Below are 82,517 nucleotides of genomic sequence, written 5' to 3'. Positions count from 1 at the left end.
CAATGGGATATAGTAATTCAAAGGCTTTTACACCAATCTTTCAATAAAATGTTGTCCAAGCGGGGGGAGAAGCGCAACTTGTCATGTATTTTCGGATCATTACTGCTCGCTCCCGACAGGAAAAAAGTAGAAATTCACAGGGGAGATGAAATCGGTTTGGGCAGCAACGATGCAAAAGGGAGAAGCTATGCACCGAAAGAAAAAACTCCGGTGCAATATGTGAAAGCTGCTCCCGAAAAATTGAATATGATCAGTACCGTCACGAATCGTGGATTGATGCGTTTTATGTTTTACCGTGAGACTATGACCGCACAGTTATCGATTCGATTCTTGAAACGGCTGATTCGCTCTTCTCCAGAGAAGATCTTTCTGATTCTGGATAACTTTACGTGTTCATTACATCAAACTTCTGCGGAGTGGTTGACGGAAAACAAGGCTTTTATTGAAATCTTTTATTTGCCAAGTTACAGTCCAGACCTGAATCCTGACGAATTACTGAACCGGGATTTGAAAGCGGCCCTTTCCAAAACTCCGGCGGAAAAACGGAATGGAGAGCTTGAAGAACATGCAAAATCCTATATGCGAAGCATTCAAAAACAACCAGAGAAGATCAAAGCTCTTTTTCACAAGGAGTCTGTCAAATACGCCGGATGAACTACAAGTATTAAACTGTGGGAGCAATAAAATAATGCGATAAAGTTTTATGACAATTAAATACAAGGAGGGATCATGAATCAGCCATTTATTGAGGCTATGACGGCTGTTGACAAGGGAGCCTGGAAAAAGGCCAGAAACATCATAAGCAAATATCCTTATGTCTTGAATCTTGCAAATGAGAACGGGAAAACGGTTTTATGGAAGGCGCTTTCCGACTGCGACATTGATTTTATCGATTTCCTGCATTCAAAGCATTGTAATTTTAATTTTGGAGATCCAACGTCCTCTCCTTTGTTTTTTTGTTTGTTTCTTAACCAACTTGAAAAAGCGGAACGACTACAAAAATATGGCGCTAAAATGTCAGCGTATGAGGAAGCCGCGGACGCCATGCATCGAATTCATGACCTGGATCGGCTGGAATGGCTGCTGAAACATCAGCCAAGTCTCCCTTATGACAAGAATCATGAAGGCAAGAATCTGCTGCATTATGCGGTCAGCTATGTGAAAGATATCAGATTTACCGAATTACTCTGCCGCTATATTGACATAAAGACTCCCTGGCTGCCCCCAAATTTGAGTGTGCTCGGCTGTTTAGGAGCGATAAGGTATCCGGGTGGTCCGGCAGCTTCTCCAAGTTCTCCCGACGAATTGCAGAAATTTGATTTTCTCCTGCAACAGGGAGCAGAAATGTTTCCCGAAGAGCAATTAAGCCTGCATATCTATAATGCCGAGCTTGATAAGATTGACAAGATGATTCGTCAATCTCCCGAACTGCTTTTTTCTTACTGTGGATCGTCCGCCCCATTGCACTGCGTCGTTGGGGCAGGCAGATCATTTTCGGATTGTTCATTGATAAAGCTTATGCTGGAAAAATTATTATCCTACGGTGCAGACATAAACATTCTCTCTGACTACTCTTTTCAAACCCCCTTGTTTAAAGCGAGTTATTCGAATGAAATTGCTGAATTTCTTATCGCCAGGGGAGCACGGGTAAATGTTCGGGATAAAGATAACAATACTCCCCTTCACCTTGCGATGACAAGTGTCTGGGACTGGCCTCAGGCATTGCTGGATGCCGGTGCTGACCTTAATGCCATTAATAATCAGGGAGAAACTCCGTATGATTGCGCCGCAAAGTACAACTTGTGGGGAGCCCCCGCCTGGAGGCGCAAAATTAAACAGCTCGGAGGCAAGTCAGGGAAAGACATACGGAGGGAGTAAAAAAACAGGATGTGTCATTAAGCCCTCTGAGGCTACTGTTGGAGCTCCGCGTAAATAAAATACTGTTCCGTATTTCAGTAGACCGATTTGGATAGAATTTCGTAAGTATATCCTGATACAACATGCTTGAAACAATATTCTGACAGGTTTAAGGAGATGATTCATTATGGTTCCACCGTTTTCTGATGTTATGGATGCGATTGATAAGAGGAAATGGGCTAAAGTACAAAAACTTATCGATCAATTTCCATATCTTTTGAATCTTTTTGATGATAAAGGAAATAATGTTTTATCCTTCTCTATAAGAAATGAGTGTGACGTTACTTTTATTGATTTTCTACACTCGAAACATTGCAATTTTAATCGTGGAAATTCTTTATTGCAAGAGAGTCCTCTATACCTTTGCCTTTCTTTTCACGCTATTGATAAGGCTGAACGCCTGCAAAAATATGGAGCTCAGATGTCTTCATTTGAAGAAGCTTTGGATACCATTTTCCGCACTCATGACTTCGAACATTTGGAGTGGTTATTGAAGCATCGTCCTTCTCTTGCGTATGACAGAAATTATCAAGGTATGAACTTACTCCATGAGGTACTTGAGGTTAATATTGATCTTAAGTATATAGAACTTTTATGCCAGTATATTGATCCCAGGGCTCTGACTCTGTCTCGGCGCCGAAGCGCCATTGGGTGCATGAGAGTAATTGTATATTCTGATACTCCAGCTAAAATAAAAAGTTCCCCTGAAGAATTACAAAGATTCTATTTTCTATTGCAGCATGGCGCAGAAATGTTGCCCGAAGAACAATTGGAGCATTATATTTGGAATTATGATCAGGAAAACATCAATAAAATGGTTTCTCGGTCTCCTGAATTACTTTATTCTTTCAGCCGTGGTGAAGTTTCACCATTGCATTCTGTTATTGCAGCGGGAAAATGGGCTGAAGATATTTCATTGCCAATAAGTATATTGAAAGAATTATTACGATCCGGGGCGGATGTAAATATTCCTGGATGTTTGCGCTTTCAAACTCCTCTGTTTGGGGCATATTACTCAAATGAACTATCTGAATTACTCCTCGCAAATGGAGCACAGGTCAATGCCCGTGATAAAAACGGAGATACCCCCTTGCATATAGCCATGTTGGAGGTCAAAACTTGGCCGCAGGCGCTGCTGGATGCTGGCGCGGATATCAATGCGGTCAATAATCAGGGGGAAACTCCATATGACAGCGCAGGTAAATACCGTCTACCAGGTTATGGTGCCTGGAGAAGTAAATTAAGACAACTTGGAGGAAAGTCCGGTACTGAGCTATAATTTAAAAAGAAGTAAAAACGGACTCTTTATTGAGTGCTGATTGAACGGAGTTTTGGATATCGAGCGCTTTATATTGTCCCCCCATTGAAAGAGTACTAAATTGAGAGAGTCATCGGAAATGGATACCCAAAACCGGAAAAGATGGTAAAAATATCGAGATCCGTGTTCGCAGTCCGCAGATCCCTCTTGCCCCGGAAAATATTGAGAAATGGCAGGCTTTCGTTCGCCGGGTAGTCTCCGATTTACGGAAAAAACCGTATAATCTCGAATACTTTCAGATCTGGAATGAAGCCCATCCGGCAAGCGGCTTCTACAATGGAGAGTTGCAGGAATACCTGACTAATGTTCACCTTCCGGCAGCGCGTGTGATTCGGGAACTGGGAGGGAAAGTCGTATATGGCGGTTTTCCCTGTTGCGGCACGGTGGATCATCTGGCGCGGGAGCTTACCGAAACCGATGCCTGGAAGTCTCTCGATGTGATCGACATCCACTATTTCCCCGAGTGGTGCATGGAATATCTGCGCGACCAGGCCGCGAAAAACGGCAGACCAGACATCGGCGTGTGGCAGACTGAAATCATCTTTCATAACAATTATTATGCTGTCGCCCAGATTTATCCGAATGTGTTGTATTGGGGATTGACCCATGACTGGAGGTATGCGGATCGCTACAAACTCTTCTTCTTCGCTTATGGTTCTCCGGACGATCCGAAAGCCTACGGATACGGCAAATGTCTCGTCTCCGGGAAAGAGCTTTCTCCTCATGGTCGTGCATTCAAAACGCTGGTCGATCTATTCGGCGACGATCAACTGACCGCCTATGACCGGATTGTCAGCCGGCCAAAACTTGAATTTGCGAATCGGGGGGATCGGATCGCCGGTTTCCGGTTCGGCAACAAAATCCTTGTCGCCGTCAATCTGGATTCCGGTACGCGCGAACAGCAGGAGAACGAAAAGATCGAAACCATGCGGTTGGCTTTTCCCGGGATCAAACGCGACAGTGTGATTCGTGCGACCCGGATCGGTATTTTCGGGGAGTGCCGTCCACTTGTCTTGCGGAACGCTTCCACCGGGGTCACCGTGGAAGTTCCACTCTTGGAGGAGGCGGACAACCGTTATGCCGATAAATTGCTGAAAGAAAAGAGTTTGCGCATACCTGTGTTTTATACTCTTCTGGAGCTGAAATAATTTTCCTTTCTAACGGCGGTCCGGAAAAAACTGGCGCATTCCCGACCGCCTGAACAAGGCGGGAAAGTAGAAGAAACGAGATTTCCCGCCTTGTAATCCGTTCAGTTGACGGAGAGCTTGTAGATGCCGTTTTTGAATTCAAAGCAGAGGGCGTCGGCCAGTTCGTCCGCGATCCGGCGGGATTTTTCCTGTTCCACACCGAAATATTCGATGATGAACTGTGACATGTCCGGAATCGATAAATGCACAGGCAGCGGATCCGGAAGTTCAAGCGCGTTTTCGATCGCGGCCCGGGCCTGTTCGAGCGTCCGGCTCATCTGGAACAGCAGCGGTTCGATCTCCATTTCCGTCACCGGTGCCGCCAGCTGTGACTGCTTCGCGAACGGCCTCATCATAAAGAAGAAACGGATGCGGGAAAAAATCTCGTTGATCTCGTTGATCCGCAGAATTCCCGCTTTCGTCAACGCCAGCGCCTCCGGAGGCAGGACGGCCGTGAGCTCCTCTTTCGTCGCGGAAGTCCGCCCCCTGAGCCGTGCGACCGGATCGCCCGCGACCCCCTCAATCGCAAATTTACGCTCATAATGGCGCGCAAGTTCGAGATAGAGATGCGGATCGGCTTCCGTGATCCCGAGAATCTTCGCCGCATGCGACACTTCACTGGAAATCCGGTCGAAAAACGCCTCGTCGGAACATGCCAGAAATTTCCGCAGCAGCCCCGATACCGAAACCGGATCCGAGTCGATCGCGACATGACGCTCCCCGCTCGTGCGGCGGTAGAGCGCGGCGACTTCAGGAAATCCCGTTTCCTCGAGCATGCGGATGACCGCCGCGGCCAGCTCCCCCTGACCGAAAACAAGCTCAGGCCGATTGCTGTTCAGCAGTGTGTACTCGACCGCAAGCGCAATATCCTCGGCCATGTAGCTGTTTTCCCGCAGCCCCGCGGTCAGGAAGCAGTTGATGAGCCTTGTCTGCAACGTAAGAGGATCGAAAGGGACACGCCCCCCCTCGTGATCCTGAATGTATATGATTTTTTCCGCCATTTTCACCATGATGCCGTATAGTATACCATTCCTTGCGGGTTACGGCAAGCGGGAGAAGCGCGTTTTTTTTTAAAAAAAGCTGCTCCGGTGGGGTTGCTATTTGAATGTGCAGCGGTATATTACTACGATTTGCTGTATTTGCACACGAACCATAAACATCAACAATATGGGAGTCGAAACTGTGAGTTATACCGTACTCGTGTTCGTCAAACAGGTTCCGGATACCCAGAACATCTCCGGCGATGCAATGACGCCGGAGGGGACCGTGAACCGGGCCGCGCTCCCGGCGATTTTCAATCCGGAGGATTTGAATGCGCTGGAACTGGCTTTGCAGCTCAAGGATCGCTATGGCGCGCGCGTCGTGGTCGCAACGATGGGTATGCCCGCTGCGGCTGAAGTGCTGCGGCAGTCACTCTATCGCGGAGCCGATGAAGCGGTGCTCGTCACCGACCGGGCGCTGGCCGGAGCCGATACGCTTGCGACGAGCTACACGCTCTCCTGCTGCGCGAAAAAACTCGGGAAGTTCGATCTGATCCTCTGCGGTCGTCAGGCCATCGACGGGGATACGGCTCAGGTCGGTCCGCAGATTGCGGAGAAGCTGAAGATTCCGCAGCTCTGCTATGTGGAAGAGGTTCGCAGCCTCGAGCCGGGCAAAGTCGTCGTCCGCCGTGCGATCGAGGGCGGCTATGAAGTGCTTGAGAGCCCGACTCCGGCGCTGCTGACCGTGATCGACGCGAACGATCCACGCCCGATGAACGCGAAGAGACTCATGAAGTTCAAGCGCGCGAAAACCGTTTCCGAAGTCGCGAAGCTGCATGCAAACGCGAACTACACCGACGGCGCTGAACAGGATGAGGAACTTAAGAAACTCGAGAAGAACGGACTGCTCATCCGGGAATTTTCCGCGAAGGATATCGACGCGGATCCGGGGCGGATCGGTTTCCCCGGTTCTCCGACCAAGGTGAAGAACGTCATGAGCGTTGTGCTCACTGCGAGCGAAGCCAAGAGCGTTCCCGCGACCGACGAGGGCATCAGCCTTCTGATTCACGAACTCATCAGCGATCACACTCTGGGGTAAGCGCATCATGTCTGAAAAAATTGGAAATGTCTGGATTTTCATCGAGCAGGAAGCCGGGAAAATCGCCGATGTGAGTCTTGAGCTTGTCTGCAAGGGCCGCGAACTCGCCGCCAAACTCGGCGTCAAAACCGAGGCGCTGCTGCTCGGCGACAAAGTGGGGCACTGTGTCGAAACGTTGTACAGCTACGGGTGCGACACGGTCTATCTCGTTGAGGATGAGCGGCTTGAGCCGTTCACTGTTCTGCCGTATGCACGGGCAATCGTCGATCTGGTGAAAGAGCACAAACCGAACATTCTGCTCTTCGGCGCGACGCTGAAAGGGCGCGAACTTGCGCCGCGCGTCGCCTCCGAGAAGCTCGGCGGCCTGACTGCCGACTGCACGGACCTCAAGATCGATGACTTTGAGGACAAGAAGAACAACAAGAGCTACAAGAACAAGCTCATGCAGATTCGTCCCGCATTCGGCGGCAACATCATCGCGACGATCGTGAACACCTGGGACGATCCGCAGATGGTCACCGTGCGCGAGGGCGTCATGAAGATGGACGCACCCGACCCGACCCGCAAAGGCAAACTCGTGAAAGTCAAGCCCGCGCTCTCCGATGTCGAGACCGTCGTGAAAGTCCTCGAGCGCGTCCGCGCTGACAAGGAGGTCGATCTCAAGGGGGCGCAGATCATCGTCGCCGGCGGCTACGGCGTCGGCAGCAAGGAGAATTTCTCGCTGATTTACAAGCTCGCGGAGGCGCTCGGCGCCGAAGTCGGCGCTTCGCGCGCGGCGGTTGACGCAGGGTGGATCGATCACGATCACCAGGTCGGTCAGACCGGCGTGACCGTGCGTCCGCGTCTGTACATCGCCTGCGGCATCTCCGGATCGATTCAGCACGTTGCGGGTATGAAAGAGTCGAAGAAGATCATCGCGATCAACACCGATCCGGGCGCGCCGATCTTCAGCACCGCCCACTATGCGATCGTGGGCGACCTGAATACCGTGATTCCGCAAATGATCAAAGCCTTCAAGGCCAAAGCGTAAGAGGGGTGGATTCCAATCATGGCTAACTTTTACAAAGACAACAGCGATCTGGTCTTCACGCTGAAAAATCTCGACCTGACCGAAGTCGCAGCTCTGCGCGAGCAGAACTACAAATATGCGCAGGAGTTCGACAACGCGCCGACCTCGTTCGAGGATGCGCTCGACAACTACAACCGCGTGCTTGAAATCGTCGGCGAAATCTGCGGCGACCGGATCGAGCCGCGCAGCCGCACGGTCGATGAAGAGGGCCCGCACTTCGAGAACGGCAAAGTCACCTATCATCCGCTGACGGTCCAGAACCTGAAAGATCTGGAACAGGCGGGCGTGATGGGCGTGATGCTCGAACATCGCTTCGGCGGTCTGAACTTCCCGGTTTCGGTCTATACGATGATGACCGAGATGGTCTCCCGCGCCGACGGTTCGCTGCAGAACATCTTCGGTCTGCAGGACATTGCCGAGACGATCAGCTTCTTCGGCTCGGAAGAGCAGAAGCAGAAATATCTGCCGGGCTTCGCCTCGGGCGAGTTCGACGGTTCGATGGACCTGACCGAGCCGGATTTCGGCTCCGATTTGCAGTCGGTCCGGCTGCGCGCCTGGCAGGATGAGAAGACCGGGCAGTGGTATCTGAACGGCATGAAGCGGTTCATCACGAACGGCTGCGCGCAGGTGCACCTGGTTCTGGCCCGTTCGGAGGAGGGAACGACCGACGGCCGCGGGTTGTCGATGTTCATCGCCGAGAAGTGCCCGCAGCTCGTCGTCCGCCGCATCGAGCACAAGCTCGGCATCCACGGCGTCGCGACCTGCGAACTGCAGTACAACGATGTTCCGGCGCAGCTCTGCGGCAAGCGCCGTTTCGGACTCATCAAATACGTGATGAGTCTGATGAACGGCGCGCGCGTCGCGATCAGCGGCCAGGCGGTCGGCATCGCGGAAGCGGCCTACCGCGAGGCGCGGAAGTACGCCTCGGAGCGTATGCAGTTCAAGAAGTCGATCGACCAGTTCCCGGCGATTTACGACATGCTTTCGAGCATGAAGGTCAAGCTCACGGCGGCGCGTGCGCTGCTGTATGAGACGACCCGTTCGGTCGACCTGCGCAACGGATACAACGATCTGGTCGAACGCGGCGAAGCCACGGCCGAGGATCGCGCGAAGCAGAAGTATTACAACAAGGTTGCCGCCGTTCTGACGCCGATGTGCAAGGCGCTCGCGACCGAAATGGCGAACCAGGTGACCTACGATGCGATTCAGATCCACGGCGGCACCGGTTACATGAAAGACTTCAACGTCGAGCGTTTCTACCGTGATGCGCGTATCACGAATATCTACGAGGGTACGACGCAGCTTCAGGTCGTCGCCGCGATCGGCGGCGTGATCCAGCGCGACAATGACGTGCGGATCAAGGAGCTCGCTTCGCTGGATTTCCAGGGCAAGCTCGCCCGTCTGCGCGACAAGGTCATGGAGTTGTACGAGCGGCAGCTTCAGGCTGTGGCGTTCGTCTCCGGGAAAAAGGATCAGGCATATCACGATCTCATGGCGCGCAGCCTCGTGGAGATGGAGACCTACATCTTTGTCGGGCTGCTGCTGCTGCGTGATGCGATGAAGTGCGAAGAGCGCGCCGCAATCGCGGAACGCTGGGTGCTTGACGCGATTCCGGAGTTCGAGAAGCGCTTTATGCGTGTCATGTCCGGCGACGTGACGCTGATCGACAACAACCGCGATATCATCGATTACTGATATTCGCGAAAAAAGTGGAACCCATCGCGGCGGAACGCCCCGGAAAACGGGCGTTTCGCTTGCGATATTTAAAGAGGATGCACAAATTATGAGTATGAACAATGCCTATCTGGCGCGTGCGAAGAAGATGATTCCGGATCCGCAGATTCTTTCGGTCGTCGCTGCGAAGCGCGCCAAGCAGCTGGCTCTCGGCGCCCGTCCGATGATCAAATGCGACTCTGAGAATTACCTCGACTGGGCGCTGCTCGAGATTGCCGAGGGATTGCTGAGTTATGAGTTCGGCACACCGGGAGAGAACACTTCCCCGCTGCCGACTCTCGGCGCCGAGAATGACAAAACCGCGGACGAGAAACCCGCGGACGAGAAACCCGCGGACGAGAAAACCGAAAGCGAAGCGTAAGGGGACGGCAGCATGGGCAAGCCGGTTGTTGCTGTTCTGATGGGCAGCAGGAGCGACCTCCCTGTCGTGGAGGGCGCGTTCAAGATTTTCGAGGAGTTCGGGATCGGGTACGAGGCGCACGCTCTGTCGGCGCATCGGACGCCGACGGAAGCGGCCGAATTTGCGGCGAATGCGGAGGCGAACGGATTCAAGGTCGTGATCTGTGCGGCCGGGATGGCCGCGCATCTCGGCGGAGTGGTCGCCGCGCATACGACTTTGCCGGTGATCGGCATCCCGATTGCGTCGGAGCCGTTCAACGGGCTGGATGCGCTCTTTTCGATCGTCCAGATGCCGCCGGGGATTCCGGTGGCGGCGGTGACGGTCGGCAAAGCCGGCGGGAAAAATGCGGCTCTTTACGCGGTATCGATTCTGGCGCTTTCGGATGCGGATTTGGCTGAAAAGCTCAAAGCGTTCCGCCGGAAGCAGACGGAGCAGGTCCTGAAGACGGACCGGGAACTTCAGGAAGAACTGAAGAACCGCTAGACGGAGGCAGAGGCCGGGGCGATGACTGTCAGTGCGATCATCGGGGTGTTTGTCAAGATCTTTTTTCTTCTGACGCCGTTTTTCGTGTTGTCGGTGTACGTGACGCTGACGCGCGGGGAGGAGGAGATCTCCCGTCGCAAACTGGCGGCCCGGACGACGATTGCGGTCCTTGTCATTGCGATGGTGCTCTATCTTTTCGGCGAGCAGATTTTCCGTTATCTGGGAATTACGCTCGATGCGTTCCGGATCGGGTCCGGTATCGTGCTTCTGCTCAGCGGCATCGAGGTTGTCAGGGGCAGTGGAATCCCGACCGGGGTGCGGCAGTCGAATGACGATGGCGACATATCGGTCGTTCCGCTGGCAATCCCTTACACGGTCGGTCCAGGAACGGTCGGAACTCTGCTGGTGATGGGGGCCGGTGCGCCGTCGACGGAGGTGCGCATCGCCGAGATTCTCGGAATCATTTTCGCGGTGTTTGCGCTGGGAGCACTGCTCTTTTTTTCAAATAAACTGGAAAAGTTGCTCAAGCGCAAAGGGTTGAATATTCTGAGCAAGCTGACCGGTTTGTTTCTGGCCGCGCTGGCGTCCCAGATTATTTTCGAGGGGATCAAGAACATTCTGCGCAGTTGATGCGGCGGGATGGATGATTCGGATACCGGCCGGAATCCGGCTCAAATGTGTGACAAGTTCGGAGGGGAGAAACGATATGGGTCGGAATTTTCTGTTCAAACTGCCGAATGAAATCGATAAGCTCATGCTGCTCGCAGCGGAGATCCGTCAGCTGCCTGAATATCTTCAGCTCGACGGGAAATCGCGGTATACGCTCGACCTTGCGCTGGAAGAGATGGCGGGCAACATCATCCGTTACGGATACGATGTTCCCGGGGAGCGGATCATTGAGATCGGAATCGGATTTGACGCTTCCGAGGTGACGCTGACGCTGCGGGATGACGGAAAGCCGTTCAACCCGATGACGGCAGACCCGCCTCCGACCGGGGACGTCGAAGAGCGTGATATCGGCGGAGTGGGGGTTTACCTCGTCCGGAGCATGGTGCGTTCCATGGAGTATCGCCGGGAGGAGGGGCGGAATGTCTTGACGCTCCGGATCGGCAGAGGGGAGTGACCGGAAATGAAAATCGAATTTCAGCATGAAAACGGTGTGACGATTGCCGTGCTGTCCGGGAGACTTGATTCGGCGACTTCGCCGGCAGCCGAGCAGGAATTGACCGCGGAACTTGAACACAGCATCGGATTCCTGATCGATCTCGCGGAGGTTGAGTATGTGAGCAGTGCTGGACTGCGGGTGTTTCTGATGCTGGCAAAACGGGCGCGGACTCAGGCTGTTGCACTGGGTCTGTGTTCTCTTCGCGAGGAGGTTGAGGAGATTTTCGACATCAGCGGTTTTTTGACTTTGTTCGCGCTGTTTCCCGGACGCGAAGCCGGAGTCAGGGCGCTCGCCTCCGGAGAGCGGTAGTCCGGAGCCGACTGAGGTGTGGTCAGTCGTTTGTTTTTCGGTGGAGAGAGATTCGGTTTTGAATGAATAACAACCTTGTCAGGAAAGGGGATATTTCGTGGATGTATCTGTCACCAGCGGGATTGCGTGTCTGCGCAATCTGGCTGCAAACCTGAAGCGCGACATCAATTTCGATGCGCTGCTCTCTCCGGAATTGAAAGCTCAGTTTGAAGAGAGTCCGGCCCGGGGGCTTCAGGCGCTTGCGGCCGGACTTCAGCTCGAGCCGGAGATTCACAAGGACGTCGCGGAACTGGTGGATACCTATCAGGGACCGGCGCTCCTTGAGCTTGAGAATGGGAACTGGGTCTGCGCGGTGAATCTGAAGCAGATCAAGGGGGAAGCGATCACTCTTTACGATCCGCTGGTCAAGGGGAAGAGTCCGCTGATCAGCGTCCCGGTCTCTCAGCTGAAAGAGAAGCTCAAGGGGCCGGTGTTGATTTTCCGGCAGCTTCAGGCGGTGGACAACCGCAAGCACAGTTCGCTTTTCGGACTGACCGCGATCGGGCGGCACCACAATATCCCGCTGGATATCCGGAGGCTGCTGCATGATTACGCCGTGGGCGAGGGGGAGGTTTCTGTTCGGCAACTGGTTGAAATCGCTTCCGAAAACAATCTCAAAACCAGGCGGATCAAGCTGAAATGGAAAGATCTCGCCCGCATGGGGAAGGCGTTTCCGTTTCTCGGCATGAAGAAAGACGGCTCCTATCACGTGATCTGCGGAATCCGCCACGTTGAGGAGGAGGGGAACGAATACGATCAGGTGGTGCTGGTCGATCCGGCGTTTCAGGCCGATCATCCGGGTCAGCAGTTCCAGTTCCTGAAGCGGGAGGAGTTTGAGGAGATCTCCGCCGGGAAAGCGCTGCTCATCAAGCGGGTTTACAAGCTCGCGGACGAGGAGCAGCCGTTCGGGCTGCGCTGGTTCATCCCGGAATTTCTGAAGCTCAAGGGGCTCTTCGGGCAGATTGCGATGGCCGTGCTGATGATCAATGCGATCGCGCTCATCACGCCGTTGTTCTTCCAGATCGTCGTCGACAAGGTGCTGGTCAACAATACGTATCAGACGTTGAACGTGCTCGGCGTCGGCATCGTCGCGGCGATTCTCTTCAATGCGTGCCTCGAGTATCTGCGCAACTATCTGCTCTTGTTTGCGACGAACAAGATCGACATCTCGACCGCGACCAAAACATTCAAACACCTCATGCGGCTGCCGATCGAATTTTTCGAGCGGGTGCCCTCCGGTGTCCTGCTCAAGCATATGCAGCAGACCGAGAAGATCCGCGGGTTTCTCTCGGGGAACCTCTTCTTCACGGTGCTGGAGCTTTTCAGCCTGGTGGTGTTCATTCCGTTTCTGCTGCTTTACAGTGTGGAACTTACGCTGGTGGTGCTCGGTTACTCGGTGTTGATGGCGCTGGTCATTGCGCTTCTCATCAAGCCGTTCCAGAGCCGGTTGAACGAGCTTTATCAGGCGGAGGGGAAACGCCAGAGCATGCTGGTCGAATCGATCCACGGCATCCGGACGGTGAAGTCGCTGGCGATCGAACCGGTCGAAGAGAAAGCATGGAACGACTCGACGGCGTATGCGATCAAATCCTATTTCCGGGTCGGAAAAATTTCGATGACGGCGCGGACGATCAGCCAGGCGCTGGAGATGCTTATGACGGTCTCGGTGATCTGGCTCGGCGCGCTGCTGGTTTTCAAGCATGAGATGAGCATCGGCGCACTCATCGCGTTTCAGATGCTTGCCGGCCGGGTCACCGGGCCGCTCGTCCGGCTCGTGGGGTTGATTCACGAATATCAGCAGGTGGCTCTGTCGGTGCGGATGCTCGGCGTGGTCATGAATACGCCGGTCGAACCGGCGGGGGGCGGCGTACGCAATCCGCTGCGGGGAAATATCTCGTTTGAGAACGTGACGTTCCAATACCGTCCGGACACTCCGCAGGTCATCAAGAACTTCAATCTCGACGTGCCGAGCGGTTCGACGATCGGCATCGTCGGGCGTTCCGGATCCGGCAAGACGACGCTGACGAAACTGCTGCAGGGGCTGTATCCGGTTCAGTCGGGATTGATTAAAATCGACGGCATCGATCTGCGCGAGATCGACAAGGCGCATCTGCGTTCGAGCATCGGCGTGGTGCTGCAGGAGAATTATTTCTTCAACGGGACCGTGCGGGACAACATCTGCCTGACCAAGCGCAATGCGACGCTTGAGGAGATCATCTTCGCCGCGCGTCTCGCGGGAGCGCATGAATTTGTCTCGAATCTGCCCAAGGGGTATGACACGATGCTGGAAGAGAATGCCTCGAACCTCTCCGGCGGACAGAAGCAGCGCCTGGCGATCGCGCGGGCACTGCTGACGAATCCGTCGATTCTGATTTTCGACGAGGCGACCAGCGCACTCGACCCGGAGAGCGAGAACGTGATTCAGGAGAATCTCTCCGCGATTGCGAAAGGGAGGACGGTTCTGATCATCTCGCACCGGCTCAGCATCGTGAGCGGGGCGGACCGGATTCTGGTGATGGACAAGGGAGTCAAGACCGACTTTGCGCCGCACCGCGAACTTCTCACGCATGACGGCATCTACCGCGACTTCTGGCATCAGCAGATGGAAAGGAATCTGAGCAAATGAGTGAAAATGAAAAACTCTGCCGCAAGGCGATCGAATTTCAGCCTGATGCTCTGGAGATCAAGCATGAGCGACTTCCGTGGTGGGCACGCTACGGAATCTGGAGTGCCGCTCTCTTCATGATCGGGGCGGTCATCTGGGCGACGTTCGGAAAGGTCGACATGGTCGTCACCGCCGAGGGCAAACTCGTGACGGACAGTCCGAACATTGTGATGAAGCCGCTGGAGCGGACCGTCATTAAAAGCATCGATGTGAAAGTGGGCGAAGTGGTCAAGAAAGACCAGATTCTGTTCACGTTCGACCCGGTCATGAACGTCGCGGAAGCCGAGCGCCTCGCCTCGGAACTCTCCACGCTCGGGGCGCAGGTCGACCGGCTGCTGGCGGAGTTCAAGCATCTGAAGTACGAGGTCTCCGATCCGCAGAATGAGGATCAGGTCTGGCAGAAAGCGATCTACGATCAGCGCCAGAAGTTCTACGAAGAGAAGATCCGTTATTACGATCAGAGCATCAAGCAGATTCAGGCGTCGCAGCACACGACCAGCGAGAGTCTGGCCAAGCAGGAGGAGCAGCTCGAGGCGATCAAGCGGATCGAACTCATGTTCACGGAGCTGCAGGAGAAAAACACCGTTTCGCTGAAAGAGACGCTCGAAATTCAGATTCAGCGCATGGAGCTGGAGGCGTCGGTCATCAATCTGCGGAATTCGCTCGTGGAGCAGCAGCATCAGGAACAGACCGCGATTGCGAGCAAAAACTCCTACATCGAGGAGTGGCGCAACAGCATTTCGACGGAGCTGGTCAGTGTGCAGCGTGAACTGACCAGCACACAGAAGCAGTACGACAAGAGTCAGGCGCAGCTGACCTACGACGTTCTGCGGGCGCCGTGCAATGCGATGGTGCATGAGATCGCGAGTTTTCCGGTCGGTTCGGCGGTGCGGGAGGCGGAGGCGCTCATCACGCTCGTGCCGCTCGACAGCGAGATCGAGCTTGAGGCGGAAATCCGGCCGCAGGATATCGGCAAGGTTCATATCGGTTCGGAGGTCCGGGTGAAGCTCAATTCATTTCCGTTCCAGAAACATGGAACGCTCGACGGCGTGGTCCGGACGATCTCCGAGGACTCGTTTGAAAAACAGCAGGGGGAACCGGGATCGGCCAGAACCTACTATCGTGCACGCATTACGCTTTCCGGGCATCTGCGCAATGTGAGGGAAGATTTCCGGCTGATTCCCGGTATGGAGTGTCAGGCTGAGATCAAAGTCGGCGAACGGCGGATCATCGAATATTTGATTCATCCGCTCATCAAATCGCTCGACGAATCGATGCGCGAACCGTGACGGGATGCGCCGCGGATGAAAATGATGAGAGGATGGATGCTATGAAAAACCGGGTGCGCAGGCTGTTTCATGTCGATTACCTGATTACTCCGGAGCGTCGCATTGAAAACGGGGCGGTTCTGTGCGAAAACGACCGGATTCTGGCGGTCGGCGGAATTTCCGCGTTTTCGATGGAGTCGGAATTGGAAGTGTATGAATTCATGGATGCCTATTTGACACCGGGATTCATCGATACGCACATTCACGGGGCGGGGGGATTCGATGCCTCTTCGGTGGATCTTTCGCCGCAGCCGATCGAATCGATGAGCCGGCTGCTGGCGGAACGGGGGGTCACTTCGTTTTTTCCGACGGTGGTTGCGGCACCGCGCGAGGTTATGCTGACGAATCTGCGCCGACTGGCCGCGGTGATGGAGCGGGAGCTCCCCGGAGCGGATGCGGCCGGGATCAATCTGGAGGGGCCGTTCATCAACCCGGCCAAACGCGGAGCGCAGGAAGAGGAGTCGATCGTGCCGGTCGATCTCGGGTTTGCCCGCGAACTCATCGAAGCGGGGAACGGGCTCGTGAAAGTCATGACATTCGCGCCGGAGCTCGAACATGCGACTGAACTTGTGGAGCTGCTGCTGGAATACGGCGTGAAGCCGTCGATGGGTCACAGCATCGCGAACGAGGAACAGACTCTGCGGGCGATCGATGCGGGAGCATCGCACTGCACCCATTTGTTCAACGGAATGCCGCCGCTGCATCAGCGGGCGATGGGGTTGCCGGGAATCGCGTTGACGGATGACCGGGTCACGGTTGAACTCATCATCGACGGGCGTCACATCAACCCGCGGATGGTGGATCTGGCGCGCCGGTGCAAAACCTCGTCGAAACTCGTCGGCATCAGCGACTGCACGATGGCGGCCGGGATGCCGAACGGCGAATATCGGATCGGTCCGTCGATGATCCGCGTCCGGGACGGCTACTCGCAGACGGAGCAGGGAATTCTGGCCGGGACCACCACGATGCTCGATACCGGCTGGCACAGCTTGATGAACGGCGGCCACCTGACGGAACTTCAGGCGGCATCCGCGGTGACCTGCAATCCGGCGAATGCGTTCCACCTGGATGATCGCGGGACTCTCATGCCGACTCACCGTGCTGATCTGGCGATTTACGAGCGCCGCACCAACCGGCCTCTGCTGACCGTCTGCAACGGACAGATCGTTTACCGCGCGGAGGAAAAATGAAGTACGAATTGCTCGACAGCGGGAATTTGCAGAAACTCGAACAGGTCGGCGAGTTCCGGCTTGTGCGGCCGGCTCTGAATGCGTTCTGGCGGCCCGGCCTGCCTCACCGCGAATGGGAAGCCGGCGATGCGGTGTTCACCCGGGACAGTTCCGGCGGCGGCCACTGGAGTTTCCGGCGGAAACTGCCGGAATCGTGGGTTGCGGAATGGGGCGGCTTTGCGCTGAAGATCAAACCGACCGGGTTCGGGCACCTCGGTTTTTTTGCGGAGCAGTTCCGCAACTGGGATTTTTTCCGCTCTCCGGCTTCCGGACTGAGGGAGGGGGCAAAGGCGTTGAATCTTTTCGGTTACTCCGGGGTCGGTTCGATGGCGATGGCTTCGACCGGGGCGTCGGTCTGCCATCTCGACGCTTCCCGCGGCATGATCGAGTGGGGGAAGGAGAATCTGACGCTCAATCCGCAAATTCCCCCTGCGATCCGCTGGATTGCGGATGACGTGAATAAATTCACGCAGCGCGAGTTGCGGCGCGGCAGCCGTTATAACCTGATTGCACTTGATCCGCCGACATTCGGGCGCGGTTCGAGCGGTCAGGTCTGGAAGATCGAGGAGGATCTGCCGAAACTGCTGAACGTCTGCAATCAGCTGCGCGAACCGGGGCGTCCGTTCACGGTGATTCTTTCGTGCCACTCGCCGGGATTCTCCTGTCTCGTGCTCGAGCGGCTGCTCGTGGAGGCGTGCGGCCGGGGAGGGGAGTTCGACTCGTTTGAGATGACGATTCCGGAATCGACCGGCCGCGAACTGCCTGCCGGAATCTCGGTCCGCTATACGGTCTCCACCAGTCGCGGGTGACGTCGGTCGGCATCCGCGACCGTTGCGCCGGGACTTCCGCCGAAGTCGAGAGCCGGGGAGGAGCGTTCGGAATGGAAGTGCCTCCCCGGTGTTTTCAGGCGGCGGCCTGTTCCGCGGCGTCTTCGACACGCTCTTGTTTTTTGAGTTTCACAATTTCCCGCCTCATGATGAAGAACGCGAGGATGAAAGCGATCGCGTCCCCGAGCGGCCCCGAGAAAAGCACTCCGTCATATCCCCAGATGAGAGGCAGCAGCAGAATCAGCGGAATCTGGAAGACCAGCTGCCGGGTCATCGCGATGAAAAGCGCGACCGGCGCTTTGCCGATGCTCTGGAAATATTGCGAAATGAGAATGCTGCCGCATCCGATCGGCAGCAGCAGCAGGAACCGGCGCATCGAGTAGACGCCGATGTTGAGCAGTTCGGTTTCATCCGCCCCGACGAAGAGCGCGAAGATCGGGTGTGCGAAGATCTGGACGCAGAAGTACGGAATCAGGGCAAAGAGTGCCGCCAGCAGGATCGAGCAGTAGAAACTTTTGAGCACGCGATGAAATTTCCTTGCGCCGGTGTTGTATCCGACCAGCGGCTGCATGCCCATGCAGACTCCGAACACAAGACCCATGAGCAACTGGTTCACGGTCAGAATCACCCCGAAAGCGGACATCGCCAGCAGACTGCCGTGTTTGAGCAGCATGTGGTTCTGAACGGTCCAGATGACGCTGCCCGCGACGTTGATCGCGAACGGCGAACAGCCGTTGTAGAGGATTCTCCAGAGATACTCTTTCCCGTAGAAACGGAACGTCCGGAAGTCGAGTTTCGAGATGCTCCGGTGCGATCGGAAGAAGCACATGACCCAGAGCGCCGAGGCTCCCTGCGCGATGACGGTCGCCCAGGCCGCGCCGGCCATGCCCCATGAGAATACCGCCACGAAGAGCCAGTCGAGCCCGACGTTCATCACCGCGCCGATCACCTGCGTCCACATCGCGAGCCCCGAGTAGCCTTCGCCGCGGATCAGGTTGTTCTGGAATCCGAGCATCACGAAGATCGTGCCGTAGAGCGAGACGGAGAGATAGCTGCGTCCGTAAGGCAGCGCTTCAGGCGGAATCCCGAACAGATGCAGCAGCGGGTCGAGAAAGAGCAGTCCCGCCGTGGTGATGACAGCGGATGCAACGAGATAGATCAGCATCGACATGCCGAAGAACTTCTGAGCTTCCTCGTAATTTTTCTTGCCGAGTTCGATCGAGTAGAGCACGGCTGTCCCGCGGCCGATCAGGATCGAAATCGCGAAGATGATCATCGAGATCGGCATGGCCGCATTCATCGCCGCCAGACCGGTTGCCCCGACATAGTTGCCGACGAACATGCGGTCGACGATGACGTACAAGTTTCCGATGATGAGTCCGGCCATCGAGGGCAGGGCGAGGCGAAGCAGCAGCGGCATGACCGGATCCGTGCCGAGTTTTTCGGTTTGTGATCGCATGGAAATCTCCTGAAAAAAATACAATCACGCAGGAGACCGTTCCCGGGTGATTGTATACAATATAACCCCGAATTGTTCGGATTTCCTGCCCGAGACCGTTTTTTCTTCTACTTTTTCACGGGGAAAGCGCTGACGATGCTGCGCAGGAAGCTGCCGGGCGTGATGAATTCTCCCGCTTCGACATCCTGTTCGGAGAACCTTGCGAGCAGGATTTCGCCGCGTCCGCAGCGGTCGCGCTGCATTGCGGGTTTTCGAGTGAGGTCTATTTCATCCGCCGGTTTCGCGAGCTTTACGGCCGTTCTCCGGGTCGTTACCGGTTGGAACGAAAAAATTGAAAAAAAAGTTTGATTTCGATTTGCATTTTGGTTTTTTTATGCCATATTTAAACGTTGAAATCAAAAACAGAGGTTTTATCTTGAATCATCCGGCATACAAGCTTGTCAAAGGTTGGCGATGGCAGTGGCGTGAGCCCGCCATGGCTGTTCTTTGCGTGCGTTGAAGCCGGAGTGTCAGGATGAAGCAGATTTTGAAATAGCATATCTTCCGGCGTTTTGACGAACTGTTCCGGTGATGGCGGGTCCGATCGATTAGGATTACGGGCCCGCTTTTTTTGTGTCGAAATTTCAGAAATTCAGAGATAAAAAGAGGAATCCGAAATGTTGAAATTTGAGGAATTCAAGGAGTTGGCGAAAGGTGCGAACCTCATTCCGGTGGTGGAGACGCTCATTGCGGATCTGGAGACGCCGGTGTCGGTGCTCGCCCGCCTTGCGGATGATGAAAACGTCTTTCTGCTCGAGAGTGTCGAGGCGGGGGAACGGTTCGGCCGTTACTCGTTTCTCGGATTGAATCCGCGCGGCGTTTTTACCGTGGAGAACGGACAGGCGTACCTGGAGGACGCATCGGGACGCCGGAAACTGGAGATGCCGGACGGTCCGTTTATGGCGTTGCGCGGCGTGCTGCGGGGAATTCGCCCCGCGACGGTGCCGGGACTTCCGCCGCTGTTCGGCGGCGCGGTCGGATATCTCGGCTACGAGACGGTGCGGGAGTTCGAGACCCTGCCTGAACCGAAGCCGGGGCTTACCGGTCCGACCAGTGCGATGCTCATCACGGATGAAACGATCCTTTTCGACAACGTGAAGCATACGATGATGCTCTGCGTCTGTGTACGCCCGGATGAGTTCAAAACGCTCCGGGACGCCTACGATCACGCGGCGGCCCGGATCTCCGCATTGGCGGAACGGTTGCGTCAGCCGCCGGTCATCCGCCGTTCGACCTGCGCGGAGGCGCCGGAGCTCGTCTCGAACTGCGGGCGCGAGGCGTATATGGAGATGGTGAGGAAAGCGCGCAAACACATTTACGATGGCGACATCATCCAGGTTGTTCTTTCACAGAAATTTACGGCGGAGAATACCATCCCGCCGCTCCAGCTCTACCGGGCGCTGCGGATGGTGAATCCCTCGCCGTACACATTTTATTTGAAGATCGGGGGGAGAATTCTGATCGGCTCCTCGCCGGAGACGCTCTGCAAACTCGACAACGGCAATGCGATTCTGCGTCCGATCGCCGGAACCCGGCCGCGCGGTCGGAACCGGGAGGAGGATATGGCGCTCTCGGACGAGCTGTTGCGTGACGAAAAAGAGCGTGCCGAACATCTGATGCTGGTCGATCTCGCCCGCAACGATCTCGGCCGGGTCGCGCTCCCGGGCAGCGTTCAGGTCAAGGACTTCATGACGGTCGAGCGCTATTCGCACGTGATGCACCTGGTGACGACGGTCGAGGCGCTGCTGCAGGACGGCTGCGACGCATTTGATCTCGTACGCTCGGCATTCCCGGCCGGGACGCTCTCCGGTGCGCCGAAGATCCGGGCGATGGAGATCATCCGCGACCTCGAACCGGCTCCCCGCGGGCTCTATGGCGGGGCGGTCGGTTACTTCAGTTATACCGGGAACATGGATCTGGCGATTACGATCCGCACGATCATCCTGGACGGCGGCAGGATGGAGATTCAGGCCGGAGCGGGAATCGTCTTCGACTCCGATCCCGCCACGGAATATCAGGAGACCTGCAACAAGGCTGCCGCCATGCTGAAATCGATCCGGCTCGCAGCCGCGAACCTCGAACTTTGACAGGAAGGAAAGGTGACATCATGATTCTGATGATTGATAATTTCGATTCGTTCACGTACAATCTCGTGCAGTATTTCCAGCAGCTCGGCGCGGAGGTCGAGGTGCGCCGCAACAATGCGCTCACTCCGGCCGAGGCGCTTGCGATGCGCCCGGAAGCGATCGTTCTCTCGCCCGGCCCGGGCAGACCTGAGGCGGCCGGGATCATGCCGGAGTTGATTCCGCAGGCGGTCGAGGCGGGAATCCCGCTGCTCGGCGTCTGCCTCGGACATCAGGCGATCGGCGAGGCGTTCGGCATGAAACTCGGGAATGCCAAAAGCATCATGCACGGAAAAATCTCCGAGATCACGCATGACGGGAAGGGGTTGTTCAAGAATCTTCCGGCGGTGGTGAAAGTGGTTCGATACCACTCTCTCGCACTGGACGCGGATACGCTCCCGCCGGAACTCGAGATCACGGCGCGCAGCGAGGATGGCGAGGTCATGGGTATTCGCCATCGGACGTTGCCGGTGGAGGGAATTCAATACCATCCCGAGTCGATTTTGACGACGACCGGCAAACGGCAGCTCGCGAATTTTCTTGAACTTGCGGCCGGATACCGGCGCGGCAGGAGGTGAGAAATGTTATCTCGATATCTTGATAAACTCTTTCAGCGAAAAGATTTAACTCCATCTGAAATGGAGGCGGCGCTGCGGATCGTCACGGGCGGTGAGGTATCGCATTCGCAGATCGGCGCGTTTCTCGCGGCATTGCGCATGAAAGGGGTCTCCTGCTCCGAACTGGTCGGGGCGGCCCGCATGCTGCGGCGCTCGGCGGCGTTCATCGATTGCGGGCAGCGGGAGGTCGTCGACGTAGTTGGCACGGGCGGTGACGGCTCGAACAGTTTCAACATTTCAACCACGAGCGCGTTCGTCGCTGCCGGAGCGGGAGTGACGGTCGCCAAACACGGCAATCGCGCCGCTTCGAGCCGCTGCGGTTCGGCCGATGTGCTTGCGGCGCTCGGCTACAACCTCGACGCGCCGATTCCGGTCATCGAACAGGCGATCGTCGAAAACGGAATCGGATTTCTCTACGCGGCAAAGCTTCATCCGGTTCTCGCGAATGTGGCGGTGATCCGGCGTGAATTGCGGATTCGCACGGTGTTCAACATGCTTGGCCCCCTGTGCAATCCGGCCGGGGCGAAAGCGATTGTGCTCGGAGTCTATGCTCCGGAATTGACGGAACTCTTCGCCTCGGCGCTGCTGGAACTCGGTGTCCGTCACGCGCTGGTCGTGCACGGCATGGAGGGAATCGACGAAATCAGCTGCTGCGGGCCGACCCGCGTTTCTGAACTGCGTGACGGCGAGATCCGCACGAGCGAACTTCTGCCGGAACTGCTGATCGGAGAGAGTTACGACCCGGCGGAAATTGTCGGCGGCACGCCGGAGGAAAACGCCCTGACCCTCCGCTCGGTGCTGGACGGCACGAACCAGGGGGGAGCGCGCGCCTCCGTGCTGCTGAATGCGGGGGCGACCATTTACGTCGCCGGCGCGGCTCCGACTCTGAAAGATGGCATTGCTCTGGCTGGACGCTCGATCGACTCCGGTGCGGCATTGCGGAAACTCGAACAACTCATTGAGGCGAGCCATGGAGCGGGTGCTTGAAACCATTGTTGCGAAGAGCCGCATTGATCTGGCGGATAAGAAGAAACGCATTCCTGCCTCCCGGCTCGAAATGCGGATCGAAACGCTCCCGGCGACGCTCGGATTTGAGGCGGCATTGCGGCAGCCCGGCGCGCGGGTGATTGCGGAACTCAAAAGCGCCTCTCCCTCGAAAGGGGTGATCCGCCCCCATCTCGACATTGAGACGCTCGCGCCGGAACTGGAAGCTGCCGGAGCGGCGGCGCTCTCCGTGCTGACCGAGCGCAACTTTTTCTCCGGATCGCTCGAAAATCTGGAACGGGCGCGTGCGTGCGTTCGCATTCCATTGCTGCGCAAGGAGTTCATCTATGACGAGTATCAGATTCTCGAGGCGCGGGCCTCTGGTGCTGACGCTGTTTTGCTGATCGCGGCGATGCTCTCCGCCCCGGAATTCCGGCGGCTGCACGCATTTGCGCATTCGCTCGGACTCGATGTCCTCTGCGAGGCCCATACGGAAGAGGAACTTGCGATGCTGCTTGAAAATGGGGCGACGATCGTCGGAGTGAATGCCCGCAACCTCTCGACGTTCGAGACGAGTCTCGATCTTGCGGGTGCGCTGATCGGACGGATTCCGGCGGGGAAAATTGCCGTCGCCGAGAGCGCGATCCGTTGCGCGGCGGATTTACAGAAATTGCAACAACTTGGTGCAAAGGCGTTTCTGATTGGTGAAACTCTGATGCGCGCCGAACATCCGGGGGAGAAACTGTGCGAACTCCTGTCAAAGTGAAGATTTGCGGGCTGACCCGCCGCGAAGATGTCGAATCCGCCGTCGCCGCCGGAGCGGACTACCTCGGGTTCGTGCTCGTTCCGGAATCGAAGCGGTTTGTGCCGCCGGAACGGCGTCGCGCACTCGTTGCGGATCTGCCTGCGGAAGTCAAAAGCGTTGCCGTGGTCGCCGACCCGACGGAAGATGAGCTCTCAGAAATTCGGAAGTTGTTCGATATCATTCAGTTTCATGGTCATGAACCGCCGGATCTCGCAGATGGCGAACGGAGCTGGAAAGCGCTTCCGGCTTCGGCGGCGCCCGCGGAGTTCGCCCGATACCGGGTCGGACATTTTGTCGTCGACTCCGAGCGCGGCGGCTCGGGGCAATGCTGCGACTGGCGTCTCGCGGCGCGCGCGGCGGAACGGTACGAGATCCTGCTTGCCGGGGGACTTTCTCCCGGGAATGTCGCCGAAGCGGTCCGGCAGGTCAATCCGTGGGGCGTCGATGTCGCCGGCGGTGTCGAGCTCTCCCCCGGAATCAAATCAGCAGAAAAAATTCAACTTTTTATCAAGGAAGCGAAATCATGAACTCTCATTATGGAATTTATGGCGGTCAGTACATCGCCGAAACCCTCATGCCGACCCTGATCGAACTCGAACGGGAGTTCCTGAAAGCGCAGGATGATCCCGCGTTTCAGGAGGAATACCGGTATCTTCTCACCGATTACGTCGGGCGGGAGTCGCCGCTCTACTATGCAAAACGGCTCTCCGAATCGATCGGCGGAGCACGTATCTATCTGAAACGCGAGGATTTGAACCACACCGGTGCCCATAAGGTCAACAACACCATCGGCCAGGCGCTGCTCGCGCGCCGCATGGGAAAAACCCGGCTCATCGCCGAGACCGGCGCCGGAATGCACGGAGTCGGAACCGCCACCGTGGCGGCACTCTTCGGCATGGAGTGCGACGTCTACATGGGTGCCGTCGACATCGCCCGGCAGGCTCCGAACGTCGAGCGTATGAAAACACTCGGGGCGAGGGTCATCTCCGTCGATTCCGGGTCCGCCACGCTGAAAGACGCGATGAACGAGGCGATCCGCAACTGGGTCGCCACCGCCGAAAACACGTTTTATGTGATCGGCACCGTGGCCGGGCCGCACCCGTATCCGGCGATGGTCCGCTATTTCCAATCGGTTATCGGGACGGAGAGCCGCCGCCAGATTCTCGAAAAGCGCGGCCGACTTCCGGCGGAGGTTCTCGCCTGTGTCGGCGGCGGCAGCAACGCGATCGGGATGTTCTCCGCTTTCCTCGACGATCCCGAGGTGAAGCTCACCGGCGTCGAGGCCGGTGGAATGGGAATCGAAACCGGAAAACATGCCGCCAGCATCGGCGGCGGCAGTGTCGGGGTGCTCCACGGATGCAAAACCTATCTGCTCCAGACCCCGGACGGGCAGATCGTCGAAGCGTATTCCGTTTCCGCGGGGCTCGATTACCCCGGCGTCGGGCCGGAACACAGTTTCCTCGCGGATTCGGGGAGAGTGAAGTATGTCGCGATCAACGACGATGAGGCGGTTGCCGCCTTCGATACGCTCTCGCGTCTCGAGGGGATCATCCCCGCTCTCGAGTCGAGCCATGCGCTCGCTCAGGCGTTCAAAGCCGCGAAGAATTATTCCCCGGAAGAGTCGATCATCGTCTGCCTCTCCGGACGCGGCGACAAAGACATGGACAACATTGCAAAATACAAGAAAAGCCGGGAGAACTGAATCATGGAATCGCGTATCAACCTTTGCCTGAACCGTTGCCGCGCGGAAAAGCGCAGCGCGCTCGTCGTTTACGCCACCGTCGGCTGTCCCACTCCGGAGGAGAGTGAAGTTCTCATCGATCGTCTGATCGATGCCGGTGCGGACATGATCGAACTCGGTGTTCCCTTTTCCGACCCGATGGCCGACGGGCCGGTCATCCAGCGGGCCGGTCAGGTCGCATTGAAAGCCGGCACCACGCTGCCGAAAATTCTGGAGATCGCAACCCGGATCCGGGCTGCTCATCCGGAGACGCCGCTCGTGCTTTTTTCCTACTACAATGTGCTGTTCCATTACGGGCTCGACCGGCTCGGCGGAGCGCTTAAAAAAGCCGGCATCGACGGCGTGCTTGTCGTAGATCTGCCGATGGAGGAGCGAGGCGAATTCATGCCCGTCTGTGAAACGTACGGACTCGACTTCATTCCGCTCGTTTCTCCGGCGACATCGCCGGAACGCGCCGCGCGGATTGCCGAGGGGTGCGGTGGTTTCGTCTACTGCATCACGGTCCGCGGCGTCACCGGAGTACGCAGCTCGCTTCCTCCCGAACTCGCCGCGGAACTCGAAGCAGCCCGGCGGGCGTGTCGTCTCCCCGTGGCTGCCGGATTCGGCATCTCCACGCCCGAGATGGCGAAAGAGGTCTCCGCGCACGCCGATGCCGTTGTCGTCGGCAGCGCCATGGTCGGGACTCTGCTCGACCGTGGCGCGGATGAGGCCGTCGCACTGATCTCCGCCATCGCTGTCGGGCTGCGTTAGAAAGGCAGCTCCTCTGCCGCCGGCGGTTCGGCGGCGGCAGGAGGAGGCTCCGGCGCGTTCCGGACGGGGGAGGGAACATCCGACTCGAAGTCGGTCCATACGCCATCGCCGCCGTCGTCGCGGGTCAGAAGTTCGATTTTCCGCTCGAGTTTGTCGAGTTTTGCGCGGCAGGCCCGGGCGAGTTCGCTTCCGGCCTCGAAGTTCTGCATGAGTTCTTCGAGCGGAAGCCGTCCTGTCTCCATTTTGGCGACGAGGGCTTCGAGTTTTTCCAATGCCTGTTCAAACGGCATCGACTCGAGTTCCTCTTTCGAGAGCTTTTTCGTGCAATCTGATTCCGCCATTTTACTGCAGCATCTCCATCATGTATTGGAATATGAGGTCGCTGCTGCCGGGCAGCCACTCGTGGCCGAAGTCCGGGTAGAACACCTGTTCTTTCGACGAAGTGATCTTGTTGTACGCCGCAAACTGGGTCGACGGCGGGCAGACCGTATCCATGAGTCCCGTGACCATCAGAATCCGGCAGCGGATGCGCGGCGCAAGATTCTGCACATCGATGTAGCCGAGCCGCTGGAAAAACTCCTCTTCATGTGCGTGCGTCGGGTCGAACTGACGGAAATAATACTGCAGTTCTTCGTATGCCGCCTTGGCCAGATCCATGTTCCAGACCCGCCGGTAGTCCGACAGAAACGGATACACGGCACAAGCCCGGTTCAGTTCCGGAACGAGTCCGGCACAGGCGAGCGTGAGGCCGCCTCCCTGCGATCCGCCCATCGCGCCGACCCGCGTTTCGTCAACATCGTCCATCGCCATGACCAGGCGGGTCAGCCGCACCGTATCGAGATAGATATTGCGGAACAGCAGTTTCTTCGGATCGGGATCATCCACGCCGCGGATGATGTGTCCGCGCAGCGTTGTCCCGGTAACCGGCGTCACATCCTGCGAAAGTCCGCCCTGGCCGCGCACATCGAGAGACGCCACTGTGAAGCCGGCGTTGACGTAACTGAGCTTGTCGCTCCAGTCCCCGGAATTGCCGGAGTATCCGTGAAACTGCACAACCGCCGGATGTTTCCCCGCCGTTTTCACCGGACGCAGCAATTTGGCGTAAACCCGCGCTCCGCCCGTTCCTGTGAACCGCAGATCGAAGCATTCGGCGTTCGGAGCCTGGAACTTCGCCGGCGTCAGTTCCAGTTCCGGTGGCGTCGCCTCAAGTTCGGCGAGAGAGTCCGCCCAGTAACGGTCAAAATCCTCCGGGCGCGGAGAGCTGCCGAGATAGCTCTTCATTTCAGCCAATGGCATATCGATCAACATGGTGTGTCCTTTCTGATTGATTGAAAAAGAGGGGACGACTCGCCGCCGTCCCCCCGATTGATTTTTTTGTTTACTTTGTGATGTAGTCCGGTTTGTCGGTCCGGAACGGGCAGGCCGGGAAACCGTCCTTGTTGTAGAAATTCAGATTGCCCGCGTAGCTGACCCAGCCGTAGCGGACGGCCGCGGGCTCTTTGACCGACGGAGAGCTCACCACGACCTTGTCGCCGTCGATGACGGCATCGGCCCAGACGAATTTCCCGTCTTTTCCGGCAATGGCAAAGCAGTTCAGTTTCCCCTCCCTGTTGCCGGAGGCGACGAGGCCGCCGCCGACGTTGTCGAACGAGAGGATCGCTTTGTTGCCCTCGATTTTCATCGAACGGAACCAGGGGCCGGCCGAGATGATGTTCTTTCCATAGTGAATCCGCTCGGCCTCTTTGGCGAGCCGATAGCCGACCACCTGTTTGTTGGCCGGGTGGATATCGGAGTGGTCGCCCGCGTCGATGCAGACGGCCATGCCGGTGTACGGCACGCTGAGCGTGGCGGCCTGTGCCTCGCGGAAAGCTGCCCAGGTGGGATCTCCCGGCGCCCGTCCGACCCAGAAGTCATCCGGCAGCCGTTTGTCGGGCGAATGCTTCTCAAAGCCGGAGAGCTGGACGAAGAGGAACGGCAGCTTCGGGTTGTTCCAGCGGGTTCTCATATCCGAGATCAGAAGTTTCTGCAGCTCGATATAATCTTTCGGGTCGCCGGCGTTGCTCTCGCCCTGATACCAGAGTACCCCGCAGATCGGATAGACCGTCCACGGCGCAAGCATGGAGTTGTAAAGTGTCGCGGGAAAACTCGGATGGCGTTCATCGGTGGTCATGTGCGCCAGCGGATCCGGGCGGACGCCGAGGCGTTTCAGGTCGGCCGCGAACTCGAGCCGGAACCGCCATTCTCCGCCGAGGCCGATCTTCTGATCCCCGGATTGCAGGAAACGGGCCGACGGCTCGTCCTGAAGTCCGCCCGCGGAGAACATGTCGCTGACCCGGACGGCAATGACATTGCGTCCGGCCTTGACGAGATTGCCGGGAACCGTGTAGTTCCGGTCGACCGACCAGTAGTTGTCGACGTCCGTCCCGGTCGCTCCGACCTTGACGCCGTTGAAATAGGTTTCGTCGCAGTCATCGATGCCGCCGAGGGAGAGTTTGAGGGTTTTGCCTGCCCAGTTTGCGGGGAGATCAACACTCTTGCGATACCAGCCGACGCCGTCGACACCGTCCGGAAACGAGTTTTGAAGATCGGTGAGTCGCTGCCAGGAGGAGTCGTCATAATCGGGATTCTTCCAGTCGGCCGCGGCCGCCGTCTCTTTCTGATAGGTGCTGTAGAACCGTTTTTCCCAGTCGGTGAACGCCTTTTTCGCTTTGGCTGCAGCGGCTTCATATTTCGCCTGGTGTTCCGCCGAGTTCTTGAGGATGCGGTCGATTGTGAGCTGTTCGCGGGTTCTGCCGGCGCGCGCGTAAGCGTCGTAACTGATCCACGGCTGGATCGCCGTGCCGCCCCAGCTTGCGCTGATGAGGCCGATCGGCACATCGATGTCTTTCTGAAGCTGGCGGCCGAAGTAGAAAGCCACCGCGCTGAACGGTGCGGCTGTTTCCGGGGTACAGCGTTTCCAGCCCGGACCGACGACTTCGCTCTGGACGACCCCCGGAGAGACATATTTTTTCGACGTCGCGTTGTAGAGGCGGATCTCCGGATAATTCGCCTGAGCGGCTTCTTCTTTTCCGTTCTTGGTGGACCAGAAACGTCCTTTGCTGTAAACGGGCATTTCCATGTTGGACTGGCCGGTTGCAAGCCAGACGTCTCCGATCAGAACGTCTTTGAACACGACCGGTTCGCTGCCCGGTGCTCCTGTGACGCTGACCATATAGGGGCCGCCCGCCTCCATCGCCGGAAGTACCGCTTCCCAGACGCCGTTTTCACCGGCTGTCGCGAGCACGCTGTTCGGGCCGACTCCGACGAGGACCATTTTGCCGGCCGGGGCCGTTCCGCAGATCCGGATCGGGCAGCGGCGCTGCAGCACCATGTGATCGCCGTACACCTTGCGGACCGAGAATTTTTCCGCCATCGACAGAGCACGGATGGAGTCCGGTGTTCCGGGTTTTTCCTGCTCCGTGGCGGCAGCCTCGGGAGCGGTCTGCGCAGGAATCGTCACCTGAGGTTCTTCGGGAATCGGCTTCTGACACTCCTGCTTTTCCGCCACACAGCCGGAGAGCAGGAACGCCGCTGCGAATGCCGCGGACAGCGGAATCCTTTTTTCCATTCTTCAACTCCTTGATTTGTTGATTTCCGGATTGGACAAATTTCCCATATTATAATACCCGATTGGTTTTTTTTCAATCGTTCGCGAAAAAAATCGGGCGGGATTTTGATTTTACCCTGATTTTTCGAGTTCCGCGGCTTGCATTTTTCCGCAAACAAGTTAAGTTATATCCTATTGAATACCGAAATTGTTCGGTGAAATTCACAACCAGTTAAGGAGTCTTTTTATGGCGGTCAGCTACAAAGATCTCGGCCTGGTGAACACGAAGGAAATGTTCGCCAAGGCGATGAAGGGCCACTACGCGATTCCGGCGTACAACTTCAACAACATGGAACAGCTCCAGGCGATCATCCAGGCCTGCGTCGAAACCGAATCCCCGGTGATTCTGCAGGTTTCCAAGGGCGCCCGCGAGTACGCGAACCAGACCCTGCTGCGTTACCTCGCTCAGGGCGCGGTCGAATATGCCAAGGAGATTTCCGGCGGCAAGGGCATTCCGATCTGCCTGCACCTCGACCACGGTCCGGATTTCGAGACCTGCAAGAGCTGCATCGACATGGGCTTCTCCTCGGTCATGATCGACGGATCCCATCTGCCGTATGAACAGAACATCATCGAGACCCGCAAGGTCGTCGAATACGCTCACAAGTTCGACGTCACCGTCGAGGGCGAGCTCGGCGTTCTGGCCGGCATCGAGGATGATGTCAAGGCGGAAAAGCACACCTACACCCGTCCGGAAGAGGTCGAGGACTTCGTCAAACGCACCGGCGTCGACTCCCTCGCGATTGCGATCGGCACCAGCCACGGCGCCTACAAATTCAAGCCGGGCGACGATCCGAAGATCCGTCTCGACATCCTCGCCGAGATCGAAAAGCGCATCCCGGGATTCCCGATCGTGCTGCACGGCTCCTCGAGCGTTCCGCAGGATCTGGTCAAGATCATCAACGAGAACGGCGGCAAACTCAAGGACGCGATCGGCATCGGCGAAGATCAGCTCCGCGCCGCTGCGAAATCCGCGGTCTGCAAGATCAACATCGACTCCGACGGCCGTCTCGCGATGACCGCCGCGATCCGCAAGGTCTTCAACGAGAAGCCGGAGGAATTCGATCCGCGCAAGTATCTCGGCCCGGCCCGTACCGCTCTGAAAGAGCTCTACAAGCGCAAGAACATCGAAGTGCTCGGCTCTGCCGGCCATGCTTACGACAAATAAGCGATCGATCTTCAGCGATCAGAAAATCGGCTCTCTCCGGATGGAGAGGGCCGTTTTTTCTTCTGCGTTTCAGAAGGGTTCGATGAAGAGACGCGAAGCGATTGCATCGCGTGTTTCCGGATCGAACGTTCCCGCTCGCGGAATCAGACAGTTGGCATTGGCCGCCGCGAGCGCGATTCGGAACGCCTCTTTCAATGGGGTTCCGCAGAGCAGTTCCGAGAACAGTACTGCCGAACAGGTGTCGCCCGCTCCGAGCGGAGAGAGAATCGAAAGCTGCGGCTGTTTGCAGCAATATGTTTCATCCCCGACGGCGAGCCATGCGGCTTCCGGCCCCCCCGTTATGACGAAAATCGCTCCGGGCCAGCGATCCCGTGCGGCGGACAGCGCTGCGGCCGGACTCGTTCCCCCGGTCAGATTCTGAAGTTCCCGGCGGTTGATCTTCAGAATAAACTGTTCCGCAAGATCGAGAGCCGGAACTATATTGGCAGCGGCGTCTATAAGGACCGGAACTCCTTTCTCCCTGATAAGTCGGATGATGTCGCAATAGAGGTTCGGATCCGTCCCGTCCGGCAGGCTTCCGACGATGGCTGCGCCGGTCGCGTCGGCAAGACTCCGGGAAAAGGCGGCGGTCATAGCCGTTGCTTCCTCCGGCGTTACCGGGGAAGAGGGTTCGATGAGTTCCGTCATTTCTCCGGTTGTCCGGTCCAGACAGGTCAGACAGCAGCGGGTTTCGGCCGCGGTGCGGATTCGGTGAAAGCAGATCCCCTCGTCCCGTAACGCCGCTTCGTGTCGCGCGCCGTTTTCTCCGCCGCTGAATTGGAACAGCAGGGTTCGACAGCGCCCGTGACCGGCTGCGGCCCGACAGAAGTTGACGCCTTTTCCCGCGGCATAGGCGTCCAGAGATATGGCTCGATTGACCGCTCCGGGTGTCAGCCGGGGGAATGTGAGGGTTTTCTGCCAGGCCGGATTGGCGCCGAATACGAGGATTTCCGGGGAGGTCGGCATCATGCTTTCCCCCATTTCCGGATCAGCGCCGCTTCGGTCGCGATCGTGTAGCAGCCGCTCTCATCGAGGGTGGCGGCGAGTTCGGGATCGAGTTTCCCGAGGTCGGCAATCGAGGTCAAAGGCAGATCCGGGCAGTTCGGGAGAATGGCGGTTTTGCCGGGAAAACGCCCCGCCGCAACCGCTTCCAATCCCTTTTTCAGTGCATTCATCCCGCCGATCGCCGCGAGAGCGCGTTCCGGGTGAAACTCCCCGGCTGCGGCGAGACGCAAAGTTTCGGCCATATCGTCGAAACTGCTGCCGCTCGATCCGGTGTAGCGGATTCCCCGTTCGGTGATCGCGGCGAGATCGAGCAAGGCGCTCTCGCCGGTCGGAATTCCCGCGAACACATTGACCAGTGCGCCATCGCGCAGGAATCCGGCCGCTTCCTCGACCAGTGCCGCACTCGGAACAAGAATGACCGCGTCGTCGAATCCCTCCGGCGCAAAAGAGTGGAGCTCCGTTGTAAAGCGTTCCGGTTCGATGGCAGCGGGATTCAGAAATTTCAGGTCGATCCCTTTCGCCGCAGCCTGCGGGGAAAGTTGCCGCTTCAGGTGTTCGAGCCGCTCCGCATCGAGATCCGTGACGAGAATACGGGAGGGGCTCTCCGGACCGGAAATTGCCAGTTCAACGTGCATCTGCCCCATCGCTCCGGCTCCTCCGATGAACCAGGCGTTGCCGCCGGCGAGGAGGCCGGTTCGCCGCTTCCGGCGGTAAAGCGCGGAGATTTCTCCATCGGGCGCACCCTGATAGTACCGATTCCGGTAGTGAAGAGCGCCCACATCGATCCGACAGGGAAGGGACGGCGTTTTTCCGAGAAAATTGACGATGCCGTGTGCGCCCGCGAGCCCGGCCAGCGCCTCGGCCAAACCCGGATCCGTCACATTCCAGCAGACGACGTCATCGAACTCTTCTCCCGCAGGAATCGCGGTCAGCCGCGCAACCTCACGGCCGAGCTCCTTTTCCAGACTCCGGACGGTCGCTTCGGAAAGCCCGAATGCGGCGATTTCGCCGGGAGCCGAAGTGCGGAAAAGCTCCCCCGCCCGGAGTACATTGTCCGCTCCGGTGATGGTGCCGATCAATGTGCGGCCTCCCGGCCGGGGAGCGTTTCGATGCTCGATCCCGTACGACCCGCGCACACAGCTCCACGGTTCGATCAGAGCGGTGGCGACGCAGGAAAGCGTCTCCGGAAAATCGAGCAGATAACTGCGTCCTTCCCCGCGCCAGACCCGTTCGTCGATCACACCGTACTGGGCATAGGCGCCGTTCATTGCATAACCGTAGGCGCAGCTGCGGGAGTTGACGTAGATGTCGCACTGAATCAGAAATCGTTGGCCGGGAGCATAACGCAGCGGAACGGCGCTGCCGGTTTTGACGATGGTCATCACCGCCTCATGGCCCGGCGTAAGCGGATTGGCATGGAGGTCCCGGCCGTTGAGTTTCGGGTGATTTGCGCCCGCGCGAATGATTTTGATGTCGGAAAAACAGAGCCCGACCGCATCGATGCGCACCAGGATCTCCCCGGGGGCCGGCTCCGGCAGCGGCAGTCGTTCCGGCAGCAGCTGGTCGAGTCCGCTTCCATGCAGTCGCCATGCCGTGTATTCGCGCGGCAGCGGAGCGGGGCGCAATCCCGATTCCCGCAGAAGCGGCATCAAGACGTCCGCGGCGTTGGTGGTCACGGTATCGACTTCGAGATTCCGGATCGCTTCGAGATCTTCCCCGCTGTCCACCGGACAGACATCGACTTCGATTCCGCGCGCATGAAACGCATCGACCTCTTCCCGGGTGATCTCCTGCCGCCAGAGGCAGAGCCGGAAAAGCCACTCGTACGCATCCTGTTCCGGCCGCGCAAACACTTTGAGCGGGAATCCCTGCAGACGCAGTCGCGGTTCCCGTTCATGCAGTTGTTTCAGCAGATTTGCATAGAATGAGAGGATGACGACTCGATCAAGAATCCCCCTGCGCGTGATCTCCTCAAGCACGGCCAGCGCGCACCGTTCATCGTCTTCCTTGAGTTCGATCAACAGTTCAAGCGTATCGCTCATGGCGCATGCGAGATCGAGAACTTCCTCCAATACCGGTATTTGCGTTCCGACGAACGCAGCTCCTTTCCACGAGCCGAAATCGAGTTTGCGCAGTTCCGCCAGAGTCCGGTCATGAACCGGACCGCTGCCGTTGCTGCATCGTTCGAGCGTATCGTCGTGCGTCACCACCAACCGTCCGTCGCAGGTCGGATGCACGTCGAATTCAATGGCATCGACTCCGGCTTCGATGGCGGCTTTGAACGAGGGCAGGGTGTTTTCCGGGTAGCGTGACGGCATTCCCCGGTGGCCTACAACTTTGAAAAATCTCGGCATCCTTTCTCCTTTCGATTTACTGATGGATGGATTCTGCTGCGTCTTTAGTGTAGCTGTATCTGAATGGAAAACAATCGAAACCGGTCAAAATCAGAAAAAAATCTTGTAAACAATCAAAAAAAGTGATTGTTCGATCATTTTACCGCTTGCAAAATGTCGCTTTCCCGCTACAGTATCAATATGAAACGAGATCGAATCCAACGAATGATCCGGCTGTTGCGTCGGGGAGAGATTCTGAACAGTGTCGAAACCGCCCGCTGTTTCGGAGTCAGTGAAGCGACCATTCGCCGTGATTTCGAGCTCCTGGCGACGAGTGGGGAAGCGTGCCGATTTCACGGCGGGATCCGGGCCGCGGATTTCCGTGGAGATCCGGCACTTCCGATCGGTCTCCGGCAGGGGTGGCGGCGCGAAGTGAAATGCAAACTCGCCGAGGCGGTCGCGGCGGAATTGCCGCAGCGCGGATGTGTATTTATCGACGGGGGAACCACGACCGCGCAACTCGGTCATTTTCTGGCCCGCCCGGAATTGCGGATCATCACGAACTCTCTGGCTCTGTTATGGAGCTGCACCGGTTCGGGGGAACCGATGCCGTTGTTGCAGCTGACCGGCGGAGTTTACAACCGGAAGTCGGAGATTCTGACCGGGGCGGAGGCTGTTCGCACGATAGAACATTTCCATGCCGATGCGGCAGTCATTTCCGGAACTGCGCTCGACGCGGATTTCCTTTACGACAACCGGGAGGACGCGGCGGAACTTCAGCGGAAGATGGTGGAGAATTCTGATCGGCTGATTGTCGTCGCCGACTCGGCGAAACTTGGCGGAAAAGCTCTGTGCCGCAGCGTTGACGCCGGTAGAATCTCGCTTCTCATCACCGATTTTGAACCGCGGAAACATCCCGTCGTCGCCGCGTTGCGAAAACGTGGCGTGCGAGTGCTTGTACTCTCCATCCCGGAGTGAGCGCCTCCGGAGCTCCCGCTCCCAGTCAAATTTATGTTACTTTTTTTCAAAGTCAACTTGAATTATATCACTCGTGATAATATTGTAAATCATCGCGTGAAAGAGTGCAATGAAAATTGATTGTGCCGACGAATTGGCAACAGGAGCAGGAGGTTTGAATGAAGTTTTGGACGGGGATTGTTTTTTGTATCCTGATGTTCTCCCGTGTCTCGGCGGGCGCAAATGAGGGACGAGTCCTTCTGAAAGAGAGTTTCCAGTCTCCGGAAATTGCGAAACGCTGGACGTTCAGCGGACATCGCAACGGGGAGCGCTATACTTCTGCGGGGATTTCGCGGGATGGCAAACGGGCGGTTTTGATGTTGCAGGATTACGATTGGGCAGGGGATCCCGCCATTGCGTGTTCTCCGCGGTTTGAGCCGAGCGAGGCTTGGGAGCTCTCTTATGATTTCAAATTTTCCCCGCCGGGATGGGGAAAGGAAAAGAACCCGTATTCATTCCGGATTACGCTGCTTGATTCGAGCGGGGAAACCGTCGCCGAACTCGGTGGACGTTATTTGCGGACGGTTCCCGGCGGATTTCTTCCGGGAGATCTCCCCGTCCGGGATGAGACATGGTATCGTGTGAAAGCCGAGTTGATTCATACGGATCGACTGCTCGACTTGAGCGTGACCGACCTGGAATCCGGCAGAACGAGGAAAGTCGGGAACATCAGACTGCAGTCCGATCGGCCTCCCGTTCAGATCCGCTTTGAAGTAATTCCGGGGCACGATACGCACGGCGTGCTCAAGATTGCCGACCTCGCATTCGTCGATCGCGGTGCGTTGCGGACGCGGGAACGCGGACAGATCGAGATCCTGGAAAATGAGCGCATGAAATTGACGTTCCATGCCGACGGATTCACCAGTGTGGAGTTCCGGAATGACGACGGGGCGTGGCATCCGCTCGGAATGATCGGCGTTCCGGAGTTGCCCGGCCGGGCGGAACTTCCGGCGGAATTTCGCGGCGTTGCGCTCGAAGATGACAATCCTGAACTGCCGCGGATCGATTACCGTATGATCCCCACCGCAACGGACGTGAAAGGGGCGAGCAGCAAGGTGTTCGGCGTCGAGGCGCTGAATGAGAAGGGCGGGAGACTCTACCTGCTGCAGTGGACGCTTTTTCCGGAGGGAGCGCGACTGCGGATTTATCCGTCCGGAAAGGTTCCGCAGGAGTGGGGGAAAAATCTCTGCGCGGTTCCTTTCATCCCCGCTGCCGGAATCCGGGAGACGGCGCGGTTCTCACCGGAACGGTTCTATCTGCATCGAACCGGCGGCGAGCCAGAGGAAAAAATCCGCGGACAGGTCATTGAATTCGGGGGAGAGCGGGGGCACGCCGCTATCGCGGTCAGCGGGGAGAGCCCGACCTGGCCGGAATTCTGGCAGGACGGCAAACTCCGGGTGGCGGTCAATCTGGCGCGATTGCCCTGGGCTCCGGATTTTTATTCCGGGACGATTGCGTTTTCCGTCCGCCCCGATCAGGGGGCGCGCCGCCGCGAGGCCCTGGCGCGGGCAGGAGATGAACGGCTGCTCATGGAGGTCGAATCCCCGGACCCGTTCTGGTTGCTGAAAGAGCCCGGTACCTACCGCCTGCAGGCTCACGTCGGGAATTATTTCCGGAAACGGCAGCGGATCGACCTGCATTATGTGGTGCATGACTTTCACGGAAATATTCTGCGCGAGGACACCGTGTCCAACATCGTCGAAGCTGAGGCGGAGTGTTCCATCCCGATTTCCGTCGAGATCACGCGGCCGGGGCCGGTATTCTTTGATATTTTCGCTTCGCACGAATATGCCGGTGATTATCGGCGGGTCTGCGGGGGGTATCTGCCGGAATACCGTTTCCGGGCGGGAAAGATGTCGCGCATCGGGATGACCGGCTGGCGCAACAACCCGGGGCAGGTCACAGAGTCGCGGACGCCGGAGCAGGTTTTGTCGATGATGCGCAGAATCGGCGTTTCTCTGGTCCGTCAATGCTATGGATACGAGGAGCTTGCGCATTCTCTCGGCATCAGGACCTGGTATCACAACAACATCGGAGACTGGGACAATGTCCTGCGCCATGCCCGTGGAGAAAACAGCTGGCTTGCGAACCGGGAAAGCGTGAAGAAGTTTATGGCGGGCAACCTGAAGAATACCCGTGCATCCGGGTCGGAAGTGTTTGAATTCAGCAACGAATGGAATCTCTCCGGCGGAGAGAGAAAGGCGAAACTTGCGGAGGTGTACGCATTCTACGCTTCGGCGCTGCGCGAAGTCCGGGACCGGGATTTCCCGGAGATCAAGTTGACCGGGCTCTCCATCGCCAACGGCGACATGCCTTATATGCGGACTGTTTACGAAAAAGGGGCCTGGGATGATTTCGACTACCTCGCGTTCCACGCTGCCGGGATCACCCGTTCTCCGGAGAACGACGACTCCTACTGGAGTTACCTCGGGACGTTGAAAACCATTCGGGAAGCAACCCGTGAATTCGGAGACAAGCCGCTGTACATCAGTGAATTGTACAGCGCAAGCGGTCCGAATTTCGGTGTGACGAACAATCAGCGTACCACCGCCGACGACCTCTGTATCCAGATGGCTCTCGCAGTCGCCGCCGACGTGAAGAACGTCATGCTCTACATGTTCAACGACTTTGAACCGCCGCATCTGATCGGCACTCATGTGAAACAGGATCGGAAACGGGAGTGTCATTTCGGGTTGTTCCATCGCGACTGGATGCCGAAAGTTCCGCTCTGGGCTTATCAGACGGCGGCGAAATTTTTCGATCCCGGTGAATTCCTCGGCGATCTGCAATTCGAGGACCCCGATGCGCGCGGTTTGCTGTTCGACAAGGGACCCAACGGCAAATTCGCGGTACTCTGGAGTCGGAAAGACGGCCTGCGTGAACAGGAGGCCATCATCCCGCAGGGATTTCACCGCGCTCCGTGGGTCGCAACGGATGTGACGCCTCCGCGACCGCTGGCCCTGACTGCGGAAAACGGGAAATCCATTCGGGTGACCGACGTCGTGGGTGAAACGAAACTTCTGACTGCCGATCGGAACGGTATCGTCATTCTCCCGCTGACCGAATCTCCGGTCTATGTCGAAGGTGCCCGGCTGGTCCCGGTCGCAGGCGAGATTTTCCGGCTTCTCTCTCCCCGCGCGGCGGATGAGCGGGAAACTCGGAAAAAATCAGGAGAATCGAGTAGCAAGTGAAAAACTGCGCTTGACTCTTTTCCCCCTGCATGATACATTGATCCGAGGCCTGTCGCGTCAGCTGTCATGCAGATATTTTTTTGTTGCACATCGAAAGTTTTGACTGTTGGAAAGAATTGGAGACGAAGATGGAAGAAGTCCTTTTTCCGCGACTTCCTGACTTTGCCGAAGTGATCTGCGGAGATGGTTCCGAGGTGTTTGCCGCACCGAAAAACGAACAGGCGGCCGGAGGAGTGGAACTTTCATTCCGCGCGGCCGACGGCTGGCTGCAGGTGGTCGTCGCCGGCGGCCGGGCGGGTGTCCGCTTCATTCGCCTGCGCTGGAACATCGAACTGCCGGCGGAATGTCTGGTCTGCGGCGATGCCTGGGAACGGACTTATGGAGATGTGAGCTGGCGTCATCCCGATCCCGGGACGCTGATGCCGTGGTACTTTGTGGCGTTTCACGAGGGGCTTTTTCTCGGGTTCGGCGTCCGGGTGCGTCCGGCTGCATTCGCCGCCTGGCAGTGCGACCCGCGGGGGATCACCCTCTGGCTCGATCTGCGCTGCGGGACCGAGCCGCTCATGCTCGGCAGGAGAGAACTCGCCGCTGCGACGCTGACCGGAATCGCGATTCGCACGGACAAGCCCGCCACCCGGCATGTTCAGGAGTTCTGCCGGACCATGTGCGGCGACCCTCTGCTGCCGGAGTTTCCGGTCTACGGTTTCAACAACTGGTACTACGCCTACGGGAAATCCTCCTCCGCCCAGCTGAAGAAAGACGCCGACCTTCTGTCCTCGCTGACCCGGGGATTGCTGAACCGGCCGTTTCTGGTCATCGACGACGGCTGGGAACGCAATCGCGGAATGGGGCCGTGGGAACAGACGGCGGATGGTTATGCCGATCTCGGGGAGCTCGCCGCTGCGATCCGGGCCGACGGCCTGCGGCCCGGAATCTGGTTCCGGCCGCTGAAAACGGCGAACCCGCCGGAAAAGTACCGCAGTCTGCGGGATCCCATGTATCTGGATCCTTCTCTGCCGGAAGTGCTGGAATGGGTCCGGAACGATATGGCCCGTCTGGCCGGAGCCGGATATGAATTGATCAAGCATGATTTTTCGACGTTCGATATTTTCGGGCAATGGGGATTCGAGATGCGGGGATTCCCCGCTTCCGGAAACTGGACGTTCCGGAAAAATGACCGCAGTTCCGCCGAGATCGTCTTGGACTTCTACCGGGCGCTCCTCGAGGGCGCCGGAACGGCGATGATCCTCGGCTGCAACATCATAGGACATCTCGGAGCCGGGTTGGTGCATGTCGTGAGGAGCGGGGACGACACCAGCGGCCGCGTCTGGGAACGAACCCGGAAAATGGGAGTCAACACCCTCGCGTTCCGGCTCGCGCAGCATCGCACCTTTTTCGACGTCGATCCGGATTGCGTGGGCGTTACCGAATGTGTTCCGTGGCAGTTCAACCGCCAGTGGGCGCGCCTGGTCGCGGAAAGCGGCACGACGCTCTTCGCCTCGGTCCTGCCGGGAATATCGTCGGCACAGGAGCTTGAGGAGATGAGAGCTCTTTTCCGCACGGCCGCTTCCGGCGGCAGCCGGGTCGAACCGCTCGACTGGATGGAGAGTCCCGCGCCCGCCCGGTGGCTCATCGCCGACCGCGAAGAACGTTTCGACTGGTACGGCGCACAGGGGACTGAGCCGGAATGGCTCCTCCCCAGTCAGTGATCGGAGTGGTCCGGAAAAGCGGGGGAGGGGAGGACGATCCGCCGCGCCGGAAAAATCCGGCGCGGACGGAGGCAGGCTTATGCCGGATAACGCTCCCAGAGTTCCGGCGTATGGGCGGTCTCCGGAAAAACCGCACCTGCCGTGATTTCCGTCTCTCGGCCGTGGGTGTGGTTCTGCCGGATGGCGACGTAGCGCAGTCGATCTTCGCTGATTCCGACGGATCGGAGCGGAATTCTGAGTTCTGCAAGCCACAGATTCTGTTCCGACAGGATCACGGTCCGACTTTGCAGGCCGATATCGCAGATCTTCTTCGCATGGGGAATGGCGCGAAACGTGCGACAATCCGGGATGTGGAGTTCCAGCTGCGGGCCGTTCGGTGCGACTTGAACCTCGAAATAGTCCTGACGGCCTTCTTCGCCGAAGATCAGTTCAAAAGTGTCTCCGAGCTTCCACAGTTCCTGATTGTTCGCCGTGGCATCGCTGTAGATGTCGAAATCACGGAACGCACCACGTGCGACGAGGATTCCCGCCTCGACCGTGACCCGGGCGCAACCGATCTCCGGAAAGAGCGTTCCGGTCCGGAATTCCCGGAGGATCTTAATTCCCGGTTCGCAGGGAATTCCGTCCAATGCAGCGATCAGCGCCCGAAACATGAGAGTGCCTTTCCGAAACAGTCCAGCGGAGTGCGCGCGTAGCCGATGCCGATTTGTCCGCCTGTCGTGCGGGAGAGGATTCCTCCGTGCATTTTCGGGGTGATCCCGGTCTCCACGACCCGCTCCGGCAGAATCCCCGCCGGAGCGCACTCTCCGAGAGTCGGAATTGCGAAATGCGGATTCACGCCGCAGGTGACGCGGGCCATTTCCCGACACTGGGCGATGCCCTGTTCGAGGGTTTCGCCACGCATGGCGAGCAGTGCCGGTGCCGCGGCCGCAGCCATGCCGCCGACTCCCCACGCCTCGACGTTGCTCGAGTCGCCGAGCCACGGAGAGGATTCCGCCGGACCGTTTTCCGGCGAAAAGTAGTGGCCGTTGAACACCGGAGCCGGGGCGGTGAACCACTGTTCACCGGTTCCGCTTGTTTTGATTCCGAATTCGACGCCGTTGCCGCACATCGCAGTCACGAGCGTCGCGCCCGCTACACCGGAGGCGGACTTCAAAGAGGCGACTGCGGAGGCGCAGCCGACGTGGTGAACGAACCGGCGGCACGACTGCAGAAAACGCAGCAGGCGGAATTTCTCCTCCGATGCGGCGTCGATCTGGTCGACACCATTGAAGATTTTGGAAAAGAACAGGTTGTCAGTAGCGACCTGGCGCGTGTGTTCCTCGTCTCCCATCTGCAGCCCGGCGGAAAAGAGTTCGACGACGTCGATTCCGCCGATGGCGGCGAGTGCGGCGTCAAGAAGCGGCGCGTAACTCCCGGCAATCCGGTCGAGATTGGTTTTCACCTCTTCATTGTATACGCCCCAGCCGCCGAGTCCGCCGCCCTGCGCGCCCTCGATCGGAGGCGCAGTCGCGATGATTCCGGAATTCGCCTCCCGAACCACGAGAACCGCCATCGAGTACGAGGTGATTCCGCTGCCCGGTGCTCCGGAATTCCAGTCGTTGGCGGCCGCAAGTTCGATTTCCCCGTTTTCGATCATTTGTTCCGCTTCAGAGGCGGTTCGGGCCAGGCCCTCGTAAAGCGCGGCTCCAACCACCCCTTTCCGATGCGGTCCCCGCATCTTTCCGAACTCCAGTTCCGGCCCGGAGTGAAGAATCAGATTCCGTCGGAATCCCGGAATCACTTCCCCCGCCCGCCGACAGCCGATCAGTACCGGTCTGGCACTCACCAATTTCTCGAACGCGATTGAATTTTCTGTTTTCATAGAGACACCCCCTTGAATTATATCTAAAGCGATATTATTGTATATCATACTCTGAAAAATGGGAGTTGTCAAGATGAATCGGGTAAATTTTGAGAAAATTGCACCGGGGATCGGCCTGCTGAGGACTCCGTTCGGGCAGGTTTGGAGCGGGGTCTATCTCGTATGCGGGAGACAGAATCTGCTGATTGACTCCGGTGCCGACCGGACGACCGTGGATGACTGTATTTTACCGGCGCTCGAGTCGGCCGGGCTGAACGTGGACAAGATCGACTGGCTGCTCTGCACGCATACGCATGGAGATCATGTCGGCGGGCATCACCGGCTCCGGGAACTCGGCGTGAAGTGCGGTGTAATCGAGTCCGGAGCCTCCAAACTGCTGGATCCGCTGGATTGCAGCCGACGCATTCGGAACGAGTTTCCCGAGTACAGCCCTGCGCCGCCGCCGGTTCTGCAGGGCGTGGATCCCGAATGGATTTTTCAGGACGGCGACCGGATCGGCCGGCTCCGGGTCATCGCCACGCCCGGACACGACAGCGACTGCGTCTGTTACCTCGACGAAGAGAGCGGGACGCTGCTCAGCGGCGATTCGCTGCAATGGAACGGTACGACGGCTCAGGGGTGTGCCCTTTACATGGATCTGCCGGCCTATCGGAAATCGATTGAACGGCTGCGGCGGGAGCGGATCGGCAATATCGTACCCGGTCATGATTATATTGGTGGAAATTCTCTCGATGATGCACTTGAATTCATCCGTATTTATGATACTTTTATTCAATCGCACCGTGATCTGCCGATGGCGGAGATCGCGGTGCGGCTGATCGGGGAAATCGGCGGGACGGTTCCGAAGTATCTGTTTCTGCCGCTTTACACGGTCCGGGAACATCTGAAGCAATGCATTACACCAACAACGTAAAAGTACTTGACGCGATCCGGGAAATGCGCGGAGAAGCGTCGCGCAAGGAGATTGCCGCCCGTACCGGACTGGCATGGGGAACCATGTACAAAACGGTGGAGAATCTGCTGGCACGGGGACTCGTCTTTGCCAGACAGTCGAAGAGCGTCGCTCCGGGGCGGCCGACCGTGCCGCTGTGCATCAATGCCGACAGCATCGTGTATGGCGGAATCGACGTCGGTTCCGAGACGACGCGGATTCTCTTCTGCGACCTGAATTTCCGGGAGATCCACCGGGAGAAATGCCCGACGGAGCGGTTTCGCGATCCGGCCCGTTTTGTGGAATGGCTCGATGGGGTCTGCCGCAGGAGTCTCGAGGAGTTTCGCCCGGTTGCGGTCGGGCTCTCCGTTTCCGGCGTGATCGATTCCGAGCGTGGAATCATCGTTTCCGGAGGAAACTTCGGGATGAAACGCGGGACGGATCTGCCGGTGGCGGAGATCGCCGCCCGGTTCGGGGTGCCGGTTTTCGCCGTGACCACGCAGGTCGGTGTCGCCGCGGCGGAGTACCATTTCGGCCGGAATCGCGGATGCGGGAATCTCGTAACAGTCGGTCTCGGAGTCGGAATCGGATCGGGGGCGGTTGTGAATCATCATTTGCTCATCAGCCATCCTCAACGGCCGGTCGGCTATATCGGCCACATCCTGATTCCCGGGAACAATCGGTTGTGCAGCTGCGGTTTCCGCGGATGTCTCGAGGCGTTTTCCGGTGGCCATTATCTCGCGGCCATCGCCGCGGAGCGGTTTCCCGGACGGCCGGAACTTCATGATGCGGCGGCTCTCGACCGGTTCGCCGCCGCGGGCGATGCGGATGCCGCCGGAATGATGATCCAGGCCGCGCAGTACAATGCCGCCGGAATTGCGGCGATGATTCAGCTCTATTCTCCGGAGGCGTTGATCTTCACGGGGGGGCAGAGCCGGCCGGACGGATTTCTTTACAATGAAACCCTCCGGCAGCTTCAGTCTCTTCTGCCGCCGGAACGGAGCAACTGCTCGATCGGTATCACCTCTCTGGGGGAATTCGGGTCGGCGCTCGGCGCGGCGAGACTCGCTTATGAACAGTTTGTCTGATCTTTTTTTCTTTTATTATATCTATTTCGATAAAACAGGAGGATGCAAATGAAACGAGTACTGATTACGGGAGCTTCGCACGGGATCGGTGCGGCGACGGCGAAAGCGTTTGCGCGGGAGGGATACCGGGTGGGGGTCAACTATTTCCGGAATCCTGCCGGAGCGGAAAAGGTCGTCGAGGAGATCCGGAATGCGGGGGGGGAGGCGGAGGCGTTCGGCGCGGACGTGACCAGCAGCGTCGAATGCGAAAAACTTGTGGAGGCGTTTCTCTCGCGCTTCGGCGGAATCGAGGTTCTGGTCAACAATGCGGGAGGTGCGTTGAAAATCCCGGCCGGGGGATTCATCGATATGCCGGTGGAGTACTGGAAGAGCCAGATCGAACTGAATCTCTCCGCCGCGGCCTACACTTCCCGGATCGCGTTGCGGGATATGATTGCGAGGAAGGTCGCGGGGCGGATCATCAACGTGAGCTCGATTCACGGCCGGATCACCTGGGTCAAACGCCGGATGCTGCCGTACTCTCCGGCCAAAGCCGGGCTCGAGATGTTCACGAAAGCGCTGGCGGTGGAGGTCGCCCCGTATGGAATCAATGTGAACTGCATCGCCCCGGGTTTCATTCTGACCAAAATCTCCGAACGTTACACGCCGGAGGATATGGCTGCATTCCGGCGGAAAATTCCGCTGGGGAGACTCGGTCAGGTCGAGGATGTGACTCCGATGATGCTCTTTCTCGCCGATCCGGAGAAATCCGCTTTCATCACCGGGCAGACTTTCGTCATCGATGGCGGCCAGTCGATTTTCGGCGGAATCGACTCCATGCTCGAGGAGGCGTGAAATGAAAGAGATGAGAAGTGCACTTCCTTACGGCGTCGCCGGCGAATGCCGCCGGGGACTCATCCGCGGAATGGGGTACACTCAGGAGGAGTTCCAGCGCCCCATCGTCGCGGTGGTGAACTCCTGGAATGAGTACAATCCCGGCCATCTTCATCTGCGGACGCTCGCAGAGCGCGTCAAACAGGGCATCCGCGAAGCGGGCGGATTGCCGTTTGAGGTCATGACTTCGGCGGTCTGCGACGGCATGGTCCTCAAGAATCCGCGCTACATCGAACTCCCGAGCCGGAATCTGATTGCCGATGAGGTGGAACTGATCGTCGAAAGCAACATGTTCGATGCGATGGTGCTGCTCTCCACCTGCGATTCGATCGTGCCGGGCCATCTGATGGCGGCGGCCCGGCTGGATATCCCGACCATCATGGTCACGGGCGGATATATGCCGATGCCGCTGTTCGAGGGGAGAAGCGTGAACTACATCGAATTGACTGACCACGTCGGCAAAGCCATGAAAGGCGAATATGACCGGACCCAGGCCGAACGCGAGGTCGCCGGCATGTACTCCCCCTGCGGTGCCTGCGGCGTGATGACCACTGCAAACAGCATGTGTTTCGCCGCGGAGGCGCTCGGAATGACGCTTCCCGGCAACGGCTGCATGGCGGCGACCGGATCGGAGCTGCTGCAGACTGCGTACCGGGCGGGACTCCGGATCATGGAACTGCTGCGGGAGAATATCACCGCGCGCCGGATTCTCACTGCCGGAGCGATCGAAAACGCCATCGCGCTGACGATGGCGACGGCGGGTTCGACCAATCTCATCATGCACCTGCCGGCGATCGCGCGGGAAGCCGGATTGACGGGCAAATTCTGGAGCTCGTTCGATCGTGCCTCCCGCGAGATCCCGCAGATCGTCGCGGCTTCGCCGAGCGGCCCGTGTCATCTGCAGGAAGTCGACCGGGCGGGAGGAACGCGGGCGATTCTGCGCACACTGATGCCGAAACTCCATGGAGAAGCCCTGACCGTGACCGGCCGGACTCTGGCGGAAAATTATGCGGACAGCCCGATCTATGATCCGGAGGTGATCCGCCCGCTCGACCGACCGGTCCGGCAGGATGGTTCGCTTTACGTGCTTTACGGCTCGCTCGCGCCGGACGGGGCGATCATCAAGGCCGGAGCCTGCGACATCCGGACGTTTACCGGGCGCGCGCGCTGTTTTGATTCGCTCGATTCGGCATTGGCGGCCCTCAACTCGGGGGAAATCCGCCCGGGAGATGTTGCGGTTCTGCGCTATCTGGGGCCGCGGGCCGCGTTCGGAACGACCGCTTACGTGTTCCAGAAAGAGCTCAAGGGGCGCGGTCTCGACCGGGACGTTGCGATTGTGACCGACGGACGGTTCTCCGGCGGTTCGAGCGGACTCTCCATCGGATATCTTTCGCCCGAGGCCGCACTCGGGGGGCCGCTGGCGCTCGTCCATGACGGAGACCGGATTGAGATCGATCTCGAGGAACGGAAACTGGAACTCTGCGTGCCGCAGTCGGAACTCGAGGAGCGCAAACGCACCTGGAGCTGGCAGTTTGATCCCTCCGGAGTTCCGCCGTTTCTGCGGCTGTTCTGCCGCAACGCGGGTTCGCTGGCCGAGGGAGCGGCCTGGGAATGCTGAAGTGTGACGTCCTCATCGTCGGCGGGGGAATCGCCGGACTGTCGGCGGCGGCGGAGGTTCCACCGGAACTTTCGGTCATACTGGCGGATGCCGGTGGTGCCGCCTCGACGGAGATCATGGGCTTTTCCGCCCCGGCGAACGAGCCGGATTCGCCGGAACGGATGTTTGAAGATACCATCCGTTCCGGCGGCGGAGAGTCCGATCCGGCACTGGTCCGGGTTTTGTGCAGCCGCGCGTTGCGGGAGTTGAAACGCCTGGAGCGGCTCGGCATCGTTTTCGACCGCACCGCTGCCGGGAGTTACGATATGGTTCCGGCGCTGGGAACGAGTTTCCCGCGCGTGGTTCACTCCGGCACGACCACGGGAAAACAGGTGATGGAGCGTCTGGCGCGGCCCGTCCTGCGGGAACGGGTGACGGAACTCTTCACCGCCGATGGCGGCGCCGTCGCGGGTGCCCGACTGGAATCCGGTGAAATCATCTCCACCCGGGCGGTTGTTCTCGCCGGCGGCGGCTTCGCCGGACTCTGGAAACGCTCCACGTGGAGCAAAAAGCTGCGGGGAGAGGCCTTGACTCTGGGGATGAGCGTCGGCGCACGGTTGCGCGGAGTCGGATTCATCCAGTTCGAGCCGACCGTCACGGCGGACGGATTTCCGGTCATCACCACTGCTCTGCGGGAGGGGGCGGAACTGCTCACCGAACGCGGCGACCGGTTGTCCCCCGCGCCCCGGAAACGGGAGCTTGCGCGGCAGATTCAACAGGAAATCGATCGCGGAGGAGAGGTTTTTTACGATTTTTCCGGCGTGGATGAGCGGCGTTTTGCTGAGCGATACCCCGAATACTTCCGACGGTTTCAGCCGTGGCCGCCGCGCTTTTCCGTGCGCCCGGCGCCCCACACCACGCTCGGCGGGTTGGAGATCGATCCTGATGGCGCGACCAGTGTCCCGGGGCTCTTCGCCGCGGGCGAGTGTACAGGAGGAATTCACGGGCGCGATCGTCTCGGCGGGAATGCGGGGCTTGAGACGCTCGTATTCGGCCGCATTGCCGGGAGCTCGGCGGCACGATATGCCGCCTCCGCGCCTCGACTCGCGTTTCGGGAGTCGCCGCCGCGAGAACAGCCCGGGCCGGAAGTGTTTGCGGAGATCGCTGCGATTTTCGATCGCTGCGTCACGGTCTGCGACGAGCCGGAGAAACTCCGGGAAGCGAAACGGCTGCTCGCGCTGCTGCCGCCTTTTCCGGTGGTGAAACTTGCAGAAAAAGTTTGTGAAAGGAAAGAATATGCTGATTATTGATCTGGTCAAATCCGACGGTACCCGCGAACGGCGCTGCTGTCCGGAACCGGAGAATCACTTCCGGCTCGCGAAAGAGGAGATTCCCGCGGGCGTCCGCTACGTCGAGATCCGGCACGATGCGTTTTGCGCCCGGGCGGGGGAGGATGGCTATATGGTTGTCCCGAATACGTTTATGGGGGAGGAGGGGAATCCCTGTCACTCTGCGTTGATCCGCTTTCGCGCGAGACCTGACACTGAGGCGTGTTTCCCGCGCCATCCGATGCCGCTTTACGGGATCGTCCGGAACGGCAGAGGCCTGCTTGCCGTGGTCACGGGTATGGCGCTCGATTACGACCTGATTGCCGCCTGTCGGAACGGGGAATACTCTCTGTATCCGCGTTTCCGCCTCTATGAGGACGGCGCTCCGGAAGATCTGGAACTTCGCTTTTTTGCGCTGGAGGGGAGCGAGGCGGATTATTCCGGTATGGCGCGGCGGTATCGCCGGTACCGGCTCGAAAAGGATTGTGTCCCGCTGCGGGAACGCAGCCGGCGTTACCCGGTTCTGGCGGAGATGGCGGAGGGGCCGCTGGTTCGACTGCGGCTGGCATGGAAACCGGTTCCTCCTCCGGTTCTGGAGCAGACTCCGGAAAACGAGCCGCCAATACATGTGGCGATGACGTTCGACCGGGTCTGCGAACTCATGGATGAGTTTCATCGCCAGGGGATTGAACATGCGGAGTTTCAGCTCGTCGGCTGGAACAAATCCGGGCACGACGGACGTTTCCCGGATCTCTATCCGGTCGAGCCGCTGCTCGGCGGGGAAGAGGGAATGCGGAATGTGATCGCCAGAGCGCACGCTTACGGATACCTCATCAGTTGCCATACAAATGTTTACGATTCCTATACCATCGCTTCGCGGTGGCGCCGGGAAGATATGATCAAAGACCGCAACGGTGAGATCGTTCCTGGAGGAAGATGGGGAGGGGGACAATCCTATTTCCCTTGCCCGAAAGCGGCTTACGAACATTATGCCGTGCAGGATCTCCGCGAACTCAAGGCGTTCGGTTTTCGCGGCATGCACTATTTCGACGTGATGAGCATCGTTCCGACCCGGCGTTGTTACGATCCGGCGCACCCGCTGACTCGTACCGAGGCGGCGCGCTGGCGGGCGAAGACGATGGCTCTGGCGCGGGAGGAGATCGGTGCGAGCGGTTCCGAGGGGCCGTTCGACTTCTGCGCGGCGGAGATGGATTACGTGCTTTACGCGATTTTCACGCCGGACGCGCCGCTGCCGCCGATCTGTGACGAGAAGATTCCGCTCTGGTTTCTGGTCTATCATGGAATTCTGAGTTACAATCCGACCTGTGAAACGGTCAACTCCGCGATCCGTACTGATGATCCCGATCCGGAACTCCGGATGGTGGAGTACGGCGGTCGGCCATTTGCCTATTTCTACTCCAAGTTCCTGAGTTCGGGGGTGAACTGGATGGGAGAACAGGACTGCACCGCGGCGACCGATGAGGAGATGCGCTGGTGCGTGAGCCGGATCCGGGAACAGTACGACCGTTACCGGGAATTGCGTGATCTGCAGTTCGAGTTCATGGAACGGTATGAGACTTTGGCGGAAAACGTTGCCCTCATCACCTATTCCGGCGGGAGCGTACTGCTGGTAAACCGTTCGGATCAAACGTATGACGGTGTTCCGCCGCACTCGTACCGGCGCAGGAACAGCCGTTGAAAAATTCGCAATTCAAGAAAATAAAACCACCGATCGAGCCGGTGGTTTTAATTTATCTCCGCGAACAGAGTTGTCTGTCCGCGGAATCGTGTTCGTGCGCTGTCAGCGGTAGGAATACCACAATTCCTCCTGGTACAGTTCCGGCTGGCTCATCGCAACGACGTGCCCGTCGAAGAAAAGTACATTGGCCCGACTCGAATGGATGAAGTGTACGCCGTTGTCCGTCAGATAGAGAGTTGGCGACTGGGCGTACTTTCTGACCACCTGCCAGATTCCCGTCCGGCTGGAATCATTGAAAGTCTCCGTATGATGAATTTTAGCGGAAGGATTTTTGACGCGGGTGAATTTGTAGATAAACTCCCAGGGATTGCTGCCGCTGCTTCTGCCAAGATAGTCGTTCAGGCCATCAGCATTTTTCGCATAGGAGGAGATCTGGTATTTTCCGGTTTCCGCATTGGGCTCCATGCTGAATTTCTCCGGACAGAGTTTGTCGAACGGAACGCAATTCACTTTGGAAACCTGAATCCCGTCATTTTTTATTTCCGTCTGAACGCCAAGATATTGCAGAAACTGCGCACTCCAGACCCATTGCTGCGCAAATTGGCCGTCGTGGAATCGAACGTCGAAGTCGTTGTAATCGACGGAGTAAAATGTGTTTGCATTTCCAACCGCTTTCAAGTTGTTCATGCAGGTTGCCGCCCGGCCTCTGGCCCGTGCCTGGTTGAGTGCCGGCAGCAGCATGGAGGCCAGAATTGCGATGATCGCAATGACAACTAATAATTCAATGAGTGTAAAGTAACGTTTCATCCTCTCCCTCCTTGTGTTTTGCGAACGGTGCATTGCGGAATGGTTTCCTGATACGATTGACACTTTGCTTCTCCTTTGACTGAATGGTTGTTTGCTGCCGGAATTCCATAATATGTTCCTGGACACCGCCTCAGCGCGATCCCTGGTCGATCTGCAGAGTACAGGCGTCTAACAGTTCGGTGAGAGAACCGGACGCCAGAGCGATGGTGGTGTCCGCTGCACCATAATAAACACGGACCAGGTCTTTCTCCTCGTCGACGATGCAGCCGGTGGCGAATACCGTGTTCTGACAGTTTCCCATGAATTCGTATTCGGTATCGGGCGAGAGAATCCAGCCGTCGGTCATGCCCAGAACCCGTTCCGGATTTTCCAGGTCGAGCAGGAGTGCTCCGAGACAGTAACGGCTGCCCCCCGCGTAGGTGTTCACCCCATGGAAAATCTCGAGCCAGCCGCGTGAGGTTTTCTGCGGAACGGTCGGCCCGATTTTCTCTTTCGCCCAGATGTTGTTGACCGGTGCGGCAACAAGCTGCTTGTAATTTCCCCAATGCAGGAGATCGGGCGAATAGGCGATCCAGAGTTCACCCCCACGCGAACTGTAAGGTCGGTCGATTCGACAGTACTGGCCGTTGAATGTCTCCGGGAACAGACAGGGTACCCGGTTGCAGGGCAGCGCCACACAACCCAGATATTCGCGTTTTTTCCAATCGCGTGTCCGCTCCATGATGCAGGCGGTTCCAATGCGGGGCTGAATCGGCCGGATGATGTAGTACCACTCGCCGATCTGCGTGACCCGCGGATCGATCGGCCACTCGTCGAAGAGCTTGAGATCCGGTTCCAGCCCGTTCAGCGAGGTGATGAACGGTTCCGGTTCCACCTCAAAATCCACGCCGTTTTCGCTGGTGGCTACATACATGGCCGGTTTCCCGTTCCCGTGGGCGGGCGCGACCGGAAGCAGCAGCAGTGTCCTCCCCTGATAAGTCGTTTGACCGCAGTTGAATACGGCGTCTACCGGGTAGGGGAGACCGATGTTCTGAGGCGTGATGATCGGATTGCGTTCGCAACGGTGGAGAATATTCTCTTTTCTGTAAAGATTGTGATTCATGGTGGAGATTCTTTCTTTTTAAACTAGATTTTAATTCAATTCACTTGAATGTGGAACGTATGCTGTACAAATGTTCGATCTGATTCCTGCTGACCCGGTTATGATTTCACCGGCGTTCGTATATTTGCCAGGGTGGCGCCCACCATGTAGGTGGTCGGGATACTTTCGGGATTCCGAATCCGCCACAACAGGGCCTGAATAGATTTGCGTCCGATTTCACAGGGATACTGCAGCACCATGGGAAAGTGAGTCTGCTCTTCGTGAAATCCCAGGGTGAAAATTTCAATGTCGTTCGGAACCTGCAGCCCGTAACCGTTCAAAATGGGTTCCAGCGCCTGTGCTGCCACATAGTAGGGGACGATCAATCCACGGGGTTGGGGAGGGGTACTCCAGAGACGGCAGAAACTCCGGATGATCTCGGCGATCTCCGTATTTTCCGGAAGCGGAAGCGACTCGAGATCGATTTTCCGGCCATGCCGCTTCATCTCGAGGGCGATCCCGAGAAGCCGAGTGGTGTAGCAGCGCGGCAGCAGGATGCCGAAATTGTCGATCCCGCGCTCAAGCATGTACTGGCAGGCGCTGCGCCCGAAAAAAAGATTGTCGTTGATGACCACATCGATCCCGGATGGCTCCTCGAACGAGTCGGCGGCGGCCGCCACCGCCGGAATCTTCCGCTCATTCAGCAGAGCGATGATTTCCCGGGTCGGAGAGTTGATCAGAACCACTCCCGCAAGTTGTTCCAGATTCAAATTTTCCGGCAATTTCCGGCATTCGGCCGGGAGCGTCCGGATGAGCAGTTCGTATTTTTCCTGTTCGGCAACTTCCTGGGCGCCGCGCAGCATGTTGCTGAAGAAATCAAACGAAAAAGGGTTCTGCTGCTCGGAAAAAGGACACATCAGAAAGGCGATCTGCGTCCGGTTCACGCCGGTCCGGACACAATAGCGGAGCTTCAAAACCGCTTTGCGGACATTTTCACAGGTCTCATCGCTGATTGACGGGACATTGTTCAATACCCGGGAGACGGTGCTTTGCGAGACTCCGGCTTCCCGGGCGACGTCCGTCATGGTGATGGTTTTCATGGAATCGCGCATTCTATCATCCTTTGTTTTGCTTTATATTATAGGAAAATTCTGCCGCAAAGTCAACAGAGGGACAGGGAGTTCCGAGTCAATTTTGAAATTTTCTATGCATAACTGCCTCTTTGTTATGCATAATGAAGCGCATAAGCTGCACGGTGAATGCTCCCGGCGACGATATCTGACAACCGAATTCAATCCGGGAGGAAACGCCGGAAACAGCACTTCCCCCTCCCTGAAAAACGTTTTGGAAAACAAAAAAACGGCGCCCCGCTCGTATGAAACGGGGCGCCGCTTTGATTTGCGACAGCTCGATTACTTCGCCTGGGAAACCGCCACCGCGACGGCGACCGAAGCGCCGACCATCGGGTTGTTGCCCATGCCGATGAGACCCATCATCTCGACGTGCGCCGGAACGCTGGAGGAACCCGCGAACTGCGCGTCGCCGTGCATGCGGCCCATCGTGTCGGTCATGCCGTAGGAGGCCGGACCGGCAGCCATGTTGTCCGGGTGCAGCGTGCGGCCGGTGCCGCCGCCCGAGGCGACGCTGAAGTATTTGCGGCCGTTCTCGATCGCCCACTTCTTGTAAGTGCCGGCGACCGGATGCTGGAACCGGGTCGGGTTCGTGGAGTTTCCGGTGATGGAAACATCGACGCCCTCTTTGATCATGATCGCAACACCCTCGGAGACGTCGTCGGCGCCGTAGCACTTGACCGCCGCTTTCGGCCCGTTGGAGAACGCCTTCTCCTCGACGATCTTCAGTTCGCCGGTGTAGTAGTCATACTCGGTCTCAACGTAGGTGAAACCATTGATGCGGCTGATGATGTAGGCGGCATCCTTGCCGAGTCCGTTCAGGATGACGCGGAGCGGCTCCTTGCGGACTTTGTTGGCGGTCTTGGCGATGCCGATCGCGCCCTCGGCCGCCGCGAACGACTCGTGGCCGGCGAGGAAGCAGAAGCACTTGGTCTCTTCGCGCAGCAGCATCGCAGCGAGGTTGCCGTGGCCGAGACCGACCTGACGGGAGTCCGCTACGGACCCCGGAATGCAGAACGCCTGGAGACCGATTCCGATGTTCTCGGCGGCTTCGGCGGCATCTTTGGAACCTTTCTTGATGGCGATGGCGGCGCCGAGGGTGTAAGCCCAGACGGCGTTCTCGAATGCGATCGGCTGCACGCCGCGGACGATCTTGTCGACGTCGACGCCCTTGGAGAGGCAGAGGTCGCGGGCGGCCTCGAGGGACTCGATGCCGTACTCTTTCAGCGCCTTTTCGATTTTTCCGATCCGGCGCTCGTATCCTTCAAATTGCACGCTCATTGTCATGAACTCCTTATTCTTTGCGCGGGTCGATTTTCTTGACGGCTTCGTCGAAGCGGCCGTAGCTCTTGACATTGGCCTTGAATGCTTCGGCGGGTTCGACGCCCTTGCGGATGGCTTCCATCATTTTGCCGAGGTGGACGAACTTGTAGCCGATGATCTCGCTGTTCTCGTCGAGTCCGAGCTCGAGGACGTATCCCTCGGCCATCTCGAGGTAACGCGGTCCCTTTTCCAGGGTGGAGAACATGGTCCCGACCTGGGAACGAAGTCCCTTGCCGAGGTCTTCAAGACCGGCGCCGATGGGCAGTCCGCCTTCGCTGAACGCGGTCTGGGTACGGCCGTAGACGATCTGTTTGAAGAGTTCACGCATGGCGACGTTGATGGCGTCGCAGACGAGGTCGGAGTTCAGAGCCTCGAGAATGGTCTTGCCGGGGAGAATCTCCGACGCCATGGCGGCGGAGTGAGTCATGCCGGAGCAGCCGAGGGTTTCGACGAGAGCTTCCTGAATGACGCCGTCCTTGACGTTGAGCGTGAGTTTGCAGGCGCCCTGCTGGGGAGCGCACCAGCCCACGCCGTGGGTCAGGCCGGAAATATCGGAGATCTGCTTGGATTTGACCCACTTCCCCTCCTCGGGAATCGGGGCCGGGCCGTGTTTGACGCCTTTGGCGACGCGGCACATCTGCTCGACTTCGTGCGAGCACTGATACGGACAACTCATGTTGGTTCTCCTTGCGAAGTTGCTTGTTTAGAAACGGGAAATTGAAATAATATACACCAGATTTGTTTTTTTTCACCCCCGGAGGCGGATTTTTTTCCTTTTTTCGCCCGGCACCGCGGAAAAGCGGGAAAATGGAGGCGGGGCGGCCGGCCTCCGGAATTTCCGGAACGCAATCCCGGAAAATGTAAATTCCGCTTTCTGAAAACGCCGGGGGCATATCCGGATTCTCCGCCCGACCAAACCCGGTCCGATATGCGGCCGTTCACGGTCTCGGCCCGCGATCCGGCTGTCGCCGACGGCGGTCGGAGCGAGCCGTTCCCCGGTTGATCGAATCCGGAGGCGTTTAGACAAAATTGGTCGTATGCGATCTCCGGTTTGAACAAAATTGTAAAACAAAATCGGGCTGTATCGACCTGTTCCCCCTCAAAAACAAGGTTGGCATTCATCCTGCTGCAAAGAGGGCATCCAACCGTTCATGAGAAAAGGAGGTTGAAAATGAGTGGTTTTAAATTTGTCATAGCTGGAATCCTCAGTGCCATTGCTCCTCTGGTGATGATGGCGGCCGATCAGCCGACGCTCCGGATCGGATACAGCGACTGGCCGGGCTGGACCGCCTGGGAGATCGCCGACAAGAAGGGATTTTTCCAGAAACACGGCGTCAAGGTCAAACTCGAGTGGTTCGAGTACGGGCCCTCACTTGATGCGTTTTCCGTCGGGAAAATCGATGCGGTCGGACTCTCCAACGGCGACGCGATGGTGCTCAATGCGACCGGCGCGCGGAACGTCATCATCCTCATCAACGATTACAGCAACGGCAACGACAAAATCGTCGCCCGCCCCGGAATCAATTCCGTCAAGGAACTCAAGGGCAAAAAGGTCGGGGTTGAATTCGGTTGTCTGAGTCATGCGCTTCTCATCAATGCTCTTACGAAAAACGGACTGAAAGAGTCGGACGTGGAACTCGTGAATATGCCGACCCATCAGGCCGCGCAGATCCTCGAGACCGGCGAGGTCGATGCCGTGGTCGCCTGGCAGCCGCACTCGGGCAACGCGCTTGAACTCGTGAAGGGATCAAAAGCCATCTATACGAGCGCGGACGAGCCCGGAATCATCTACGATGTGCTGACGGTTTCGACGGAAAGTCTGATGAAGCATCGCGATGAATGGAAGAAAGTCATTGCCGCCTGGTACGATGTCATCGATTTCCTGAACGATCCGGCAACCCGGCCGGAAGCGATCAAAATCATGGCGGACCGGGTCGGGGTTTCTGAGAAAAAATATGGAGACTATATCGACGGGACTCGTTTTCTCACCGCCGAGGAGGCGCTGGCCCGTTTCCGTAAAACGCCGGGATTCGACTCCATTTACGGTTCTTCGGAAATTGTCGACAAGTTCTTCTTCGGGAATAAGATCTATAAGAAAAGCGTCGATGTGAACCGGCATATCACGCCGATCTTTACGAAAGAGTATCTGTCCCGTCAGAAATGATTCACGGTTCCGGATTGAGGAAGTTCATGATGAAAATGCAGAACGTTGGCTGTTTTGCCATACGAAAAAAATTAACCAGACGTCAGGAATATATTCTGCTGTTTCTCTCGTTCGCACTGCCGCTCCTGCTCTGGTGCCTGGTAAGCTACGTCCCGTTTCTCTATCATCCGCTGGTTCGGGTGACGGACGCGGGGGACAGCTTCCTGTGCGCCCCGGGCGACCTTATCGAGCGCAGCGCGTTTGAAGAGGAAAATCGGGAACTGGCCTCGAGCGGCGGAAAAATCATGCGGGGGGAGCGGGCGAATCCCGCTTACCTCCCTGCGCCGCATCAGGTTGCCCGGTCGCTGGTGACCGCGTTTCTGACTCCGCCGCGCCGCGACGGGGAGGCGTGGTTTCACGAGAGCATCGGGCACAGCATCCGGATTGTGTTTCTCGGATTTCTGATCTCTTCGCTCTTCGGTGTCCCGCTGGGGATTCTCTGTGGGACATTTCCGTTTTTCGAGCGTCTGATCGAACCGTTCATCGAATTTTTCCGTTATTTCCCCGCGCCGGTGTTTGCGACACTGTGCGTGGCGATCCTCGGAATCAACGATGCGCCGAAGATTGCGATCATCTTCATCGGAACCTTTTTCCAGCAGCTGCCGATGGTGGCCAATACCACCCGCAGCGCGGACGGCGCGTTGATCGAAGCGGCTCAGACTCTCGGGGCATCCCGGAGAAGAATCCTCATGAAAGTCATCATCCCGAGTGTTCTCCCGCGGCTCTACAAGGATATGCGGATTCTGCTCGGATGGGCGTGGACCTATCTGATCGTCGCGGAGGTCGTCGGAACGAGCTCCGGAATCAGCTGGTTCATCAACCAGCAGGCGAAATACCGGGACTTTTCCAATGTGTATGCCGCGATCATCATCATCGGCTGCATCGGATTGTTCTGCGATATGTTCCTCGCGTGGTTCGGCCGCCAGATCTTCCCGTGGGAGAGCAAGCACAAGGGGATTTTCTACCGGGCGGCGGAGGAGATTTTCGGTCCCCGCGACCAGGTGTTTTCGATCGTTCTTTCCAAAGAGGAGAGGAGGAAAAGAGATGAACAGCACTCTGCCTGATTACAAACAAATGATGAGTCCCGAGGTGCGTGACCGGTTCGCCCGGCTGGTTCGCCGCCCGGTCATCATGGAAACCCGGAATCTCTTCAAGGAGTTTCCGACTTCCAGCGGAAAAAACCAGATTGTCCTGAAAGATATTTCGTTTCAGGTCCATCAGCGGGAGTTCCTCTCGATCATCGGTCCCTCCGGCTGCGGAAAGTCGACGCTGATCCGCATTCTGGCCGGACTCGAGACGGCGACTTCCGGGGAAATTCTGCTGGACGGCAAACCGGTCGTCGCTCCCGGCGCGGAACGCGGGATGGTCTTTCAGAAGTACACGCTCTTCCCCTGGCTGACCGTCTGCCGGAACGTCATGTTCGGGCTGGAATCGATCGGCAAGGATCGCGACACCGCCGAAAACATCGCGCTGCAGTGGCTGGACATCATCGGGCTGGCCCGGTATGCGGACTACTATCCCGGACAGCTTTCCGGAGGCATGCAGCAGCGTGTGGCGATCGCCAGAGCCCTCGCGCCTCAGCCGCGCGTTCTGCTCATGGACGAACCGTTCGGGGCGCTCGACGCGCAGACCCGGACTCAGATGCAGAACTATCTGCTCGAAGTCTGGCGGAACATCGACATCACGATCATTTTCGTGACGCACGATCTGGACGAGGCGGTCTATCTCTCCGACCGCATTCTGGCTCTGAAAGCGAATCCGGGCGAAATCAATGAACTCATCGAAGTTCCGCTCCCGCGGCCGCGCCGTTCGCGGATGCTGCTCGAACCGGAATTCCTCGCAACCCGGGAGCACATCGACAAGTTGATCCGTCCCCCCGTCAAGCGGGAAGACGAGTGTGAATTCAAAGTCGTCAACATGGTCGGCGACAAGACATTTTTGTAAAACCTGAACAGGAGGTATGATTATGAACAGCGACATCACGGATCGGATCATCACGGAAACCACCATCGCCGGAGGCTGGAACTACTCGCGCATCATTCGCCGGGGCCAGGCTCTGCGGCTGACCGATATCGAGGGCGGCGGAAACGTTTCGGCCATGTTCTACAACGCCGCGAATTTCTCGGAACGGTTCAATCTCGGGGACACCCTGAAGATTCAACATATCTGCCGCCTCACGAAAGATTGCTGCATCTACTCCGACATGGGGCGGATTCTCATGAGCGTTCCCGCGGACACCTGCGGATGGCACGACATGCTCTGCGGCTGCGCCCACGCCTCCCTCATCGAGAAGAAATTCGGGAAGAAGGAGTATCAGGAGGCGCACAACGACTTCTACCGGAACGGTTACGACTCTCTGCTCGTCGAACTGGGCAAGCACGGCATGACCAAACGCGACTTCACGGAGATCATCAACTTCTTCTCCAAAGTCATTGTGGATGACAAGGGTGGCATGAGTTTCATCGAGGGCAACTCCAAACCCGGCGATTACGTCGACCTGCGCGCGGAGATCGATACGCTGGTGATTCTCGATACCGGTATGCATCCGCTTTCTCCCGCGACCGAATATCCGCGCAAGCCGATCAAGGCGACGGTTTACCGCTGCGAACCCGGCACAAAAGAGGATCCCTGTTTCACCTGGTGTCCGGAGAACGAGCGGGGTTTCATTGCAACTGAACTTTATCTTGCGTGAGGTGATGTCATGGTTACGGAATATCTTGAAAGCAATCGCAAAGAGGCCGATGCCGTTTATGTCGAAACCGTCAAGGCCGGTGACGGATGGATGCACACCGTGAAAAAGGGACAGGTCCTGCGGATCGTCGATGTGAACGGCAATCAGGCGGTCGACACCATCTTCTACAACGCCGATGACATTTATGAGCGTTACAGCGTGCAGCAGACGGTTCAAGCGCAGCGGAACGCCCTCGTCGGGCTCGGAACCGAGCTGCGCTCCAACGACGACAACGTCATGCTCAAGGTGGTGGCCGACACCTGTGGAGATCACGATACGCTCGGCAGCGCCTGTTCCTGCGAAAGCAATATGATCCGTTACGGGTTCCATACGCGCTACATGCATGCTTGCCGTGAGACGTTTCTGGCCAAACTGCTTGCGACGCCGGGGATGGACAAACGCGATCAGGTCAACAATCTGAATTTCTTCATGTACGTTCCGCTCGACGCGGAGGGCCGGCTCAATTTTGCCGACGGCATCTCCTCTCCGGGGAAATACATCGAACTGCAGGCGATGATGAACGTCATCGTTCTGGTGTCGAACTGCCCGCAGCTGAACAATCCCTGCAACGGCTACGATCCGACGCCGGTCAAAATGATCATCTGGGATAACTGAAATGGAGAGAAGAACATGAACGATAAGCTGTTGGACATCCCGCGCGACAGGGCTTCCGCCGTCTATTCGGAAACCGTCAAGGCCGGAACCGGCTGGATGCACACCGTGAAGAAAGGGCAGATCCTGCGGATCATCGATCTCTGCGGCAACCAGTCCGTCGACATGCTTCTCTACAATGCGCACAACCCGGCCGAGCGCTACAACGTCAACAATACGCTGGCGGCTCAGCGCAAGGCGCTGATCGAACTTGGAACAGAAATCCGCTCCAACGACGACAACGTCATGTTCCGGGTGGTGGCAGACACCTGCGGCGAACACGATACGCTCGGCAGCGGCTGCTCTGCGGAGGGGAACACGATCCGTTACACCGATCGGACCCGTTACATGCACAGCTGCCGCGATACTTTTGTCCGGAAGTTTCTGGAGACGCCGGGGATGAGCAAGCGCGACCAGACCTGCAATCTGAATTTTTTCACGAAAGTCCTGCTCGACGACAGCGGGCATCTGGAATTCGCTGACGGCATTTCCGGTGCCGGAAAGTACGTCGATCTGCTTGCGGAGATGGATGTTCTGGTTCTCGTCTCGAACTGTGCGCAGTTGAACAATCCCTGCAATGATTACAATCCGACTCCGGTCGAGATGATCATCTGGGATCAAGAGGAGTGACAAACGATCATGTTTACGAAAGTATTGATTGCAAACCGCGGCGAAATCGCCTGCCGCATCATCCGCACGCTCAGAAAGATGGGGGTGGGGTCCGTCGCCGTCTATTCGGACCCGGACGCGACCGCCGCCCACGTCCTGCAGGCGGATGAGGCGGTGCGGGTCGGCCCCGCATCGGCCGCGGAGAGCTATTTGAATGTGGAGGCGATTCTTGACGCCGCCCGCCGTACCGGAGCGCAGGCGATTCACCCCGGTTACGGTTTTCTGAGCGAAAACGCCTCTTTTGCGCGGCTCTGCGCCGGGAACGGGATCGAATTCATCGGCCCGACGCCGGAGCAGCTCGTCGACTTCGGGCTCAAGCACAAGGCGCGGGAACTTGCGGAACGCTGGAGTGTTCCGCTTGTCCCCGGGAGCGGACTTCTGGATGAGGTTCAGGCGGCGAAACGGGCCGCTGCCGAAATCGGTTATCCCGTGATGCTCAAGAGCACCGCCGGCGGCGGCGGAATCGGGATGTGCATCTGCCGGAACGATGAGGAGCTTGCGGAGGGGTTTGAACGGATCGGACGCCTGAGCCGCAACAACTTCAAGGATTCGGGGCTGTTTCTGGAGAAGTACATCGAGCGCGCCCGCCACGTCGAGGTGCAGATTTTCGGCGACGGAAAGGGCGGCGTTGCGATTCTCGGCGAACGCGACTGTTCCGTCCAGCGGCGCAACCAGAAAGTGATCGAGGAGACCCCCGCGCCGAATCTGCCGGACGCGACCCGGCGCGCGCTTCATGAGGCGGCCCGCCGGCTCGCGGAGGGGGTCGCTTATCGGTCTGCCGGAACCGTCGAATTCATATACGACAGCGAGGCGGATCGTTTCTATTTTCTGGAAGTCAATACGCGGCTGCAGGTCGAGCACGGCGTCACGGAGTCCGTGTTCGGAATCGATCTGGTCGAGTGGATGGTGAGGCTCGCCGCCGGAGAGAGTCCGTTCCGGCCGGGGGAGAGTTTCCGTCCCGAGGGGGCGGCCATGGAGTTCCGGATTTACGCGGAGGATCCCGGCCGGAACTTCCAGCCGTCGAGCGGACTGGTCACGCGCGCGGCGTTTCCAGCGGGCGTCCGGTGCGACACCTGGATTTCGACCGGAACTGAAGTCAGCGCGTTCTACGACCCGCTGCTCGCGAAGATCATCGTGAAAGGCGGAGACCGCGCCGAGGTGATCCGCAAGGCGGAAGAAGCGCTCAAGGCGACCGAGATCGCCGGATTTGAAACCAATCTTCTGCTGCTGCGCGACGTCCTCGGCATGGCGCCGTTCCGCGAGGGGCGGGCCGGAACCTGGCTGCTGAAAGAATATGCCTATTCTGCGCCGACGTTTGAAATTCTCTCCCCGGGAACGCAGACCACGGTGCAGGATTATCCCGGCCGTCTCGGTTACTGGGCGGTCGGCGTTCCGCCGTCGGGGCCGATGGATGCGTACAGTTTCCGGCTGGCCAACCGGATCGTCGGAAACGCGCCGGAGGCTCCGGGGCTGGAGATGACGCTTTCGGGCGCCTCGCTCCGCTTCAATACGGATGCGCTCTTTGCTCTGACCGGCGGAGAGTTTCCGGCGACACTGAACGGAACGGAGATCTCCCGGAACACGCCGATCGCCGCGAAGAAGGGCGATGTGCTCAAAGTCGGCACAACCCGTTGCGGGCAGCGCTGTTATTTCGCCGTCGCCGGCGGAATCGACGTGCCGGAGTACCTCGGCAGCCGTTCGACGTTTACGCTCGGCCGTTTCGGCGGACACGGGGGGAGGGCGCTCGCCGCGGGCGACGTGCTCCATATCGGCAACTGGAAGGTTTTCGAACCGCTGTCTCCGGCGGCAGGTGCCGTTCCGTCCATCGGGAACAGCTGGAAGATCGCCGTTCTTTACGGGCCGCACGGCGCGCCCGACTACTTCACGGATCAGGACATCGAGGAGTTCTTCCGTGCGGAATGGGAGGTCCATTACAACTCCTCGCGTACCGGCGTCCGGCTGGTCGGTCCCCGGCCGAAGTGGGCGCGTCCGGACGGCGGAGAGGCCGGACTGCATCCGTCCAATCTGCATGACAACGCCTACGCCGTCGGAACGATCGACTTCACGGGCGACATGCCGGTGATTCTCGGCAAGGACGGGCCGAGCCTCGGCGGGTTCGTCTGTCCTGCGACGATCATCACGGCGGATCTCTGGAAAGTCGGGCAGCTCCGCAGCGGAGACAAGGTGAAGTTCATTCCCGTCACTCCGGCGCAGGCTGCTGAACGTCGCGAGGCGCTCGAGGCGATTCTGGAGCACCCGGAAAAGGCGGATCACCCGGTTGCGGAACCTGTCGGCACGGTTTCCGGGTCGCCGGTTCTGGCGGAGTTTCATCGTGAGGACGCGATGTCCCGCATCGTCTGCCGTCAGGATGGAGACGCGAATTTCCTGCTGGAGTTCGGACCGCCGGTCATCGATTTGCGACTCCGCTTTACGGCGCATGCGTGGATGCTCAAACTTGAGGAGATGCACCTGCCGGCGATTCTCGACATCACGCCGGGAATCCGTTCGATTCAGATTCATTTCGATCCGGCGAAGATGACGCAGGAGGAGCTCCTGAAGTTGATCGCCGCTCTGGCCGAAAAACTCAAAACGGAGACGATCCGCTCGGTTCCGACCCGCACGGTCTATCTGCCGCTGAGCTGGGACGACCCGGCGACACGTCTCGCGATTCAGAAGTACGTCAGCACGGTTCGTCCGGACGCCCCCTGGTGCTGCCCGAACAACATCGAATTCATCCGGCGGATCAACGGGCTCGATTCCGTCGAGGAGGTCGCAAAGATCGTGTTCGACGCGAATTACATCGTAATGGGTCTCGGAGACGTCTATCTCGGCGCGCCGGTGGCGACGCCGCTGGATCCGCTCCGCCGTCTGGTCACAACCAAGTACAACCCCGCCCGGACCTGGACGCCCGAAAACGCCGTCGGCATCGGCGGCGCGTACATGTGCGTTTACGGAATGGAGGGGCCTGGCGGCTACCAGTTCGTCGGACGGACGGTTCAGATGTGGAACCGCTTCAACGTCACGCCGGAGTTTGTGGAGGGCAAACCTTATCTGCTCCGATTCTTCGATCAGGTCCGGTTCTTCCCGGTCGAGGCGGATGAACTGCTGAAAATCCGGCGCGACTTCATCGCGGGGAAATACCATATCCGCATGGAAGAGAGCGTGTTCGATATTCAGGAATATGAGAAGTTCCTCGAGGAGAACGCCGCTTCCATCGAAGCCTTCGAGACGAAGCGGAAACGGGCCTTTGAAGAGGAGAAAGAGCGCTGGATCGCCAATGGCCAGCTCACTTTCGAGAGCCATACGGTCGAAAGCGCCGCGCCCGCGGAGGAGGCCGAGTTGAAACCCGGTGAGAGCGGGGTTTACTCGCCGGTTGCGGGCAGTCTCTGGAAACTGAACGTCAGCGAGCCCGGCAGACGAGTTCGCGCCGGAGAGATTCTGGCGGTGCTCGAGAGCATGAAAACCGAAATTCCGGTAGCCGCGGAGTCCGACTGCGAAATCGTCCGGATCTTCTGTGCCGCCGGGAACGAGGTCAAGAGCGGACAGTGTCTGTTCGCTGTAAAGACGAATTGAACCTCGTCCGTCCCGCGTTTCCACGCCGGTCCGGTTCGGGACGCGGGACGGGCAGAGGGAAAGGAGAGAGACTCGATGAGAAGTTGCGAATTGTCGATCGCCGCCCTCAGGCGGGCGTATCGAAACGGGTCGAAGACCCCGCGTCGCGTCCTTACGGAACTGCTCGACGCATGTGCCGCCGCTCCGGACGGGATCTGGATTTCTCTGATCGACCGGGAGCAGCTGGAGGTTCGGCTCGCCGGACTTGAAGCATCTTCGCCGGAGGAACTTCCGCTTTACGGGATTCCGTTTGCCGTGAAAGACAACATCGATGTGGCCGGGCTGCCGACGACGGCGGGGTGTCCGGACTACAGCTACAGGCCGGAGCGTTCCGCGCGGGTGGTGGAACTCCTGATCGAAGCCGGAGCCGTTCCGCTCGGCAAGACGAATATGGATCAGTTCGCCACCGGTCTGGTCGGCGTGCGTTCTCCTTACGGGGCGGCACCGAACCGTCTGGCGCCGGGATATGTTTCCGGCGGATCGAGCAGCGGATCGGCCGCGGCGCTGGCGTACGATCTGTGCAGTTTTTCTCTGGGAACCGATACGGCGGGCTCCGGCCGGGTTCCGGCGGCGTTCAATGAACTTGTCGGAGTCAAGCCGAGCCGGGGAGTCCTGAGCTGCCGCGGCGTAGTGCCGGCCTGCCGCTCGCTCGACTGCGTTTCGATCTTCGCCCGGAATCTCGAGGATGCCGGAATCCTGCTGGAAACAACCGCCCGCTTCGACCCGGAGGATGCCTACAGCCGGGTTCTGCCGGAACGTGATCCGCTGCCGCGTCACTGGAAATTCGGTGTCCCGCGTGAGGAGGATCTCGCGTTCTTCGGCCGGGAGGAGTACCGGGAGGCGTTCCGGCGGGCGGTGCGGAGAATGCAGGATGCGGGCGGCGAAAAAGTGGAGATCGATTTCACCCCGTTTCTGACGGCGGCACGGCTGCTTTACGAGGGGCCGTGGGTGTTTGAGCGCTACGCGGCGGTCGGGGAGTTCATTGAAACACATCCGGATTCGGTGCTGCCGGTGATCCGGTCGATCATCACGCCGGAGCGGACGCCGCATCCATCGGAGGTTTTCCGGGCGATGTACCGGCTTCAGGAGTGCAGGGCGGCGGCGGATGCGCAGTTTGCGGCGGTGGATCTGATTCTCACGCCGACCGCCGGAACCATCTACCGGATCGACGAGGTCGAAGCCGATCCGATCCGGCTCAACAGCAATCTCGGATACTACACCAATTATATGAACCTGCTGGACTGTTCGGCGCTGGCTGTTCCGGCGGATCGCGCCGGAGATCTTCCTTTCGGAATCACGCTGGTGGGGAAAGCGTTCGACGATTACAGGCTTCTGGAAGCGGCGCGCCGTTTCCGGAGTGCGGAGAGGTTTCCGATCGCGGTCTGCGGTGCGCATCTCGCCGGGATGCCGCTGCATCCGGAGCTCGAGGCGCTCGGCGCGCGCTTTCTCGGCTGCGCGAAAACCGCTCCATGCTATCGGATGTACGAATTGGAGGAGGGGGGCGCCCGCCCGGCCCTGCTGCGAACCGGCAGGGGGGGCGTATCCTGCTATGTGGAGCTCTATGAGCTTGAAGCGGACTCTTTCGCCGAATTTGTCGCCGGTATCCGCCCTCCGCTCGGGCTCGGCACCCTGGAGCTGGCGGACGGACGGCGGGTGCCGGGATTCATCGGAGAGGCGGTCATCGCGGAGTATGCGCCGGACATCTCCGAGGTCGCCGACTGGCGCGTCCGGGTGAAAGAACGGAAACGGAAATCGCATCGAGAGGCATCCCATGACAGCGCTCTATCGTGATTTCCTGACCCGTGAAGAACTCGACGCGGCTTACGACAATACGCGCGCGGTCGCCGACAGCGCGCGGATTCTCGTGGGATTCGAGGCGCGCAGCCGTCTGCTGGCGGAGCGATATCCCGGGGAGCTGAACTTGCGCTTCGGGCCGCGGGAGCGGCAGCGCATCGATTTTTTCCGTGCCGGTTCTCCCGGCGCGCCGCTTCTGGTGTTCATCCACGGCGGCTACTGGCAGATGCGGCGCAAGGAGACGTTCCGGTTTCTGGCGGCGGGGGCGCTGCATCATGGAATTTCGGTGGCGCTGTCGGGGTATACGCTGGCGCCGGAACAGAATCTGGCCGGAATCGTCACGGAGATTCGCGATGCGCTGCGCTGGCTGCGGGAACACGCCGATTCTCTCGGATTCGACCGTTCCCGGATCGTCGTCGCAGGCTGGTCGGCGGGCGGGCATCTCGCGGCCATGGCGGCCGACGAACCGGGCGTAACCGGTGTCCTCGCGATCAGCGGCATCTTCGATCTGGAGCCGATCCGCCTCTGCTGCCTGAACGATAAACTTCTTCTGAAACCCGAAGAGGTCGCCGGCCTGAGTCCGCTTCGACTTCCTCTGTCGGAAAAACCGCTGTTCGCGGTCTGCGGTTCGGACGAGCTGCCGGAACTGCAGCGCCAGAGCTGGGATTTCGCCCGGCATCGGGCGGCGGCGAAACTTCCCGGCGGCGCGTTCACGCTGGCCGGGCGCAACCACTTCACGATTCTTGAGGAGCTTGAGACTCCCGGCGGAATGATCACGATTCTGCTGCGGATGCTGCTCCCCGAGCTCTGACCGTATCTCTCTCCTCCCGCAATGTACGGGATAAGCCATTGAAGCTGTCCGGCTTGCGGGAGGACAATTTTGTTAAACGGAGATTTTTCTTACACAATTTTGTCGCACGAAACGTCCTGAATTCGAGCGGAATCCGAAGCCGGGCCGCCGTTTTCCGGGGGAAAATGCAGAAAACCATCCGTTTTTTACAAGTTGGCATTCTTCCTGCTCAACCATTGATATCCGCGGCGTCCGACATCGGGCGCCATTGGGTCAACCCGTAAACCAGGAGGTAGCCGAATGAAATGCATCAACCCATGGAAGCTCGCGGCCCTGTTGTGCACGCTGCCCGCGCTGCTCTGCGCGGAAGAGGGCAATCAGCGGACCATCGTATTCAACGAGGATCGCAATCAGCACTACATGACCACCAAAGTCTATGAACTCAAAAATGTCCGGGCTCACGACCTGATGCCGTTTGTGCGCGGAGCGGTCAAACGATTCGACAGCCAGTCACGAGTGCAGAGCGTCGATTATTCCAGCGGCGGCAAACAGTTTCTCGTCGTCTCCACCGGGAGTACGTTTCTCCCCTGGGTCGACGAGATGATCGCCACGCTCGACTATCCATCCCCGAAAGTCGACGAATCCGGGGCGCGCATCGAGGGTGACGGCATCAGCCGCTGGGTCTATGCACCGGTTCATCGCGGCAGCGAAACGATGTACAAGGCGCTCGAACAGGTGTTCACCTCCGCGGGAGGGGAGGGTGCGTCTTTCTACGATGGCCCGAGCAATCTGTTCTATTTCAAGAGTTCCAAATCCCAGGGGGAGGCGTATCTCTCTTTGCTGAAAACGCTCGACCGTCCGGTCCCGCAGCTTGAGGTGAAGTTCGATGTTTACGTCGTCAGCGATAATGATTTCCGTGAACTCGGAATCGATTATCTCTCCTGGAAGAACGGACCCGGGGCGCAGCTGCTTTCGACCGGATTCAACTTCGCGGATCTGCATGCGGATTTCGATTCGCTCGGACCGGAGGCGTTTGAAAGCATTCTCGGTTTCCTGCCGAATTCCGTGAACGGCATCGGCGGCATTCTGGTTGCTCCGAACATCGATGCAACCTTTCTGCGGATGCTCGCACAGAAAGGAAAGGCGTGGACCGCGTCGTCCGGATCGCTTACGCTGATCAACAGCTTCGATCCGGCGGCGAACGACACCGGGGAAGGGGTGTTCCGGCTGACGTTTGCCCCGGAATTCCAGAACATCGTGAAAGATGAGAATCAGACCATCGCGATCGGTGCGCTGGCGGAGTCGAGTTTTGAATTCGAGTTCTACGCTCCGTCCATCAACTTCACCGCCGATCCGTCCGAGGGGAAACTCACTCTCATGAGCAACTGGAGTCTGACGATCAACTCCCTGGCGGAAGTCGACAATGTCGGAAACGCCTCGATCGAAAGCAACCGCTTTTCCGGGAGTCTGACGCTCGACACCGGCGTGGAGAAACTCGTCGGCGCATTCGACAAGCATGTGATGGTCGAACAGTATATCGGCATGCCGTTTCTCGGAAGCATTCCGGTGCTGAAGTATCTGTTCGGTTCGGAAAGCAAGGTCGACAGCAAACTGAGAGTCTTTGTAACCATGACCGCCAAACCGGTTGAGACGGAGAATCTTCCCACTCCCGCCGCCGGCGAGATGATCGATACATTGACCGCAATGAACAAAGAAAATAAGGCTGAATGAGGAAAGGAGTGATTCAAATGGTTTTCAATCCGAAACTTACATCGGGTGTTCTCGCCGCGTTTCTCGTTTCGGGGAAACTCTGTGCGGGAACCGTGGATATCCCGACTCCGCCGGCGCTGCCGACCCAGGTTCAGCCGCAGCTGAACGTGTCGATCGACAAGTCGACCGACGAAATCACGTTCATCAATACGAACAACGACCCGTATGTCTATACGAAAGTGTACAAACTCAAGCACGCCGATCCCTACGAGATCCGGCCGTACCTGATGTCGGCCATCCGGTCCCGGCGGATCGACACGAACGAGACGAAAGTCGAAGCGATCAAATATGTCGACGGCACCGGAATGGTGATCGTCTCGGCGGAGCAGTACCGCTTTGAAAAACTCGATAACGGAATGACCATCGACCAGGTCGTGGAGATGCTGGATCGACCCGATCTCTCCGCGCAGGCCGGACGCCGCTTCTTCGTCTACTACGCGAAATATTTCGATGCGACGACGCTGGCGAAACTGATTGAACAGGTCGGAATCATGCACGCCGACGACGCCGTCGAACTCGACGGAGTGGACACTGTTCGACCGGACAACGGCATGAACGCACTGCTGTTCTTCTGTACGCCGATTTCTCAGAAGAACATCGAAGCTCTGCTCGCGCAGTACGATACGCCGCTTTCGGAAGCGCTGTTCACCTACACGATCTATGAGATCGACAGCGAGAACGACGGCAATCTCGGAGTCGATTTCCAGGCGTGGAAGAACGGGCCCGGCGCTGATCTCTTCGCCGCGGGAGCGACCTATCTGAACGGATGGGATCCGCTGATCGGAACGATCGGCAACGCGACGGAAATGGTCAAGGACGCCCATGTGAACTACATCAACTTCAATCCGAAGTGGAATGCGAAGTATCTGGACTTTCTCGTCAGCAAGAGCAAGGCGAAAGTGTTGACCAGCGGGACGCTGAATGTCTGGAACAAGGCGGTGGGCACGATCGAGAGCGTGACCCGTTTCCCCGTCATCGGTGATGGAGAGACGCAGATTGCGGAAACCGTGAACGATACGTCCGAGATCACCATTTCGATTCCGGGACAGAGCGAGCCTTTGACGCTGACTGCGAACAAACCCGGTGAAACCACCGTCACGACCGTGAAAGAGAGCCGGCTGCGCACAACCAATAACGCGGAGTTCGGTTTCCGGATGGAACTTCTGCCGGAGGTCTACGGCGAGTCGACGATCGTCCGGGTTGCGATGGAGAACACGAATCTGCTCGGATTCCACAGCGACGGGACTCCGCGCACCAGCCGGACCGAGCTGGCGACAACGCTGCAGGTCAACAACAAGGGCAGTGTCTTCTACATCGGAGGATTGGAGAAGTCCGACCTGGTCCGCAGCGTGAGCAAGGTTCCGTTTCTCGGGGATATCCCCGGGCTCGGGTGGCTCTTTTCGGGGGAGAGCGAGACGGTTAAAAAGAGCCGGATCGTGGCGGTCCTGACCGTCAAGCCCGGAACTCCCACAACCCGGGTCTCCGGCGAGATCGAAAAACTCTCCGCCGAGACGAAGCGGAAAATCGATGAATTCGGTCTCAAATCCATCGATGAAAATGAGTACGGCTTCGATCAGATCGGTCTCGATCCGGATCGGCGTTAAGAGAAAAAAACGAACTTCCCGACGGGGATTCCCCGCCGGGAAGTTTTTTGTCAATCCATTCCCTCACGTTCCCCCTGCCGCAGACACTGGATTCGTACGCGCAGGGCAGACGCAGCCGCAACGATGGATCTTATTTGAGAAGAGACTTCAGATGCGTCACATACGCGGCCGCGCCGCCGGGCTGATAACTGGTCGTGGCGATCTCCCGTCCGCGCGAATTGAGCAGAATCACGGTCGGGAATCCCCGCACCTGGTATTTGCCGGCAAGCTCTTCATTCTGCTTTTTGATCTCTTCGCTCTGCTCTTTCCGTCTGGGGAAATCCAGTTTGACCAGAATGACGTTCTCAGCGGCCCATTTGGTGAATTCCGGCCGGTCGAGAACTTCCGCATGGAGTTTCTTGCACCAGCCGCACCAGTCGGAGCCGGTGAAGTAGAGCAGCATCGGTTTTTTCTCCCGCTTCGCGAGGGCGGCGGCTTCCTCGAAATTCTCATGCCAGAGCGCTCCGGCGGATTTCGTCACTTCCGATGTTTTCGGCGAGGGGGACCCGGCGTTCAGTTTCACCGCGGTGAAAAAGCTCGCTGCAGCAAGCAGCACTCCGAATCCCAGCACCGTTCCGCGCAGCAGATTGTGTTTTTCTCTCATCATTTCTCCTCTCTGTTGTTTTTTCGGGAACTCTGTTTTTCAGTATAGAAGCCCGTGGAGGAAAATCAAGCCGCTGATCGAGAATTATTCCTGTTTTTTGATTTCCCCGCGCGTTTTCCGGTCGGGGAGCGGGCGCAATTCGATCTGAAAGAGCGACACCGGGTGATCCGCGGCCTGCAGCCGGAGCTCCGCTTCCGGATGAGAAACCGAAAGCGTGAATTCCCCCTCGGCCGCGCCGGAATCGGCAGACTTGAGCGGAATCTCCATATCGTCGATCTCAGCCCGGAGGCTGCCCGGATTTATGCCGCGGACGATGAAACGGTAATGACCGGCCCGGAGTGGAATGCCGGTCGTACCGGTCTTCTCTCCGGGAGACAGGTCGAAACGGACACGCGGCTGTTCCGGCTCGAGCCGCACGGCCGGAACGAAGATGCTTTCCGCATCCGGCGCGGGAGGCAGTGGAGTGAAGCCGGGAACCGGTACTGTGCTGCCGGCGATCATCCCGTCGCCGAATTCATAACAGAAAAGCCCGCTGCGACCGACCAGATGGCGCGCCCGGAAGAGATAGAGCACGTGATCCGGCAGTCTGCGGTTTTCGTCGAGCATCCTGCGGATCTCCCGCCGGGTCGTCTGCGTCCGCGGTTCGGGTCGCGAGAAGTAGAAGTCGCTGAGCGGGATTCCGTTTTTCAGGAGGAAATATCCGGGTTCGAGCGCATCGTATTCCGAGCCCTGAACAAACGCGAAGAGACGGATTTTATCCGGCAGAGCTTTCATGAATTGCGCCCGGGCCGGATCGGGAATCGGATCAACCGCGGGATCCCGGAAGCGTTCAAAACTCTCCCGGACCATCGGATAAAGATCAAATCCCTGCAGCATCAGAACGACCAGCAGCACCGCAACCCGCCGCCGGGGAGGCGTTTCGCGCAGGACGATCCCGATTGCGAAGAGCATGAGCGCGTACATCGGCACCCACATGAACCGCCCCGACGCGCGGAAAATGTTGCAGAGATGGATGACGAATTCCGGCACCGGAAGCGTAAAGAGCACTTCGTCGTTCCAGGTGACTTTGATCGAGAGCGCGTAGAGAAAAAATATCGCGCAAACCGCCAGAAACGGCGGGAGGAATCCCCGGGGCGCAAGTCGCCGGAAAGCGGAATGTCTCCGGGTGATCCTCAAAAACAGCGCAAACAGAACCGTCACAAGCATCCCCGCCCCGAGAAACGCCTGCCCCTCGTACTGCCCCTGGAGAACCGGCTGCTGTTTGAGGAGAGTATTCGACTGCATCGGGTTGTAAAACGTGTTCAGATTCGCACTGAACGATCCGAATTTTCCCGCGCCCTCGCTGACTCCGTGGAAGCCGCCGATGACAAAGAAGAACACGGCGAGGACGAGAGCGTAGACCGCAATACCCGCCAGAGCCTGCCGCACCTTGCGGTCGTGCACGGCGATTTGCGCCATCTGCCCGACGAACAGCCCGCAGACCATCGCCGCGAGAAACGGATGGATCGCAATCGTGACGCAGCCGAGCAGAATCCACTGGAAGAGTATCCTGTACAGCGAACTGCCCGGCCTGGAATAGAGCCAGATCGCCATCCCCGCGAGGATCGTCCACTGCGCCGCGAGCGACGTATGGTAGAACATGCGGAAGAAAAGCGCGGGAACAAAGAGAAAAAACAGCGCTCCGAGCAGACACGGCAGCAGCCGGTTGGTGAATCTGCGCACCAGAAGTGCCGCAAATCCGCCCTGCAGCAGAAAACAGCACAGCCCGAAAAAACCGAAATACTGGAACTGCTCCGGCAGAAAAATTCGGAACAGTTTGAACGGCAGGGCGAAAAGCGGAATCGAATCCGTGAAGACGATCGAGGCGTCATAGGGAAACGAAAGCATATCTGTCAGGCACAGCGGAAATTTCCACGGCGAGATCCGGAACGCGGTCCAGCCGAGGAAATGCTGCGTCGGGTCGCCCCGGTTGAGCAGCCATCCGATCCGCTGCGGATCGAGCACTCTCCATCCGAATCCGAGGAGGAATGCCGCCGCCCCGAGAACCGCCCCGCAGAAAAACACCGTCGGAACGGAGTTCCATTTGATCTTCTTCATCTCCCGTCACCCTCCGCATCGTGCCGTGCTGGCGCGGGGAGTGAGCCGGTAGTCGACGAGGGTGTCTCCGACCGGGTCGCCCGCGAGCAGCGACCGGAACATTTCGCAGCCGGCGCGGATGAGTTCCGGAAAATTCTGTTCGATTCCCGAGAGCGTCGGTTTCAGGTATCCGGCCGGATTCGGTTGCGTCCAGGAGAGCACGGAGACCTCCTCCGGCACCCGGACGGAAAGCAGTTCCAGCGCATGCAGCGTCTCGAGTTCAAATCCCTCGTTGACCGTGACGATCGCCGTGACTCCGCGGGCGAGCAGCGACTTGAGCGCTTCGAGCGTCGAGGCGGCCTCGCCGGAGCTCGAGGCGTAGAGTTCCGGTTCGAGTCCCCGTTCCGCGAGCATCCGGCGGAACGCCTGTTCCCGGTTCGTACTGTTCCAGTTGGTCGGGTCGTGAAAGCTCGTGACCGCTCCGAATCTGCCGATGCGGCGATGCCCGAGCCGGGTCAGGTGTTCGACCGCGAGCCGGACTCCCTGTTCATCGTTCGAGGCGGCCGTATAGATTCCGTCGAGATGACGCGGGCGGGTATTGATGCAGACCAGCGGTATCGCATGCCGGTCTCCCCAGTAGCGTTCCAATCCGTTCTGCGCCATGATCGAGATCGCTCCGCAGAACGGGTGTTCCTCAAGCACCCCGAGATTCTCCGAACTGATCACCTCGATGGTGAAGCCCTGGCGCGAAAGTTCCGCCGCCAGCAGCCGCAGCACGCCGCCGAAGTAGCCGTCGAACTGAAAATGCGGCACGATGAGTGCGACGCTGCGGCATTCGATCCGGTAACCGCAGCGTCGCGCCTGAGCCAGCACCGCCCGTTTGGTCTCGGCTGTGATTTTCGACGAGCCGTTCAGTGCGCGCGATACCGTCGCGATCGAATAGCCGGTCGCTTCGGCAATCTGTTTCAACGTCGAACGCATGATTCCCCCTCCGCAGAAAACATAATCCCGACACGGCTGAAATGCAAGTGAATTTACATTTTTTGCATAAATTTACATTTTGTTTCCTTTAATCCGGTCCGGAACGTCTTGAATAATCATTTTTTCTCAATATATTGTACGCGAATACCGGAAACCATGCAGAAACCTGCGGAAGGAAAGAGAATATGGATTCGACGATGATCGATTTGAGTGGAGAGTGGCGGCTCGGAACTCCGGAATGGGGGGAAAAGACGATCCCGGCAACGCTCCCCGGAGACAACTATACGGCACTGCTTTCGGCGGGGATGATTCCCGATCCGCATTTCGGCCGGAATGAGAATTTCGTGCAGGAGTTCCGCCGGTTCGAGTGGATTTTTTCGCGTGATTTCGAGTTGCCGGCCGGTCTGCTCGAATGCCGGTATGTCTATCTGAACTGCGAGATGGTCGACACGTTCGCGACGATCCGGATCAACGGGCGGCGGGTCGTCACCATGGAGAATATGTTTTCCTGCGCGCGCCCCGAGGTGAAATCTCTGCTGCATCCCGGAGTCAACACGATTGAAATCCGGTTTAAATCCGCGGAACTTGAGGCGAAGAAAGCCGCCGCGACAATGCCGTTCCCGATTCCGATGAACGGCTGCTGCAAGGTCCCGAATCTGAATCTGGTCCGCAAGGCGCACTGCCATGGCGGCTGGGACTGGGGGCTTACGCTGCTGGTGAGCGGGGTCTATGTTCCGCTGACGCTGACCGGAGTCGACGGAGGGCGCATCGACGCGGTCTGGACCGAGCAGAAACATGAACAAAACTTTGTCGGCGTGACTGCCGTGGCGGAGATTTTCGCGGAAAAACCGTGCCGGATGCCGGTCGCTTTCCGGTTCAACGGCGAGGAGCGCGGCGTGACTGCCGCACTCAAGGCGGGGCGGAATCTCGTGCGCATGAAGTTCGATGTCGCTTCTCCCCGGCTCTGGTGGCCGAACGGACTCGGCGAGCAGGCGCTCTATGCGTTGACCGTATCGACCTCCCGGCAGTCGGTCACGAAAGAGATCGGGCTGCGGACGATCGAGGTGGTGAATGAACCCGATGAATTCGGGGTCTCGATGCGCTTCCGGGTCAACGGGTTCGACGTGTTCTGCAAGGGGGCGGACTGGATTCCGTGCGATGCTTTCCCGTCGCGCCAGACCGATGCGGCCTATGAGGATCTGTTGGAATCGGCCCGGCTCGCGGGGATGAATATGCTGCGCGTCTGGGGCGGCGGTCAGTATGAAAAGGAGATCTTCTACACGCTCTGCGACCGCAAGGGGCTGATGGTCTGGCAGGATATGATGTTCTCGTGCAGCCTTTATCCGTCGACAGACGAATTCATTGCGAATGTGATGGATGAACTCGATTTCCAGATCCGCAGGCTCAAACACCACGCTTCGCTCGCGATCTGGTGCGGCGACAACGAGGTCATCGGCGCCACGCGCTGGTACGACCAGGACAAGTGCCAGACCTATCTCGTGAATTACGACCGGCTGAACCGCGAACTCAAGCGCAAAGTCGCGGAACTCGATCCGGACCGGATGTTCTGGCCGAGTTCGCCGTGCGGCGGCCCGAACAACTTCAACGACGGCTGGCATGACGACTCCTGCGGCGACATGCACTACTGGGAGGTATGGCACGGCAGCCGGGATTTCAGCGCGTATTACACGGTGCGTCCCCGGTTCTGTTCGGAATTCGGTTATCAGTCGTTCCCGTCGCTCGAGACGGTCGAGAAGTTCTGTCCGCCTGATCAGCGCAATGTTTTCTCCCCGGTGATGGATCACCACCAGAAGTGCGTGCGCGGCAACGCGCCGATCATCGGCATGTTCGGTCGTTACTTCCGCATGCCGGAGAGTTTCGGGGATTTTCTTTACCTCTCGCAGGTGCAGCAGGCGCTGGCGATCAAGACCGGCGTGGAGTTCTGGCGCACGCTGAAACCGCGCTGCATGGGGACGCTCTACTGGCAGTTGAACGACAACTGGCCGGTGGCTTCGTGGTCGAGCATCGAGTACGGCGGCAAGTGGAAGCAGCTCCATTATCATGCGAAACGGTTTTACGCGCCGGTCATCGGCGTTGCCTACCGCGATCCGGCGGACGGGATGATCCGGCTCTACGTCGTGAGTGACCTGAGGCAGAAATGCCGGGTGACGGTTGCCGCTGCGGTTTTTGATTTCGACGGGAATCTGCTCAAGCGGTTTGGATTTTCGGCATCGCTCAAGCCGGGCGAGAGCAAATGCATCAAGACGTTCCGTCCCGCCGATTTCGCGGCGATCGATCCGGAGGAGAGTTTCATGGAGCTCGTCACGACGACCGAATGCGCGGGGGAAACGGTTCCGGTTCACGAGAACAGTTTCTTCTTCGAGGTGTTCAAGCGCTGTGCGTTCCGCCATGCTTCGGTGAAAATCGGGGTGTCGGCCGTCGGGGATGGAACGTTTGAAGTTGCGCTGTCGACCGACAAACCCGCATTTTTCGTCACGCTCGACACGCCGGGAATCCCCGGGATTTTCAGCGACAACTCGCTCTCGCTCCTGCCCGGAGAGGCGAAGACGCTCATTTTCCGTCCGAAAGGGCAGACCGATGTTGCCGCGATCCGGCAGGCTCTCACGGTCAATTTCCTGCGGAAGACCTACAACTGAGAAGAGACGGGGGAACGAAAATGCAGATTCTGCCGCGTTCGATGCCCGAAGCCGAGGGGATCTCCTCGACGGCGCTCCGGAAATTTGCGGAGGCGCTTCGCGGACTTGACTCCGTGCACAGCGTCATGGTCATGCGCCACGGCCGGGTGGTTGCCGAGGGGTGGAAAAAGCCCTACGGGCCGGAGACGCCGCACATGCTGTTTTCGCTCAGCAAAAGTTTCACCTCCTGCGCGGTGGGGTTCGCCTGCGCGGAGGGGAAACTCTCTCTCGATGCCCGGCTGGTCGATCTGTTTCGCGACAAGCTGCCGGAGTGCTATGATCCGAAGTTTGAGACGATGCGGATCCGCCATCTGCTGTCGATGACCTCCGGTCACGATCACTGCACGATGGCCGATATGCAGCACGCGCCGGATTGGGAGCGGGCATTTTTCCGCACGACGCCCGTATACGAGCCGGGGACGCACTTCTGCTACAACTCCGGTGCGAGTTACATGCTTTCCGCCGCGGTTGTGCGTGCGACAAAAGAGTCACTGTGCGACTATCTGCGTCCGAGATTGTTCGAGCCGCTCGGCATCGCTCCGCGGCTGTGGGAGCTTTCGCCGCAGGGGATTGAAACCGGCGGCTGGGGATTCAACCTCACGACGGAGGAGATCGCCTCGTTCGCCCAGTGTCTGCTCGACGGCGGGCGGCGCGACGGGCGTCAGGTCATTCCGGCGGAGTATCTTGCTCAGGCCACGAGCATTCAGTCGGACAATTCGATGAACGATCAGCCCGACTGGAAAGTCGGTTACGGGTTTCAGTTCTGGCGCTGCCGCCACAATGCGTTCCGCGGCGACGGCGCATTCGGGCAGTACGCGATCGCGATGCCGGAGCAGGGGATTGCGATCGCGATCACTTCCGGACTGCGCAACATGCAGCAGATTCTCGATCTGGTGTGGGATTTCGTTCTTCCGGCGGCTCAGAACTCGGCACTGCCTCCGGCGGCGGAGGAGGAATCCGCGCTGCGGCAGGAACTTGCGGCGTGGGCGATGCCGGTGTTCACTTCCGCGGGAGCGGAACTTCCGAGACGGATTTATCACCTGGAAGCGAACGATTTGCAGTTCAAGGAACTCTCATTCGCTTCCCTGGGGGATCACGTGGAACTTTCCCTCGACGGCGAAACGCTGCGTGCCGGATTCGGCTTTCAGGCGGACAATCTTCTCACGTGGCGTGAGGCGCAGCCGCGCCGGGTCGCGGCCAGTGTGCGCCGGATTTCCGATCGGGAGTTTGAACTGCTGGCGTGTTGTTACGAGACGCCGTTCCAGTGGCATATCCAGCTGGAGTTCGGAGACGATGCCGTGACGCTTGTGCGCAGGGCGAATGTCTGTTTCCGGACAGCCGACTGGCCGGTTCTCCGCGGACGACGGAGCTAGGCAGTTACGGAAAAACGCATCTTTTTGGCCTCCTCAGGGTTGATTTTTCATTCCGGACATTGTATGGTGAAATTTCAACTGGAGGTGAATATGAGAGATAAGCTGTTGTTGTTCGCCGTGTTTTTCGCGGCTTGTGCCGGAGTGCTTGTGACGCTCGGCATAGCAGGGGGATTCCCTGAGAGTGCGACTGCGGAGCCGCCCCCGCCGGCGCCGACACCCGAGGCGGAACTGCGGGCTCGCGGGGAGGCGCATGCGGCGGCCTCGAATCTGCAGGATGCGTTTGCCGCCACGGTCGAGAAGTCGATGCCCGCGGTGGTCCTGATCACCGCCCAGAAACGGGTCGGAGTTGTTTCTCCGGTGGACTATTACCGCAGCCGGATCGAATACCGTGATGTCCCGACCGGTCAGGGATCGGGATTTTTCATTCGCGAGGACGGATATATTCTGACCAATTTTCACGTGGTTCGCGACCAGGATTCGTTTTACGTGACGACGAATGACGGCGCGGAGTTTCAGGCGAAAGTGGTGGGGGTGGATCCGCCGTCGGATCTCGCGCTGCTCAAGATTGCCGGCAGCGGCAGAAAGTTCGAGACGCTGAAGTTCGCGGAGATCGACCGGGTGAAAATCGGGCACTGGGCGATCGCGATCGGCGCGCCGTTCAGCCTGAGCCGTTCGGTGACGGTCGGTGTGGTTTCCGGGATGAAACGTCGCGGCGTGGGGGTGAATCTGCATGAGAGTTACATCCAGACCGATGCGTCGATCAATCCGGGCAACTCGGGCGGACCGCTGTTGAATCTGGCCGGCGAAGTGATCGGGGTGAATGACTTTATTTTTTCGCCGTCGGGCGGGAGTGTCGGCATCAGTTTTGCGATCAGCGCGGATCTCGCGCAGCATGTGGCCGAAGAGATGATTGAGCACGGACAGGTGCGCCGTCCGTGGCTCGGCGTAGTGCTTGAACCGCTTTCGCGTAAACTTCGCAAACAACTTGACGTTGAACACGGTGTCGGAGTTTCACAGATTTTCCGTGACTCTCCTGCGGCGGGGATTCTGCGCCGCGGCGATGTGATCCTCGAGCTCGGAGGCGAACCGGTCGACGGGCCCGGAGACGTTCAGAGCCGGGTTTATTCGGCTGAGCCGGAGTCGGAAATCACTGTGAAATTTCTGCGTTCCGGCAAGTCGCATGAGGAGAAGATCCAACTGCAGACCGCTCCCCGCAACTGGTTTCGCCGAAACGCCGGCGCCCGTGATGATTTTCAGGCGGCCGGCGAATGGATGTAGTCGAAATTCGGCGCGGGATCACGCTTCCCGGGAGAGACGGAGCGTGTGTCCCGGTGTGACAGTCACTTCCGTTTCAAAGCGGATCGCCTCGTTTTCCTGCGTCCACGCGACGGGCTGATTCCCGATCAGCACCGTCGATATGTGTTCGACGTGGTCGAGTTCGAGGCGTTTGAGTTGGAGTGATCCGGAGAGAATCTCGATTTCGTCGCAGCTGCCGCGGCGGCGATAGACGCCCCAGCCGGTTCCGGTGCTCCAGAAGCAGCGAAACTCGTTTCCCTCGCCGGGGAGGGGGGAGAACCGGATCTTTCCGGCCGCGAGATCGCACCGGAAGCCGCTGAATGCCGCGAGCAGTGCGAAACTGGCCATCGACCGTGCGTAGTTGCTGCCGCACTCGATCTCGTTCCATGGATTGCGCCGGAGGCCATCATACCGGTCGCGTACGGCGCGCACCATTTCGAGGCCCTGTTCCTGGAATCCGCGCAGAATCAGGTGACAGGCCGCCTGATACTCGAATCCGTGCATGGTTTCGGTCGCATACGGGACCGGAATCGCGGGCATGTCTCCATGCGGCCAGCTGCAGATGACGGTTCCCGCCTCGTCGTTGAGCCCGAAGACGCGCCAGAAATTCGCATAGTTCCGCAGTGTCGGCTGAAAGTTCCAGCGATGGATTGCGAGCAGTGCCGAAGCGACACGGGCGGGCTCGAAGATGTCGCCGAGTCCGATGAGATCCGCATGCCATTGAGCGAGGACCTGATCGATGAGACAGCCGTTCCCGATCTGATATTTGATTTCATGCGATTCGTCGTTCCAGTAGTAGGCGTCCGCTCCCTCGAAGGGGGTGAGCAGCGACCGGTCTGCGAGATCGATTTTCTGGATGAAGTATTCCCCGTTGAAGAGCTCTGCGTCGACCCGTTTTCTGCCGCGCTCAAAGATGGAGCGGTAGAGTTCGGCGTCCGCGGTTTCGCCGAGTGCGTCTGCCATCTCCGCCCCGGCTTTCAACGCGGCAAGATAAAAACCGGTGAGCCAGGAATTTGCGCCGAACAGTTCGACATCGAGCGTATGGTGCTGGCGTCCGGTGATGACGCCGGACTGTTCCGGATCCCAGCGATCCGGGTTGGCGGGGCTCCAGGCATATTCGAGCGAACGTTTGACGGCGGGATACCACCGCCTCAGCCATGCGGTGTCTCCGCAGATTTTCCATTCGCGGCAGGTTTTGATGACGCCGCCCATCTGCCCGTCGACACACGGCCGGAAAGCGGATGGTTTGCGGCCGAGCGGGAGTTGCAGCCGGAATCCGAGCCCGCCGTCCTCACGGAAGTTGTACGTGAAATCGAGTTCGCGCATGGAGCGTTCGAGATCCGGGAAAAGATAAGGAAGTGCATAGGCGTAATTCCAGACGTGCGTGCACGATCCCTCGCAGCTTCCCTCAAGGCTCTGGCACCCCTCGAACGCATAGAATTCACCGTTTTCGAGCCGCAGACAGGTTGGAGATTTCAGGGTCGAGAGGTTGGCGGAGACCGCATCGATCACCTCCGGCGGCAGCGTCGAGTCGAACAGCGCCGAGCGGAATCGGAACGTCTCGTCGCGCAGACGAGGAAAGTTTTCAAGCAGATAAGCTGCAACATCTTCCGCTCCGGGGAACTGCGTGGCATACCAGTTGCGCCACGTGACGCCGGCGTACTCGCCGGGATTCCAGTCGTTGGCCCGGTTGGGGAAAAACCAGGCAAGGGCGAAAACCACGGTGCGGCTTTCCCCCGGCGCAACTTCAAAGCGCGGGGCGACAGTGCCGGTTTCGCGTTCTCCCGGGGAATCGAATGAGCGGTTTTTGAATGAGCCGGGCCGACAGAAGTCGTTCCAGAACATGTTGAGGTCATCGCGCCAGGTGCCGCGGTACCAGCTGGCCTGCCCGGAGATGGAGTCTCCGCCCGCCGCCGCCAGGGAGAGTTCGCCGTAACGGACCGATTCCGGCGGTTCTTCGGATTTCATGGTCAACTGGTCCTGATTCCACCGGGATCGGAATTTGCCGGGTGTGGCGCTCAGCGATCCGGCCAGCGTGTAAGTGATGGTTTTCCGGGAGTTGTTGCGAACGGTGAACTCGAAAAGCGCTCCGGGCAGCGACGAGTCGAACGAGTTCAGCGGGATGAACGGGTTGAATGCGCGCAACGTGATTTCGCCGGGAAACCTCGGATCTTTGAACTGCATTGCAACCACCGGGAATTCGCCGGAGAATTCCGTCTCGGAGAAGTGCGGCAATCCCGGAAGCAGATCGGCTTTTGCGCCGTAACCGAAGCCGCAGTATCCGGCATGGGCGGCGGCTTCGGCGGGACAGGTGTGCCCCATGTAAGGCGGAGTCATGTCGCCATTCAGGATGCGGGCGTCGAGAACGCTGCCGTCGGCCTCGGCTTTGACGGCGAAGTGGCTGTACCGGTTGGAACTCTCCTTGTTCGGATGATTTTCGATCTCCCAGTCGACGAGGTGCCCCGATCCGTCGAGCCCGATGCAGCCAGTGCCGATTCCTCCGAGCGGGAATGAGATGGCGGAACGATGATTTTTGTCGTAATACATGTGATCCTCCCGGTTGATTTTTGTGGTACTGCTGATAATTTATGGTGGATTCGTTGATTTTGGAATGGACAATTTCGGGGAAAACATATCTTTTTATGGGATTGGCGCGACACGATGAACTGACCGGGCTGTTTCGGGACGTGAGTTGGAACTTCACGGAATTCGGGGAGGCCGATTTCGTCTGGCACGGCCGCAACACCTACCGCTGCAACCGTCTTTTTCTCATTCGAGCAGGGGAGGGGGGGCTTGTGAACCACACGGGCGGAGAGTTTCTGCGCCTGCGGAGCGGATACGGATATTTCATGCCTCCGGAGCTGGATCTGGAATTTGATTTTCCGGAGGGCTTTCGATTTTTCAGTTTTCATTTTCAACTGGAAGCGCTGCCGGGGGTGGACCTGTTTGCGGGGAATGAACGCTGCAGGGAATTTGTCCTGGATTCCGGAACGATGGAGACGGCTGCCCGTTTATCTGCGGCAGCTCCGGGTTGGGAGACATTTTTCCGGCTGGAACAGTTCATCTGTGGTCTGCTTGGCGTACTTGCTTCGGAAGTGACGCTGGACTGGACGTGGAGAAATCGGTTGAAAGAGCGTTACGGCGCGCTCCTGGAGTTTGTGCGCGGGAAAGCGACCGCACGCAGCAGTGCCGCGGATCTGGCGACGGCGGCAGGACGTTCCTACGATCGTTTGAGTCGTGAGTTCAAACGTGATTTCGGGCGTACCTTGAAAGAGTTTCTGGCTTCGGAACTCTGCCGTCGGGCGGAACATCTGCTGTTGCGCAACCGATTGTCGGTGAAAGAGACGGCTGCTGAATTGGGATTCTGCAATGAGTTTTATTTTTCGCGCTTTTTCCGGCGCCATACCGGAATGTCCCCGCGTGACTGCCGGGCGATGCACCCCGGTTTTTCAGGAGAAAAGTTGTAAAAAAGTTTGGTTTTGAGCTTGAAAAGTTCCTGGATGGGGGTTATGTTAAGAATCTGTTGCGTCCT

68 protein-coding genes are annotated in these 82,517 nt (G+C 58.5%); 49 read left to right on the top strand and 19 right to left on the bottom strand.

All coding sequences use genetic code 11. From position 1 onward, the window contains the following. The 4 genes from Q0J85_RS05130 to Q0J85_RS05115 form a co-directional block, all read left to right on the top strand. The coding region (locus tag Q0J85_RS05130; protein WP_294478865.1) for a transposase at positions 1-654 on the top strand (654 nt) is incomplete at its 5' end. A gap of 75 nt (positions 655-729) precedes the next feature. Continuing rightward, complete coding sequence (locus tag Q0J85_RS05125) at positions 730-1,878, top strand: ankyrin repeat domain-containing protein (RefSeq protein ID WP_294478862.1); 1,149 nt, start codon at positions 730-732, stop codon at positions 1,876-1,878. A gap of 166 nt (positions 1,879-2,044) precedes the next feature. Further along, complete coding sequence (locus Q0J85_RS05120; protein ID WP_294478859.1) at positions 2,045-3,196, top strand: ankyrin repeat domain-containing protein; 1,152 nt, start codon at positions 2,045-2,047, stop codon at positions 3,194-3,196. Between the two features lie 365 nt (positions 3,197-3,561). Next, the gene (locus Q0J85_RS05115) at positions 3,562-4,383 is read left to right on the top strand and encodes a hypothetical protein (protein ID WP_294478857.1); all 822 of its coding nucleotides are present in this window, start codon (positions 3,562-3,564) and stop codon (positions 4,381-4,383) included. Between the two features lie 101 nt (positions 4,384-4,484). Here the strand turns inward: Q0J85_RS05115 and Q0J85_RS05110 are convergent, their stop codons facing one another. Continuing rightward, positions 4,485-5,423 (bottom strand): hypothetical protein, encoded by a 939-nt coding sequence (locus Q0J85_RS05110; protein WP_294478855.1) that lies wholly within the window; start codon positions 5,421-5,423, stop codon positions 4,485-4,487. Between the two features lie 181 nt (positions 5,424-5,604). Between Q0J85_RS05110 and Q0J85_RS05105 the strand changes: the two genes are divergently transcribed. From Q0J85_RS05105 to Q0J85_RS05050, 12 genes are all read left to right on the top strand, one after another. Further along, the gene (locus Q0J85_RS05105; RefSeq protein WP_294478853.1) at positions 5,605-6,501 is read left to right on the top strand and encodes an electron transfer flavoprotein subunit beta/FixA family protein; all 897 of its coding nucleotides are present in this window, start codon (positions 5,605-5,607) and stop codon (positions 6,499-6,501) included. Positions 6,502-6,520: 19 nt separating this feature from the next. After that, positions 6,521-7,531: an electron transfer flavoprotein subunit alpha/FixB family protein gene (locus tag Q0J85_RS05100; RefSeq protein WP_367274604.1), complete on the top strand. Its 1,011-nt coding sequence runs from the start codon at positions 6,521-6,523 to the stop codon at positions 7,529-7,531. Between the two features lie 18 nt (positions 7,532-7,549). After that, the gene (locus Q0J85_RS05095) at positions 7,550-9,265 is read left to right on the top strand and encodes an acyl-CoA dehydrogenase family protein (protein WP_294478848.1); all 1,716 of its coding nucleotides are present in this window, start codon (positions 7,550-7,552) and stop codon (positions 9,263-9,265) included. Positions 9,266-9,353: 88 nt separating this feature from the next. After that, a complete protein-coding gene (gene rpoZ, locus Q0J85_RS05090) occupies positions 9,354-9,665 on the top strand; it encodes a DNA-directed RNA polymerase subunit omega (RefSeq protein ID WP_294478846.1) in 312 nt (103 codons plus the stop codon). A gap of 12 nt (positions 9,666-9,677) precedes the next feature. After that, the gene (gene purE, locus Q0J85_RS05085) at positions 9,678-10,187 is read left to right on the top strand and encodes a 5-(carboxyamino)imidazole ribonucleotide mutase (protein WP_294478845.1); all 510 of its coding nucleotides are present in this window, start codon (positions 9,678-9,680) and stop codon (positions 10,185-10,187) included. Between the two features lie 21 nt (positions 10,188-10,208). After that, positions 10,209-10,817 carry a MarC family protein gene (locus tag Q0J85_RS05080; protein ID WP_294478843.1) on the top strand — a complete coding sequence of 203 codons (609 nt, stop codon included), beginning with the start codon at positions 10,209-10,211 and terminating at the stop codon, positions 10,815-10,817. A gap of 76 nt (positions 10,818-10,893) precedes the next feature. Then, positions 10,894-11,310: an ATP-binding protein gene (locus Q0J85_RS05075; RefSeq protein WP_294478841.1), complete on the top strand. Its 417-nt coding sequence runs from the start codon at positions 10,894-10,896 to the stop codon at positions 11,308-11,310. Between the two features lie 6 nt (positions 11,311-11,316). Then, on the top strand, positions 11,317-11,661 hold the full coding sequence (locus tag Q0J85_RS05070) for an STAS domain-containing protein (protein ID WP_294478839.1): 345 nt from the start codon (positions 11,317-11,319) through the stop codon (positions 11,659-11,661). A gap of 97 nt (positions 11,662-11,758) precedes the next feature. Further along, on the top strand, positions 11,759-14,326 hold the full coding sequence (locus Q0J85_RS05065; RefSeq protein WP_294478838.1) for a peptidase domain-containing ABC transporter: 2,568 nt from the start codon (positions 11,759-11,761) through the stop codon (positions 14,324-14,326). Then, a complete protein-coding gene (locus Q0J85_RS05060) occupies positions 14,323-15,654 on the top strand; it encodes an HlyD family type I secretion periplasmic adaptor subunit (protein ID WP_294478837.1) in 1,332 nt (443 codons plus the stop codon). The genes Q0J85_RS05065 and Q0J85_RS05060 overlap by 4 nt, the downstream gene beginning before the upstream one ends. 41 nt (positions 15,655-15,695) lie before the next feature. Next, positions 15,696-16,883 (top strand): N-acetylglucosamine-6-phosphate deacetylase, encoded by a 1,188-nt coding sequence (gene nagA, locus Q0J85_RS05055; protein ID WP_294478836.1) that lies wholly within the window; start codon positions 15,696-15,698, stop codon positions 16,881-16,883. Beyond that, entirely contained in the window at positions 16,880-17,731 is an 852-nt protein-coding gene (locus Q0J85_RS05050; protein WP_294478835.1) for a class I SAM-dependent methyltransferase, read from the top strand. The genes nagA and Q0J85_RS05050 overlap by 4 nt, the downstream gene beginning before the upstream one ends. 94 nt (positions 17,732-17,825) lie before the next feature. Here the strand turns inward: Q0J85_RS05050 and Q0J85_RS05045 are convergent, their stop codons facing one another. Both Q0J85_RS05045 and Q0J85_RS05040 read right to left on the bottom strand, forming a co-directional pair. Next, positions 17,826-19,208, bottom strand: coding sequence for an MATE family efflux transporter (locus Q0J85_RS05045; protein ID WP_294478834.1), 1,383 nt, complete (start codon positions 19,206-19,208; stop codon positions 17,826-17,828). Between the two features lie 107 nt (positions 19,209-19,315). After that, positions 19,316-19,450, bottom strand: coding sequence for a hypothetical protein (locus Q0J85_RS05040; RefSeq protein ID WP_294478833.1), 135 nt, complete (start codon positions 19,448-19,450; stop codon positions 19,316-19,318). Here Q0J85_RS05040 and Q0J85_RS15435 point away from each other — a divergent pair. The 8 genes from Q0J85_RS15435 (at position 19,391) to trpA (ending at position 26,267) form a co-directional block, all read left to right on the top strand. Next, a complete protein-coding gene (locus Q0J85_RS15435) occupies positions 19,391-19,543 on the top strand; it encodes an AraC family transcriptional regulator (protein ID WP_367274603.1) in 153 nt (50 codons plus the stop codon). The genes Q0J85_RS05040 and Q0J85_RS15435 overlap by 60 nt on opposite strands. Positions 19,544-19,864: 321 nt before the next feature. Then, on the top strand, positions 19,865-21,334 hold the full coding sequence (gene trpE / locus Q0J85_RS05035) for an anthranilate synthase component I (protein ID WP_294478831.1): 1,470 nt from the start codon (positions 19,865-19,867) through the stop codon (positions 21,332-21,334). A gap of 20 nt (positions 21,335-21,354) precedes the next feature. Then, complete coding sequence (locus Q0J85_RS05030) at positions 21,355-21,948, top strand: aminodeoxychorismate/anthranilate synthase component II (protein WP_294478829.1); 594 nt, start codon at positions 21,355-21,357, stop codon at positions 21,946-21,948. A 3-nt stretch (positions 21,949-21,951) separates the two neighbouring features. Then, positions 21,952-22,974 carry an anthranilate phosphoribosyltransferase gene (gene trpD, locus Q0J85_RS05025; RefSeq protein WP_294478827.1) on the top strand — a complete coding sequence of 341 codons (1,023 nt, stop codon included), beginning with the start codon at positions 21,952-21,954 and terminating at the stop codon, positions 22,972-22,974. Next, positions 22,958-23,737, top strand: coding sequence for an indole-3-glycerol phosphate synthase TrpC (gene trpC / locus Q0J85_RS05020; protein ID WP_294478824.1), 780 nt, complete (start codon positions 22,958-22,960; stop codon positions 23,735-23,737). The genes trpD and trpC overlap by 17 nt, the downstream gene beginning before the upstream one ends. Next, positions 23,716-24,303 carry a phosphoribosylanthranilate isomerase gene (locus tag Q0J85_RS05015; RefSeq protein WP_294478822.1) on the top strand — a complete coding sequence of 196 codons (588 nt, stop codon included), beginning with the start codon at positions 23,716-23,718 and terminating at the stop codon, positions 24,301-24,303. The genes trpC and Q0J85_RS05015 overlap by 22 nt, the downstream gene beginning before the upstream one ends. Then, positions 24,300-25,478, top strand: coding sequence for a tryptophan synthase subunit beta (gene trpB / locus Q0J85_RS05010; protein WP_294478821.1), 1,179 nt, complete (start codon positions 24,300-24,302; stop codon positions 25,476-25,478). The genes Q0J85_RS05015 and trpB overlap by 4 nt, the downstream gene beginning before the upstream one ends. A gap of 3 nt (positions 25,479-25,481) precedes the next feature. Next, positions 25,482-26,267, top strand: a complete 786-nt coding sequence (trpA, locus tag Q0J85_RS05005; protein ID WP_294478820.1) for a tryptophan synthase subunit alpha — start codon at positions 25,482-25,484, stop codon at positions 26,265-26,267. On the opposite strand, the gene xseB is transcribed toward trpA, so the two are convergent. From xseB to Q0J85_RS04990, 3 genes are all read right to left on the bottom strand, one after another. After that, entirely contained in the window at positions 26,264-26,608 is a 345-nt protein-coding gene (gene xseB, locus Q0J85_RS05000; RefSeq protein ID WP_294478819.1) for an exodeoxyribonuclease VII small subunit, read from the bottom strand. The two genes, trpA and xseB, sit on opposite strands and share 4 nt — an antisense overlap. A gap of 1 nt (position 26,609) precedes the next feature. Beyond that, a complete protein-coding gene (locus Q0J85_RS04995) occupies positions 26,610-27,575 on the bottom strand; it encodes an acetylxylan esterase (protein WP_294478818.1) in 966 nt (321 codons plus the stop codon). Between the two features lie 70 nt (positions 27,576-27,645). Further along, on the bottom strand, positions 27,646-29,874 hold the full coding sequence (locus Q0J85_RS04990; protein WP_294478817.1) for a sialate O-acetylesterase: 2,229 nt from the start codon (positions 29,872-29,874) through the stop codon (positions 27,646-27,648). Positions 29,875-30,100: 226 nt separating this feature from the next. On the opposite strand from Q0J85_RS04990, the gene Q0J85_RS04985 reads away from it, so the two are divergent. Continuing rightward, the gene (locus tag Q0J85_RS04985; RefSeq protein ID WP_294478816.1) at positions 30,101-31,081 is read left to right on the top strand and encodes a class II fructose-bisphosphate aldolase; all 981 of its coding nucleotides are present in this window, start codon (positions 30,101-30,103) and stop codon (positions 31,079-31,081) included. 69 nt (positions 31,082-31,150) lie between these two features. Here the strand turns inward: Q0J85_RS04985 and Q0J85_RS04980 are convergent, their stop codons facing one another. Together Q0J85_RS04980 and Q0J85_RS04975 are read right to left on the bottom strand one after the other, a co-directional pair. Then, positions 31,151-32,089 (bottom strand): 1-phosphofructokinase family hexose kinase, encoded by a 939-nt coding sequence (locus tag Q0J85_RS04980; protein ID WP_294478815.1) that lies wholly within the window; start codon positions 32,087-32,089, stop codon positions 31,151-31,153. Beyond that, positions 32,086-34,479 (bottom strand): glycerophosphodiester phosphodiesterase family protein, encoded by a 2,394-nt coding sequence (locus Q0J85_RS04975; RefSeq protein ID WP_294478814.1) that lies wholly within the window; start codon positions 34,477-34,479, stop codon positions 32,086-32,088. The genes Q0J85_RS04980 and Q0J85_RS04975 overlap by 4 nt, the downstream gene beginning before the upstream one ends. A 204-nt stretch (positions 34,480-34,683) precedes the next feature. On the opposite strand from Q0J85_RS04975, the gene Q0J85_RS04970 reads away from it, so the two are divergent. From Q0J85_RS04970 to Q0J85_RS04960, 3 genes are all read left to right on the top strand, one after another. Beyond that, positions 34,684-35,436, top strand: coding sequence for a DeoR/GlpR family DNA-binding transcription regulator (locus Q0J85_RS04970; RefSeq protein ID WP_294478811.1), 753 nt, complete (start codon positions 34,684-34,686; stop codon positions 35,434-35,436). A gap of 158 nt (positions 35,437-35,594) precedes the next feature. After that, positions 35,595-38,666 carry a hypothetical protein gene (locus tag Q0J85_RS04965; RefSeq protein ID WP_294478809.1) on the top strand — a complete coding sequence of 1,024 codons (3,072 nt, stop codon included), beginning with the start codon at positions 35,595-35,597 and terminating at the stop codon, positions 38,664-38,666. 128 nt (positions 38,667-38,794) lie between these two features. Then, positions 38,795-40,375, top strand: coding sequence for a hypothetical protein (locus Q0J85_RS04960; RefSeq protein WP_294478807.1), 1,581 nt, complete (start codon positions 38,795-38,797; stop codon positions 40,373-40,375). Positions 40,376-40,452: 77 nt separating this feature from the next. On the opposite strand, the gene Q0J85_RS04955 is transcribed toward Q0J85_RS04960, so the two are convergent. Further along, complete coding sequence (locus Q0J85_RS04955) at positions 40,453-41,028, bottom strand: hypothetical protein (protein ID WP_294478805.1); 576 nt, start codon at positions 41,026-41,028, stop codon at positions 40,453-40,455. Further along, entirely contained in the window at positions 41,013-42,239 is a 1,227-nt protein-coding gene (locus Q0J85_RS04950) for a DUF1116 domain-containing protein (RefSeq protein ID WP_294478803.1), read from the bottom strand. Before Q0J85_RS04950 ends, Q0J85_RS04955 begins: the two co-directional genes overlap by 16 nt. Positions 42,240-42,312: 73 nt before the next feature. Between Q0J85_RS04950 and Q0J85_RS04945 the strand changes: the two genes are divergently transcribed. From Q0J85_RS04945 to Q0J85_RS04920, 6 genes are read left to right on the top strand one after another with little or no spacing between them, the layout of a single operon-like run. Continuing rightward, a complete protein-coding gene (locus tag Q0J85_RS04945; protein ID WP_294478801.1) occupies positions 42,313-43,152 on the top strand; it encodes an MBL fold metallo-hydrolase in 840 nt (279 codons plus the stop codon). Then, the gene (locus Q0J85_RS04940; RefSeq protein WP_294478799.1) at positions 43,131-44,258 is read left to right on the top strand and encodes an ROK family protein; all 1,128 of its coding nucleotides are present in this window, start codon (positions 43,131-43,133) and stop codon (positions 44,256-44,258) included. The genes Q0J85_RS04945 and Q0J85_RS04940 overlap by 22 nt, the downstream gene beginning before the upstream one ends. Before the next feature lie 48 nt (positions 44,259-44,306). Then, positions 44,307-45,092: an SDR family NAD(P)-dependent oxidoreductase gene (locus Q0J85_RS04935; protein ID WP_294478798.1), complete on the top strand. Its 786-nt coding sequence runs from the start codon at positions 44,307-44,309 to the stop codon at positions 45,090-45,092. Between the two features lies 1 nt (position 45,093). Further along, positions 45,094-46,749, top strand: a complete 1,656-nt coding sequence (locus Q0J85_RS04930; RefSeq protein ID WP_294478796.1) for a dihydroxy-acid dehydratase — start codon at positions 45,094-45,096, stop codon at positions 46,747-46,749. Beyond that, positions 46,743-48,038: an FAD-binding protein gene (locus tag Q0J85_RS04925; RefSeq protein ID WP_294478794.1), complete on the top strand. Its 1,296-nt coding sequence runs from the start codon at positions 46,743-46,745 to the stop codon at positions 48,036-48,038. The genes Q0J85_RS04930 and Q0J85_RS04925 overlap by 7 nt, the downstream gene beginning before the upstream one ends. Further along, a complete protein-coding gene (locus Q0J85_RS04920; RefSeq protein WP_294478793.1) occupies positions 48,025-49,755 on the top strand; it encodes a DUF5696 domain-containing protein in 1,731 nt (576 codons plus the stop codon). Before Q0J85_RS04925 ends, Q0J85_RS04920 begins: the two co-directional genes overlap by 14 nt. A gap of 102 nt (positions 49,756-49,857) precedes the next feature. Here Q0J85_RS04920 and Q0J85_RS04915 read toward each other — a convergent pair whose 3' ends face one another. The 5 genes from Q0J85_RS04915 to Q0J85_RS04895 form a co-directional block, all read right to left on the bottom strand. Continuing rightward, complete coding sequence (locus tag Q0J85_RS04915) at positions 49,858-50,562, bottom strand: prepilin-type N-terminal cleavage/methylation domain-containing protein (protein WP_294478791.1); 705 nt, start codon at positions 50,560-50,562, stop codon at positions 49,858-49,860. Positions 50,563-50,692: 130 nt separating this feature from the next. Next, a complete protein-coding gene (locus Q0J85_RS04910) occupies positions 50,693-51,664 on the bottom strand; it encodes a hypothetical protein (RefSeq protein WP_294478788.1) in 972 nt (323 codons plus the stop codon). A 98-nt stretch (positions 51,665-51,762) separates the two neighbouring features. Continuing rightward, on the bottom strand, positions 51,763-52,755 hold the full coding sequence (locus Q0J85_RS04905; protein ID WP_294478786.1) for a LacI family DNA-binding transcriptional regulator: 993 nt from the start codon (positions 52,753-52,755) through the stop codon (positions 51,763-51,765). Positions 52,756-53,055: 300 nt separating this feature from the next. Further along, complete coding sequence (locus Q0J85_RS04900) at positions 53,056-54,054, bottom strand: GGGtGRT protein (protein WP_294478784.1); 999 nt, start codon at positions 54,052-54,054, stop codon at positions 53,056-53,058. 13 nt (positions 54,055-54,067) lie between these two features. Continuing rightward, a complete protein-coding gene (locus Q0J85_RS04895) occupies positions 54,068-54,733 on the bottom strand; it encodes an iron-sulfur cluster assembly scaffold protein (protein WP_367274602.1) in 666 nt (221 codons plus the stop codon). Positions 54,734-55,267: 534 nt separating this feature from the next. Here Q0J85_RS04895 and Q0J85_RS04890 point away from each other — a divergent pair. The 11 genes from Q0J85_RS04890 (at position 55,268) to Q0J85_RS04840 (ending at position 69,920) form a co-directional block, all read left to right on the top strand. Continuing rightward, a complete protein-coding gene (locus Q0J85_RS04890) occupies positions 55,268-56,260 on the top strand; it encodes an ABC transporter substrate-binding protein (RefSeq protein ID WP_294478781.1) in 993 nt (330 codons plus the stop codon). 29 nt (positions 56,261-56,289) lie between these two features. Further along, on the top strand, positions 56,290-57,363 hold the full coding sequence (locus Q0J85_RS04885; RefSeq protein WP_367274601.1) for an ABC transporter permease subunit: 1,074 nt from the start codon (positions 56,290-56,292) through the stop codon (positions 57,361-57,363). After that, entirely contained in the window at positions 57,344-58,243 is a 900-nt protein-coding gene (locus Q0J85_RS04880) for an ABC transporter ATP-binding protein (protein ID WP_294478779.1), read from the top strand. The genes Q0J85_RS04885 and Q0J85_RS04880 overlap by 20 nt, the downstream gene beginning before the upstream one ends. Before the next feature lie 22 nt (positions 58,244-58,265). Next, entirely contained in the window at positions 58,266-58,991 is a 726-nt protein-coding gene (locus tag Q0J85_RS04875; protein WP_294478778.1) for an urea amidolyase associated protein UAAP1, read from the top strand. 9 nt (positions 58,992-59,000) lie between these two features. Beyond that, the gene (locus Q0J85_RS04870) at positions 59,001-59,645 is read left to right on the top strand and encodes an urea amidolyase associated protein UAAP2 (RefSeq protein WP_294478777.1); all 645 of its coding nucleotides are present in this window, start codon (positions 59,001-59,003) and stop codon (positions 59,643-59,645) included. A gap of 15 nt (positions 59,646-59,660) precedes the next feature. Further along, positions 59,661-60,311 (top strand): DUF1989 domain-containing protein, encoded by a 651-nt coding sequence (locus Q0J85_RS04865; RefSeq protein WP_294478776.1) that lies wholly within the window; start codon positions 59,661-59,663, stop codon positions 60,309-60,311. A gap of 9 nt (positions 60,312-60,320) precedes the next feature. Further along, a complete protein-coding gene (gene uca, locus Q0J85_RS04860; protein WP_294478775.1) occupies positions 60,321-63,923 on the top strand; it encodes an urea carboxylase in 3,603 nt (1,200 codons plus the stop codon). 75 nt (positions 63,924-63,998) lie between these two features. Continuing rightward, on the top strand, positions 63,999-65,753 hold the full coding sequence (atzF, locus tag Q0J85_RS04855; RefSeq protein ID WP_294478770.1) for an allophanate hydrolase: 1,755 nt from the start codon (positions 63,999-64,001) through the stop codon (positions 65,751-65,753). Beyond that, positions 65,734-66,567, top strand: a complete 834-nt coding sequence (locus tag Q0J85_RS04850) for an alpha/beta hydrolase (RefSeq protein ID WP_294478767.1) — start codon at positions 65,734-65,736, stop codon at positions 66,565-66,567. The genes atzF and Q0J85_RS04850 overlap by 20 nt, the downstream gene beginning before the upstream one ends. A 279-nt stretch (positions 66,568-66,846) precedes the next feature. Beyond that, on the top strand, positions 66,847-68,277 hold the full coding sequence (locus tag Q0J85_RS04845) for a hypothetical protein (protein ID WP_294478764.1): 1,431 nt from the start codon (positions 66,847-66,849) through the stop codon (positions 68,275-68,277). Positions 68,278-68,294: 17 nt separating this feature from the next. After that, positions 68,295-69,920 (top strand): hypothetical protein, encoded by a 1,626-nt coding sequence (locus tag Q0J85_RS04840; protein ID WP_294478758.1) that lies wholly within the window; start codon positions 68,295-68,297, stop codon positions 69,918-69,920. A 130-nt stretch (positions 69,921-70,050) separates the two neighbouring features. Here Q0J85_RS04840 and Q0J85_RS04835 read toward each other — a convergent pair whose 3' ends face one another. The 3 genes from Q0J85_RS04835 to Q0J85_RS04825 all read right to left on the bottom strand — a co-directional run bounded on the left by Q0J85_RS04835 (position 70,051) and on the right by Q0J85_RS04825 (position 73,620). Next, entirely contained in the window at positions 70,051-70,566 is a 516-nt protein-coding gene (locus Q0J85_RS04835) for a thioredoxin family protein (protein WP_294478752.1), read from the bottom strand. A gap of 81 nt (positions 70,567-70,647) precedes the next feature. Beyond that, positions 70,648-72,660, bottom strand: a complete 2,013-nt coding sequence (locus Q0J85_RS04830) for a DUF6311 domain-containing protein (protein ID WP_294478749.1) — start codon at positions 72,658-72,660, stop codon at positions 70,648-70,650. A gap of 6 nt (positions 72,661-72,666) precedes the next feature. Then, the gene (locus Q0J85_RS04825) at positions 72,667-73,620 is read right to left on the bottom strand and encodes a LacI family DNA-binding transcriptional regulator (protein WP_294478746.1); all 954 of its coding nucleotides are present in this window, start codon (positions 73,618-73,620) and stop codon (positions 72,667-72,669) included. 185 nt (positions 73,621-73,805) lie between these two features. Between Q0J85_RS04825 and Q0J85_RS04820 the strand changes: the two genes are divergently transcribed. The 3 genes from Q0J85_RS04820 to Q0J85_RS04810 all read left to right on the top strand — a co-directional run bounded on the left by Q0J85_RS04820 (position 73,806) and on the right by Q0J85_RS04810 (position 78,967). Next, entirely contained in the window at positions 73,806-76,277 is a 2,472-nt protein-coding gene (locus Q0J85_RS04820) for a glycoside hydrolase family 2 protein (RefSeq protein ID WP_294478744.1), read from the top strand. A gap of 20 nt (positions 76,278-76,297) precedes the next feature. Then, complete coding sequence (locus tag Q0J85_RS04815) at positions 76,298-77,689, top strand: serine hydrolase (protein ID WP_294478743.1); 1,392 nt, start codon at positions 76,298-76,300, stop codon at positions 77,687-77,689. Positions 77,690-77,779: 90 nt separating this feature from the next. Next, positions 77,780-78,967 (top strand): trypsin-like peptidase domain-containing protein, encoded by a 1,188-nt coding sequence (locus Q0J85_RS04810; protein ID WP_294478740.1) that lies wholly within the window; start codon positions 77,780-77,782, stop codon positions 78,965-78,967. An 18-nt stretch (positions 78,968-78,985) separates the two neighbouring features. On the opposite strand, the gene Q0J85_RS04805 is transcribed toward Q0J85_RS04810, so the two are convergent. Further along, positions 78,986-81,532 carry a GH116 family glycosyl-hydrolase gene (locus tag Q0J85_RS04805; RefSeq protein ID WP_294478737.1) on the bottom strand — a complete coding sequence of 849 codons (2,547 nt, stop codon included), beginning with the start codon at positions 81,530-81,532 and terminating at the stop codon, positions 78,986-78,988. A 95-nt stretch (positions 81,533-81,627) separates the two neighbouring features. Between Q0J85_RS04805 and Q0J85_RS04800 the strand changes: the two genes are divergently transcribed. Then, positions 81,628-82,452 carry an AraC family transcriptional regulator gene (locus Q0J85_RS04800; protein WP_294478734.1) on the top strand — a complete coding sequence of 275 codons (825 nt, stop codon included), beginning with the start codon at positions 81,628-81,630 and terminating at the stop codon, positions 82,450-82,452. Positions 82,453-82,517: the final 65 nt, after the last annotated feature.

This window comes from uncultured Victivallis sp. (assembly GCA_944389935.1).
Taxonomy (GTDB): Bacteria; Verrucomicrobiota; Lentisphaeria; order Victivallales; family Victivallaceae; genus Victivallis.
This window is presented reverse-complemented; position numbering and strand designations above follow the sequence as displayed.

Bases quoted from the DNA above. Each gene is read 5' to 3' on its own strand.
- Q0J85_RS05125 (WP_294478862.1), top strand. From the start codon at position 730: ATGAATCAGCCATTTATTGAGGCTATGACGGCTGTTGACAAGGGAGCC.
- Q0J85_RS05120 (WP_294478859.1), top strand. From the start codon at position 2,045: ATGGTTCCACCGTTTTCTGATGTTATGGATGCGATTGATAAGAGGAAA.
- Q0J85_RS05110 (WP_294478855.1), bottom strand. From the start codon at position 5,423: ATGGCGGAAAAAATCATATACATTCAGGATCACGAGGGGGGGCGTGTC.
- Q0J85_RS05095 (WP_294478848.1), top strand. From the start codon at position 7,550: ATGGCTAACTTTTACAAAGACAACAGCGATCTGGTCTTCACGCTGAAA.
- rpoZ (WP_294478846.1), top strand. From the start codon at position 9,354: ATGAGTATGAACAATGCCTATCTGGCGCGTGCGAAGAAGATGATTCCG.
- purE (WP_294478845.1), top strand. From the start codon at position 9,678: ATGGGCAAGCCGGTTGTTGCTGTTCTGATGGGCAGCAGGAGCGACCTC.
- Q0J85_RS05080 (WP_294478843.1), top strand. From the start codon at position 10,209: ATGACTGTCAGTGCGATCATCGGGGTGTTTGTCAAGATCTTTTTTCTT.
- Q0J85_RS05075 (WP_294478841.1), top strand. From the start codon at position 10,894: ATGGGTCGGAATTTTCTGTTCAAACTGCCGAATGAAATCGATAAGCTC.
- Q0J85_RS05070 (WP_294478839.1), top strand. From the start codon at position 11,317: ATGAAAATCGAATTTCAGCATGAAAACGGTGTGACGATTGCCGTGCTG.
- Q0J85_RS05060 (WP_294478837.1), top strand. From the start codon at position 14,323: ATGAGTGAAAATGAAAAACTCTGCCGCAAGGCGATCGAATTTCAGCCT.
- nagA (WP_294478836.1), top strand. From the start codon at position 15,696: ATGAAAAACCGGGTGCGCAGGCTGTTTCATGTCGATTACCTGATTACT.
- Q0J85_RS05050 (WP_294478835.1), top strand. From the start codon at position 16,880: ATGAAGTACGAATTGCTCGACAGCGGGAATTTGCAGAAACTCGAACAG.
- Q0J85_RS05045 (WP_294478834.1), bottom strand. From the start codon at position 19,208: ATGCGATCACAAACCGAAAAACTCGGCACGGATCCGGTCATGCCGCTG.
- Q0J85_RS05040 (WP_294478833.1), bottom strand. From the start codon at position 19,450: ATGCAGCGCGACCGCTGCGGACGCGGCGAAATCCTGCTCGCAAGGTTC.
- trpE (WP_294478831.1), top strand. From the start codon at position 19,865: ATGTTGAAATTTGAGGAATTCAAGGAGTTGGCGAAAGGTGCGAACCTC.
- Q0J85_RS05030 (WP_294478829.1), top strand. From the start codon at position 21,355: ATGATTCTGATGATTGATAATTTCGATTCGTTCACGTACAATCTCGTG.
- trpD (WP_294478827.1), top strand. From the start codon at position 21,952: ATGTTATCTCGATATCTTGATAAACTCTTTCAGCGAAAAGATTTAACT.
- trpC (WP_294478824.1), top strand. From the start codon at position 22,958: ATGGAGCGGGTGCTTGAAACCATTGTTGCGAAGAGCCGCATTGATCTG.
- trpB (WP_294478821.1), top strand. From the start codon at position 24,300: ATGAACTCTCATTATGGAATTTATGGCGGTCAGTACATCGCCGAAACC.
- trpA (WP_294478820.1), top strand. From the start codon at position 25,482: ATGGAATCGCGTATCAACCTTTGCCTGAACCGTTGCCGCGCGGAAAAG.
- xseB (WP_294478819.1), bottom strand. From the start codon at position 26,608: ATGGCGGAATCAGATTGCACGAAAAAGCTCTCGAAAGAGGAACTCGAG.
- Q0J85_RS04995 (WP_294478818.1), bottom strand. From the start codon at position 27,575: ATGTTGATCGATATGCCATTGGCTGAAATGAAGAGCTATCTCGGCAGC.
- Q0J85_RS04990 (WP_294478817.1), bottom strand. From the start codon at position 29,874: ATGGAAAAAAGGATTCCGCTGTCCGCGGCATTCGCAGCGGCGTTCCTG.
- Q0J85_RS04985 (WP_294478816.1), top strand. From the start codon at position 30,101: ATGGCGGTCAGCTACAAAGATCTCGGCCTGGTGAACACGAAGGAAATG.
- Q0J85_RS04980 (WP_294478815.1), bottom strand. From the start codon at position 32,089: ATGATGCCGACCTCCCCGGAAATCCTCGTATTCGGCGCCAATCCGGCC.
- Q0J85_RS04975 (WP_294478814.1), bottom strand. From the start codon at position 34,479: ATGCCGAGATTTTTCAAAGTTGTAGGCCACCGGGGAATGCCGTCACGC.
- Q0J85_RS04970 (WP_294478811.1), top strand. From the start codon at position 34,684: ATGATCCGGCTGTTGCGTCGGGGAGAGATTCTGAACAGTGTCGAAACC.
- Q0J85_RS04965 (WP_294478809.1), top strand. From the start codon at position 35,595: ATGAAGTTTTGGACGGGGATTGTTTTTTGTATCCTGATGTTCTCCCGT.
- Q0J85_RS04960 (WP_294478807.1), top strand. From the start codon at position 38,795: ATGGAAGAAGTCCTTTTTCCGCGACTTCCTGACTTTGCCGAAGTGATC.
- Q0J85_RS04955 (WP_294478805.1), bottom strand. From the start codon at position 41,028: ATGTTTCGGGCGCTGATCGCTGCATTGGACGGAATTCCCTGCGAACCG.
- Q0J85_RS04950 (WP_294478803.1), bottom strand. From the start codon at position 42,239: ATGAAAACAGAAAATTCAATCGCGTTCGAGAAATTGGTGAGTGCCAGA.
- Q0J85_RS04945 (WP_294478801.1), top strand. From the start codon at position 42,313: ATGAATCGGGTAAATTTTGAGAAAATTGCACCGGGGATCGGCCTGCTG.
- Q0J85_RS04940 (WP_294478799.1), top strand. From the start codon at position 43,131: ATGCATTACACCAACAACGTAAAAGTACTTGACGCGATCCGGGAAATG.
- Q0J85_RS04935 (WP_294478798.1), top strand. From the start codon at position 44,307: ATGAAACGAGTACTGATTACGGGAGCTTCGCACGGGATCGGTGCGGCG.
- Q0J85_RS04930 (WP_294478796.1), top strand. From the start codon at position 45,094: ATGAAAGAGATGAGAAGTGCACTTCCTTACGGCGTCGCCGGCGAATGC.
- Q0J85_RS04925 (WP_294478794.1), top strand. From the start codon at position 46,743: ATGCTGAAGTGTGACGTCCTCATCGTCGGCGGGGGAATCGCCGGACTG.
- Q0J85_RS04920 (WP_294478793.1), top strand. From the start codon at position 48,025: ATGCTGATTATTGATCTGGTCAAATCCGACGGTACCCGCGAACGGCGC.
- Q0J85_RS04915 (WP_294478791.1), bottom strand. From the start codon at position 50,562: ATGAAACGTTACTTTACACTCATTGAATTATTAGTTGTCATTGCGATC.
- Q0J85_RS04910 (WP_294478788.1), bottom strand. From the start codon at position 51,664: ATGAATCACAATCTTTACAGAAAAGAGAATATTCTCCACCGTTGCGAA.
- Q0J85_RS04905 (WP_294478786.1), bottom strand. From the start codon at position 52,755: ATGCGCGATTCCATGAAAACCATCACCATGACGGACGTCGCCCGGGAA.
- Q0J85_RS04900 (WP_294478784.1), bottom strand. From the start codon at position 54,054: ATGAGCGTGCAATTTGAAGGATACGAGCGCCGGATCGGAAAAATCGAA.
- Q0J85_RS04895 (WP_367274602.1), bottom strand. From the start codon at position 54,733: ATGTGCCGCGTCGCCAAAGGCGTCAAACACGGCCCGGCCCCGATTCCC.
- Q0J85_RS04890 (WP_294478781.1), top strand. From the start codon at position 55,268: ATGAGTGGTTTTAAATTTGTCATAGCTGGAATCCTCAGTGCCATTGCT.
- Q0J85_RS04885 (WP_367274601.1), top strand. From the start codon at position 56,290: ATGAAAATGCAGAACGTTGGCTGTTTTGCCATACGAAAAAAATTAACC.
- Q0J85_RS04880 (WP_294478779.1), top strand. From the start codon at position 57,344: ATGAACAGCACTCTGCCTGATTACAAACAAATGATGAGTCCCGAGGTG.
- Q0J85_RS04875 (WP_294478778.1), top strand. From the start codon at position 58,266: ATGAACAGCGACATCACGGATCGGATCATCACGGAAACCACCATCGCC.
- Q0J85_RS04870 (WP_294478777.1), top strand. From the start codon at position 59,001: ATGGTTACGGAATATCTTGAAAGCAATCGCAAAGAGGCCGATGCCGTT.
- Q0J85_RS04865 (WP_294478776.1), top strand. From the start codon at position 59,661: ATGAACGATAAGCTGTTGGACATCCCGCGCGACAGGGCTTCCGCCGTC.
- uca (WP_294478775.1), top strand. From the start codon at position 60,321: ATGTTTACGAAAGTATTGATTGCAAACCGCGGCGAAATCGCCTGCCGC.
- atzF (WP_294478770.1), top strand. From the start codon at position 63,999: ATGAGAAGTTGCGAATTGTCGATCGCCGCCCTCAGGCGGGCGTATCGA.
- Q0J85_RS04850 (WP_294478767.1), top strand. From the start codon at position 65,734: ATGACAGCGCTCTATCGTGATTTCCTGACCCGTGAAGAACTCGACGCG.
- Q0J85_RS04845 (WP_294478764.1), top strand. From the start codon at position 66,847: ATGAAATGCATCAACCCATGGAAGCTCGCGGCCCTGTTGTGCACGCTG.
- Q0J85_RS04840 (WP_294478758.1), top strand. From the start codon at position 68,295: ATGGTTTTCAATCCGAAACTTACATCGGGTGTTCTCGCCGCGTTTCTC.
- Q0J85_RS04835 (WP_294478752.1), bottom strand. From the start codon at position 70,566: ATGATGAGAGAAAAACACAATCTGCTGCGCGGAACGGTGCTGGGATTC.
- Q0J85_RS04830 (WP_294478749.1), bottom strand. From the start codon at position 72,660: ATGAAGAAGATCAAATGGAACTCCGTTCCGACGGTGTTTTTCTGCGGG.
- Q0J85_RS04825 (WP_294478746.1), bottom strand. From the start codon at position 73,620: ATGCGTTCGACGTTGAAACAGATTGCCGAAGCGACCGGCTATTCGATC.
- Q0J85_RS04820 (WP_294478744.1), top strand. From the start codon at position 73,806: ATGGATTCGACGATGATCGATTTGAGTGGAGAGTGGCGGCTCGGAACT.
- Q0J85_RS04815 (WP_294478743.1), top strand. From the start codon at position 76,298: ATGCAGATTCTGCCGCGTTCGATGCCCGAAGCCGAGGGGATCTCCTCG.
- Q0J85_RS04810 (WP_294478740.1), top strand. From the start codon at position 77,780: ATGAGAGATAAGCTGTTGTTGTTCGCCGTGTTTTTCGCGGCTTGTGCC.
- Q0J85_RS04805 (WP_294478737.1), bottom strand. From the start codon at position 81,532: ATGTATTACGACAAAAATCATCGTTCCGCCATCTCATTCCCGCTCGGA.
- Q0J85_RS04800 (WP_294478734.1), top strand. From the start codon at position 81,628: ATGGGATTGGCGCGACACGATGAACTGACCGGGCTGTTTCGGGACGTG.